This is a genomic window from Amycolatopsis alba DSM 44262, from assembly GCF_000384215.1.
In the GTDB taxonomy this organism is placed as follows: domain Bacteria; phylum Actinomycetota; class Actinomycetes; order Mycobacteriales; family Pseudonocardiaceae; genus Amycolatopsis; species Amycolatopsis alba.
Genome location: NZ_KB913032.1, coordinates 6,612,341 through 6,721,910, shown reverse-complemented (window position 1 = coordinate 6,721,910; position 109,570 = coordinate 6,612,341). Strand labels below are relative to the sequence as shown.

118 protein-coding genes and 3 pseudogenes (2 of these 121 cut by a window edge) are annotated in these 109,570 nt (G+C 68.7%); 52 read left to right on the top strand and 69 right to left on the bottom strand.

From position 1 onward, the window contains the following. Positions 1-103: the 3' portion of a S8 family peptidase gene (locus AMYAL_RS0131625; protein WP_245193169.1), read on the top strand. 1,079 nt of this gene lie to the left of the window's left edge; only the last 103 of its 1,182 coding nucleotides appear in the window; its start codon lies beyond the left edge, outside the window; its stop codon occupies positions 101-103. Positions 104-172: 69 nt separating this feature from the next. On the opposite strand, the gene AMYAL_RS0131620 is transcribed toward AMYAL_RS0131625, so the two are convergent. Next, a complete protein-coding gene (locus AMYAL_RS0131620) occupies positions 173-1,003 on the bottom strand; it encodes an SGNH/GDSL hydrolase family protein (RefSeq protein ID WP_020635295.1) in 831 nt (276 codons plus the stop codon). 152 nt (positions 1,004-1,155) lie between these two features. Here AMYAL_RS0131620 and AMYAL_RS0131615 point away from each other — a divergent pair, with 152 nt between their 5' ends. Beyond that, positions 1,156-2,367 (top strand): PucR family transcriptional regulator, encoded by a 1,212-nt coding sequence (locus AMYAL_RS0131615; RefSeq protein WP_020635294.1) that lies wholly within the window; start codon positions 1,156-1,158, stop codon positions 2,365-2,367. Here the strand turns inward: AMYAL_RS0131615 and AMYAL_RS0131610 are convergent. Beyond that, positions 2,326-3,171, bottom strand: coding sequence for a helix-turn-helix transcriptional regulator (locus AMYAL_RS0131610; RefSeq protein ID WP_020635293.1), 846 nt, complete (start codon positions 3,169-3,171; stop codon positions 2,326-2,328). The genes AMYAL_RS0131615 and AMYAL_RS0131610 overlap by 42 nt on opposite strands. An 85-nt stretch (positions 3,172-3,256) precedes the next feature. Between AMYAL_RS0131610 and AMYAL_RS0131605 the strand changes: the two genes are divergently transcribed. Next, a complete protein-coding gene (locus tag AMYAL_RS0131605) occupies positions 3,257-4,036 on the top strand; it encodes an SDR family NAD(P)-dependent oxidoreductase (protein WP_020635292.1) in 780 nt (259 codons plus the stop codon). A 22-nt stretch (positions 4,037-4,058) separates the two neighbouring features. Here AMYAL_RS0131605 and AMYAL_RS0131600 read toward each other — a convergent pair whose 3' ends face one another. Beyond that, positions 4,059-5,162 (bottom strand): FAD-dependent oxidoreductase, encoded by a 1,104-nt coding sequence (locus AMYAL_RS0131600; RefSeq protein WP_020635291.1) that lies wholly within the window; start codon positions 5,160-5,162, stop codon positions 4,059-4,061. An 82-nt stretch (positions 5,163-5,244) separates the two neighbouring features. Between AMYAL_RS0131600 and AMYAL_RS0131595 the strand changes: the two genes are divergently transcribed. Continuing rightward, positions 5,245-5,901 (top strand): TetR/AcrR family transcriptional regulator, encoded by a 657-nt coding sequence (locus AMYAL_RS0131595; RefSeq protein ID WP_020635290.1) that lies wholly within the window; start codon positions 5,245-5,247, stop codon positions 5,899-5,901. A 21-nt stretch (positions 5,902-5,922) separates the two neighbouring features. On the opposite strand, the pseudogene AMYAL_RS51115 reads toward AMYAL_RS0131595, so the two are convergent. The 4 genes and pseudogenes from AMYAL_RS51115 to AMYAL_RS51110 form a co-directional block, all read right to left on the bottom strand. Continuing rightward, a pseudogene (locus tag AMYAL_RS51115) lies at positions 5,923-6,075 on the bottom strand (TetR family transcriptional regulator C-terminal domain-containing protein); the annotation flags it as partial. A gap of 145 nt (positions 6,076-6,220) precedes the next feature. After that, positions 6,221-6,781, bottom strand: a complete 561-nt coding sequence (locus tag AMYAL_RS0131590; protein WP_020635289.1) for an HD domain-containing protein — start codon at positions 6,779-6,781, stop codon at positions 6,221-6,223. Positions 6,782-6,792: 11 nt separating this feature from the next. Continuing rightward, positions 6,793-7,575 carry a hypothetical protein gene (locus tag AMYAL_RS0131585; RefSeq protein ID WP_051137573.1) on the bottom strand — a complete coding sequence of 261 codons (783 nt, stop codon included), beginning with the start codon at positions 7,573-7,575 and terminating at the stop codon, positions 6,793-6,795. 129 nt (positions 7,576-7,704) lie between these two features. Continuing rightward, positions 7,705-7,854, bottom strand: a pseudogene (locus AMYAL_RS51110) (helix-turn-helix domain-containing protein); the annotation flags it as partial. A 555-nt stretch (positions 7,855-8,409) separates the two neighbouring features. Here AMYAL_RS51110 and AMYAL_RS0131580 point away from each other — a divergent pair. After that, complete coding sequence (locus AMYAL_RS0131580; protein WP_020635287.1) at positions 8,410-8,652, top strand: hypothetical protein; 243 nt, start codon at positions 8,410-8,412, stop codon at positions 8,650-8,652. A gap of 485 nt (positions 8,653-9,137) precedes the next feature. Beyond that, complete coding sequence (locus AMYAL_RS0131575) at positions 9,138-9,377, top strand: helix-turn-helix domain-containing protein (RefSeq protein ID WP_143267647.1); 240 nt, start codon at positions 9,138-9,140, stop codon at positions 9,375-9,377. 71 nt (positions 9,378-9,448) lie between these two features. Here AMYAL_RS0131575 and AMYAL_RS0131570 read toward each other — a convergent pair whose 3' ends face one another. Further along, positions 9,449-10,567 carry a coiled-coil domain-containing protein gene (locus AMYAL_RS0131570; RefSeq protein ID WP_020635285.1) on the bottom strand — a complete coding sequence of 373 codons (1,119 nt, stop codon included), beginning with the start codon at positions 10,565-10,567 and terminating at the stop codon, positions 9,449-9,451. A 309-nt stretch (positions 10,568-10,876) separates the two neighbouring features. Here AMYAL_RS0131570 and AMYAL_RS0131565 point away from each other — a divergent pair, with 309 nt between their 5' ends. Both AMYAL_RS0131565 and AMYAL_RS0131560 read left to right on the top strand, forming a co-directional pair. Beyond that, positions 10,877-12,115, top strand: a complete 1,239-nt coding sequence (locus tag AMYAL_RS0131565; RefSeq protein ID WP_039795898.1) for a tyrosine-type recombinase/integrase — start codon at positions 10,877-10,879, stop codon at positions 12,113-12,115. A gap of 182 nt (positions 12,116-12,297) precedes the next feature. Beyond that, complete coding sequence (locus AMYAL_RS0131560) at positions 12,298-13,029, top strand: dienelactone hydrolase family protein (RefSeq protein ID WP_020635283.1); 732 nt, start codon at positions 12,298-12,300, stop codon at positions 13,027-13,029. A 274-nt stretch (positions 13,030-13,303) separates the two neighbouring features. On the opposite strand, the gene AMYAL_RS0131555 is transcribed toward AMYAL_RS0131560, so the two are convergent. From AMYAL_RS0131555 to AMYAL_RS0131540, 4 genes are all read right to left on the bottom strand, one after another. Continuing rightward, positions 13,304-14,017, bottom strand: coding sequence for a class I SAM-dependent methyltransferase (locus AMYAL_RS0131555; protein WP_020635282.1), 714 nt, complete (start codon positions 14,015-14,017; stop codon positions 13,304-13,306). A gap of 39 nt (positions 14,018-14,056) precedes the next feature. Continuing rightward, positions 14,057-14,611 (bottom strand): dihydrofolate reductase family protein, encoded by a 555-nt coding sequence (locus AMYAL_RS0131550; RefSeq protein WP_020635281.1) that lies wholly within the window; start codon positions 14,609-14,611, stop codon positions 14,057-14,059. 216 nt (positions 14,612-14,827) lie between these two features. Then, positions 14,828-15,571, bottom strand: a complete 744-nt coding sequence (locus AMYAL_RS0131545; protein WP_039794450.1) for a dienelactone hydrolase family protein — start codon at positions 15,569-15,571, stop codon at positions 14,828-14,830. Between the two features lie 19 nt (positions 15,572-15,590). After that, the gene (locus tag AMYAL_RS0131540) at positions 15,591-16,175 is read right to left on the bottom strand and encodes a helix-turn-helix domain-containing protein (protein WP_020635279.1); all 585 of its coding nucleotides are present in this window, start codon (positions 16,173-16,175) and stop codon (positions 15,591-15,593) included. Between the two features lie 87 nt (positions 16,176-16,262). Here AMYAL_RS0131540 and AMYAL_RS0131535 point away from each other — a divergent pair, with 87 nt between their 5' ends. Continuing rightward, positions 16,263-16,850 carry a class I SAM-dependent methyltransferase gene (locus tag AMYAL_RS0131535; RefSeq protein WP_020635278.1) on the top strand — a complete coding sequence of 196 codons (588 nt, stop codon included), beginning with the start codon at positions 16,263-16,265 and terminating at the stop codon, positions 16,848-16,850. A gap of 7 nt (positions 16,851-16,857) precedes the next feature. Here the strand turns inward: AMYAL_RS0131535 and AMYAL_RS0131530 are convergent, their stop codons facing one another. Then, positions 16,858-17,793, bottom strand: coding sequence for an alpha/beta hydrolase (locus AMYAL_RS0131530; protein ID WP_020635277.1), 936 nt, complete (start codon positions 17,791-17,793; stop codon positions 16,858-16,860). 82 nt (positions 17,794-17,875) lie between these two features. Here AMYAL_RS0131530 and AMYAL_RS0131525 point away from each other — a divergent pair, with 82 nt between their 5' ends. Continuing rightward, positions 17,876-18,481, top strand: coding sequence for a TetR/AcrR family transcriptional regulator (locus tag AMYAL_RS0131525; protein ID WP_020635276.1), 606 nt, complete (start codon positions 17,876-17,878; stop codon positions 18,479-18,481). 6 nt (positions 18,482-18,487) lie between these two features. On the opposite strand, the gene AMYAL_RS0131520 is transcribed toward AMYAL_RS0131525, so the two are convergent. Then, positions 18,488-19,255, bottom strand: coding sequence for an MBL fold metallo-hydrolase (locus AMYAL_RS0131520; protein WP_020635275.1), 768 nt, complete (start codon positions 19,253-19,255; stop codon positions 18,488-18,490). Between the two features lie 90 nt (positions 19,256-19,345). Between AMYAL_RS0131520 and AMYAL_RS0131515 the strand changes: the two genes are divergently transcribed. Continuing rightward, positions 19,346-19,975: a CGNR zinc finger domain-containing protein gene (locus AMYAL_RS0131515; protein WP_020635274.1), complete on the top strand. Its 630-nt coding sequence runs from the start codon at positions 19,346-19,348 to the stop codon at positions 19,973-19,975. A gap of 4 nt (positions 19,976-19,979) precedes the next feature. Here the strand turns inward: AMYAL_RS0131515 and AMYAL_RS0131510 are convergent, their stop codons facing one another. Both AMYAL_RS0131510 and AMYAL_RS0131505 read right to left on the bottom strand, forming a co-directional pair. Beyond that, positions 19,980-21,113: an FAD-dependent oxidoreductase gene (locus tag AMYAL_RS0131510; RefSeq protein ID WP_020635273.1), complete on the bottom strand. Its 1,134-nt coding sequence runs from the start codon at positions 21,111-21,113 to the stop codon at positions 19,980-19,982. Further along, a complete protein-coding gene (locus tag AMYAL_RS0131505; RefSeq protein ID WP_020635272.1) occupies positions 21,110-21,784 on the bottom strand; it encodes a TetR/AcrR family transcriptional regulator in 675 nt (224 codons plus the stop codon). Before AMYAL_RS0131505 ends, AMYAL_RS0131510 begins: the two co-directional genes overlap by 4 nt. A 235-nt stretch (positions 21,785-22,019) precedes the next feature. On the opposite strand from AMYAL_RS0131505, the gene rox reads away from it, so the two are divergent. Together rox and AMYAL_RS0131495 are read left to right on the top strand one after the other, a co-directional pair. Beyond that, complete coding sequence (gene rox / locus AMYAL_RS0131500; protein ID WP_020635271.1) at positions 22,020-23,447, top strand: rifampin monooxygenase; 1,428 nt, start codon at positions 22,020-22,022, stop codon at positions 23,445-23,447. 68 nt (positions 23,448-23,515) lie between these two features. Then, positions 23,516-23,905, top strand: coding sequence for a VOC family protein (locus AMYAL_RS0131495; RefSeq protein ID WP_026467605.1), 390 nt, complete (start codon positions 23,516-23,518; stop codon positions 23,903-23,905). A 35-nt stretch (positions 23,906-23,940) separates the two neighbouring features. Here the strand turns inward: AMYAL_RS0131495 and AMYAL_RS0131490 are convergent, their stop codons facing one another. After that, positions 23,941-24,387: an Lrp/AsnC family transcriptional regulator gene (locus AMYAL_RS0131490; RefSeq protein ID WP_020635269.1), complete on the bottom strand. Its 447-nt coding sequence runs from the start codon at positions 24,385-24,387 to the stop codon at positions 23,941-23,943. A gap of 92 nt (positions 24,388-24,479) precedes the next feature. Between AMYAL_RS0131490 and AMYAL_RS0131485 the strand changes: the two genes are divergently transcribed. The 3 genes from AMYAL_RS0131485 (at position 24,480) to AMYAL_RS0131475 (ending at position 26,542) form a co-directional block, all read left to right on the top strand. Next, positions 24,480-25,343, top strand: a complete 864-nt coding sequence (locus tag AMYAL_RS0131485; RefSeq protein WP_020635268.1) for an LLM class flavin-dependent oxidoreductase — start codon at positions 24,480-24,482, stop codon at positions 25,341-25,343. Between the two features lie 2 nt (positions 25,344-25,345). Further along, a complete protein-coding gene (locus AMYAL_RS0131480; RefSeq protein WP_020635267.1) occupies positions 25,346-25,771 on the top strand; it encodes a nucleoside deaminase in 426 nt (141 codons plus the stop codon). A 252-nt stretch (positions 25,772-26,023) separates the two neighbouring features. Then, entirely contained in the window at positions 26,024-26,542 is a 519-nt protein-coding gene (locus AMYAL_RS0131475; RefSeq protein WP_020635266.1) for a CGNR zinc finger domain-containing protein, read from the top strand. Here AMYAL_RS0131475 and AMYAL_RS0131470 read toward each other — a convergent pair. After that, positions 26,539-27,759 (bottom strand): hypothetical protein, encoded by a 1,221-nt coding sequence (locus tag AMYAL_RS0131470; RefSeq protein ID WP_245193165.1) that lies wholly within the window; start codon positions 27,757-27,759, stop codon positions 26,539-26,541. The genes AMYAL_RS0131475 and AMYAL_RS0131470 overlap by 4 nt on opposite strands. 109 nt (positions 27,760-27,868) lie before the next feature. Next, positions 27,869-28,327, bottom strand: coding sequence for a MarR family winged helix-turn-helix transcriptional regulator (locus AMYAL_RS0131465; protein WP_020635264.1), 459 nt, complete (start codon positions 28,325-28,327; stop codon positions 27,869-27,871). 94 nt (positions 28,328-28,421) lie between these two features. Here AMYAL_RS0131465 and AMYAL_RS0131460 point away from each other — a divergent pair, with 94 nt between their 5' ends. Beyond that, positions 28,422-29,498: an epoxide hydrolase family protein gene (locus AMYAL_RS0131460; protein WP_020635263.1), complete on the top strand. Its 1,077-nt coding sequence runs from the start codon at positions 28,422-28,424 to the stop codon at positions 29,496-29,498. Here AMYAL_RS0131460 and AMYAL_RS46515 read toward each other — a convergent pair. The 4 genes from AMYAL_RS46515 to AMYAL_RS0131440 all read right to left on the bottom strand — a co-directional run bounded on the left by AMYAL_RS46515 (position 29,398) and on the right by AMYAL_RS0131440 (position 33,426). Next, positions 29,398-30,618 (bottom strand): glycosyltransferase 87 family protein, encoded by a 1,221-nt coding sequence (locus tag AMYAL_RS46515; RefSeq protein ID WP_020635262.1) that lies wholly within the window; start codon positions 30,616-30,618, stop codon positions 29,398-29,400. The genes AMYAL_RS0131460 and AMYAL_RS46515 overlap by 101 nt on opposite strands. A gap of 102 nt (positions 30,619-30,720) precedes the next feature. Then, positions 30,721-31,383: a response regulator gene (locus tag AMYAL_RS0131450; protein WP_020635261.1), complete on the bottom strand. Its 663-nt coding sequence runs from the start codon at positions 31,381-31,383 to the stop codon at positions 30,721-30,723. Beyond that, on the bottom strand, positions 31,380-32,621 hold the full coding sequence (locus tag AMYAL_RS0131445; RefSeq protein ID WP_020635260.1) for a sensor histidine kinase: 1,242 nt from the start codon (positions 32,619-32,621) through the stop codon (positions 31,380-31,382). Before AMYAL_RS0131445 ends, AMYAL_RS0131450 begins: the two co-directional genes overlap by 4 nt. A 79-nt stretch (positions 32,622-32,700) precedes the next feature. Beyond that, positions 32,701-33,426 carry a TetR family transcriptional regulator gene (locus AMYAL_RS0131440; protein WP_026467604.1) on the bottom strand — a complete coding sequence of 242 codons (726 nt, stop codon included), beginning with the start codon at positions 33,424-33,426 and terminating at the stop codon, positions 32,701-32,703. Positions 33,427-33,515: 89 nt separating this feature from the next. Between AMYAL_RS0131440 and AMYAL_RS0131435 the strand changes: the two genes are divergently transcribed. Then, complete coding sequence (locus AMYAL_RS0131435; protein ID WP_020635258.1) at positions 33,516-33,983, top strand: hypothetical protein; 468 nt, start codon at positions 33,516-33,518, stop codon at positions 33,981-33,983. Positions 33,984-34,620: 637 nt separating this feature from the next. Here AMYAL_RS0131435 and AMYAL_RS0131430 read toward each other — a convergent pair. From AMYAL_RS0131430 to AMYAL_RS0131420, 3 genes are read right to left on the bottom strand one after another with little or no spacing between them, the layout of a single operon-like run. Beyond that, complete coding sequence (locus AMYAL_RS0131430; protein ID WP_020635257.1) at positions 34,621-35,220, bottom strand: TetR/AcrR family transcriptional regulator; 600 nt, start codon at positions 35,218-35,220, stop codon at positions 34,621-34,623. 27 nt (positions 35,221-35,247) lie between these two features. Beyond that, positions 35,248-36,330, bottom strand: a complete 1,083-nt coding sequence (locus AMYAL_RS0131425; protein WP_026467603.1) for a hypothetical protein — start codon at positions 36,328-36,330, stop codon at positions 35,248-35,250. Further along, positions 36,327-37,778 carry an FAD-dependent oxidoreductase gene (locus AMYAL_RS0131420; protein WP_020635255.1) on the bottom strand — a complete coding sequence of 484 codons (1,452 nt, stop codon included), beginning with the start codon at positions 37,776-37,778 and terminating at the stop codon, positions 36,327-36,329. Before AMYAL_RS0131420 ends, AMYAL_RS0131425 begins: the two co-directional genes overlap by 4 nt. 202 nt (positions 37,779-37,980) lie before the next feature. Here AMYAL_RS0131420 and AMYAL_RS0131415 point away from each other — a divergent pair, with 202 nt between their 5' ends. Together AMYAL_RS0131415 and AMYAL_RS0131410 are read left to right on the top strand one after the other, a co-directional pair. Beyond that, complete coding sequence (locus tag AMYAL_RS0131415) at positions 37,981-38,937, top strand: ABC transporter ATP-binding protein (protein WP_020635254.1); 957 nt, start codon at positions 37,981-37,983, stop codon at positions 38,935-38,937. Between the two features lies 1 nt (position 38,938). Next, the gene (locus tag AMYAL_RS0131410; protein ID WP_020635253.1) at positions 38,939-39,751 is read left to right on the top strand and encodes an ABC transporter permease; all 813 of its coding nucleotides are present in this window, start codon (positions 38,939-38,941) and stop codon (positions 39,749-39,751) included. 3 nt (positions 39,752-39,754) lie between these two features. Here AMYAL_RS0131410 and AMYAL_RS0131405 read toward each other — a convergent pair whose 3' ends face one another. From AMYAL_RS0131405 to AMYAL_RS46505, 3 genes are read right to left on the bottom strand one after another with little or no spacing between them, the layout of a single operon-like run. Beyond that, positions 39,755-40,378, bottom strand: coding sequence for a transglycosylase SLT domain-containing protein (locus tag AMYAL_RS0131405; RefSeq protein ID WP_020635252.1), 624 nt, complete (start codon positions 40,376-40,378; stop codon positions 39,755-39,757). Positions 40,379-40,425: 47 nt separating this feature from the next. Beyond that, positions 40,426-40,914, bottom strand: coding sequence for a C40 family peptidase (locus AMYAL_RS47895; RefSeq protein ID WP_143267649.1), 489 nt, complete (start codon positions 40,912-40,914; stop codon positions 40,426-40,428). Then, positions 40,901-41,752, bottom strand: coding sequence for a class I SAM-dependent methyltransferase (locus AMYAL_RS46505; RefSeq protein WP_020635250.1), 852 nt, complete (start codon positions 41,750-41,752; stop codon positions 40,901-40,903). The genes AMYAL_RS47895 and AMYAL_RS46505 overlap by 14 nt, the downstream gene beginning before the upstream one ends. Before the next feature lie 95 nt (positions 41,753-41,847). Here AMYAL_RS46505 and AMYAL_RS0131390 point away from each other — a divergent pair, with 95 nt between their 5' ends. Then, positions 41,848-42,618 (top strand): SGNH/GDSL hydrolase family protein, encoded by a 771-nt coding sequence (locus AMYAL_RS0131390; protein WP_039795894.1) that lies wholly within the window; start codon positions 41,848-41,850, stop codon positions 42,616-42,618. Here the strand turns inward: AMYAL_RS0131390 and AMYAL_RS0131385 are convergent. Continuing rightward, the gene (locus AMYAL_RS0131385; RefSeq protein ID WP_026467602.1) at positions 42,609-43,181 is read right to left on the bottom strand and encodes a TetR/AcrR family transcriptional regulator; all 573 of its coding nucleotides are present in this window, start codon (positions 43,179-43,181) and stop codon (positions 42,609-42,611) included. The two genes, AMYAL_RS0131390 and AMYAL_RS0131385, sit on opposite strands and share 10 nt — an antisense overlap. Before the next feature lie 44 nt (positions 43,182-43,225). Next, a complete protein-coding gene (locus tag AMYAL_RS0131380) occupies positions 43,226-43,504 on the bottom strand; it encodes a metalloregulator ArsR/SmtB family transcription factor (RefSeq protein ID WP_020635247.1) in 279 nt (92 codons plus the stop codon). 184 nt (positions 43,505-43,688) lie between these two features. On the opposite strand from AMYAL_RS0131380, the gene AMYAL_RS0131375 reads away from it, so the two are divergent. Genes AMYAL_RS0131375 through AMYAL_RS0131365 form a run of 3 tightly spaced genes read left to right on the top strand, consistent with a single transcriptional unit; the run spans position 43,689 to position 46,089 of the window. Next, positions 43,689-44,273 carry an NADPH-dependent FMN reductase gene (locus AMYAL_RS0131375; protein WP_020635246.1) on the top strand — a complete coding sequence of 195 codons (585 nt, stop codon included), beginning with the start codon at positions 43,689-43,691 and terminating at the stop codon, positions 44,271-44,273. After that, the gene (locus tag AMYAL_RS0131370; RefSeq protein ID WP_020635245.1) at positions 44,270-45,718 is read left to right on the top strand and encodes a DHA2 family efflux MFS transporter permease subunit; all 1,449 of its coding nucleotides are present in this window, start codon (positions 44,270-44,272) and stop codon (positions 45,716-45,718) included. The genes AMYAL_RS0131375 and AMYAL_RS0131370 overlap by 4 nt, the downstream gene beginning before the upstream one ends. Next, entirely contained in the window at positions 45,715-46,089 is a 375-nt protein-coding gene (locus tag AMYAL_RS0131365) for a MerR family transcriptional regulator (RefSeq protein ID WP_020635244.1), read from the top strand. Before AMYAL_RS0131370 ends, AMYAL_RS0131365 begins: the two co-directional genes overlap by 4 nt. Here AMYAL_RS0131365 and AMYAL_RS0131360 read toward each other — a convergent pair. The 7 genes from AMYAL_RS0131360 to AMYAL_RS0131330 all read right to left on the bottom strand — a co-directional run bounded on the left by AMYAL_RS0131360 (position 46,079) and on the right by AMYAL_RS0131330 (position 51,739). After that, positions 46,079-46,561: a pyridoxamine 5'-phosphate oxidase family protein gene (locus AMYAL_RS0131360; protein ID WP_026467601.1), complete on the bottom strand. Its 483-nt coding sequence runs from the start codon at positions 46,559-46,561 to the stop codon at positions 46,079-46,081. The genes AMYAL_RS0131365 and AMYAL_RS0131360 overlap by 11 nt on opposite strands. A gap of 91 nt (positions 46,562-46,652) precedes the next feature. Then, the gene (locus AMYAL_RS0131355) at positions 46,653-48,008 is read right to left on the bottom strand and encodes an SPFH domain-containing protein (RefSeq protein WP_020635242.1); all 1,356 of its coding nucleotides are present in this window, start codon (positions 48,006-48,008) and stop codon (positions 46,653-46,655) included. A gap of 50 nt (positions 48,009-48,058) precedes the next feature. Beyond that, a complete protein-coding gene (locus tag AMYAL_RS0131350) occupies positions 48,059-48,490 on the bottom strand; it encodes an NfeD family protein (protein WP_020635241.1) in 432 nt (143 codons plus the stop codon). A 95-nt stretch (positions 48,491-48,585) separates the two neighbouring features. After that, the gene (locus AMYAL_RS0131345; protein ID WP_020635240.1) at positions 48,586-49,401 is read right to left on the bottom strand and encodes a DUF3097 domain-containing protein; all 816 of its coding nucleotides are present in this window, start codon (positions 49,399-49,401) and stop codon (positions 48,586-48,588) included. 97 nt (positions 49,402-49,498) lie between these two features. Further along, positions 49,499-50,392: an aminoglycoside phosphotransferase family protein gene (locus AMYAL_RS0131340; RefSeq protein WP_020635239.1), complete on the bottom strand. Its 894-nt coding sequence runs from the start codon at positions 50,390-50,392 to the stop codon at positions 49,499-49,501. Beyond that, positions 50,377-51,159 carry an SCO1664 family protein gene (locus tag AMYAL_RS0131335; protein WP_020635238.1) on the bottom strand — a complete coding sequence of 261 codons (783 nt, stop codon included), beginning with the start codon at positions 51,157-51,159 and terminating at the stop codon, positions 50,377-50,379. The genes AMYAL_RS0131340 and AMYAL_RS0131335 overlap by 16 nt, the downstream gene beginning before the upstream one ends. A gap of 4 nt (positions 51,160-51,163) precedes the next feature. Then, a complete protein-coding gene (locus tag AMYAL_RS0131330) occupies positions 51,164-51,739 on the bottom strand; it encodes a DUF3090 domain-containing protein (protein WP_020635237.1) in 576 nt (191 codons plus the stop codon). Positions 51,740-51,883: 144 nt separating this feature from the next. Here AMYAL_RS0131330 and AMYAL_RS0131325 point away from each other — a divergent pair, with 144 nt between their 5' ends. The 4 genes from AMYAL_RS0131325 to AMYAL_RS0131310 are packed head-to-tail and all read left to right on the top strand — an operon-like array spanning position 51,884 to position 55,849. Further along, complete coding sequence (locus AMYAL_RS0131325; RefSeq protein ID WP_020635236.1) at positions 51,884-53,824, top strand: S9 family peptidase; 1,941 nt, start codon at positions 51,884-51,886, stop codon at positions 53,822-53,824. Continuing rightward, positions 53,821-54,708, top strand: coding sequence for a S66 peptidase family protein (locus tag AMYAL_RS0131320; protein WP_020635235.1), 888 nt, complete (start codon positions 53,821-53,823; stop codon positions 54,706-54,708). Before AMYAL_RS0131325 ends, AMYAL_RS0131320 begins: the two co-directional genes overlap by 4 nt. Positions 54,709-54,756: 48 nt before the next feature. Then, entirely contained in the window at positions 54,757-55,383 is a 627-nt protein-coding gene (locus AMYAL_RS0131315; RefSeq protein ID WP_020635234.1) for a class I SAM-dependent methyltransferase, read from the top strand. 49 nt (positions 55,384-55,432) lie between these two features. Beyond that, positions 55,433-55,849 (top strand): TIGR03668 family PPOX class F420-dependent oxidoreductase, encoded by a 417-nt coding sequence (locus AMYAL_RS0131310; RefSeq protein ID WP_020635233.1) that lies wholly within the window; start codon positions 55,433-55,435, stop codon positions 55,847-55,849. A gap of 102 nt (positions 55,850-55,951) precedes the next feature. Here AMYAL_RS0131310 and mptB read toward each other — a convergent pair whose 3' ends face one another. The 6 genes from mptB to AMYAL_RS0131280 form a co-directional block, all read right to left on the bottom strand. Further along, on the bottom strand, positions 55,952-57,574 hold the full coding sequence (gene mptB, locus AMYAL_RS0131305) for a polyprenol phosphomannose-dependent alpha 1,6 mannosyltransferase MptB (RefSeq protein ID WP_167336227.1): 1,623 nt from the start codon (positions 57,572-57,574) through the stop codon (positions 55,952-55,954). A gap of 8 nt (positions 57,575-57,582) precedes the next feature. After that, positions 57,583-59,232, bottom strand: a complete 1,650-nt coding sequence (gene nikE, locus AMYAL_RS0131300; protein ID WP_020635231.1) for a nickel ABC transporter ATP-binding protein NikE — start codon at positions 59,230-59,232, stop codon at positions 57,583-57,585. Beyond that, positions 59,229-60,134 (bottom strand): ABC transporter permease, encoded by a 906-nt coding sequence (locus AMYAL_RS0131295; RefSeq protein ID WP_020635230.1) that lies wholly within the window; start codon positions 60,132-60,134, stop codon positions 59,229-59,231. The genes nikE and AMYAL_RS0131295 overlap by 4 nt, the downstream gene beginning before the upstream one ends. Then, positions 60,131-61,162 (bottom strand): ABC transporter permease, encoded by a 1,032-nt coding sequence (locus tag AMYAL_RS0131290; RefSeq protein WP_020635229.1) that lies wholly within the window; start codon positions 61,160-61,162, stop codon positions 60,131-60,133. Before AMYAL_RS0131290 ends, AMYAL_RS0131295 begins: the two co-directional genes overlap by 4 nt. Before the next feature lie 9 nt (positions 61,163-61,171). Continuing rightward, complete coding sequence (locus AMYAL_RS0131285; RefSeq protein ID WP_020635228.1) at positions 61,172-62,953, bottom strand: ABC transporter substrate-binding protein; 1,782 nt, start codon at positions 62,951-62,953, stop codon at positions 61,172-61,174. Positions 62,954-63,290: 337 nt separating this feature from the next. After that, positions 63,291-65,087: a hypothetical protein gene (locus tag AMYAL_RS0131280; protein WP_020635227.1), complete on the bottom strand. Its 1,797-nt coding sequence runs from the start codon at positions 65,085-65,087 to the stop codon at positions 63,291-63,293. Between the two features lie 106 nt (positions 65,088-65,193). On the opposite strand from AMYAL_RS0131280, the gene AMYAL_RS0131275 reads away from it, so the two are divergent. From AMYAL_RS0131275 to AMYAL_RS0131260, 4 genes are read left to right on the top strand one after another with little or no spacing between them, the layout of a single operon-like run. Then, positions 65,194-65,559, top strand: coding sequence for a cupredoxin domain-containing protein (locus AMYAL_RS0131275; protein ID WP_020635226.1), 366 nt, complete (start codon positions 65,194-65,196; stop codon positions 65,557-65,559). Then, entirely contained in the window at positions 65,556-66,779 is a 1,224-nt protein-coding gene (locus AMYAL_RS0131270) for a hypothetical protein (RefSeq protein ID WP_020635225.1), read from the top strand. Before AMYAL_RS0131275 ends, AMYAL_RS0131270 begins: the two co-directional genes overlap by 4 nt. Continuing rightward, positions 66,776-66,922, top strand: coding sequence for a hypothetical protein (locus tag AMYAL_RS49970; RefSeq protein ID WP_020635224.1), 147 nt, complete (start codon positions 66,776-66,778; stop codon positions 66,920-66,922). The genes AMYAL_RS0131270 and AMYAL_RS49970 overlap by 4 nt, the downstream gene beginning before the upstream one ends. 22 nt (positions 66,923-66,944) lie before the next feature. Next, positions 66,945-67,532, top strand: coding sequence for a dihydrofolate reductase family protein (locus tag AMYAL_RS0131260; RefSeq protein WP_020635223.1), 588 nt, complete (start codon positions 66,945-66,947; stop codon positions 67,530-67,532). Here the strand turns inward: AMYAL_RS0131260 and AMYAL_RS50145 are convergent. Together AMYAL_RS50145 and AMYAL_RS0131250 are read right to left on the bottom strand one after the other, a co-directional pair. Beyond that, complete coding sequence (locus AMYAL_RS50145) at positions 67,514-67,978, bottom strand: hypothetical protein (RefSeq protein WP_026467600.1); 465 nt, start codon at positions 67,976-67,978, stop codon at positions 67,514-67,516. The genes AMYAL_RS0131260 and AMYAL_RS50145 overlap by 19 nt on opposite strands. Beyond that, on the bottom strand, positions 67,968-68,534 hold the full coding sequence (locus AMYAL_RS0131250; protein ID WP_020635221.1) for a TetR/AcrR family transcriptional regulator: 567 nt from the start codon (positions 68,532-68,534) through the stop codon (positions 67,968-67,970). Before AMYAL_RS0131250 ends, AMYAL_RS50145 begins: the two co-directional genes overlap by 11 nt. Before the next feature lie 91 nt (positions 68,535-68,625). On the opposite strand from AMYAL_RS0131250, the gene AMYAL_RS0131245 reads away from it, so the two are divergent. Together AMYAL_RS0131245 and AMYAL_RS0131240 are read left to right on the top strand one after the other, a co-directional pair. Beyond that, the gene (locus tag AMYAL_RS0131245; protein ID WP_020635220.1) at positions 68,626-68,910 is read left to right on the top strand and encodes an antibiotic biosynthesis monooxygenase; all 285 of its coding nucleotides are present in this window, start codon (positions 68,626-68,628) and stop codon (positions 68,908-68,910) included. Then, positions 68,907-69,482 (top strand): DUF2867 domain-containing protein, encoded by a 576-nt coding sequence (locus AMYAL_RS0131240; RefSeq protein WP_020635219.1) that lies wholly within the window; start codon positions 68,907-68,909, stop codon positions 69,480-69,482. The genes AMYAL_RS0131245 and AMYAL_RS0131240 overlap by 4 nt, the downstream gene beginning before the upstream one ends. An 85-nt stretch (positions 69,483-69,567) precedes the next feature. Here the strand turns inward: AMYAL_RS0131240 and AMYAL_RS0131235 are convergent, their stop codons facing one another. Further along, positions 69,568-70,014 carry a winged helix-turn-helix transcriptional regulator gene (locus AMYAL_RS0131235; protein WP_020635218.1) on the bottom strand — a complete coding sequence of 149 codons (447 nt, stop codon included), beginning with the start codon at positions 70,012-70,014 and terminating at the stop codon, positions 69,568-69,570. 89 nt (positions 70,015-70,103) lie between these two features. Between AMYAL_RS0131235 and AMYAL_RS0131230 the strand changes: the two genes are divergently transcribed. From AMYAL_RS0131230 to sigJ, 4 genes are all read left to right on the top strand, one after another. Then, a complete protein-coding gene (locus AMYAL_RS0131230) occupies positions 70,104-71,285 on the top strand; it encodes a thiolase family protein (RefSeq protein WP_020635217.1) in 1,182 nt (393 codons plus the stop codon). After that, complete coding sequence (locus AMYAL_RS0131225) at positions 71,282-72,316, top strand: (4Fe-4S)-binding protein (protein ID WP_020635216.1); 1,035 nt, start codon at positions 71,282-71,284, stop codon at positions 72,314-72,316. Before AMYAL_RS0131230 ends, AMYAL_RS0131225 begins: the two co-directional genes overlap by 4 nt. 94 nt (positions 72,317-72,410) lie before the next feature. After that, positions 72,411-73,757 carry an FtsX-like permease family protein gene (locus AMYAL_RS0131220; protein WP_020635215.1) on the top strand — a complete coding sequence of 449 codons (1,347 nt, stop codon included), beginning with the start codon at positions 72,411-72,413 and terminating at the stop codon, positions 73,755-73,757. A 65-nt stretch (positions 73,758-73,822) separates the two neighbouring features. Beyond that, positions 73,823-74,710: an RNA polymerase sigma factor SigJ gene (gene sigJ, locus AMYAL_RS0131215; protein ID WP_026467599.1), complete on the top strand. Its 888-nt coding sequence runs from the start codon at positions 73,823-73,825 to the stop codon at positions 74,708-74,710. A gap of 67 nt (positions 74,711-74,777) precedes the next feature. Here sigJ and AMYAL_RS0131210 read toward each other — a convergent pair whose 3' ends face one another. Beyond that, positions 74,778-75,857, bottom strand: a complete 1,080-nt coding sequence (locus tag AMYAL_RS0131210) for a glycoside hydrolase family 5 protein (protein WP_020635213.1) — start codon at positions 75,855-75,857, stop codon at positions 74,778-74,780. Positions 75,858-76,034: 177 nt separating this feature from the next. Here AMYAL_RS0131210 and AMYAL_RS0131205 point away from each other — a divergent pair, with 177 nt between their 5' ends. Further along, positions 76,035-76,787 (top strand): PIG-L family deacetylase, encoded by a 753-nt coding sequence (locus tag AMYAL_RS0131205; RefSeq protein ID WP_026467598.1) that lies wholly within the window; start codon positions 76,035-76,037, stop codon positions 76,785-76,787. Here AMYAL_RS0131205 and AMYAL_RS0131200 read toward each other — a convergent pair. Next, positions 76,776-77,363: a CGNR zinc finger domain-containing protein gene (locus tag AMYAL_RS0131200; RefSeq protein ID WP_020635211.1), complete on the bottom strand. Its 588-nt coding sequence runs from the start codon at positions 77,361-77,363 to the stop codon at positions 76,776-76,778. The two genes, AMYAL_RS0131205 and AMYAL_RS0131200, sit on opposite strands and share 12 nt — an antisense overlap. Before the next feature lie 382 nt (positions 77,364-77,745). On the opposite strand from AMYAL_RS0131200, the gene AMYAL_RS0131195 reads away from it, so the two are divergent. Together AMYAL_RS0131195 and AMYAL_RS0131190 are read left to right on the top strand one after the other, a co-directional pair. Continuing rightward, on the top strand, positions 77,746-78,318 hold the full coding sequence (locus AMYAL_RS0131195; RefSeq protein WP_245193163.1) for a TetR/AcrR family transcriptional regulator: 573 nt from the start codon (positions 77,746-77,748) through the stop codon (positions 78,316-78,318). Then, a complete protein-coding gene (locus tag AMYAL_RS0131190; RefSeq protein ID WP_020635209.1) occupies positions 78,315-79,766 on the top strand; it encodes an MFS transporter in 1,452 nt (483 codons plus the stop codon). Before AMYAL_RS0131195 ends, AMYAL_RS0131190 begins: the two co-directional genes overlap by 4 nt. A gap of 28 nt (positions 79,767-79,794) precedes the next feature. On the opposite strand, the pseudogene AMYAL_RS48645 reads toward AMYAL_RS0131190, so the two are convergent. Beyond that, positions 79,795-80,490 (bottom strand): annotated as a pseudogene (locus AMYAL_RS48645) (LLM class flavin-dependent oxidoreductase); the annotation flags it as partial. Positions 80,491-80,671: 181 nt separating this feature from the next. Between AMYAL_RS48645 and AMYAL_RS0131180 the strand changes: the two are divergent. Next, the gene (locus tag AMYAL_RS0131180; RefSeq protein WP_020635206.1) at positions 80,672-81,937 is read left to right on the top strand and encodes a family 1 glycosylhydrolase; all 1,266 of its coding nucleotides are present in this window, start codon (positions 80,672-80,674) and stop codon (positions 81,935-81,937) included. Here the strand turns inward: AMYAL_RS0131180 and abc-f are convergent. Continuing rightward, positions 81,921-83,552, bottom strand: a complete 1,632-nt coding sequence (abc-f, locus tag AMYAL_RS0131175) for a ribosomal protection-like ABC-F family protein (RefSeq protein WP_026467595.1) — start codon at positions 83,550-83,552, stop codon at positions 81,921-81,923. The two genes, AMYAL_RS0131180 and abc-f, sit on opposite strands and share 17 nt — an antisense overlap. 281 nt (positions 83,553-83,833) lie before the next feature. On the opposite strand from abc-f, the gene AMYAL_RS0131170 reads away from it, so the two are divergent. The 5 genes from AMYAL_RS0131170 (at position 83,834) to AMYAL_RS0131150 (ending at position 87,872) form a co-directional block, all read left to right on the top strand. Next, positions 83,834-84,430, top strand: coding sequence for an Rv1733c family protein (locus AMYAL_RS0131170; RefSeq protein ID WP_026467594.1), 597 nt, complete (start codon positions 83,834-83,836; stop codon positions 84,428-84,430). Between the two features lie 42 nt (positions 84,431-84,472). Then, the gene (locus tag AMYAL_RS0131165) at positions 84,473-85,300 is read left to right on the top strand and encodes a M55 family metallopeptidase (protein ID WP_020635203.1); all 828 of its coding nucleotides are present in this window, start codon (positions 84,473-84,475) and stop codon (positions 85,298-85,300) included. Then, on the top strand, positions 85,293-86,588 hold the full coding sequence (locus AMYAL_RS0131160) for a M20/M25/M40 family metallo-hydrolase (protein WP_020635202.1): 1,296 nt from the start codon (positions 85,293-85,295) through the stop codon (positions 86,586-86,588). Before AMYAL_RS0131165 ends, AMYAL_RS0131160 begins: the two co-directional genes overlap by 8 nt. Before the next feature lie 113 nt (positions 86,589-86,701). Next, positions 86,702-87,229 carry a hypothetical protein gene (locus tag AMYAL_RS0131155; protein ID WP_245193161.1) on the top strand — a complete coding sequence of 176 codons (528 nt, stop codon included), beginning with the start codon at positions 86,702-86,704 and terminating at the stop codon, positions 87,227-87,229. A 16-nt stretch (positions 87,230-87,245) separates the two neighbouring features. Continuing rightward, on the top strand, positions 87,246-87,872 hold the full coding sequence (locus AMYAL_RS0131150) for a maleylpyruvate isomerase family mycothiol-dependent enzyme (protein ID WP_020635200.1): 627 nt from the start codon (positions 87,246-87,248) through the stop codon (positions 87,870-87,872). Positions 87,873-87,879: 7 nt separating this feature from the next. Here AMYAL_RS0131150 and AMYAL_RS0131145 read toward each other — a convergent pair whose 3' ends face one another. After that, positions 87,880-88,488: a TetR/AcrR family transcriptional regulator gene (locus tag AMYAL_RS0131145; protein ID WP_020635199.1), complete on the bottom strand. Its 609-nt coding sequence runs from the start codon at positions 88,486-88,488 to the stop codon at positions 87,880-87,882. 66 nt (positions 88,489-88,554) lie between these two features. On the opposite strand from AMYAL_RS0131145, the gene AMYAL_RS0131140 reads away from it, so the two are divergent. Together AMYAL_RS0131140 and AMYAL_RS0131135 are read left to right on the top strand one after the other, a co-directional pair. Next, the gene (locus AMYAL_RS0131140) at positions 88,555-90,138 is read left to right on the top strand and encodes an FAD-dependent oxidoreductase (RefSeq protein WP_020635198.1); all 1,584 of its coding nucleotides are present in this window, start codon (positions 88,555-88,557) and stop codon (positions 90,136-90,138) included. Positions 90,139-90,547: 409 nt separating this feature from the next. Continuing rightward, positions 90,548-91,621: a GDSL-type esterase/lipase family protein gene (locus AMYAL_RS0131135; RefSeq protein WP_026467593.1), complete on the top strand. Its 1,074-nt coding sequence runs from the start codon at positions 90,548-90,550 to the stop codon at positions 91,619-91,621. On the opposite strand, the gene AMYAL_RS0131130 is transcribed toward AMYAL_RS0131135, so the two are convergent. The 6 genes from AMYAL_RS0131130 to AMYAL_RS0131105 are packed head-to-tail and all read right to left on the bottom strand — an operon-like array spanning position 91,618 to position 95,605. Then, entirely contained in the window at positions 91,618-91,917 is a 300-nt protein-coding gene (locus AMYAL_RS0131130) for a hypothetical protein (protein WP_005150941.1), read from the bottom strand. The genes AMYAL_RS0131135 and AMYAL_RS0131130 overlap by 4 nt on opposite strands. Continuing rightward, on the bottom strand, positions 91,904-92,131 hold the full coding sequence (locus AMYAL_RS0131125) for a hypothetical protein (protein ID WP_020635196.1): 228 nt from the start codon (positions 92,129-92,131) through the stop codon (positions 91,904-91,906). The genes AMYAL_RS0131130 and AMYAL_RS0131125 overlap by 14 nt, the downstream gene beginning before the upstream one ends. Before the next feature lie 46 nt (positions 92,132-92,177). Then, entirely contained in the window at positions 92,178-92,630 is a 453-nt protein-coding gene (locus tag AMYAL_RS0131120) for an Lrp/AsnC family transcriptional regulator (RefSeq protein WP_020635195.1), read from the bottom strand. Next, complete coding sequence (locus AMYAL_RS0131115; protein WP_020635194.1) at positions 92,627-93,769, bottom strand: M24 family metallopeptidase; 1,143 nt, start codon at positions 93,767-93,769, stop codon at positions 92,627-92,629. Before AMYAL_RS0131115 ends, AMYAL_RS0131120 begins: the two co-directional genes overlap by 4 nt. 10 nt (positions 93,770-93,779) lie before the next feature. After that, complete coding sequence (locus AMYAL_RS0131110; protein ID WP_020635193.1) at positions 93,780-95,030, bottom strand: MFS transporter; 1,251 nt, start codon at positions 95,028-95,030, stop codon at positions 93,780-93,782. After that, positions 95,027-95,605: an ArsR/SmtB family transcription factor gene (locus tag AMYAL_RS0131105; RefSeq protein WP_020635192.1), complete on the bottom strand. Its 579-nt coding sequence runs from the start codon at positions 95,603-95,605 to the stop codon at positions 95,027-95,029. The genes AMYAL_RS0131110 and AMYAL_RS0131105 overlap by 4 nt, the downstream gene beginning before the upstream one ends. 104 nt (positions 95,606-95,709) lie before the next feature. Here AMYAL_RS0131105 and AMYAL_RS0131100 point away from each other — a divergent pair, with 104 nt between their 5' ends. From AMYAL_RS0131100 to AMYAL_RS0131090, 3 genes are all read left to right on the top strand, one after another. After that, the gene (locus AMYAL_RS0131100) at positions 95,710-96,246 is read left to right on the top strand and encodes an NADPH-dependent FMN reductase (protein ID WP_026467592.1); all 537 of its coding nucleotides are present in this window, start codon (positions 95,710-95,712) and stop codon (positions 96,244-96,246) included. Positions 96,247-96,322: 76 nt separating this feature from the next. After that, a complete protein-coding gene (locus AMYAL_RS0131095) occupies positions 96,323-97,267 on the top strand; it encodes a 5'-3' exonuclease (RefSeq protein WP_020635190.1) in 945 nt (314 codons plus the stop codon). Further along, on the top strand, positions 97,264-98,232 hold the full coding sequence (locus tag AMYAL_RS0131090) for a pirin family protein (protein ID WP_020635189.1): 969 nt from the start codon (positions 97,264-97,266) through the stop codon (positions 98,230-98,232). The genes AMYAL_RS0131095 and AMYAL_RS0131090 overlap by 4 nt, the downstream gene beginning before the upstream one ends. On the opposite strand, the gene AMYAL_RS0131085 is transcribed toward AMYAL_RS0131090, so the two are convergent. The 11 genes from AMYAL_RS0131085 to AMYAL_RS0131030 all read right to left on the bottom strand — a co-directional run. After that, entirely contained in the window at positions 98,229-99,449 is a 1,221-nt protein-coding gene (locus AMYAL_RS0131085; RefSeq protein ID WP_020635188.1) for a GNAT family N-acetyltransferase, read from the bottom strand. The genes AMYAL_RS0131090 and AMYAL_RS0131085 overlap by 4 nt on opposite strands. Before the next feature lie 44 nt (positions 99,450-99,493). Then, positions 99,494-99,889 (bottom strand): DUF4333 domain-containing protein, encoded by a 396-nt coding sequence (locus AMYAL_RS48640; RefSeq protein WP_084702184.1) that lies wholly within the window; start codon positions 99,887-99,889, stop codon positions 99,494-99,496. Between the two features lie 35 nt (positions 99,890-99,924). Continuing rightward, entirely contained in the window at positions 99,925-101,124 is a 1,200-nt protein-coding gene (locus AMYAL_RS0131070; protein ID WP_026467591.1) for a GNAT family N-acetyltransferase, read from the bottom strand. A gap of 41 nt (positions 101,125-101,165) precedes the next feature. After that, positions 101,166-102,005: a DUF4333 domain-containing protein gene (locus AMYAL_RS0131065; RefSeq protein ID WP_020635184.1), complete on the bottom strand. Its 840-nt coding sequence runs from the start codon at positions 102,003-102,005 to the stop codon at positions 101,166-101,168. 492 nt (positions 102,006-102,497) lie between these two features. After that, complete coding sequence (locus AMYAL_RS0131060) at positions 102,498-105,275, bottom strand: DEAD/DEAH box helicase (protein WP_020635183.1); 2,778 nt, start codon at positions 105,273-105,275, stop codon at positions 102,498-102,500. 88 nt (positions 105,276-105,363) lie between these two features. Next, on the bottom strand, positions 105,364-106,239 hold the full coding sequence (locus tag AMYAL_RS0131055; protein WP_020635182.1) for a diacylglycerol/lipid kinase family protein: 876 nt from the start codon (positions 106,237-106,239) through the stop codon (positions 105,364-105,366). Between the two features lie 7 nt (positions 106,240-106,246). After that, a complete protein-coding gene (gene tatC, locus AMYAL_RS0131050; RefSeq protein WP_020635181.1) occupies positions 106,247-107,215 on the bottom strand; it encodes a twin-arginine translocase subunit TatC in 969 nt (322 codons plus the stop codon). 108 nt (positions 107,216-107,323) lie between these two features. Then, positions 107,324-107,668 carry a Sec-independent protein translocase subunit TatA gene (gene tatA, locus AMYAL_RS0131045; protein WP_020635180.1) on the bottom strand — a complete coding sequence of 115 codons (345 nt, stop codon included), beginning with the start codon at positions 107,666-107,668 and terminating at the stop codon, positions 107,324-107,326. Positions 107,669-107,705: 37 nt separating this feature from the next. Then, positions 107,706-107,915 (bottom strand): bacteriophage holin, encoded by a 210-nt coding sequence (locus AMYAL_RS0131040; protein WP_020635179.1) that lies wholly within the window; start codon positions 107,913-107,915, stop codon positions 107,706-107,708. A gap of 9 nt (positions 107,916-107,924) precedes the next feature. Beyond that, a complete protein-coding gene (locus tag AMYAL_RS0131035; protein ID WP_020635178.1) occupies positions 107,925-108,902 on the bottom strand; it encodes a helix-turn-helix transcriptional regulator in 978 nt (325 codons plus the stop codon). Further along, positions 108,899-109,570: the 3' portion of a helix-turn-helix transcriptional regulator gene (locus tag AMYAL_RS0131030; RefSeq protein WP_020635177.1), read on the bottom strand. It continues 309 nt past the right edge of the window; the window shows 672 of its 981 coding nt (coding positions 310-981); the start codon falls outside the window, past its right edge — the gene reads right to left on this strand; it ends in the stop codon at positions 108,899-108,901. Before AMYAL_RS0131030 ends, AMYAL_RS0131035 begins: the two co-directional genes overlap by 4 nt.

Here is a 109,570-nt window from a genome sequence, read left to right as displayed (position 1 = left end):
TCAGGTGGCCACCGCGCTGATCAACGCGGCCACCAACGGCAAGGTGACCAACCCTGGCTCCGGTTCCCCGACCCGGCTCCTGTACTGGGCGCCGACCGCCTGATCCCGCACCTGTGACGAAGGGGCGGTCCTGACGAAGTCCGTCAGGACCGCCCCTTTTCACCATTCGGCGCTACAGCACCTTGCGGATGCCAGGCACCACGGCCGCGAGTCCGGCGGCGTTCGGATGCAACGGCGCGAAGCTGTTGTTCACCACCGAAGGGATGAGCCCCTCGATCCACTTGACGCCGATCGGCTGACAGGCGTCGTGGCCGATGCTCGGCGTGCGGATGTCGACGTACTTCGCACCGTGTGCGGCGGACTGTTCGGCCATCCGCGCGTTGAGCCGGTCGATGTTGGCCTGGATGTAGTCGGCGTCCTGCGGCAGCACGGGGACGAGCGGCCAGCAGCCGCGCGGTTTGAGCCCGGTCGGGTAGCCGACCATGACGATCTCCGCTCGCGGCGCGCGCTGGCGGATCTGCTCGATCACCGTGCCGTAGGTCGCGGCGAACGCGTCGATCCTGGTGGCGTACTTGTCCACCCCGCCCGCGGTGTTGGCCGCCTTGCACGAAGTGCCGATGGGGAGCAGGTTCACACACGACGACGCGAGCCCGACCAGCCCGATGTCGTTGCCGCCCATGCCGACGGTCACCAGCGTCGTGTCGGCCGAGAGCGCGTCGAACTGCGGCGGATTGGTGCCGGAGACGATGCCCTTCTGCGGGTTGGTGAAATGAGCCGTGGTCGCGCCGCCGCAGGTGACGTCGCGCAGTTCGTCGACCTTGAGCTCCCTGGCCAGCAGGCCCGCGTAGTTGATCGCGGACCTGGCGCAGGTGAACAGATCGGACTGCGGCAGGACCACCGAGCCCGCCGAGAACGAGTCACCCATCGCGACGTACACCTGTCTCTCGGCCGAGGCGAGAGCCGGTGTCCCGATGCCGACGAGGGTCAGTGCGGTGCCCGCCACCGCGGCGATCCGAGCGAGTTTTCTCCACTGAGAACGTGTCACAGCCACCTCCGGCATGCGTCGTCGAATGCTGCGGTCAGGGTCCGCCGGGAGCGGGTGAACCACTAGAACGGAGGCGCGCGTTCCTGATCGGAGTTTTGTAGGTTGCCTCTATGACGAAGGCGTCGGCACAGCCGTGGCGCCGGCTGGACGCCTCCGTGCTGACCCGGCTGGAGCCCGACACCGCCGCGATCGCGTCCGCCGCGATGGACCAGGTCCGCGCCGGGCTGCGGGCGCCGCTGGACGACCGGACCGTCGCGAACGTCCAAACCACCCTCGACGTCGCCCTCGACGCCTTCTTCACCGAGATCGGTCATCCCGACATCACCACCGACTGCGAGGTCTACCGGGCACAGGGCCGGGCCCAGCACACCGCGGGCCGCAGCCTGGAGGAGATGCTCGGCTTCTACCAGTCGGCGGCGCTGGGGGTCTGGCGGCAGCTCACCTCGGCGGCACCGGCCGTGGATCTGCCGACCCAGGCCATCGTCGAACTCGGTGAGGCCCTGTTCGCCTTCATCGCGGAACTCTCGGCCGCGGCCGCCGACGGATACGCCGAAGCCAGGTCACAGGCGGCGCGGGCCGGGCAAGCGCGACGGGACCGGCTGCTCGGTCTCCTGCTGACCGAACCCGCGGCTGCCCCGGACATCCTCGACGACGCCGCGAACCAGGCCGCGTGGGTGCTGCCCGGACGGCTCGCGATCGCCGTCACCGGCGCCGATGCCGCACCTCGGCTGCTGGACCGGATGCCGGGACGGGTGCTGGTCGGCCGTCATCACGACCTCACCGCCGTGGTCATGCCCGCCGACCGGCTCGAGTGGTACCTCGGCCGGTTGCGGGACCTGCTCTGCGACGAGCAGGCAGGGGTGGGCCCGGTGGTGCCGCTTCGGTCTGCCGTGCTCAGCGCCCGCCGGGCGAGCGCGTTGTGGCGGCTGACCCGCACCGGCGCGCTCGGCGACAGCGCCCTCGTCCACACCACCGAGCACGGCATCGACCTGCTCCTGACCGCCGATCCCGAACTCGCCACCGAGTTCGCGGAAGAGGTCCTCGCACCGCTGGCCGGACTGCCGGAACCGGCGAGGCAACGGCTCACCGCGACCCTCACGGCATGGCTCGCACGGCCCGACCAGCCCCAGGCGATCGGCGACGAACTGCACGTCCATGTCCAGACCGTCCGCTACCGGATCCGGCAGCTGCGGACGCTCTTCGGCGGCACCATCGACGATCCGGCCGGCCGTTTCGCGCTCGCGATCGCGCTGAGGATCGACCCGCTGGTCACGACGTGCTCAGAGCGGGACGTCCATCCGCTGCGTCCCGACGACCGATAGCAGCCGCAACGCGTTCTCCGACGGAGTGCCGGGTTCGGCGGTGTAGATGACGACCTGCTGGTCCCGATCGGTGATGTCGAGGACGTCGCAGTTCACGCTGACCGGTCCGACCACCGGATGCCGGAACGTCTTGCACAGGGTCGGAGCGGCGCAGACGTCGTGCGCGGCCCAGAGCCGCGCGAACTCCTCACTGCCGTCGAGGAGTTCGCGGATCAGCCCGGTGATCTCGGGGTCGTCGGGGTAGCGGCCGGCGGTGGCGCGGAGGTTCCGGACCGCGCTCGCGGAGAACTCCTCCACATCGGACACGCCGTACATCCGCCGCCCCGGTGGTCCCAGGAACGCGCGCCGGACGAGGTTGCGGTCGCGTCGAGGCAGCGCCGAGAAGTCCTCCATCAGGGCAGCGGCGAGGTCGTTCCAGGCGAGCACCTCGTAGCTCGCGGACAGCACGATCGCCGCCGCCTGCGGAAGACGCTGCAGCAGCGCGAGAATGCTCGGCCGGACCTCCCTGGACGGACCGGGTGGCGGTCCCGGCGGAGCACCGGCGAGATGGTGCAGATGATCGCGTTCCGCGTCCGACAGCCGCAGCGCCCTGGTCAGCCCGGCCAGCACCTCGCGAGAGGGACGGGGACCGCGAGCCTGCTCCAGCCGCGTGTAGTACTCGGTCGAAATGAACGCCAGCTGCGCCACCTCCTCGCGACGCAGGCCCGGAGTCCGGCGACGCGGCCCGGCGGGAAGGCCGACGTCGGCGGGGGTGATCCGCTCGCGTCTGCTGCGCAGGAAGTCCGCCAGCTGTTGTCTGTCCACCCCTCCAGTGTGGACGATCCCGGTTCGCCAGCCAGGTACCGCCGATGCCTGGATAGGCGCCGGGCGCGGGGGAAGTCTCGGTGCCATGACCAACACAACGACAGTTTCGGGCCTGCTCGACGGCAAGGTCGCCTTCATCACCGGCGCCGGACGCGGGATCGGAGCCGCCGCCGCGCGGCTGTTCGCCAGGGAAGGCGCTCGCGTCGTGCTCGCCGCCCGCACCGAGTCCCAGCTGAAGGCCGTGGCCGAGGAGATCCGCGCCGAGGGCGGCGTCGCGGACCACGTGGTGTGCGACCTCGGCGACGCGGCGAGTATCCGCGCGGCCGTCGACCGTGCCGTGGAACTGCACGGCAGGCTCGACGTCGCTTTCAACAACGGCGCGACGAACGTGCCGCCCGGTCCGATGGACCAGGTGACCGAGGCCGATTTCGATCACATCTACGCGGTGAACCTCAAGGGCCCTTGGCTGTCGATGCTCGCCGAGATCGAGGCGATCCGGGCCACCGCGGGTACCGGGGCCATCGTCAACAACACCAGCGTCGGCAGCCTGATGGCCAACCCGGACCTCCCCGCGTACGGCGCGATGAAACGAGGCGTCAACAGCCTCACCGCCTCGGCCGCCGTCACCTACGGTCCGGAAGGAATCCGCATCAACGGCGTCGCGCCCGGCACGACGATGACCGAGATGTTCAACGAGTGGATGGCGAGCTCACCCGGCATCCTCGAACAGCTCAACGCCCGGACCCCACTGGGGCGCGTGGCCGAGCCCGAGGAGGTCGCCCAGGCCGCGGCGTGGCTGCTGAGCGACCGTGCCTCCTATGTGACCGGCACGGTCCTGCGGGTGGACGGCGGCATGCTGTCCTGAACCCGTACCTGATGACCGGGTCTCATTCGGATCCGGTCATCAGAGCGAGCATGCTGTGCGGCGCCTCGTCCCCGATCATCATCGAGTACACGTCGTCGTCCTCCGCCACGGCCGCAGTCCTGGCGAACATGCCCTGTTCGTGTTCGGCGAGCGCGGTTTCCACGTCGTCGGGATACGTGGCGAGCGCCTTGGCGAGTTCGGCGGCGTCCTGCATGGCGGTGTTGGCGCCTTCACCGTTCGGGGGCCTGAGGTGTGCGGCGTCGCCGAGCAAAGTCACGCCCGGCACCCGCTCCCAGCGATGCCCGGCGGGCAGCGTGAAAAGGCGGCGCAGCACCGGCTCCGTGTCGCTGTCGGTGATCAGAGCCGTGATCGCGGGCGCCCAGCCCTCGTATTCCTTCACCACTTGCGCGGTCATGGTCGCGGGATCGTTGCCGTGGAGCCAGTCCTGGGGTTTCTTCAGCTGCGCGTAGATGTGCAGCGTTCCGCCGTCCTCTCGATGAGCCAGCAGTCCCCTGCCGGGTGCGAGAGCGAACAATGATCCGGATCCGACCGCCTTCGCGGCGTCGGCATGGCGGTTGTCGGCGTCGAACAGGAAAGTCTCGACGACCGCGATACCGACGTAGTCAGGAGTGGCGTCCGACAGCATCGGGCGTACACGGGACCACGCGCCGTCCGCACCGACGAGCAGCCCGGTGGTGATGGTGGTTCCGTCGGCGAAGGCGACCTCGTGCCGGTTCCCGCCGACGGACCGCACGCCGGTGACCTTGTGTCCCCATCGGACAGTGTCGGCCGGAAGCGAGTCGAGGAGCAGCTGCCGCAGTGCACCGCGCGGCACTTCGGGACGCACGCCGGTTCCGTTATCGGGCAGGTCGAGCAAGACGGAGCCGGTCCGGTCCAGGAGCCGGTAGGACTCGCGACCAGGCAGGACGAGCTCGCGAAACTCCTCGATCAGGCCGGCCGCCTCGATCGCGGGCCTGCCGTTCCAGGGATGGATGTCGAGCAGTCCTCCCTGGCGGCGCGCGGCCGGTGAGGATTCCGCCTCATAGACCGTGGCCGGGATGCCGTGCACGTGTAGTACCCGCGCCAGCATCAGACCGCCCAATCCCGCTCCGATGATCGTTGTCATGGTGCCCCCTCGGCTGTTGGATTGACGATCCAAAGCTAACACGATTTTGGATCGCCAATCCACTCATGCCACACTGGGGCTCATGGCGAAGGGATCGCGGCGTACCGACGGGCTGTCCAGGGAAGTGATCGTCCGGGCCGCGACGGACCTGCTGGACAGCGGCGGCGAGACCGCGCTGACGCTGAAGGCGCTCACCACTCGCTTGAACACCGGTTACGGGGCGATCTACCACCACGTCGCGGACAAGGACGACCTGCTCGCGGCGGCCACCGACGACCTCATCGCCCGCGTGATGACCAGCGTGGTCACCGACACGGAGCCACGAGAAGGCCTGCGCGCGGTGGCGCTGGGCCTGTTCGACGCGATCGACGCGCATCCCTGGGCCGGCGCACAGATCGCCCGCGAACCTTGGCGATCCGCGCTGCTGGACGTCTACGAGACCATCGGCAGGCTGCTCGACACGCTCGGCGTCCCTGAACAGGCGCTCGTCGACGCGGCGGGCGCGCTGGTGAACTACGTCCTCGGTGTCGCCGGGCAGAACGCCGCCAACACCCGAGCCCTCGCCGACGCGGATCGCTCGGCGGCTCTGGGCGCCATCGCCGCGCGATGGTCGCAGCTGGACCCCGAGAAGTACCCGTTCGTACACAAGGCGGCTGCGCAGCTGCGTGAGCACGACGACCGCGAGCAGTTCCTCGCCGGCGTCGACATCTTCCTGGCCGGTATCGCGACCCTTCGTTAACCGATCGCCCGCCGGATCGCGCTGGAGCTGCATGGCCGCGTTCAGCGCCAGTCCGGCGGCGATGATCTCGAACAGTGCCTGGTCGACGTCGAACCCGGCGGACAGCTCGCCGTTCTCCACTGCCGCGACCAGATCCGCTCGCGGCCGCCCCTGCCAGCGTGACCAGACCTCCACGCCGGGCGTCGCGCGCACGTGCTGCCCATCGGGGAATGGCTGAGCCTCACGCGCAAGGATCAAAAACGCTTCGCGAGTGCGTAAGCGAGTGCCTCTCCGCACTGTCCGTCAGAAGAGACGACGACCAAGCTAGGGAAAGACATGCTCATCGGTCTCGCCATGCCAGCGGCGACAGGGTCACAGCGGCTTCTGCGATGCGTCGAGCGGTCTCAGTCGCGAGTCCCTTGCGGGCTGAGTCGATCCATCCGGCCACACGCTCGACGCCGGTTTCCCGGTACTCGACGGCTTGGAACAGCATTTCGAGCTTGTCCGCGTCCTTCGCGCATTTCGCTTCGATGGTCTGCCGGGTTTCGTACTCGTCCACTGCCGATCGGACCAGATCACGCGAAGCAGACGGCAAGGCGGCTGTCTGGTCGGCGGTGATCTCCCGTGGCTCCGGCCTGGTCATGTATTTGGCTGCCGTGTGCGGAATGTCCCCGGTCCGGGTCTCCTGAGTGTCGTGCCAGAGCGCGAGGAAAGACGCGCGTTCCGGATTCGCGCCTTCCTCCGCCGCCAGAAGAGCCGCGATCTGTGCCGTACGAAAGCTGTGCTCCGCGATCGACTCGGGGTCCCGAACGCCGACATGCCACCATCCCGCACGCCGGATGCGCTTGAGCAATCCGAGTTCGTAGGTGAAGGCGGCGAGTCCAGCGGGCTCGTCTGGCATGTGGGGTTCTCCTATCGATCGGCGAGACGCAGAGCGTAGTGAAGGCCGGCGACCTGATCACGTCCCTCGCGATTCAGCACGGCGGTGGAACTGATCATCTCCAGCGCCCCGGCGAGTGCGCTACGGGAATCCGGGCTGGTGGCGAGAAGTACGGGACGGCTGGCCACAAGCGCGTGGACGGTGTGCAGGTTGAGCGGCAGATGCGGTGAGGCTGGATCCAGCCGGCTCACCAGATGGTGGAGCAATCGCACGCCGGACCACGCTTTGGTGTCGTCCGCGGCCATGAAGGTGTCGTCAGTCTGGTCGTCGGGAAGTTCTCCGATCCAGTGTGCCCAGTAGTTGAGGTTCGCGAGATCGGCGCGCGTCCCGTTGGCGCGAAGGACGAAGTCGTGCAGGTGGGAGCCATCTCCGATCGAGGCGAGTGCGACCGAAGCCGAGCGCGCTTCCAGCAGGCTGGTCACGTCGCCATCAGCGATGGGCCGTCGACCAGCGCTTGACCACTCACCCCGCAGCCACTCCGCCACCTGGTCACGCTGGTCGAACCCGAGCAGGTAGACCGCCTGCCGTCGAAGCAGGGCTTCCTCGGCATGAACGCCCCGTTCCGCAACGGTCATCAGGTGATCGAAGAACCTGGTGCGTTCGTCGGCACCCATCGTGGGTCCGGACGCGACCGGTCCTCGGCGTGGCACCTTCGGCTCGAAGATCTTCAGTTCTTGCGGCAGGTACCCGGTGAACGGCCACGTGATCAGGTTCGTCAGCGTCTTGCGGTGCACGCTCGCGGCAAGCGGGTGCACCTCGGGATCGACCCATCGGTCACCAGAGGCGATTCCGGTCGAGAGGACAAGATCAGCGTTGATGGCCGAGCGAAGATGCCGACCAGTCGACGAAGGCGCCCCGAGCCTGGACAGCCGGGAACACAACCTGACGAAGTCCCCAGCGGGCATCGCGGACAAGGGACGCCGCCCTGACTCCCACCCTTGAATCGTGCTGCCGTCGACCGCGAGACGTTCCGCAAGGCGCTCTTGGGTCAGGCCTGCGGATTGGCGTGCGAGCTTCAGGACGAAGCCGGTCACGATGCCCGTCGAACGGGAACCCTGACTCCCGGTCAGTGTTGCCGGTGCTCCGCTCACGGGCACTCCCAGCTCTGAACGATTCCGGCCGGACCGCACCCGTACTCGCGGTCCGTTCTGCCAACTCACTGGTGATCGTAGCGTCACTCCACAGGGTTTCGGGATGGCTCTGAGCAGCCAGAACACGACGGGAGTGACGAGTCATGAAGGCAGCTGTCCCGCGAACGCAGAGGCACCGCGTTCGTTCCCGCAGAGTTCATCCGCCGTGCGTGCCACGACCTCGAGGCGAGGGCTTGTCACGCGCGGCGGGGTACGAGTGGCGGCTATTCGCCGAGGCCGAGGCGCACTTGTACCGCCGCGTCTCGCTGGCCCCGGATCTGTACTGGCCTCCGATGCTGCTCCCCTGGTGCGAAGAGAACCAACGGGAACCACTCGGGCACGAACGAACGGCCATCAGCGCGGACCGGATCGCAGCCCCTCGGGTTGCCGTGCGTTGCCCACGGTGCGGCGGCCTGCTGCTCGACTCGAACGCGGTAGCACGCGGAGAGAGGGTGCGCGGTGGACAAGCGTGACCGCGACCTTCTCGCCGGTCTGGCGCGAGTCAACACCGACATCGGCACGGTCACTCTGGACCTCTTGACCTTGCAGTCCTCTGACGAGTACTACGCGGCTGGCCTGCGAACGCTCGGCCGGGACCTCGTGAAGATCGGCGCCGCGCTTGCTCGGCGCGCAGGCGAACTGGACGGCGAGGAGCAGGCCACCGAACTTCTGTGCGGCTCCCCGCTGGAAAGCGCTCCCTAGTTTCTCGGCCGCCGCGTCTTGCCCCTCGCTCGGCGCGGCGGTCGAGTCCCACACGCAATTCCTTGATCTGCCGGTTACCGCGTTGGTGCTCTGCCCAGCACGGCAGCCGGTTTCGACCTGCCTACGTGACGAAAGAGGACAGCTCGATGCCACGTAACCCAGCAGGACCGAGCCCGACCCGGTCGGTACCTGGCAAGGACAGGCCCACCAGTCCCACGGATCCCAATTCCCGCCCGCCGAACGTGCCTCCCCCGCCACCGCGCCCGCAAAGTCAGGAGAGGCCTGTGCCCAAAAACCGAAGGCCTCATCAGAGCGATCCACGTAGCTGTCTCACCGGGGGAGGGAGCAAGGTCTTCGGTGATGCTGGCAGTCGTCCGCCACAGCTGCCGACCGGTCCGACACGATCTGGTGGCGGATACCCCTCGACACGGTTTCGTCGGCCGCCGGACCAGCCTGAACAGGACGACGAGGTTTAGAATCGCCCCATGCGAAGGACCCGAGAAATGCGCAGGCTGACGGACGTTTTCCTTGCAGGAGACGTCCAAGCCCGCTTCTCCAGCGGGGACCTCCGACGCGAGGCGAACATCACCAACCAACGGCTGGCCACGCTGCTCGAAGTTCTGCGTGACCGTGGCTGGGTCACTCACGGGTGGGGCGAGTCCTCACCCGGTGCCCCGCCCTACTACATGCTTACCGATGTCGGTCGGCGCGAGCTGGCGGAGTAGTCACGTGGACAGTTCCGATGCGCTGGTAGATGTGCGCCTTGCCGGATCGCCGGACGGACACCCACGTTGACTCACCCCAGGTCAGGCCTCGTCGATTCCTCGGCTGCGTCGTCGCCGAGCAGAATCGCCAGCAGGTCATGCCGGAGTGGTGCCGACGGTTCCTCTGTTGCGGCGAGTGCGCGCCGGCGAATGCGGGACAGCATCGCCGTGACCTCGTCGTGCAGCGTCTGGGACTGGGTGGCCTGGAGCTGAGCCGTGGCGAGTTGCCCGCGCGCGGCGGTCAACTCGGTCTGGACCTCCGCGAGTTGTGTCCGTGACGCGGTCTCGCGTGCCGCCTGCTCGGCGAGGGCTTCCCGATGGCGGTCATCTTGATCTCGTAGCTGCACCCGGACGGCGTCCAAGTCGGCGGTCAGCTCGCGTTTCTGTGTGTCCAGCAGCCGCTCCCCCGCCTTGCGTCGCTCGTCCGATTCGGCCAGGGCGGTCCGCGCGGCGTCTCGCTCCGCGGTCCGTGTCGCCAGCTCCTCACCGCGAGCGGCGAGCGTGGCGGCCAGTTTGTCGGCCCGGTTTCGCTGTGCCGACACCTCCTCGGCCACTTCCTTCGCGCGTTGGGTGATCACCGCGGTGGCCGACTCCGCTGTCGCCTGCGCCAGCTGAGCGGCGGACCGGGCTTCGACCGCCTCGTCCGCGGTCGCCCTGGCCAGATTCTCAGCCTGCTCGGCCACCCTGGCCGCTTCGATCGCCTGCTCGGCGGCATGGGTGGCTTCGGCCGCCTGTTCCAGTGCGACGTCCCGTTGCCGGTCGGCCTCCGATGCGGTCTCGCGGGCAACGTCGGCCTGGCTGACAGCTGCCGCGATCTCGTCGCGCAGGTGCGCGGTGACGGCGTCGAGCGCGTTGCTCAACGTGCGCAGCGGGCCGGTCACCGCGGCCGCGGCCTGGTCGAAGGCTTGCCCGGCGTCTGTCAGCGCCCCGGCCGGTACGGCGTCGTCGCCCAGCGCCTCCCGTAGAGCCTGCTCGGCCGCGGCCAGTTGCTTGCAGCTTTTCCCGCCCGGCCACGTCCGATCCGGGCAGAACTCATAGGGCCTGCCTCCGCGTGGTCCTGGCGGCGGCAGCGGCTGCCGACACTTCCGAAACCCGCATCGCGCCTGCTCCGACACATGTTCCTCGACAGCCGCGCCCTCGTTCTCGCTCATTCCCCAAGCTTACCTTGATAGATATATAACCCTTAACTCTGGTTGCGTTATAACTAACCTTAACCCAACTTAGCTACAGAAGATACATTTTGTAGCTAAGTTTGACGCGGGCCGTTTCTCCTCTCCATCTCGACCGGAAAACGCTCGATCGCCCGCCGAAACGGGCTCGAATCGGCGATCTGAAAACGCGTTTGCCGTTACGGCCGGTAACAGGCAGAGTCGGCGGTCCCAGGATGGTCACCCCGTTTCGTCACGGTGACGATCCGAAGCCGCCACGGTCCCCGCGAGCGCGACCACTACGGTGATCGGATGAAACTCCTGTCCGGCGCCGATTCCGCCGCTGTCTCCCCCGGAGAGCTCGCGGGCGAGAGCGAAGTCTGGCCGGGGGTGACGGATCCGGCCGGCCTGCTTTCGGGCATCACCGAGTGGTTGACCGGATATGGCAACCAGCAGACCCGCCGCACCTACGCGGAAGGGCTGGGACTGCCGGTCAGCGCCGACGACATCGGCGCCTGGGTACAGCCCGACAGCAAGGCTCCGGACCGATGGGCCGACGCCGTGGCCGACTACGCCCAGGCCGTCATCGTCGCGCCTGTGGCCAAGCCGGTACGACGGGCGGGACCTCCGCCCGCAGGCCGGGGCCGGTTGCGGGCGTGCCATTGGCTGCGGTGGTGCGCGGCCCAGGGAGTGGATCCGACAGCCACCACTTCGGCACAGGTGAAGAAGTGGCTGAGTGACCTGGAAAACGCAGGCGCGGCGCCGTCGACGAGAGACCGGATGCTGGCCACGGTGAAGACCATGTACGCGTCGCTGGCGGATGCGGGCCTGGTGGCGGCGAATCCGGCGGCGCTGGACCGGCGGCGGCTGGGGCTGACCGCGGCGGCGGCGAGTACGTCGGCGACGGTGACACTGACGACGCGGCAGGTCGCGGCGTTGCACCGGGCGGCGGGGGCGCCGCGCAGGGGTGCGAGTGCGTGCGATGTCGCTCGTGCGGTCGCGGTTGTCGCGTTGTTCACGCTGGGGTTGCGGGTCAGCGAGCTGTGCGGCCTGGACGAGGCCGATCTGCACGTCACCCGTGGGCGGCGGGCGCTGCGTGTCCGGGGCAAGGGCGGGAAGGTCCGGGTCGTCTACCTGAGTGTGCCCGCGGAGAACGCACTGCTGGAGTATCTCGCGCTGCGCGCGGACGGGGCGGGATCGGCGATCGTGGCAGGCAAGCGCAGCGGCGGTACCTTGTCGGACCGGCCGTTGCTGGTGACCAGGGGCGGACGCAGGTTCGCTCGGCAGGCGGTCTGGCAGTTACTGCGCCGGGTCGCCGCGAGCGCCGGGGCGGATCTGGCCGGTGTGGCGGAGATGATGCACCCGCACGCGCTGCGGCACTTTTACGTCACGGCCGCGGTGGAGGCGGGGGCGTCACTGGAGCACGTGCAGGCCGATGTCGGTCACGCCAGCATCGACACCACCAGTGGCGTCTACGACCATGCGGCCCGTGACCCGGCGCGCAGCGCTGTCGACCTGGTCGCCGACGCGTGGCATCCCGCGTCGAACTGACCCTGGCGAGAAAACCAGTGGCGGATCGAAGGGACCGTTTGCTAGCTTTCCGGGGACCGTGCGACAGAACGAGGAGGTGGTACCCGTGAACCTGATGACATGGGTGCTCCCCTCTGGGGTCACGGTCGGGCGATAGGTCGTCCGGGAGCGCCGTTCTTTGCGCACTCCCGAAAGGCACGACCATGAACTTCACTTCCGAACAGCGTCTCGACGGCGACGTCCTCGAGCGCGAGTTCACCCTCGGCGAGATCCCCGGTGTCCTGTGGACACCCGTCTCCGTCTCCGCTCCGGTCCCGCTGATCCTGCTCGGCCACCCCGGCGGGCTGGGCAAGATGCACCCCCGGCTGAAGGCCAGGGCTCAGGGCACCGTGGCGGAGGGCTATGCCGCCGCGACCATCGAGCTTCCCGGAGCCGGCGACAGGCCTCGTCTGGCCGCCGTCGACGAGGCCCGCGCCGACCTGCAGCGAGCCGTGAAGGCAGGCGAACCGGTCACCGAGGACGTCATCCAGAGGCTTGTTCTCCCGCTGGTGGACCAAGCGGTCCCGGAATGGCAGACCACTGTGGACGCTCTTCTGGCGCTGCCAGGGATCGACGGGCCGGTCGGGATCGCGGGCGGGGTGACCGCCGTCGGCGTCCGGCTGGCCGTGGTCGAGCCGCGGGTCGCGGCCGCGCTGCTGTTCGCGGGGAGCTACGTGCCCCGCAGCACGTTCGACGAGGCCCGGCGGATCACCATTCCGCTGCATGTCCTGTTGCAGTGGGACGACGAAGGAAACGACCGGCAGCAGGCCCTGGACCTGTTCGACGCGTTCGGCTCGAAAGAGAAGACGCTGCACGCCAACATGGGTGGGCACACCGGTGTCCCGCAGTTCGAGGGTGAGCCCGCGAACCGCTTCTTCGCGCGGCATCTGAAGTAAGCGGCTCGTGAGTGGTGTGGACCTGTATTTGCCTACTCACGGGGATCTGGTCTCGCGTCGGTGTCTTCGTGCTGGGTGGAAGGTGTGACGGGGGAGGAAGCTGGACACTGACCGTCCTAATTCCTGCATCGTCGCCCCCCGGCACCCGCTGAATCGCCACCTTCGCGCAGGTCACGTGAAGGCCTCCTTGCCTACCTTCAGGGTAGGCAAGGAGGCCTTCACGGACTAAGCGAACACGGTCGAGTGTGGAGGATCCAGGACCGGAGCGAGCCCGTCAGACTGCCTCGAGCACAAAGAACAGAAAGCTCAGGAATGCCTTCCTGCCCGCAAGTTCCTCGGGGAACAGTTCGTACGCTTCCGGCGCCGGAGGAGGCTCACTGACGACGGCGGTCCGGAAACCGGCCGCGGTGAAGGCGTCGGTCATCGCGTGCAGCGGACGGTGCCAGTACGTCAGCACGGCGTTCTGACCGCTGAAGGTGTACTCGTCGTTCCACTTGACGGTCTCGAAGTAGTCGGCTTCGGGGTGGAGCAGCTTGTAGCCGATCGGGTGGTTGACGGCCAGGATCAGCCGTCCGCCGGGTTTCAGCACGCGCCGGATCTCGGCCAGCGGCCCGGACCAGTCCTCCAGGTAGTGCAGGACGAGGGCCACGACGACGTCGTCGAACGCGCCGTCGGGGAACGGCAGCGGGCTGCCGATGTCGGCGACCCGGAGGTCGGCGTCGTCACCGAGCCTTTTCCGGGCCAGCTCGACCATTTTGGCGCTGGAGTCGAATCCGGTCACGATGGCGCCCCGGTCGCGCAGGTTTTCGGTGATCGGACCCGCGCCGCAGCCCGCGTCGAGGATCCGCCGACCCGACACGTCCCCGGCCAGGTTCAAGATCGCGGGTCTCGTGTAATACGCGTTGATGAGACTGGCTTCGTTCTCGGCCGCATACGCCTCGGCAAAGCTGTCGTAGTCGTTTTCCGCGACCTCGGGAATGGCTGACATAGGACCCAATATGGCACGACTCGCCAGGCGCATCGGGTCTTACTTGTCGGCTGCCGCGTACACCAGCTCCAGGACTCCGGAGCGGAACGCTTTGCTTTTCACCAGGCGCAGGTTCAGCGGCTGATCCAGTTCCGGGAACAGCGGTGCCCCTTTGCCGGTGGCGGCGGGCAGTACCCACAAGTGGTACTCGTCGACCACGCCGAGCTTGATCAGCGAGTGAAGGAACTCGGTACCGCCTGCGGCGACGAGATCCTTGCCGGGCTCTGCCTTGAGTTTGGCGATCTCCTCCACCGTGTCGCCACTGGCGATCCGCGTCACGGGCCAGTCTGCGGATTTCAGGGTGCGGGAGAACACGACCTTGGGGATCTCGTTCATGGCCTTGGCGGACGGGTGATCGGAGCCGGGCCAGTACCCGGCCATGGCCTCGTAGGTGTTGCGGCCCATGAGGAAAGCACCCGTGTCCCACAGCCGGCTGACGAAGTACTCCTCCTGCTCGGGGTCGTCGATGCTCATCATGACGTCCCGGATGCCGTTGTCCCCGTCCGCGCTCTTGCCGTCGAGCGAGACGTAGAACCCCAGAATCAGCTTTCTCATCAGGTACTTCCTTTCCTTCTCGGCCTGCCGCGACCACTCTCCCTTCGAACACAGAAGCTGTCAAGACAATTTTCTTTGTCGGTGGCGACGACGTCGCGATCGGCGGCAAACCGGGGCCGGTCGCGCGGAAGTTCCGGCACCGGCCCCGATCCGCTTGCAGGACCACGGTGATCCAGGGGCGAATCCCAGGTTCCGCGATGTGTGGGTCGAGCGGATCTAGGCAGGATCGGCGTCGAGAAGGGCGAGCAGCCGCTCCCAGTGCCGCTGTGATCCGGCGGCGTCGAAGGCTTCGGTGTCGGCCATGGTGAAGCCGTGGACGGTGCCGGGGTAGATCTCGCAGCTGTAGCTGACACCGGCGGCGTCGAACGCCTGGCTGATCTCGGTGATGGCCTCGGGTGTCATGTCGCCCTCGGCGAGGCCGAGGTGGACTTTCGCGGTGAGGCCGGGGATCTGGCGGTGCGGGCTGTCGGGTGCGTCGGTGACCAGTGCGCCGGGGTGGAATCCGGCGACGGCGGCGACCTGCTCGGGGTGGGCGGTCGCGGTGCGCATCGCGAGGACGGCGCCCAGGCAGTAGCCGATCGTGGCGACCGGTCCGGACCTGACCTCGGGCTGGGAGGTCAGGAAGCCGAGATAGGCCTTGGCGTCGCTCAGGACGTCTTCGGTGGCGTGGCCCTTGATGAGGGGCATGATCTCGCCGAAGAGCGAGGACCGGTTCTCGGCGGTGATGCGCTCGGGGAGATCGAACACCGGTGCCGGGCGGTGCCGGTAGAAGACGTTCGGGACGAGGACGTAGTACCCGTGCGAGGACAGTTCGCGGGCCATCTCCCAGAGAACGGGGCGTGGTCCGAAGGCGTCCGGGTAGAGGAGGACGCCCGGATGGGTGGCGCCGTCGTCGGGGAAGGCGGCGAAGGCGTCGGACAGACCGTCCGGGGTGGGAATCCCCGGTGTGATGGTGGGAATGGCGATTCTTCCTTTCTTGCTACTCGGACGGCGCGGCGCGGATGTGCGCTCGTTCGCCCTGCCGTCCGATGAGACTCAGGTACTCGACGGGGCCGGCGCCGGTGGCACCGAACCAGTGCGGGGTGCGGGTGTCGAATTCCGCTGCCTCGCCGGGTTTGAGGATGAGGTCGTGCTCGCCGAGGACCAGCCGCAGGGTGCCGTTGAGCACGTAGACCCAGTCGTGTCCCTCATGGGTACGCAGGTCCGGCTCGGCGTTGTCGTTTCCACGGGGAAGGACGAACTTGTAGGCCTGGATACCGCCGGGTCTTCGGGTCAGCGGCAGGATGGTCGATCCGTCGCCGCAGGCGATCGGGCGCAGGTTGATCCGGGGGTTGCCGGTCGGTGGCGCATCGACGAGTTCGTCGAGGGTCAGGCCGTGGGCACGGGCGAGCGGCAACAGCTGCTCCAGGGTGGGCCGCCGTAACCCTGCCTCGAGCCGGGACAGCGTGCTGGCCGAAATGCCCGTCTCCTCGGCGAGGTCGGCCAGGGTGGTGTCCTGGCTCTGCCGGAGATGCTTCAACCTGGGCCCGACGGCGTCGAGAGTGCGGTTGGCGGCCTCGTCCATACGTTCAATTTGCCATTCGGCAACAGACTTTGCCACTTCGGCCTCGTGATCGTCATCATCGCAGGAGACGAACGGAGAGGACGACCGATGACGCACGGGTTCGACAAGGAGTACTGGGAAGAGCACTGGCGGCAGAGCGGTGCCGTCAGCCCGCCGAATCCGTACCTCGCCCGTGAGCTCGGTGAGCTGAAGCCGGGTACGGCGCTGGACGCGGGTTGTGGCGAGGGTGCCGAGGCGGCCTGGCTCGCCTCCCAGGGGTGGCAGGTGACCGCCGCCGACATCTCGTCCGCGGTGCTGGCCCGCGCCGCCGAGCGCCACGGGTCCGAGCACGTGCGATGGATCGAGGCGGACCTGGGCAGCTGGGCACCTGAAACACGGTTCGACCTGGTCACGACGCATTACGCGCATCCGGCGATGCCGCAGCTCGAGTTCTACGACCGGATCGCCGGCTGGGTGGCACCCGGCGGCACGCTGCTGATCGTCGGGCACCTCCACGCCCATGGCGGCCACGGCCACCATTCGCCGCCCGAGGCGTCGGTCACCGCCGCGGCCGTCACGGCACGGCTGGACGAGAAGGCTTGGGAAGTCGTCACAGCCGAGGAGTATCACCGGCTCCATGGCGACCGGCAGGTTCCTCTCCAGGACGTCGTCGTGCGCGCCATCCGGCGCCCGTAGCCGCGAGCTACCGCGCGTCGTGCCTGGCGAGAAAGTGGCGCTGTTCGGCGGCGGCCTCCTGGTCCTCCGGGCTTTCTCCCCCGAACCCGCCGTGCGTCATCGCCTCGAACACGTGCAGTTCGGCCTCCACACCGGCGGCGCGCAGCGCGCGGTGCATCCGAACGGTGTTGGACAGGAACAGATCGCGGGTTCCGCTGCGGAGATAGGTGGGCGGGAAACCGGACAGGTCGCCCAGGACCGGGGAGAGGTACGGATCGCGCAGGTCGGCGCCTGCCGCGTAGAGCTCGTTGGGCGCCCGCAAGCTGCGGAGGACATTGTCCACTCCGGCGAGAGTTTGGAAGGTGTCACCCGCTTCGGTGAGGTCGACTTGCGGGGTGTTGAGCACCAGGGCGGCCGGCATCGGCAGCCCGGAGTCCTTGGCGCGCAGCAGAAGAGCCGAGGCGATGTTCCCGCCCGCGGAGTCGCCACCGACGAAGACCCGTGACGGATCGCGGTCCCGCACCACGCGCCGGTACACGGCGATCGCGTCGTCGAGGGCTGTCGGGTACGGATGCAGCGGCGGGAGCCGGTAGTCCACGCCCCACGTGAGCATGCCCGTCGACAGCGCGGCCCTCCCGGTGGTCACGCGGCAGGCCTCCCCGCCGCCGACCAGCAGCGCACCGGGGTGCATCCAGAGGAAGACCGGCTCGTCCGGCGTTTCCTCCACGTCGCGGGGTCTGGCGGCGTACACGGTGACGCCGTCGACCTCGAAGTCTTCGACGGTGACCGGCAGGTCGGCGATCGGGAACCGCTGGGCCGTGGACTGGTTGGCCTGGTCGACCATCGCGAGCCACGCGTCCGTGTCCTCGAACGCCGGGTAGGTCAGTTCCCCGCGACTGGCGGCGAGCCAGGCCTGCGCCTGCTTGCTGACCGTGGATGGAGCAGGGAACGTGCGCTCGCTCATGACTCGGCCCCTCTAAGTTGCGGAACAGCGGAACGAGCACTACGTTAACTGACTAAATTTAGTCACACAAGGAAGGCGGCGCATGCCAAGAACGAGCGAGCGCGGCGGCCCCCGGACGCGCGCCCGGATCCTGGAGGTCTCGAACCGGCTGTTCCTCGAGCACGGGTACGAAGCCGTCACGGTCGCCGAGATCGCGCGCGAAGCCGGATTCTCGAGCGTGACGGTCTTCAATCACTTCCCGCGCAAGGAGGATCTCTTCCTGGACCGCGCGGCCGACGCGATCGACCTGCTGCGCTCGGCCGTCCGCGACCGCGCACCGGGCGTCGACGTGCTGACGTCCTTGCGGGACATGAGCCTTCAGCTCTTCGACGCCCAGCATCCGCTCTCCGGCGTCAACGACAGTTCGGCGCCGTTCTTCCGGACGGTCGCCGAGTCGCCCGCGCTCGTCGCGCGCGCGAGGGCGATCGAGTCCGAGCTTCAGCGGACACTGGCCGAGGAGCTCGACCGCGACCCGGCCTTCGAGGGCGATGGGATGTTGCTCGCCGCGTTCTTCATCTCCGGGTACAGCGCGATGATGGTCGAGACCGCGCGCCGCCTGATCGAGGGCGAGGTGGCGAACACCGTGGCGATGGACCACCGCGTGAGTCTCGATCGGCTGTTCACGGCACTCCGCGACGGGGTCGCCTGACCGGCGTCAGCCGAGACGCAGCCTGTCGGCCAGGCCGGCGGCGGCGAAGGCGGCCACCAGGTCGTCCCGGCCTTCGGTGAAGTGCTCCCAGCTGTCGATGTGCACGGGGACGACGGTGCGGGCGCCGAGGATCCGCGTCGCCTCCGCGGCGAGTGCGCTGTCGAGGACGAGCAGGGCGCCGTGGAGGACCGGCTTCAGGCGCGGGGCCCCGGCGAAGAGCACCGTGGTGTCGACCGGGCCGAATCGGTCGGCGACCTGCCGGACGGCGTCGAGCGAGGCGTTGTCGCCGCTGACGTAGACCGTGGGCAGATCCTGACCGGTGAGCACGAAGCCGACGACGTCGCCGGTGACCTGTTCCGCGCCTTCCGGCCCGTGCAGCGCGGGCACTGCGGTCACGGTCACCACTCCCCCGTCCGGCCGGTTCAGTTCGACCGTCTCCCAGGTCGCGAGCCCTTTCGCGGTACCGCCAAGGCGGCCCGCACCGCTGGGCGTGGTCAGGGTCAGCGGCACGTCGGCGAGCAGTTTCCGGCCGGAGTGGTCGAGGTTGTCGGGGTGCTCGTCGTGGGACAGCAGGACCGCGTCGATGCGGCCGAGGTCCGAGGGCGCGATCGAGGCGGGGGCCGTCTTGGTGAGGCCGGGTCTCCCGTCAGGGCGGCCATAGTGGCCGGGTTCGTCGAAGGTCGGGTCGGTGAGGAACCGCAGGCCGCCGTAGCCGATCAGCGCGGTCGGGCCGCCGACGACCTGCACGGAGAGCTGTTCGCTGATCTGGTTCATCTTCCACCTCACGGATAGGTATTGTTCTTTCCGTGAGGAACTTTAGCCAGTTCTCACGGAAGAGTGCAATGGTTTCCGTGAGTCTTTCTCATGGTTGAACCCGGCGCTTACCATGAGAACGTGGACGACCCCGATCTTGACTCCGCCGCCCTGCCGCCCGCGCCGGGCGCCGAGCAGTACGTCGCGCTGGCACTCGCCAACACCACGATCGCGCTGCCGGGCGGCCAGTTCATCGATCTCCTCGGCACTCCGAGCACGACGACGGAGTGGCTGGTCGCCCAAGGGCTCGCTCCGGTCGACGCCGGCCTGCAGGAGATGTGCGCGGGACTGGTCCGTTCACTGCGTGAGCAGGTGCGGGTCCTGCTCGCCTCGATGGCCTGCGGGGAGCCCGCTCCGCCGAGCGCCCTCAACGCCGTCAACGAAGCGCTGAGCAAGGCACCCACCGCGGAGCTGCTGCGCTGGGATCCGGTCCGCGGGCTGTATCGCACCGCGTCGCATCCGATCACCCAGATCGTCGAGCACGCGCTGGCGACACTCGCCGTCAACGCCGCGGACCTGCTCACCGGGCCGGATGCCGAGCGGATCGCCGCCTGCGGATCGGCCCCGTGCAGCCGGTTCTTCCTGCGCAACGGACGGCGCCAGTGGTGCTCCGTGCGCTGCGGTGACCGCGCCCGCGCCGCACGCGCCTACGCCAAGCGCTCCCAGCACGAACCGGTCTGACGCCTCAGCGATAGGTCGCGAATCGTTCCAGCAACGGCTTCGGGGAGTCTTCGGCGAAGCAGAGAACGAGATTCTCGGCGGATTCGGCCGCCGAAGCCTCACTGCGCGGGAACAGCGCCTGCTCGTACGCGGCGAGAGCGGCTTCGAGGTCGCCAGGATGGGCGGCGAGAGCCAGGCCGAGCTCGGCGCCGTCGAGCATCGCGAGATTGGCGCCCTCTCCGGCGAACGGCGACATCAGATGAGCGGCGTCGCCGAGCAGGGTGACACCGGGAACCCGGTCCCAGCGGTGACCGATCGGCAGTGCGTGGATCGGCCGTGGGACCAGCTCGCCGTCCGCGTCGGTGATCAGTGCTCGCAGGCCCGCGTCCCAGCCGTCGAAATGGCTCAGCACAGCGGCTTTCGCGGTGGTGGTGTCGGTGAAGTCGATCGTGGAGATCCAGTCCTCGGCGGTCCTCAGCGCGATGTAGACGTGAAGGCTGCCACTGGCGTCGTGGTGCGCCAGGAGACCTTTGGCCGCACCGAGTGCGAAGAACATGCCGCCTCCGATGAGCGCGGCGCTCGCCGGGTGGCGGTCCTCGGCGTCGTGAAGGTGCACCTCGACGAAGGAGATTCCCTCATAGGCCGGTCGAGCACCGGAGACCAGAGGCCGGACCTTGGACCACGCGCCGTCGGCGCCGATCAGCAGGTCCGTGGTGAACGCCGTGCCGTCGGCCAGGGTGACTTCGTGCCGTCCGCCACCGAGCGGTCGCGCGCCGGTGACCTTGGCGTCCCAGCGGACGCTGTCCTCGGGGAGCGACCCGAGCAGGAGGTTTCGCAGGTCACCACGGGTGACTTCGGGGCGGCCGCCGTCGCCGTCGTCGGTCTCCTCCAGGTGCACGACGCCGTGACTGTCGAGAATGCGCATGGCCTCGCCGCCGGGATGCACCAGCGAGAGGAACGCCTCGTGGAGACCGGCGGCCCGCAGTGCCTCCTGTCCGGAGTCCTCGTGGATGTCGAGCATCCCGCCTTGTGTCCGGGCGGACGGCGACGCGTCCAGATCGAAGACGGCGGCTTCGATCCCGTTGACGTGCAGGACACGCGCCAGGGTGAGGCCGCCGAGGCCGGCACCGATGATCGCGATGGGGTGATGAGTGGTCATGTCTGGTTCCTTTCGGGTGGTACGGCGGTGTCCGCGATCCCGGTGATCAGCACCTGCAAGCCCCACGACATCCGCTGCGCTGGTCGCCCGGTGAGCAGGTCGGCCGAATGGGCGGCGATCTGCGGATAGGCCGTCTCGTCGGCGTCGCGCACGGCACGAGCGAGCGCGTCCCAGTCCTCCGGCGACTCCTGGTCGGCGTGCTCGGCCGCGGTCGACGTCGCGTGCTGCAGGAGGATGTCGATCCCCCACGCACGCCGTTCGGCTGACACTCCGCCCTCGGCGAGGAGGGCGAGCAGGTCTTCGACCAGGCGGAGGTAGTTCTCGCCACTCGGGCGGGCCACCAGCGCGGACAAGGCGAGGCCGGGGTATTCGAGCAGCATCGAGGTGTAGGCCGTGAGCAGTCGCTCGAGCCGGTCTCGCCAGCCGCCCTCGGACGACGGCGACGGGATCGTGCCGAGGAGCTCGTCCAGGATCGCCGCGTGCAGTTCGGCGGCGTTGCGGACGTAGACGTAGAGCGAGGCCGCGCCGGTGTCGAGTTCCTGCGCCAGGCGGCGCATCGTGACCTTCCGCAGGCCTTCCTCGCGGAGGATCCCGACCGCGGTGGCGACGATGCCGTCACGGGTCAACGCGGGTTTGGCCGGTCGTTCCCGGCGGCTCTTCTCGGGTGCCATGCCTTCACAGTAACGAACATGTTCGTTACGAACAAGTTCGGCGCAGGTCACAGGGAAGCGGAACTACTTCCAACGGGGGTTTGTCCGTCCACTGCGGACTGAAATGACAACGGCAGAGAGATCGACTCTCCCTGCCACTTCTAACATATAGCGCACCAGGGGGCTTGCGGCAAGACCCCGGTCGTGCCGCAGAATCTCCCGCCGTGAAACACGAGCTCGACACACGGGGGAACTCTTGATCGACGTGATCATCGCCGGCGGCGGACCGACCGGCATGATGCTGGGCGCCGAACTGCGGCTGCACGGCGTCCGCGTGGTCGTCCTGGAGAAGGACCGGGAACAGACCAAGGTCGTCCGCTCCATGGGCCTGCACGCGCGCAGCATCGAAGTGATGGACCAGCGAGGCCTGCTGGAGCGCTTCCTCGAACACGGAACGAAGTACCCGGTCGGCGGCTCGTTCGCGGGCATTGTCAAACCGGCGCCGTCGCTGGACGGCGCCCACTCCTACATCCTCGGCATCCCCCAGACGGTCACCGACCGGCTGCTGATCGAGCACGCCGCCGAGGTGGGCGTCGAGATCCGGCGCGGCTGCGAGCTGACCGGGTCGAGCCAGGACGAGGACGGGGTGGACGTCGAACTGGCCGACGGGACGAGGCTGCGCTCGCGCTATCTCGTCGGCTGCGACGGCGGCCGCAGCACGGTCCGCAAACTCCTCGGGATCGGCTTTCCGGGGGAACCCGCCACCGCCGAGACGCTCCTGGGCGAGATGGAGCTGACCGAGGACTGGGAAACGGTGCTCGCCGTGATGACCGAGGTCCGCAAGACCCAGCTGCGGTTCGGCCTCTCCCCGATCGGGGACGGGGTGTACCGGGTCGGCGTGCCCGCCGAAGGACTGTGCGACGACCCCCGTGTCCCGCCGACCTTCGAGGAGGTCAAACGACAGCTCAAGGCCGTCGCCGGAAGCGACTTCGGTGTGCATTCACCGCGCTGGCTCTCCCGCTTCGGCGACGCCACCCGGCTGGCCGAGCAGTACCGCGTCGGCCGCGCTTTCCTGGCAGGCGACGCGGCGCACATCCACCCGCCCGTCGGCGGGCAGGGGCTCAACCTCGGTGTCCAGGACGCCTTCAACCTCGGTTGGAAACTGGCCGCGGCGGTCAACGGCTGGGCGCCGGAAGATCTGCTGGACACCTATCAGACCGAACGGCATCCGGTGGCCGCCGCGGTCCTGGACAACACGCGCGCGCAGATGCAGCTGATGTCGCTCGACCCCGGCTCCCGGGCGGTCCGGCGGCTGCTGGCGGAACTGATGGAGTTCGAGGAGGTGAGCCGGTTCCTGACCGAGAAGATCACCGCGACCGGGATCCGCTACGACTTCGGAGAAGGGCACGAACTTCTCGGCCGCCGGATGCCGGACCTCGAACTCGAACAGGGGCATCTCTACGGGCTGACCCGAGGCGGCCGCGGCCTGCTGCTCGACCGGACCGGCGGGCTTTCGGTACGGGACTGGGCGGACCGCGTCGACCACGTCGTCACCCTCGGCGAGAATCTGCCGGTTCCGGCGGTCTTGCTGCGGCCGGACGGGCACGTGGCGTGGACAGGCGAAGACCAGGGGGAACTGATCGTCGCGTTGCGGCGGTGGTTCGGAGAGGGCCAAGTGCTCTAGCGCGCCGGGGGCACCGGCTATTGGCTGGTGCCGTTCCGTACACGTTGCCACGGCAGGAGCTGATGACCATGACCGGACGGGTCGTGCACTTCGAGATCCCCTTCGAGGACGGCGAACGCGCACGAGGTTTCTACCGGGAGATCTTCGGCTGGAAGGCCGAGATACCGCCGGGGATGGACTACACGATGATCGCCTCGGGGCCGACCGTGGAGACCGGCATGCCCGCGGAGCCGGGTTTCATCAACGGCGGGATGCTGGCGAAGGAGCACACCGTCGCGTCCGGCCCGGTGATCGTGCTCGAGGTCGACAGTGTCGACGACACGCTCGCGGTGATCGAGAAACAGGGCGGTTCGACCCTCGTCGGGCGGACCGCGGTCGGCAGCATGGGCTTCTCCGCCTACTTCAAGGATCCGGAAGGCAACGTCATGGGTCTCTGGGAGACGGCGGACCAGGGCTGACAGCTGACGTCCGCAGGGCCCGTGACCGAGCCGCGTCACGGGCCCTGCGGGCCCCGGTAGGGCAGCGTCTGGTTGTAGACGATGTTGGTGTTGGTGCTCCCGAACAACGCGAGCTCGTTGACGATCTCCTCCAGCCGCCCCATGGACGGCGCCGCGATCTTCAGCGAGTAACAGTCGTCACCGGTGGTGCGGAGGCATTCGAGGATCTCGGTCCGCTCCGCCAGCAGCTTGTGCAACGGCGCGTGCTTGCTGCCCGGATACTTCAGCCGCACCACCGCGAGTACGACATACCCGGCCTTTTCGAGGTCGACGTCGGCCCGGTAGCCGGTGATCACCCCGGCCGCCTCCAGCCGTTTCACCCGCTCGGTGGTCGCCGACGCGCTCAAGCTGACCCGCTTCCCCAGCTCGGTGAGCGGCAGCCGCCCGTCTTTCTGCAGCTCGACCAGGATCGCCCAGTCCGTCGCGTCGAGAATCTCGGTCATCCGGCCAGAATACCGGTAGATCCACGGCCGGAACGCCCTCGCGCCGGGAAAGATCTCTTCCCCGGCGCCTGCCGCGCGGATAGCCTTGACCTGTGCGAATAGGTGTCAACGTCCCGAATTTCGGACCGGGGACCGACCCCGGAATCCTCCGCGGCTGGGCCACCACGGTCGAAGGCCTCGGCTACGACCTCCTCATGGTGTCCGACCACGTCGCGATCACTCCCGACGTCGCCGAGCAGTACCCGGCGCCGTTCTACGAACCGTTCACCACCCTGTCCTGGCTGGCAGGCGTGACGAACCGGATCCGGCTGGGCACCACCGTGCTCATCGTCCCGTACCGGCATCCGCTGCTGATCGCCCGCATGTCCGCGAACCTGAATCAGCTCAGCGGAGGACGGCTCGTGCTCGGCGTCGCGTCCGGCTGGGCCCGCCAGGAGTTCGAGGCGCTCGGCGTCCCGTTCGAGAAGCGCGGACGGCTGACCGACGACCACCTCGACGCAGTCCGGAAGGCCTGGGCGGACGAAGCCGACTACCGGGCAGGCGACATCCCGATCTGGGTCGGTGGCAACAGCGACGCCGGGATCCGCCGCGCCGTCCGGGTCGGCGACGCCTGGCATCCGCTGCGGACCACGCTCCCCTGGCTCACCGAAGCGCTCACCAGGGTCAAGAGCATCGCCGACGCCCACGATCGGCCCGTGCCCGCGTTCACCCCGCGGATCCTGCTGAACCTCACCGGCAGCCCCGTCGACGCCCCCGATCGCCTCGCCGGGGAAGGGACGATCGAGCAGGTCGTCGACGACCTCGACCGCCTTCGCCACCTCGGCGCCGAGACGGTCGTGCTCGACCCGTTCTCCGGCGATCCCGAGGAGACCCGCCGCCCGGAAGCCGCCTGGCAGGCTTTGGCGACCGTGGCCGCACACTGGGAACTGGGCCGATACCGAACCGAACAGGACTGATCATGACCGAAGAAGACGAGAAGTTCCTCCGCCGCGCCATCGAACTGGCCGCGAAGTCCCGCGCCGACGGCGACCCGCCCTTCGGCTCGCTGCTCGTCGGCCCCGACGGCGCCGTGCTGGCCGAGGAGCACAACACCACGGTGTCGCAATCGGACATCAGCCTGCACCCGGAACTGAAGCTCGCCGTCTGGGCGGCACGCGAGCTGGATCCCGCCGTCGCGGCCGGGACGACGATGTACACCAGTTGCCAGCCGTGCGGCATGTGCCAGGGCGCCATCGAACGCTCCGGCCTGGGCCGGGTGGTGTTCGCCCTTTCCGGTGAGCAGGTCACCGCGCTCAAGCCACCCGCGACCGGACCCGGCGTGCGCCTGGAAGGCCCGGCCTTGTTCGACGAGGCCCGCGTCCCGGTGGCCGGGTACTACACCTGACCACGGGCGAAACAGAAGAATCGGTGCCATCACCGTTGGGGAAGCCGTTCCTGCCCCAGCCGGGACCTGGTGGCACCGATCACGACACCGTCGACGAGCGCGAGCCAGCTCCCGCACAGACACCGGGCGTACACGAGCGTCCCTTGGGAGACCCTCTGGGACCTCGTCGTACTTCCGGGCAGTTCCGCCGGCGGCCATCCGCAGCGCGGGCACCGGTTCGTTTCCATGACCCGATCGTGCTGTAATGGGTTAATGCACTTCAACCCTTACGGCGGAGCGGCGGCGCAGATCGCCGCCGATCTGATCAACCTGGGCGATGCCGCCGGCCCCGCCACCTTCACCGCGATCTTCGAAGATCGCATGACCGTCCCCGCCGTGCGGGACCACGAATCGATCGAGATCATCGCCTGGACCACCAGGCTCCGGCACGTCTTCGAAGCGGACCAGGCCGCACGAGTCGACCTGGTCAACGCACTTCTCCACGACTCCGCGTCCAAGCCGTACATCTCCACCCACGACGGCAAGGCGCCCCACCTGCACTACGTGGACGCCCAAGCCGACACCGTTTCCCGTGTCCGCGCCTACACCGCGGGCGGGCTCGCGCATCTCGTCTGCGACGCCCCGGACCGTTTCGGCGTCTGCTCACGCGAGGGCTGCGAAACTGTCTACGTCGACGTCTCCCGCAACGGACGGCGCCGGTTCTGCTCCACCCGCTGCGCCACCAGGGTCCATGTCGCCGACCACCGGAACAGGCAAGCGAGCTGGCCCTAGATCGCGTACCGCCACGCCGTCAGGGCATGCGCCGAGAACCAGGCGCCCAGGACCACCCACGCCGCCGCGGCCACGACCGCCGTCACCGTCCGTCTCTTCGACAGCCCGATCGCGATCGGGATCAGTACCGGGAAAGCGGGCAGGATGAAGCGGATCTTCGCGTCCGGCAGCCCCCGCGTGCCGATGGCCAGCAGCAGCACGCCGACGCCGTAGAGCGTCAACGGCCACGGCACCCGGATGAACACCGCCACGATGGCCAGCGCCACCGCGCCCAGCAGGAAGAAGACCGTCAGCGTGCTGAACACCGACTCGTCGCCGGTCAACCGCGTCAGCACCGAATCCGCGGTCTCGGCCCCGAAGTCGAACTCGGTGTTCCAGCCCCGCAGTTCGATGTCCTGCCACCCGGTCCAGCTTCCCGTCCGGTAGGCGACGAAACCCAGGTAACCCGCCACCCCCAGTGGCGCGATCACCGCACCGGCCAGCGCCCACCAGCGCTTCTCGGTACGCCGGAAGAACGCGATCAACGCGGCGAGGACCACCACCGCGACCAGCACCACCGCGGTCGACCTCGACAACCCGGCCCCGAAGGCGCACAGTCCGGCCAGCAGCCACCGCCGCTCCAGCACCCCCACCAGCGCCCACACCGCGAACGCGCAGAACACCGCTTCCGTGTAGGCCATCGAGAAGACGATCGCCATCGGCGCCCCGGCCCACAACGCCACCAAGACCAACCCGGTCCGGTCGCCTCGATCCGGCGACACCGCACGCCCGATCCGGATCAGCCCGCACGCCAGGACCAGACCGCCCAGCACCGACACCATCAGCGCCGCGGTGACGACGTCCGGCCCGAGCCACATCACCGCTTCGACGAGCTTCGGGTACAACGGGAAGAACGCCATCGGCGCGTCCGAATACGGCTGCCTCGCCGCGTCCAGCGTGCCCGGCAGATCGGCGTATCCGTGCACCGCCAGCCGCAGGTACCACTGCCCGTCCCACGCGGTGAGCCGGTCGGTCAGCGTCGTGCCTCGCCGGGCGGCCAGCAGGTCGAGCAGCTGGACACTCGCCGTGCGGATCACGAGATACAGCAGGATCGCTCTCGGATAGGGCGACCGTGCCAGCCTGTCGAGGACTCTCTCGAACACACGCGCCGGACGCCCCTGGTGGGGCGCCGTCTCGGGAACGGCGGGCTGATCAAGGTCGTCGACTTCACGGAGCACGCTCAGAGTGTCCACAATGTGAGGTCATTTCGCCGTTCGATCCCGAAGATTCGCAGGCCGAAGCACGTGGGAAAGGCCACAAACCGGACTCAGCGGCCGGTGGTCCGGTTCAGCCCGATCGCCGGCCGTGGTGGTCCAGCAGCTTCGCCAGCAGCTCGGCGAACCGTTTTCGCTCGTCGGACGACAACGGCGCCAGCAGTTCGTCCTGACGCTCGGCCAGCTGCTTTTCCAGTCGTCGCAGCTGCTTCTTGCCCGCGGCGGTCAGCGAGACGACGTTGCGCCGCCGATCGGCCGGGTCCGGGGCGCGCTCGACCAGATCGCGTTCGGCGAGTTCGCTGATCGTCGCGACCATTTCGCTGACGTGGATGCCGCTGCGGCGGCCGAGGGTCGCCTGGCTCGCGGACCCGAACTCGTCCAGCGTCGCCAGCACGCGGAAGTGGTAGCCGCGGGCGTCGACGGCGGAGAACCCGTCGGTCACCAGGCGATGCGCGTGGCTCGCGGTCTGGGTGAGCAACCAGCTGGGCAGAACCTGCCACCTGGCGCGGGGCTCGTCCGAGGGGTCTTCCATGTGACGAGTCTAACGAATCGTTGGGCGACCGAACGATTGCGCTATCGTTGGGCAACCAAACGTTTAGTGACCGAATCATTCTGGAGCAGCGGCCATGATCAAGCCCTTCCGCATCGATATCTCCCAAGCCGATCTCGACGACCTCGGCGACAGGCTCTCTCGCACCCGCTGGCCGAACGAGGTCGCCGACGCAGGCTGGGACTACGGGTTCCCGCTGACCCGGCTCAGAGAACTCGCCGAGCACTGGCGCACCGGCTACGACTGGCGCGCCCACGAAGCCGAGCTCAACAAGCTTCCGCATTTCACCACCGAGATCGAAGGCCAGAACATTCACTTCGTCCATGTCCGGTCCGCCGACCCGGACGCGCTCCCGCTGATCCTCACCCACGGCTGGCCCGGCTCGTTCCTGGAATTCCTCGACCTGATCGAACCGCTGTCACGCGATTTCCACCTGGTGATCCCGTCCATTCCGGGCTACGGCTTCTCGGGCCCGACCCGTGAACGCGGCTGGAGCATCGAACGGATCGCCCGTGCCTGGGCCGAACTGATGCGCCGCCTCGGGTACGAGCGCTACGGCGCGCAGGGCGGCGACTTCGGCTCGGGTATCTCGACGGCGCTCGGAGCGGTGGCACCGGAGCACGTCGTCGGGGTGCATGTGAACTACCTGCCGACCCGGCCGGATCCTGACGCAGGGGTCGAACTGTCCGAAGAAGACGAAGCCCGGCTGGAGAAGGTCAAGCGCCTGATGGCGAATCGCCCGCCGTACCAGGCGCTGCAGGCCGCCACCCCGCAGACGATCGGCTACGCGCTGACCGACTCGCCGGTCGGCCAGCTGGCCTGGATCGCCGAGCGCTTCGCACAGTGGACGGACCCTCGTTCGCCGATCAGCGACGACCGGATGCTCACCGACATCTCGCTGTACTGGCTGACCGCCACCGCGGCCTCGTCCGCGCGGCTGCACCACGACGCTCAGGGAGGAAGCGCACCTTGCCGTGTCCCGCTCGGCGTCGCGGTCTTCCCGTACGACATCACGCAGTCGGTGCGACCGCTGGCCGAGCGGCTGTACGACATCAGGCACTGGTCGGAGTTCGAGCGTGGTGGTCACTTCGCCGCGATGGAAGTGCCGGATCTGCTCGCCGAGGACATCCGGGCGTTCTTCCTCGCTGTCTAGTGGCTCTCAGGCAGGCGAGTCCCCCGGCGAGAAGAACGATCAGATACGCGTTGCCGACGAGCCCCTCCGCGAAGGTCCAGTCACGCTCGGCGCCACCTCCACCCGGAACCACGGCGACCGCCCAGCCGGTGAACAAGGCGGCGATCGCCATCGCCACCCCGCGGTGTCCCCTGGCGGCGAGATAGCCGAGCGCGGGCACCACCCACACCCAGTGGTGCGTCCAGGAGATCGGGCTGATCAGCAGGGAACAGCCCGCCGTGACGAGCAGGGCGGCGCGGTCGTCACCCGCGCGGTGGAACCGGTGCACGAGCCACATCGCGAGCGCAGCACAGGTCACGCCGAACGCCACGATCACCACCGTGGCCGCCCCGCCCTCCGGGATGGTCCGCGCGACGAATCCCTGCCACGACTGGTTTCCCACCCAGCCCTTCATCTCGGCGAAATGGTCGTTGAAGATCGCCGAGGTCCAGTACCGCAACGAGTCCGCAGGCAGGACGGCCATCGCGAGCGCCGTCGCCCCGAGAAAGGCCGCCAGCGCGCGTGCCGCGTCGGCGAACCGCCTGACCACCAGGAGATGCGCGATGAAGATCAGCGGGATCAGTTTGACGGCCGCGACGATCCCGATCGCGATCCCGCGGAAACGCGAATCGCGCAGGAGGAACATGTCCGCCACCACGGCGGCCATCAGAACGAGATTGACCTGCCCGAGGCCGACGGTCTGCCACACCGGTTGCAGCGCGAACGCGCCGAGCAGCAGGAGCGGGAGGTGTGCCCGGTCGGCGAACGGCCGAAGCGTGCAGTACAGGGAAGGGGCGGCGGCCAGCGCGAGCAGGCCCCAGCACAACTGGGTCGGCAGCGCGGTCAGCGAGGTGAACAGCAGCGCGGCGAACGGCGGATAGGTGAACGGGAGTTCCGGCGCCCAGCCGGGGAGTGCGAGCAGCGGTGAATAGAGACTTTCCCCGTGGACCACGGCGAGCCCGCCTGCCCGGTAGACCGACGAATCGACGCCGAGCGGAGTGGCCGAGACCCACCAGATGAGCGCGACCACGGCGAGTACGGTCATCGCCGCGCCGACGATGACCGGCGCCGGATCGACGCGCAGCGTTTTCGACCACTTCATGGGGAAACGATCTCCGGAAGCGGACCGGAAGACATCGCCCCGTGGAACCGTCTTGGCGCCGGTACCCCGGTACCCGATCTCGCGCCGACCCCTACCCCGGTATCAGGGCGTGGTGCCCGGCACGACGAGCCCTGCCTCGTACGCGACCATGACCGCTTGCGCGCGATCACGCACCCCGAGCTTCGCGAAAACCCTGCTGACATGGGATTTCGCGGTCTGTTCGGCGATGACCAGCGCTTCGGCGATCTCCGCGTTGGAAAGACCGCGCGCGATCAGCCGGAGCACCTCGGTCTCGCGCGCGGTCAGCTCGGCCACGAGGGAACGTCCCGCGTGCGCCGACGCGTGGGTCCGGGTGAACTCGCCGATCAGCCGCCGGGTGATCGTGGGCGCGAAGAGCGCGTTGCCCGCGGAGACCACCCTCACCGCGGTGACCAGGTCGTCGAGCGGGGAGTCCTTCAGCAGGAAGCCGCTGGCGCCCGCCCGCAGCCCGCCGAACACGTACTCGTCGATGTCGAAGGTGGTGAGGATCAGGACGCGGACTTCCTGCCGCCCGGCCACGATCCGCCGGGTCGCCTCGAGACCGTCGAGTTCGGGCATGCGCACGTCCATCAGCACGACGTCCGGTTCGAGTTCGGCGCACAGCGCGACCGCGGTGGCCCCGTCCGCGGCTTCCCCGACCACCCGCATGTCGGCCTGAGCGTCGAGCACCGCGCGGAAACTCTGCCTGACCATGGTCTGGTCGTCGGCGATGACCACCGAGATCACGGTTGCGGCTGCCCTTCACGATCGAGTGGAACGGTCAGGGCGACCAGGAAACCACCGTCCGGCCTCGTCCCCGCCTCAAGATCAGCCGCGAGCATAACGGCCCGCTCCCGCATCCCGGTCAAACCGTGCCCGCTACCTGCCGCGTCTGTCCTCTTCGGACCGTCTCCTGGACCGTTTTCGATCAGCAGGCGAACGGAATCCGGCCCGGCGGTGAGCTCCCCGGAGATCGACGCACCGGGCGCGTGCTGGATCGCGTTGCTGAGCGCTTCCTGCACGATCCGGAACACCGACAACGCGACCCCGACCGGAACCGCGCCGAGGTCGCCGCGCAGTTCGAGCTCGCACGAGGTGCCGGCGGCCTTGACCCCTTCGACGAGTTCGACGACCTTGGCCAGCCCCGGCTGCGGCGCGACCAGGAGCGCGTGGTCCTCGGATCGGAGCACCCCGAGCAGCCTGCGCAGTTCGGTCAGGCCCTCACGGGCGGTTCCGGCCAGCTCCGCGAACTCCTGCCAGATCTCGGCGTCGCGGCCGGTCCCGGCCTGATCGGCGAACCGGAACCGCGCCGAGTCCGCGCGCAACGCGAGCACGGACATGTGGTGGGCGACCACGTCATGGAGTTCTCGCGCGATGCCCGCTCGTTCCTCCAGAAGTGCCGCTCGTGTCTCCTCCGCGAGCCTGCGTTCCTGCTGTGCCGCGCGTTCTTCTTCGGCGAGTCTGCGTTGGCGGACCGTGTTGCCGAGGAAGAACACTATTCCGCCCAGCATCACGAGCAGTGCCGCGTCACGCCAGTCCTGCGTGAAGGGTGCCGTGGCGGCGAACGAGATCAGCCCCGCCCAGGTCAGTTCCGCCTGATCGGTGCTCTCCCCCACCAGGTAGAACACGAGCGCCGCCGTGAGCGCGAGGCCCGGCGCCCATGGCCAGTCCCAGGAGGCGGCCATCCCCGGCAGGGTCAGCGGGGTGCCCACGATCCCGACGATCAGCGTGCGCCATCCCCACAGTGGTGAGCGCACCGCGAGCAGGCAGGGCAGGACGGTGACGAGTACGTTGAACGTCTTCGCGGGCGGTGACACCGAGACGGTCGAGAACGTGACGAACCCCGCCCAGAGTCCACATGCGACGATCGCGAGACCACGCAGCCAGCGCAGCCCCGCCGAACGTTTCGGCGGGGCGCCGGTTCCGGTGAATGCCGTGTGGCGCAGGGCATCCCACCACACTCGCGGGAGCTGTCGGTCGATCATCAGCCGTCACCCTACCGCCAGATCGACTCACCCTGCGTAGTCGCCACTGTTCGTGGCACCGAGTGCCAGTCCAGGCGTCTTACTTTTCGGTCAGCGCGGCGTTCACCTTGGCGATGACGGCATGCAAGGGTGTCGAGGTGGTCATCACGGCCACCACCGTCGTCTCGGCCGCCTCGTTCGCGGGCCGGAACGCGTCGACGACCAGCGCGAAGGCCTCCGCCGCGGTGGCGCTGATGTCGTCCTGCCCGCCACTGCGCAGCCAGCGCCGGAGCACGTGGTTGTTGGCGGCCGCGATCGCCGCGGCGGCCACGTCCGCCCGCAGGCTCGCCGCCTGGTCACCCTGCTCGGCGAACCGCGCCCGCAGATAGCGCGCGAGCACGCGCTGATAGCGGTCGACTGTCGCGACCTCCTTGTCCCGCAACGACGGCACCGTCCGGGTCAGCGTGAACCGTTTGAGCGAAACGTCGAGTTCCGCGGCGTAGGAGTCGAGGACGAGGCTCACGGTGGCGCACGCCGTCTCCACCGGGTCGCGATCCGGGTCCGCGACCGCGAACGCGTCCTCCATCTCGGCCACGATCTCGTCGTGGTTGGCGAAGAGCACGTCGTCCTTGGCGTCGAAGTACCGGAAGAACGTGCGCCGACCCACCCCCGCGGCGGCCGCGATCTCGTCCACCGTGGTGGCCTCGTATCCCTTGGCCACGAACAGGTCCACGGCCGCGGCAGCGAGTGCGCGGCGGAGGCGGCGCCTGCCGGCCGGGGTCGCTCCTGCTCTGGTCACCGGCGCTCGGCGCGGCGAATCGGTCATAGCGGGACGGTAGCAGCAGACTTGCTAGTGGCACTGAGTGCCGTTAGGCTGTCGAGCATTCCCCACCCACCGTTCGGAAGGCGCCGACGATGTCGCTGGACCAGCAAGTGCTTCCGGACGAGTCCCTCTCATCGCGGGATTCGATCCGTCCCCGTGGCGACGCCTTCTACGGCAGGCTCTTCGGCTGGTCGCTGAAATGGCGTGGCCCACGGCCGTTCCTCGTGCTGGAGAACGGGGTCTGCGCGGTGACCATGCCCAAGATCCACGGCAATCAGGTCCTCGCCCGGCTCGCCGAGACCGGCTGCGCGGGCCCTGCCATGGCGGTGCTGACCCAGCAGGGCCCGCGCGTCGCCGTGCTCGCGGAGATCGACGGGCTGATCCCGCCCCGGATCTCCCTGCCACAGCATGTCGACGTGCTCGCGTGGGGCGCACTGCTCCCCCTGCCCGGCGACTCCGGACGCGTCGAGACTCACTCGGAATGGCTCGTGGAGCCGGATCCCCGACAGCGGTGGCTTCCCAGCCTGGACGCGGTCCTCTCGGGCGTCCGGCCGAGGTAGCCCTCACGGTTTCAGGCCGCCACCGAGGCCTGGGCCGAGACGAGCAGGGCTCCACCGTCCGATTCGGACAGGGTGATCTCGAGGGTCGCACCACCGGGCCCGCCAGCTGAAACAAGGCGGGGTCCGGGTGATCGCCGAAGACGGGCAGGACGTCCGCCAGCAGGTGGAGACTCACCGATGAACCGCGACCCGCCATCGGAGCCGGGACGAACACGACCAGCAGTACCGCGAAAAGTGAAGCGAGCAAAGCGAAATCGAGGGCGATCACGAACGAACGCCGCCGTTTCCCGCGAAGCCTCGCGATGAATTCGGCGACGTCCGCACCGGTCGCGGCGGCGAGCAGCGACCACGGTGCGGCGCCGGAGAATGCCTGCCACCACCATCTTCACAGACTGTACGTGGACGGGGTGCGAGGGGTCACTGAAAGTGAGGGGTGTGTGGGAATAGGGACGTTCAATGTTCCTATTCCCACACACCCGTCGTGACAGGACCTGTCACGCGGGACTGTGTGGATTTCTGCGCGTCCAACGCACCAAAATCCATACAGTCAGTGCGACAAGCCCGGTGTCGCGCAGAGCCACAGACCCGCCATAAAGAGGTCGATACATCACGGGGTTCGATTGTCACGGCGGTGCGGTCAGCCGTCCAGGGCGGGCCCGAGCCACCGGCGGACGAGGGTCCGGAGTTCATCGTCGGTGTGGGGCGGCGTCGAGGGGTACTGCAGGAACGAGAGGAACAGCCGCATCAGCATTTCGGCGAGCCCCTCGAAGTCCTCGTCGGTCGTGACGCCCACCGACGTCCAGTCGACCGGCACGTTCTGGAGGATCCTCGCGCCGAGCGAGAAGGACTGCGATGAGGTGACCGCGACGGTAAAGACGTCGGCCTCGCCCGCTTTCAGCAGCAGTCCCAGGTGTGGCTCCTCGGGGACGGCCCGGACGCCGAACACCACGGATTCGACGGCCACCTCGGCGGCGCTGCCGAACGAGGCCAGATGCCGTTCCATCCGCCCCGCGAACTCCTCGACACGGTCCAGCGCGACCGCGCTGAGGATGTCGGCCAGGCTCGGGAAGTAGCGGTAGACGGTCTGCCGGGTCACGCCCGCTTCGGCGGCGACGTCGGAGAGACTGGTCTTGGCGAGGCCGACCCGGTCGATGCACGCCGTCGCCGCCTCGACGATCCGGCGGCGGGCTTCGTGCTCGGTTCCGGGCGGGTTGCCCTGCCATCCGTGGTGCCCCATCGCTCCATCTTCCCCGAGCGGCGATTCTCAGCCGGTGGCAGGTGCGCCGCGGCGCACGCGGTACAGCGCGGCCAGCATCAGACCGGCGCCCGCGAAGCAGGCCAGTGCGTAGAGCCCGCTCCCGATCGGGGTGCCCTCTTCGGTGACGCCGTCCTCGGCGGCGAGGTAGGCGGGCAGGGCGCCCAGCCAGAACGCGGCCATCCCGCCGAGGTAGATCGCGGGGTAGAACCGGGCGAAGGGGGTCAAGGGCTCGCCGGGACCTCGGTGCCTGACGAAGATCCACGTGCCCGCCAGCCACAGCAGGGCCAGCTCGACGCCGAGGATCCAGGCCTGCGCGGTCGTGTTCGGGTCGCTTCCGCCGAAGAGGCTCGACGGGAGACCGGCGATGGCCATGGTCGGCGGGGTGAGGACACCGGCCAGCACGACGCGCGCCGCGAGCGACCATCCGCGCCGTGGTCCGCCCGCGAGGCACACCACCAGGTAGGTCATGGCGCCCATCGAGACGGAGGCGAAGAGCAGCATGCTGTTCATGGGCACCGAATCGAGCGCGGGATGGTTGACGATCCGGTTGTTCCCGTTCCAGGCCCACCACCTCAGCTGCGGGCCGAGGTGGTCGAAGACCTCGTAGAACACTTGGCAGGCGAAGGCGACCGCGACCGAGCCGATCAGCGCGCCGCGGGCCCGGAAGATCCCGAGCGACCGGACGAGCTCGTAGGCGAGCTGGCTGATCATCGGGTAGAACGCCACGATGTAGAGGGGCAGCCGGTCCCACATGAACTGGGCGGTGAACCGGTTGTGGGCGAAGATGAAGCCGTACTGTCCCTCGATGCCGAACCATTCCGGGAAGTACAGCGGCGGTTCGATGACGAGGAGGTAGACCAGCGAGGCGCACCACAGCACCAGGTTGGTCGAATCGCCCTGTCGGTGACGGCGGACGGCGTGCACCAGTGCGAAGACGGCGCCGCCGAGGACGAGCAGTTCCAGCAGTGGCATCGTCCAGTGCGCCGCTTCCCACGGTGGGCGGATCGAGAGCCATGGGGACACGTCGTGACAGTCGAAGCCGAGCCCGCGCGTGACGGCTTCGGCGTCCGGCCCGCACACGGCGCTCATCGGGAGGCGACCGGTGAGTAGTCCGTGACTGGCGGCTCGGCGCGGGCGTCGAAGTCGAAGGGAACCCGGTGCCTGCCCAGCGCGGCCCGGATCCGGTAGCGCACGAGTCCCGCGATCACCCGCGGGTTCGTCATCATGTCGCGCAGTGACTCGTCGAGGTTGAACACCTTCGCGAAGTGCTCGTCGACGACGTCGTCCTCGCGGGCTGCGCCGACGATGAGCCGGAACGCCGGTCCGGACATCGCCGAAAGCAGGCGCCGCTTCCACTCCCCTGCCTTTTCGGTGCCCACTGCGCAGGCGTAGCCCTGGTCCCTCGCCATCGCCAGGCTCCACGGGACGTTGAGCAGCTTTCGTTGCGCAGCAAGGAAAGCTGCGGAGAACCGGGCGTCGAGGCGGTCTGTGCCGTCGAGGTGCTCGCGCAGCAGCAGCGCCGAACCCGCGGCGGAACTGATGCCTTGTGCGTAGAACGGGTTGAAAGCGCAGATCGAGTCCCCGATGAACGCCAGGCGTTTCGGCGGGGTGCGGAGCCGGTCGTAGCGGCGCCACTTGTTGCCGGTCGATCGCGTCAGGTGCACTTCGGACGTCGGGGTGGACCGGTCCATCGCGGCCGCGAACAGCGGTGCCCGCACCCGGCGGGCCGACTCGACGAACGCCTCGGTGGTCCGCGGCATCTCGAGTCCCCACGAGCCCATGCACGCGATCACCCGGTCGCCCTCGATCGGGAAGAAGTTCACCAGGAACTCGTGCTCGTCCGGATGCGCGCCCTTGTCGGGGGTCGGCATGATCACCAGATGCCGCCACCACCAGGACGCGGGCCGCTCCTCGGGTGAGGGCAGGTCGTACCAGCGCGAGGTGTAGGTGACCTTGGCGTCGAGGGTCCGTACTTCGGGCTCGGGCCAGCCCGCGGCCGCCAGCCAGGCTCCGACGGAGGACCCGCGGCCCATCGCGTCGACCACGAAGTCGGCGTCGAGATGCTCGTCGCCGCCGGAAAGGACGACACCGGTGACGTCGCCGGCGTCGGTGGTCAATCCGCTCACCGTGACGCCTTCGCGGATCACGACGTTGGGCAGCTCCCGGACCTTGTCTCGCAGCACGCGTTCGATGAGGATCCGCGAGCTGTAGATCATCGTCATCGCGCTGCGTTTGCGTGCCGACCAGCCTTCCCCGTCGAGGTAGGCGGCGTCCATGGACGGCATGAGATGCAGTCCGCCGGCGGCGACGAGGTCGTCTTCGAAGCCGGGGAACAGCGCGCCGATCGCGCGACGGCCCGAGTTCAGCAGGAAGTGCGGATGCTTGCTCTGCGGTACCCCGCGCCGGTGCTCGGCCTCGGCCGGAAGCTCGTCGCGTTCGAGCACCAGGACCTGGTCGAAGTACCGGGCGAGCGCGCCCGCGGTGCAGAGACCGGCGGCGCTGCCACCGAGGACGACGGCGGTCTTGCCGAGCCGCATGCGGATCAACTCCCAGCGTCATTCATACAGATTTACAACTCCTGTATGAATGTATGAACGCTGCCGGAGGCTGTCAAGACTGGAACACTGGCCCGCGCCGCAACTTTGGTTGCGGTGGCGAGCGACGTTGTGCAGTAGCCGATCAACCGTCCCAACCGGTTCCCTGGACATCGGCAGCACGAACCGAGGGCGGGGCAGGCACGTGATCACAGCACGAGATCTGACGAAAAAATACGGGAGCACGACGGCCGTCCGTTCCCTGTCGTTCGACATCAAACCCGGTGTGGTGACCGGTTTCCTCGGGCCGAACGGGGCGGGCAAGTCGACCACCATGCGGATGATCCTCGGCCTGGACGCGCCCAGCGGCGGCTCGGTCACCGTCGGCGGCAAGGCCTACCGTGACCTGCCCGCACCGATGCGGGAGGTCGGCGCGCTGCTCGACGCCAAAGCCGTGCACGGCTCCCGCACCGCGTACCGCCACTTGCAGTGGGTGGCGCAGGCGGGCGGCCTCTCCCGCAAGCGGGTGGACGAAGTGCTCGACACCGTCGGCCTCACCGAGGTCGCGGGCAAGAAGGTCGGCGGGTTCTCCCTCGGCATGTACCAGCGGCTCGGGATCGCGACGGCCCTGCTCGGCGACCCGCCGACGCTGCTGTTCGACGAACCGGTCAACGGGCTCGATCCCGAGGGAATCTTCTGGATCCGGACCCTGATGCAGGACCTCGCCGCCGAGGGCCGCACGGTGTTCGTGTCGAGCCACTTGATGAACGAGATGGAGGAGACCGCCGCTCACGTCATCGTGATCGGCCGCGGTGAGCTCATCGCCGACCTGCCGATCACCGACCTGACCCAGCGCAGCTCCCGCAATCACGTCCGCGTGGTCTCGCCGCAGGTCACCGAGCTCGCCGAGGCACTCGAACGGGCGGGCGGCACGGTCACGAAGCGGGAAGACGGCTCTCTCACCGTCATCGGCCTGGACGCGCCGCAGATCGGTGACATCGCCCTGGAACGCAGGCTCGGGTTGCACGAACTCACCCCGGTCCGTGCCAGCCTCGAAGCCGCGTTCATGGATCTCACCAGGGACAGCGTGCAGTACCGCTCCGCCAACGAACACAAGCTCGCCGAGACGGTGCGGGCGCTCGCCTCGGAAGGCAGTGACTAGCGTGACCACCACCATGGCCTCCCCCGGCGTCGCGAACACGCTCGCCGCGGAATGGACCAAGCTCAAGTCGGTCCGCTCGACCTGGACCGTGGTCACCGCGGCGGCGGTGGTCAGCGTCGGGTTCTCCGCGCTGTTCAGCATGCTGACCCAAGCGGACTACCGGAATCTGCCTGCCGGGCAGCGGGCGGACTTCGACGCCGCGGGCACCAGCATGGTCGGGATGAACCTCGGGCTGATCCTGGTGTCGGTGCTCGGGGTGCTCGCCGTGTCGGGCGAGTACTCGACCGGCATGATGCGCCTGACCCTGGCCATCACGCCGCGCCGCGGCCGTGTCCTGCTGGCCAAGGCCGTGGTCGTGGGTCTGCTGACCTTCGTGCTCGGCACGCTGTTCGCGACGGCGGCGTTCTACTCCGGGCAGTTGATCCTCGGGCTCAACCCGGACATCCCCACCCTCGGTCTCGACGGCCCAGGCGTGCTGCGCAGCCTGCTCGGCTGGGGCGCGGAGATGGCGGCGTTCGCCTTGCTGGCGCTGTCGTTCGGGGTGATGATGCGCAGCGCGGCGGGTGCCATCGCCACCGCGATCGGCTTCATCTTCGCCCCGGCGATCCTCGGCGCCCTGCTGCCGGCCTGGGTCCAGCGCGACATCCTGGCCTACTTCCCCGCCTCGGCCGCCGAGCAGCTCAGCACCGCACAGCTCAAGACCGACGCGGTGACCTACCTCGGCCCGCTCACCGGCGGCGGTGTACTGCTCACCTGGGTCGCGGTCGCGTTGGTGGTGGCGCACTCGCTGATGGGCAAACGCGACTCCGGCTGACACTCAGCCTGCCCCCAGAGCGTCCTTGGCCTTGTCCCAGTTCGCGTGGAGATTGTCCAGATAGGACTGCGCCTGGGAGCCTGGCTTCGTCCCGCGCGCGAACGCCTTCATGTTGCCGGGCCCCGTGTTGTAGCCCAGTGCGAGCAACTCCTCGGTCGTGAGCGATCCGGAGCGTTTACCCGGAAGTTGCGCGGCCAGGTCGTGCAAGTACCAGGACGCGGCTTGAATCGCCAGGTCAGGGTCATCGGGCAGCTCCTGCCAGGCGCGATCGGCGAAGGCTCGCCCCCGCCGGGTCTGTTCGTAGGCCGCCTTGTGCATGTTGGCCACCCCGAAGGACGCGTCCGGCTTGAGCTTCTGCCATTGACGTTCGAGCTCGGGATCATGCGGTTTGTACGATTCGTTGTAGAGGATCGCCATCACCAGCCGGGGTGACACCCCGGCTTCGGCCGCTCGCGCCTTCACCTGCGCGGCGAACCGCGCGGGCTCGTAGTTCCCGTCGACGGCACTCGCCGGGGCGCTGGGAGTTTCGGTCGCCGTCGGCCGCGGATCGGCAGGCCCGCCGCACGCCGCGAGCAAGACCGTGAGCAGGCATGTCGCCGCCACCCGCTGCGGCCGAAGCCCCGTCATCGCCCACCGCCTTCCGGCGAGAGCCGGAGCTCTCGCCGCATGCCACGCTACCGGCGAAGGGTCCGGGTGGTCATGGTGTCCTTGACGGTGACCAGCGAAACCTTGCCGGTTTCGGGAAGCGGGATCACCATGTCGCCGTTGTCGTAGTAGATACCGACCGCGCTCCTCCCCGAAAAGACGAGGTCCCCTTTTCGACGCTGTTCATCGGGGATCGCACGGGAGGCGGTGTACTGCGCGGTGGCCGTGCGGGGAAGCGGAACTCCGAACTGCGCGTAGCACCACTTCACGAGTCCTGAGTCGTCGAACGAATTCGGCCCCGCCGCACCGTAAACGAACGGCTTCCCCAATTCATACTGGGTATGGGCAAGGTCGCCGACCTGCTCGTAGTCCACGGGCGCGGCAGAGGCCTGAACCGCGACGCCGGAGAACAGAGCGACCATGACCGCGGAAAGCACGACACAAAAACGCTTCACTCGCCATTCCTCTTTCTCAAAATGAACTTCTCCCCAGAATGTCTGGATCTTACGATGTTTCAAGGCCCTCCGGGAAGCCTGGCGCCTGCGGACGCGATCTCTTGGACGCCGTGACCAGCCGGTCGGTCCGCCGGAGTCGGACTCCGTCAGCGGATTCGAACCGCCGGAAACCGGCCTGGACCTCACTACGGAGCGGGCCGATGACGTGCTGTTTCACGCCATCGAGGTTGTGTCGGACGGGGCCGGTGGCGAAGAGGAAGTCAGTGGCGTCGGCGGCGTCTCTGCCGAGCACAATGTGCGCCTCGACCGAGACAGCGCTTACCTCGGTGAAGCCTGCTTCGTCGAGCAGCGTGTGGATGCGTGTTACGTCGTTGAGGGAGCCGACGCCGTGTTGTGCGGGTGACAACTGTCGCAGGAAAGGTCGTAGCGGGGCGGTCGCCCGAGAGTAGTCACTGTCAGGGTCTGGTCCCTGTGGGCAGGTGAAGACCAGTCGGCCGCCGGTTCGGAGGCTCCGCGCGATGTTGCCGAAGCCTCCGGCAAGATCCTCGAAGAGCATGAGTGCGGATCGGCTGATCACCACGTCGAAGCCGTCTTCGGGAAAAGGGTGTACTTGTGCGTCGGCCTGGATGAACTCGACGTTGGCCTGCCCGCGTTCGGCCGCGTCCGCCCGTGCCTTGGCCAGCATCGAGTCCGACAGATCGACGCCGACGACTTGTCCGCTCACCGCTTGCCCGGCCGCGAGCAGGGTGGTCTGCCCGGTTCCGCAACCGATGTCGAGGACTCGATCACGCGCGCCGATCGAGGCCGCGGCGAACAGGGCCTGGTTGAACCCTTCGGCCATCGCGTTGTACCGATCGGCGTACTCGGCCCAGATCTCGCCTTCCCAGCCGTTCCAGGTCACAGACTTCCTCCACTGCAGCGCACGTATCGGGCATGAACATGGCCAGGTCCAGCCGGACGCCACCTCACAAGTAGCATCGGGGCATGTCCCAATCGATGACCGACCGCTTAGTAGGTCGATTGGTTTGTCTCGGTGACTCCTTCACCGAAGGTGTCGGCGACGAGGACCCGTCGTCGCCCAACGGCGTCCGTGGCTGGGCTGACCGCGTCGCGGGGCAGCTCGCAGCCAACCACCAGGACTTCCACTACGCCAACCTCGCTATCCGCGGCAAACTTCTCGGGCAGGTCCTCACGGAGCAGCTCGAACCGGCGCTCGCGATGAACCCGGATCTCGTGACGCTGTATGCGGGCGGCAACGACCTGATGCGGCCGAAGGTCGACATCGACGCCTTGATCGACGACTACGACGTCGCGGTCGGCAAGGTCGTCGCCACCGGGGCGCGCGTTGTCCTCTTCACCGGTGTCGACGGGGTCGAAGACGCCTTGTTCCGCAGGATCAGGGGCCGCGTCGCGATCTACAACGAGCACGTCCGGGGGATCGCCGCACGACACGGGGCGCTGCTGGTGGACATGTGGGCGATGCGCCGACTGCGTGACCGGCGGCTGTGGGCACCGGATCGTCTGCACCTGAACTCCTTGGGGCACAACGAGATCGCCATCGCCGTTCTCGACGTGCTCGGTGAACCGCACAAGCTGACGCCCGCCGAGCTCGGACCGCGACCGCTGCTGAGCCCGCAGGCACGGCGCACCGAGAACTTCCAGTGGGGCAAGGAACACGCCGTCCCGTGGATCAAGCGCAGGCTGCGTGGCGAATCTTCAGGCGACACGCTCGCACCGAAGCGGCCGACGATGGAGCCTTACGCCTGACGCGGCCGGAGGCCGTCGAAGAGGATGCAGATCGTCCGGGTCCGTAGTTCGGGCCCGGCGTGCTCCGCCGCTTTCGCCGTCCCGATGATCACGGGGATCAGTTCGTCGACGCCGAGATCCTTGCGGACGTCGCCGGTATCTTGTGCCCGGCTCAGCAGGACGCCGAGCGCGTCCTTGAGGCGGACACCGATGACAGATTCGGCCACGGGGACGCTGATTCCGGCTGCTGTCAAGGCTTCGAAGTAGGCGTTCTTGGCGTCGGCCATCGCGATCCAGCCGGTCAGGAAGCCGAAGAACGCGGCGCCAGGGTCGGGCGAGTCGGCGGCCACTGTCGTTTCCGCTTCGTCGACGAAGCGGTGAAGGCGCGCATAAAGCACAGCCTCCAGCAGCGCTTCCTTCGTGGGAAAATGCCGGAACACGGTGCCGACGCCGACGCCTGCCTCGCGGGCGACTTCTTCGGTCGGCGCGCTGGTGCCTTTGGCCGTGAAGACGCGCTCCGCGGCCTCCAGCACCCGCGTGCGGTTACGGCGGGCATCGGCTCGGAGAGGTTTCTCGTCCGTCACAGCGGGGATCCTAGACCCGTTGTCCAGAGTCGGCGCAGACACGCTTACTCGCCGTGCCAATGCCGCTCGTACGGCGAGAGCCACTGGAAGACCTCCTGCAGCGGAGCGGCCTCCAGGGAGTAGACGCGATTGCGCCCGTGCCGTTCTTCCCGGACGAGCCCCGCTTCGCGTAGCACCCGGAGGTGTTCCGACAGACTCGGCCGCCGCATGTCGAAACGTTCGGCGATCTCCCCCGCCGCCCGCGGGCCGTCCAGGAGGATCCCCAGCACCTCGCGGCGGGCCGGATGAGCGAGGGCGGCGAAGACGTCGTCGTTGACCGGCACTAGCGCGGCCGGAACTGGGCGAGGTCGAAGTTCATGCCCCACCGTAGGTAGGGCATTTCCTACATGTCAAACGGAGAGGGACACCAACCCGGCTACACCCTCGACCTAGATAGAGGTCCAGGGTTCGTGACCAGGGCCGCAATGGCTTGAGTTCGCCTATGGACGAACTTTTAGCGTCGTCGCCATGAGCACAGAAACCACCGCACAGTCCCCGATCCGCCTCGCCGTGATCATCGGAAGTGTCCGGCACGAGCGCTTCGCCGACGCCATCACGGGCTGGCTGCTGACCGAACTCGCCGCGATCGACGGCCTGGAGGTCGATCCGATCGATCTCGCCGACATCGACCTCCCGCTGCAGGGGACACAGCCCGGCGGCACCGAGACGGTGATCAGCGCCAGGCTGCACGCGGCCGACGCCTACCTGGTCGTCACCCCGGAGTACAACCACAGCTTCCCGGCCGCGTTGAAGAACGCGATCGACTGGCACTTCACCGAATGGGCGTACAAACCCGTCGCGTTCGTCGGCTACGGCGCGGGTTCGGGCGGCATCCGCGCGATCGAGCAGCTGCGGCTGATCTTCCCCGAGCTGAGGGCCACCACCATCCGTGACGCGGTACTGCTGAACGCCCCGTGGACCCGGCTCGGCCCGAACGGGTACGAAGGCACCGAAGGCGAGCGCGCCGCGCTGGCCGGGACGATGACCGAACTGGGCTGGTGGGCCCGCACCCTGCGCGCCGGACGCGTCGCGGCTCAGGCGAGTGCGTCATGAACCGCCTGACCGCACGGGAACTGCGCATCGCGGCGGTGGTCGCGCTCGGCGGCTTGATGGCCGTTCTGGACACCACGATCGTCGCCGTCGCGCTGCCGCGGTTCATGACGACCTTCTCCGCGTCGCTCACCACGATCCAGTGGGTCGCGACCGGCTACGCACTCGGCATGGTCGCGGCGATGCCTCTCGCGGCCACCTTCGCGCAACGCTGGGGAGCACGCCGGGTGTACCTGGTGGCGCTGCTCGTGTTCGCGGCGACGTCCGCGGCCGCCGGAGCGGCGGGCGATCTGGGCTGGCTGATCGCCGCGCGAGCGGTGCAGGGCCTCGCCGGTGGCCTGATCAATCCGCTGGGAATGACCATCGGCTTCGGCTCGGTGGACCCGGAACGCCGGAGCCGGATGACCACGATCACCGGGCTTCCCCTGCTGATCGGCCCGATCCTCGGCCCGTTGCTCGGCGGCGTCCTGCTGGACAGCCTGTCGTGGCGGGCGCTGTTCTTCATCACCGTTCCCCCCGCCCTGCTCGCCGTCGCGGGTGTGCTGCGCTGGGTGCCGGCCGACATCCCGTCGGCGGAACGCAGCCCGATCGACCTCGTGGGCGGCCTGGTGCTCGTCCCCGGTGTCGTCGCGGTGGCCTACGGATTCAGCGAAGAGACGCTCGGCGCGGCGGCACGGGTGGCGATCGTCGTCACCGGCCTCGCCCTCATGGCCGTGTTCACCCGCCGGTCGTGGCGTCATCCCGCGCCACTGCTGAACGTCCGGCTCCTGCGTGACCGCACTTTCGGGCGCAACACCGCCGTCCTGGTCCTGTACGCCGCGCCGTACTTCGGCTCGATGCTGCTGATGCCCGCCTACATCCAGGTCATGCGCGGCGACTCACCCATGGTCAGCGCGCTGCTGTCGGTGCCGGGCGCACTCGGGATGGGCATCACCATCCAGTTCGCCGCCCGTGTCCTGGAACGCTTCGGGCCGCGGATCGTCGTCGGGACCGGGCTGGGCCTGGCGATCGCCTCGACCGGGCTGACCATGCTCGTCCTCACGCCGGACACGCCGTACCTGGTGCTGGCGGTCTTGGGGGTGTTCCAGGGAGCGGGCACCGGAGCGATCATGATGCCCACCATCGTGAGCGCGGGCCGGAACCTGCGCGGCCCGGACCTCGCGTCCGGTTCGGCGATCCTCCCGCTGTCCAGCACCATCGCGAGCGCGGTCGGCACAGCGGCGGTGAGCGCGGTGTTCACCGGGTTGATCGCCGCGGCCACCGGAGGCCGGGGACTCGCCGCGCTGGCCGATCCGGCGGCCCGCGCGACGCTCGCCGGGGAGATCGTCTCCGCGTATCGTGTGACTCTCGCCGGCGTCCTCGCGGTCATGGTGATCGCCTTGGTGGTCAGGCTCAGGACCCGGCCCGTCACGGCCGGGGAACCCGCCACGGTAGGGAGCGCAGCATGACGACGCCGACACGCCCTCGGAGCGACGCGCACCTGACCATCGGCGAGGTCGCGAGCCGCGCCGGGGTCTCGGCCAACGCCGTCCGGTACTACGAGCGCTACAGCGTCATCACCGCCGAGCGCACCACGGGTAACGCACGCCGGTTCACCGTCGACGCCATCTGCCGGATCCGGCTCGCGGTCGCCGCCCAGCGGGTCGGGCTCAGCCTCGCCGATAGCGCGCGGATCCTGGCCGAGATCCCGCCGATGTCCCCTGACCTCGAAAAGTGGTCCCAGGCCGGGCAACGGCTCATCGACGCCGGGCAGGCCCGCATCGCCGAACTCACCGCGGTGGTCGACGAGTACCGGACGCTCGAGTTCCTCACGAACTGAACGGCCCGTCCGCGGCACTCGACCAGCGGAACACCGGGCGGTTCTCCAGACCGGGGTAGGCCACGGCCATACCCCGGTCCGGGGACATCGACCACAACAGCGCGTCCGGCGAGGCGGCGTGCTCCGCCCAGGACGGCGACCAGGCGGGAACGTAGCGCTCGTAGATCCTGCGAACCCGCGCCACGTCCTTGGTCTCCAGCCTCGCGGACCCGGTCATCCGCACCTGACGGACGTCATCGGGCGGGTCGAAGGTCGCGACCATGACCGCGACCTCCCGGTGGTCACGAGCCGCATCCAGGAACGGCGCCGGCCGGTCGTCGAACACCGGGGTGTGGAACCACAACCTGCCCTCCTCTGCCACGAACCACATCATCGCCAAAGCCGTGTTCCCTCGGCCGGTGACGGTGGCGACGCTGGCCGGCAGACGCGGCTCGTCGAGAAAGCCCTGTATGGCGAAGATCGGTTCAGTCATGACGCCCACCTTGCAACCTCCACCGCGATCGAGGTCCAGTAACGCGACTGAGGGCCGCCCCGGACGGGACGGCCCTCAGTCGATGCCTGGATCAGCGCTGCGGCGGCGGACCGCCCTGCGGGCCGCCGAACGGGCCCTGCTGCGGGAACGGGCCGCTGCCCGGTCCCTGCGACGGCGGCCCCTGGTAGGGGCCTCCCTGCGGACCGGCGGGCGGCTGGGCCTGCGGCAACCGCGAAGGCGGCGGCGGGGCCTGCTGCCGCGGGGGTTCCGGGGCCGCCTCCGGCTCGGGAGCGGGAGCGGCCTTGGGAACCTGACGCGGAGCCGGCGGCTCCTGCCGCGGTGTCGCGACACCGAGTGCCGGAACCTCCTTGCGCGCCACGGCTTCCGCGGCCGCCACGGCCTCGGCGACCTTCGGGTCACTGGAAGTGTCGAACCAGCCCTGGACCTCTTCGTCCTCCAGGTCCGGCTTCTCGACAGGGTCTTCCTTCGGCGGCTCGTAACGGAACACACCGTCGTCGCCCGGAGCACCGAGCGCGCGGGCGAAACCTTCCAGCGCCTTGCCGTAGTCGCTCGGGATCATCCAGACCTTGTTCGCGTCACCCTGCGCCAGCTGCGGCAGGGTCTGCAGGTACTGGTACGCCAGGACCTCGGGAGTGGGACGCCCGGCCTTGATCGCCGCGAACACCTTCTCGATGGCCTTCGCCTGGCCCTGCGCCTGCAGGTACCGGGCGGCACGTTCACCCTGCGCCCGCAGGATCCGCGACTGCCGCTCGGCCTCCGCGCTCAGGATCGCGGCCTGCTTGGCACCTTCCGCGGCGAGGATCTGGCTCTGCTTCTGACCTTCCGCGGTCTTGATCGCCGATTCACGCTGACCTTCGGCGGTCAGGATCATCGCGCGCTTCTCACGGTCGGCGCGCATCTGCTTCTCCATCGAGTCCTGGATGGAGGGCGGCGGGTCGATCGCTTTCAGCTCGACACGGGCGACGCGGATGCCCCAGCGGCCGGTGGCCTCGTCGAGCACGCCGCGCAGCTGGCTGTTGATCGAGTCACGCGAGGTCAGCGTCTGCTCGAGGCTCATGCCACCGACGACGTTACGCAGCGTCGTGGTGGTCAGCTGCTCCACACCGACGATGTAGTTCGAGATCTCGTAGACCGCCGCGCGCGAGTCGGTGACCTGGAAGTACACGACCGTGTCGATGGACACCGTCAGGTTGTCCTCGGTGATCACCGGCTGGGGCGGGAACGACACGACCTGCTCGCGGAGGTCGATCCGCGCCCGCACCTTGTCCAGGAAGGGCACCAGAAACGTCAGGCCGGGAGAAGCCACCGTCCGGAACCGGCCCAGCCGTTCGATCACGGCCGACTGGGCCTGTGGCACCACCATGATCGCCTTGACCACGACGACGACCACGAACAACGCGAGCAGTCCGACGACGATGAATACCACTGTCTCTGACAACTACCTTCCCCTTACGTAGAAACCTGTTGCTGTGCGGCTCACAGTGCGGCCGAAACGACCGCCGTGGCGCCCGAGATCTCGACGACCGTCACCGAGGTACCAGGGGCGATCGGTTCCCCTTCGCTCATGCACCGTGCCGACCAGACGTCGCCCGCCAGCTTCACCTGGCCACCTTCGACGTCCACTGTGGACACTACTACCGCTCGCGCGCCGATCAGCGCGTCGGTGTTGGTCTTGATGTCCGGCCCCGAGAGGAACCGGCGCTTGAGGGTCGGACGGACGAGGGCGAGCATCCCGACCGAGGCGATCGCGAACACCGCGACGTCGATGAACGGGTTCCCGGTCAAGGCCGCGGAGCCTGCCCCGAACAGGGCTCCGACACCGACCATGAGCAGGAACAGGTCACCCGAGAGCAGCTCGGCGATGATCAGGAGGATGCCGGCGATCAGCCAGATGAGAGCGCCTGTCATGCGTTCATGCTCCCAGATCGCGCCGATTCATACCGAGGAAGCGAAACCGACGTGACCGACGCGTGACCTTGAGTGACCTCGCGCAAACCGGTCATTCAGGACTCCTCGCCCGGATCCGAGACGAAGTCGATGAGCCGCTCCACCGCTCCGATCAGCGGCGTTTCCAGATCCCGGTAGCTGCCGACCGCCGCCAGGATCCGCTGCCAGCCCTCCCACGGCTCGCCCCAGCCAAGCGCGTCACAGACACCCTGCTTCCACTCCGTGCCCCGCGCGATCTTCGGCCAGGCACGGATACCGACGACCGACGGCTTCACCGCCTCCCAGACGTCGATGTACGGATGCCCGGTGACCAGCACGTTCTCGTCGCGGATCCCGTCGACGATCCGGGACTCCTTACTGCCCGCGACCAGATGGTCGACCAGCACCCCGAGACGGCGACCAGGCCCGGTGCCGAACTCACCGATGCGATCGGACAGCACGTCCACCCCATCGAGTGGTTCCACCACCACGCCCTCGACCCGCAGATCGTGACCCCAGACCCGCTCGACCAGTTCGGCGTCGTGCTTGCCCTCCACCCAGATACGCGAATCACGCGCGACCCGTGCCTTGAGCCCCTGGACCTGGACCGACCCGGACGCCGACATCCGCCGGGCCGGGGCCTTCGGGGCCGCCTTCACGGGCACCAGCGTGACCGGCTTGCCTTCCAGCAGGAAGCCGGCGGGGTTCAACGGGAACACCCGATGCTTGCCGTGCCGATCCTCGAGGACCACATTGCCGTACTCGATCTTCACCACGGCGCCGCAATACCCGCTGACCGGGTCTTCGACCACGAGCCCCGGCTCGGCGGGCACCTCGGGGATCTTCCGCTTACGCGGACCGGACAGCACGTCGTCGTAGGAATGAGAGCGCACGGCGGACGACGCTAGCGGTGCACGGGGTCAGCGTCTCCCCGCCACGCCGGTCCGGCCGCCAACCGCCGCCCTGCCGACGTCGATCGCGGACTCGGGTTCACCGGCAGAATGACAGCATCGCTTCGACGAACGGGGTCCGCTCACCCCGCTCGAGCGGCCGCATCACGAACAACGGCGAGAGCGCGACACACCACGCCCGGACCCGCTCGGCGTCGAATCCAGGCAGATGCGGCGCGATCGCGTCGAACCCGTCCTCGAGCGTGCCACCGCCGGTCATCGGCAGCGTGACCCAGTCGGCCAGGTCGAAAGCCGGGTCGCCGACACTCGGCCGCGGATCGATCGCGACCGCTCCCCTGCCCGGCCCGCCGTCGAGGACATTGCCAGGGTGCAGATCGCCGTGCACGATCGCCTTCCCGTGCCCATCGGTCGCCAGGGCGAGAGCCCGCAGCCGCGCTCGATCGAGCGTCTCCAACGACAACGTCGCCTCGGCCACCGACCCACGCAGGCCACGCTCGGCGAGCCGGTACATGAACACGACCCGGTCTTCCAGCGTCGAGAAACCGGACGGCGGGGTCACCGCGTGGATCTGGGTCAGCAGATCACCGACCTCGGCCCACGGGACGTTCACCCCCGCCTCCAGCAGCTGCGTGCCGGGATCGATGCCCTCCAACAGGATCGCGCCGTCGGAGACCGCTGTGGCGAGGACCTGCACGACCCGCGAGCAACCGCCCCACGCCCGCAACGCGGCTGCCTCCGACTCGGCGATCGCATGATCCGGCGTCAGCTTCAGCACCTTCTTGGCGCCGTCATCCCCGACACAGATCAACGTACGGCCGGTGTTACCCGGCTTCGCACCGACAACGGTCAGCCCCCACCGCTCCGCCAACCGCTCCACCAGCGCGGGCAGCGCATCACACCAAACCGCGACATCCTCACCGAACCGCCTGATCAGGCGCGCACGGGCCTCGTCGTCGATCAGAACAGCGGCCACGGGACGGCCCGCCAATCGTCACCGGGCTCAGGAAACACACCCTCCGCGAGCAACAGCTCAGTACGCTCGGCCAGCGCGCGGATCTCGAAACCGGTCAGATGCGCACTGAGCGCGTCACCGAGATCGCCGTCCAACCGCTCACGCAGGCCGCGCAGTTTGCCGACCTCGGCCTCGGACAGCCGCTCACCGATCCAGCCCCACAGCACCGTCCGCAGCTTCGGATCGGTGTGCAGACAGATCCCGTGGTCCACGCCGTAGACCCGGCCGTCCGCCCCGGCGAGCACATGGCCGCCCTTGCGGTCGGTGTTGTTGACCACGATGTCGAGCACGGCCAGCTCACGCATCCCCTGACGATCCGCGTGCGCGAGCACCGCGGGCTCACCATCGCGATCGTGCGCGTGCAGCACGACACGCCAACCCTCCGGCAAGCTCTCCGGGGACCGGACGTCGACCAGCTCCTCTTCGGTGGTCTCGATCCACAGCTGCACCATCCCAGGCCCGAACGGCCCGTCACGCAGCACCGTCGGCGGGATCGCACCGAGTCCGGAAGCCTCCGCGACCATCGCCGTCGCGACCTCGCGGCCGGCGAGCGTCCCATCCGGGAAATCCCACAACGGCCGCTCACCCGACACCGGCTTGTACACCACGTTCCCGGTCACACCGTCGAACTCGATCGTGCAGAACAGCGTCACGTTGGAGGCGTCAACGAGCCTGCCTTCGACGTCGATCTTGCCGCGCTCCACCAGCTCCCGCGAAGTCTCCGACACCCGCTCAGTCCTCGAGGACGTCGACGTCGCGCCGGTACCCGTTCTGCCGCGGGCAGATATGGCCCGCCGGGTCGAGCGGCTCCGCACACAGCGGGCACGGCTTACGGCCGGCATTGACCACCCTGTCGGCACGCTCGGCGAACGCGCGCGCCGCACCGGGAGTCAAGAAGACACGGACGGCGTCCGGCCCCTCTTCGGTGTCGTCCAGAACGACCGTTTCGTCCACCTCGCCTTCCGTCATCGCGAGCAGTTCGATGACGACGGCACTGCTGTCGGCGTCCCAGCCGAGGCCCATCGTGCCGACGCGGAACTCCTCCTCGACCGGAACGGCCAGGGGATCGACGTCGAGAAGCTCGTCGGGCGCGTCGTCCGGTACGTCCGCGCCGAACCGGCTGGCGACCTCTTCCAGCAGCGAGCTGAGCCTTTCGGCCAAGACCACGACCTGCTGTTTTTCGATCGTCACACTGATCGTGCGGACGTCCTCGGACGCCTGGAGGTAGAACGTGCGGTCGCCGGGCTCACCGACGGTTCCTGCAACGAACCGGTCGGGCTGGCGGAAGACGTGGATTACGCGAGACATGGCATCTTTGACCCTAGGCCACGACCCCATGATCGGCATCCGCCGCCCCACGGTTCCGCCGAGGGCGAAACCGCTCGACAAAACCGCCCGCACCAGCAGTGCCCCGCGCCATCGTGGACAAAGGGACGCTCCTAGTCTTCAGCTGTGGTTGAGATCGCCCCCTACGGCACCTGGACGTCTCCCCTTTCGGCCGCCGACGTCGCGGCCTCGGGAGTCAGCGCGCAATGGCTCGGAACAGCGGGAGAAGAGGTCTGGTGGGCCGAAGCCAGAACAGGTGAGGGCGGCCGCGTCACCCTCGTGCGGTCCCGCACGGACGGCACGGTCGAAGACGTCCTTCCCAGCCCCTGGAACGTCCGCAACCGCGTCCACGAATACGGCGGACGCCCCTGGCTCGTGCTCGGCGACATCCTCGTCTTCACCCACTGGGCCGATCAACGCGTCTACCGCCGCGACCTGACCACCGGCGAGACCACCCCACTGACACCGGAGCCCGCCACCCGCCACGAGATCCGCTACAGCGACCTCCGCCCCGGCCCGGCAGGCGAAGTGTGGCTGGTCCGCGAACGCAGCACCGGCCCCCGGCGCGTCGACATCGCCCGCGACCTCATCGCGGTCCCCCTCGACGGCAGCCCCGGACGCGTCCTCACTGCCAGCCACCACTTCCTCACCGCACCGCAGCTTTCACCCGACGGGACACACGCGGCCTGGCTCGGCTGGAACCACCCCGCCATGCCCTGGGACGGCACCGAACTCTGCGTCGCCGAAATCCGCGCGGACGGGACGTTCGGCCCCCACCACGTCCTCGCCGGAGCAGCCGACATCTCCGTCTGCCAGCTCGAATGGGAATCGCCGGACACCCTGCTCGCCCTGCTCGACCCCGGCGGCTGGTGGAACCTCCACCGCATCGGACTCGACGGCACCGTCACCAACCTCGCGCCATGCGAACGGGAGATCGGCGGCGCGCAATGGAAACTCGGTGCCAGCTGGTTCACACCACTCGGAGACGGCCGCTTCGCCGTCATCGCCTCGGGCAAGCTCGCCATCCTCGACGAGACAACGCGGGAAGTGACCCCGGTGGCGGCCGCCACCGACCTGACCGCCTGGTCCACCAACGGATTCGCCGTCCACGAAGGCGGCATCGCAGGCGTCGCGGCAGGCCCGAAACGCGAAGGCGCCGTCGTGAAGGTCGACCTCGACCGCGAAACGGTGACCGAACTCGCATCGGTACCCGAACCACCGTCACCCGCCTACCTCTCCACACCCGTGGAACGGATCTTCAAAAACGACGAAGGCGACCGGATCCCAGCCTTCGTCTACCTGCCCGCGAACGCCGACTTCGCCGCACCTGACGGAGAACGGCCACCACTGCTCGTCTACCCCCACGGCGGACCGACCGGCCGGGACAGCGCGGTACTCGACTTCGAGATCGCCTACTTCACCAGCCGAGGCATCGCCGTCGTCACGGTGAACTACGGCGGCTCGACCGGCTACGGACGCGCCTACCGCGAACGGCTGCGGGAACACTGGGGCATCGTCGACGTCGCCGACTGCGTCACCGTCGCCGAAGCCCTCGCCGCCGAAGGCACCGTCGACGGCGACAGGCTGGCGATCCGCGGCGGCAGCGCGGGCGGCTACACCTCCGCCGCGTCACTCACCACCACCACGACCTACCGCGCCGGCACCGTGATGTACCCGATCCTCGACCTCGGCCAGTGGACCGGCGACGGCGGCGAAACACACGACTTCGAATCCCGCTACCTCGACAGCCTGATCGGGCCGCTGCCGGAAACCGGACAGCGCTACCGGGACCGGTCACCGATCAACAACGCGGAGACCCTCGCGGGCCCCCTGCTGTTCCTGCAGGGCCTCGAAGACGAGATCTGCCCACCCGAGCAGGCGGACCGCTTCGTGGCCGGACTCGCGGGCCGCGGCATCGAGCACGCCTACCTGAGGTTCGAGGGCGAACAGCACGGATTCCGGAAGGCGGAGACGATCGTGGCCGCCCTCGAAGCGGAACTGTCCTTCTACGGCCAGGTCCTCGGCTTCGAAACGCCCGGCGTGCCGAAGCTCCGGCTGAGCCGATGAGGCCGCCGAAGATCCGGCCAGGCGACACGATCGCCCTGGTCGCCCCGGCCGGACCGGTCCCGCCGGACCTCGCCGAGAAGGCGATCTCGGTGCTGAGCGGCTGGGACATCGACGTCCACGTCGGGCCTTGCGTCCGTGCAGCTTCCACCGGCTACCTGTCGGCCTCCGACCACGCACGCGCGGCCGAGTTCACCGACGCCTGGCTGGATCCGCGAGTGACCTGCGTCCTCGCCGCCCGCGGCGGCTACGGCTCACAAAGAATGCTCGACCTGGTCGACTGGACGGCACTGGCCGAGGCAGGACCCAAGATGTTCGCCGGATCCAGCGACGTGACCGCGCTGCACCGGGCCGTGAACGTCCACCTGGGACTGGAGACGCTGTTCTCCCCCATGCCCGCGACCACCCTGTTTGACACGGTGGCCGCGGAACACCTGCGACTGTCGCTGTTCGAGCCGGACGCGGCGCGGACGATCACCTCACCCACCGCGTCACCGCTGGTACCGGGCACCGCGACCGGCACACTCATCGGCGGCAACCTCGCCTTGCTGGCCTCGGGCCTCGGCACCCCGGAACAGGGTTCGGCGCGTGACGCGATCGTACTGCTGGAAGACGTCACCGAGAGCGTGTACCGGATCGACCGGATGCTGACCCAGTTGCTGCGTTCCGGCTGGTTCGACGGTGCCAAAGCGGTCGTGCTGGGCTCGTGGGAGGCATGCGGTGATCCGGAAGCGATCCGCGAGCTGATGCTCGACCTGCTGGCCCCACTCGGCGTCCCCATGGTCTGGGAATTCGGCTTCGGGCACGTCCCGGCGTCACCGACCATCCCCCTCGGCGCACTGGCCACCCTGGACACCGAAACGGGAACACTCCTGGTTTTGCCATAACAGCAACGGAACTTGCGAACCCGGCCCGGCCAAGGGCATCTTTCGGACATGGATTCCACACAGCAGTTCTGGGAAGACTTCTACCGCGACAAGGACCAGGTCTGGAGCGGGAAGGCGAACCCGATCCTGGTGGGCGAGGTCGCCTCACTGACGCCGGGCACGGCGCTCGATCTCGGATGCGGCGAAGGCGGCGACGCGATCTGGCTCACGCAACAGGGATGGCGCGTCACCGCCGTCGACATCTCGGACGTCGCGCTGAAGCGCGCTGCCGGACACGCGGCCGAAGCCGGTGTCGACGGCATCGTCTGGGAGCGCCACGACCTCGGCAAGTCCTTCCCGGAGGGGAACTTCGACCTCATCTCCGCACAGTTCTTCCACTCCCCCGTCGCGGAGAACGGCGAGCGGGACAAGGCGCTACGCCGCGCCGCTGAAGCAGTGGCGCCCGGCGGCACCCTGGTGGTCGCCGGCCACGCAGGCTGGCCGACGTGGATGGAAGAGCCGCCGCACAAGGACGTCCACTTCCCGACGCCTGCCGAAGTACTCGAAACGCTGGACCTGACCGACGGCGAATGGACCGTGGAACGACAGGACCTGATCACGCGCGACTTCCCCGGACCCGAAGGGCAGCAGGGAACACGTTCGGACAACGTGCTCCGCGTACGGCGCCACGCCTAGGCGATCCAGCACCTCAGGTGACCGGGTGGCGTCTCGGTACCGTTGCGACATGCGGATGACGCCTGCGGAAGCGCGGTCACGATTCGAAGGCGAGCGGATCGCCCGGCTGGCCACGACGGGTTCGGACGGTGTGCCCCACCTGGTACCCGTCACGTTCGTCATCGAGGGCGATTCGGTGGCGTTCGCGATCGATCACAAACCCAAGAGCACGACGGCGTTGCGGCGGCTGAAGAACATCGCGGAGAACCCGGTGGTCAGTTTCCTGACCGACCGCTACGACGAGAACTGGGCCGGGCTGTGGTGGGCACGGGCCGACGGGGTCGCCCGTGTCCTGACGGACCCTGACGAGCACACGCTGCCGATGCGGCTCCTGCGGGAGAAGTACTCACAGTACAAGACACAGCCGCCTCCGCATGCCGTGGTGAGCACCCTGATTCACTCATGGAGCGGTTGGCGCGCTTCCTGAGCTTCTTTTGGCCTTGTCGTCGTGAAACGGCGACAAGGCCATCGCCGTTGCGTATAGGTCGTTATACACTTAGCTGCGTTGACACAAGTCCGCGAAACAGCATCAGGAGCGAGGTGCCTCGGCAGGCACGAACTGCTCTGCCGGCCTCCCTCGCCAGGCGGCGATGATCCCGAGCGGATCCGGACGCAGCAGCGACGCGGCCGCGTACACGCTCGCGGCGACGACACCCGCCATGAACCACCAGTCGTAGAGCGCCTGCTCCCCTGTCGGGTAGTACACCAGCGTCACGAACACCGACACCGCGACGACGACGGCGAGGTTCCGGCGGCGCCACTCAAAGGCGGACAGAACGACGAAACCCCAGGTCAGATACCAAGGCAGCGAAGGCGGCGGGACGATCGCGCCTGCCAGCAGGACGATCGCCATCCGGTGGATCGCCGGGTATCCCCCGTCGCGGGCCAGCCACCACTGCCAGCCGATGAACGCGGCGAGGCCGACCCACGCGATCGCCCGGAACACGGTGACAAACGGCGAGACCTCGACGTCGACCACCAAATTCACCAGCGAGTAGAAGATCTCGCCGATCCCGGTCGGGAAGTTCATCCAGTTCGCGATCAGCGTCGGCGCCTTGAGCCCGGTCAGCCAGCCGAGGTTGAAGGAACCGAGCGAGACCCACGTACCCGCGACGAACACCGGCACGAAGATCCCGACCGAGGCGGCTCCCGCGCGAAAGAAGTTGACCACCTTCCGGTCGCCGGGCAGGTGGTTCGCCCACACCCAGACCAGGAACGGCAGCGCCAGGGCCGCGGTGGGCTTGATCAGCATGCCGATGGTGACCAGGACGATCGCGACGGCGTGCTTGCGTTCCAGCGCGGCCAGCACGCCGACGGTGAGAAAGCCCAGCATCAGCAGATCGTTGTGCGGACCGCCGACGAGGTGGATCACCGTCATCGGGCTGGCGATGGCGAGCCACAGCGTGATGGGCAGCTTGCCGCCGAGGTGCTTGACCAGCCGCGGCAGTGACCACAGCATCCCGGCCAGGCCGATCATCAGCACCAGGCGGGTCGCGATGACCCCGGCGATCATGTCGTTGCCGGTGATCCCGACGATCCACTTGGCGAACAGCAGGAACAGCGGGCCGTACGGGGCCGGGGTGGTCTGCCACAGCGGGTGGACATTCTGCACGACGTCCGGCAGCACTCCCAGTTCGGCCGGGCCGTTGGCATACGGGTCGAGCCCGTTGAGCAGCTGCGCGCCCTGCGCGAGGTAGGAGAAGACGTCGCGGGTGAACAGCGGCGGCGACACGAGCAGCGGTGCCATCCAGCACGCGGCGGCGATGACGATCGGACGGCTGCCGATCCGGCCGGCCAGCGCGTAGCGGCCCAGCCGGACCCACGCCCAGATGATCAGCGCGAAGCCCGAGTAGAGCATCACGTTCGCGAGGATGCGGCCATGGCCGTAGCGGATCCACGACAACGGTCCGTGCCCCAGGATCGGGTCACGGATGAGGATGCCGCCCGCGCCGAGCGCGGCCAGCATCAGCAGCGTGCTGCCTATGGTCCCCATCGCGATGGTGCGGTACGGGAACCGGGAAGGCACCCGGAGCCGATCGCCGAGCGAGCCTGCCGTGGGCGTCTGCGAGGTGTCTGTCGTGGTCGCCATTTCGAGATTGGAGGTTACACACCGCGCCTGTGCGTGTGCGCGGCAATGGGTGCTTCCCGGAATCCCCTCGCTCAGCGGTCGGCCGTCTCTCGCTGAGCGGTACCACCGGGCAACGCGGCGAGCAGCGACTTCGTGTAGTCGTGCTTCGGGTCCAGCAGAACCTCCTCCACGGTACCGACCTCCACAAGCTCCCCGCGGTACATCACGGCGACCCGGTCGGCGATGTTCCAGGCCAGCCCGAGGTCATGGGTGATCACGAGCCCGGCGAGACCCAGCTCACGTCGCAGGCGCAGCAGAAGCGCCAGGATCTCCCCTCGCACCGACGCGTCGAGCGACGCCACCGGCTCGTCGGCCACGACCACGCCGGGGTCCAGCGCGAGCGCGCCCGCGATGACGACCCGCTGCCGCTGCCCGCCCGACAGCTCGTGCGGGAGCCGGTCGAGGAACTTCTCAGCGGGCCGCAGTTCGGCCGCTTCGAGAGCTTTGGTGACGATCTCGTGCTCGTTCGCGCCCAGTCCGTGGATCCGGGGACCTTCGGCGACGGCCTCGTACACCGTGTGGTTCGGGTTCAGCGCGCTGGTCGGATCCTGCAGGACCAGCTGGACCTGCCGCCGGTACGCCTTGAGACCGGCGCCGTGCAGCGGGACCGGTTTGCCGTCGTACCGCACCGCGCCGGAGTCGGGTTTCTGCAGTCCGAGCAGCGTCCGGGCCAGGGTCGTCTTGCCAGAACCGGACTGGCCGACGAGCGCGACGATCTCGTCCTTCCGCACCTGCAGGCTCACCCCGGCGACGGCGTTGATCCGCTTGCCGGTCCGGTCGCGGAAGCTGACGCGCAGATCCTCGGCCTCCAGCAGCGCGGGCCGTTCGGCGTCGCGTTCGGATTCCGGCGGCAGCGGCGTGCTGGTCGCGGGAGCGAACCGGGACACCGGGTCACCGACGGTCGGGAACGCGGCGGCCAGTGCCCTGCTGTGCTCGTGACGCGGCGCGCTCATCAGCTCCGCGCTCGGCCGCTCCTCGACGATCTCGCCGTCGTACATCACCGCGATCCGGCGGCAGGTCGCGGCGAGCACCGACAGGTCGTGGCTGATCATGATCAGCCCGATCCCCTGCTCGGCGACCAGCCTGCCCAGCAGATCCAGCACCTGGGCCTGGACGATGACGTCGAGCGCCGTCGTCGGCTCGTCCGCGATGATCAGCCGCGGCGAACAGGCCAGCGCCATCGCGATCATGACCCGCTGCTTCTGCCCGCCGGACAGCTCATGCGGATACGCCCCGGCCCGACCGGGCGGCAGATCGACCTGTTCGAGCAGTTCCGAAACCTTGGCCTGGACCTCGCTCTCCGGCAGCGCCTTGCCGCCGGGCGGGTGCAGCCGGAGCGGCTCGGCGATCTGCTCCCCGATCTTGCGGACCGGGTTGAGCGCGTGCATCGCGCCCTGGAACACCACCGAGGCCTCGGCCCAGCGCACCGCGCGCAGCCTGCCCCACTTCATGGCCGTGACGTCTTCGCCGTCCAGCAGGATCTCGCCACTGACCTTCGCCGAACGCGGGAGCAGCCGCAGCACACTCATCGCGACCGTCGACTTCCCCGACCCCGACTCCCCCGCCACCCCGAGGGTGTCGCCGGGTTCGAGTACCAGGTCGACGCCCCGGACGGCGGCGACCTCGCCGCTCCCCGTGGCGTAGGTGACGCCGAGGTTCTTCAGTTCCAGCAAGGGGCTCATGAGTGCTGTCCCTTCAGGCGCGGGTTCAGCACGGTTTCCAGTGCCCGTCCGACAAGAGTGAAAGCGAGGACGACCACGACGATCGCGATACCCGGCGGCAACAGGTTCCACCAGGCACCCTTGCTGATCGCGCCGTTGTTCAACGCGGTCTGCAACATCGTGCCCCAGGAGACGGTGTTCGGGTTGCCGACGCCGAGGAAGGCCAGCGTCGCGTCCGCGATGACCGCGTTGCCGACGACGAGCGTGGTGTTGGCCAGCACGAGCGGCATGACACCCGGCAGGACATGTTTGCCGACGACGTGCAGGTGACCGCCTCCGAGCGCTTTGGCACGCTCGATGTACGGGCGGCTCTCGATGGTCAGGGTCTGCGCCCGGACCAGCCGCGCGGTGCTCGGCCACGCGGTGACACCGATGGCGACGATCACCGTCATCGCGCCCTGTTCCAGCACCGAGGCCAGCGCCACGGCGAGCACGAGCGACGGCAGTACGAGGAAGAAGTCCGTGAACCGCAGCAGCAGCCCGGACAACCAGCCTTTGAAATGCGCGGCCGCGATCCCGATGACGGTGCCGATCAGTACCGAGAGGAGTGCCGCCGAGAAGCCGGTGAGCAGCGAGATCCGCGCACCCCAGAACGTCATCAGCAGCACCGAACGGCCGTCGATGTCGGTGCCAAGCCAGAACTTCCCGCTGGGCGGTTCCAGCGAACTGCCGGGCGCCTTGGTGACGTCGAGACCGGACTCGTCCGAGATCACCGGGGCGAGGATGGCCAGCACCGTGATGAGACCGAGGAACGCCAGGCCGAAAACACCCGCCTTGTTCGTCGTGAACTCGTGCCAGTGCTTCGCCACCGCCTCGCGACGGCGGCGCCACGCGATCGAACCGGGTTTTTCCGCTGTGGTCATGCCGTCCGCACCCTGGGGTCGAGCACGCGGTAGAGCAACTCCGCGAGCAGGTTCATCAGCACCACCGCGCCCGCGAGGGTGACGAAGACCCCCTGCAGTACAGGCAGATCGGGTCCGCGGAGGGCTTCATAGAGCAGCTGCCCGAGTCCCGGCCAGCTGAACACGGCCTCGACCGAGACAGCGCCCGAAACCACCATGCCGAACTGCATGAAGACCAGCGTCACCGTCGGGAGCAGGGCGTTGGGCACGGCGTGCCGCTTGCGCACCAGGTCGTCGCGCAGCCCTTTGGCCCGCGCGGTGGTGAGGTAGTCCGAGTTCATCTCGCCGATCAGGGACGACCGCATGACCAGCATGTACTGCGCGTAGAACACCACCAGCAGGGTCACGCACGGCAGTACCAGATGGTGCAGGACGTCGAGCCCTTCACTGAAGAAACCAGGCGCGGCGTCCGGGGAATGCATTCCGCGGCTGGGGAACAACCCGTTGGTCGCCACCAGCAGCATGAGCCCCAGCCAGAACTGCGGGACCGACCACAGGGTCAGCGCGAGTCCTGTTTGGCCCTTGTCGAACCTGCTCCCCCGGCGCCAGCCGGCGCGGATGCCGAGCCACAGCCCGAGCGCGATCGCGAGTACGGTCGCGCTGCCGACGAGCAGGATCGTCGGCCACAACCGCTCACCGATCATGTCGACGACCGGACGCCGCTGCAGGTACGAATCGCCCATGGTGCCGTGGAGCAAGCCGACGAAGTAGTCCCAGAACTGCTGCAGCAGGGGCTTGTCGACGCCCATCTGCTCGCGGAGCTCCGCCATCATCTTGGGGTCGGTCGGCCGGTCGCGGACCATGAACCGGACGGGATCGCCGGGCAGTGTCCGGAAGAGGAAGAACCCGAGCACGATGACGAGCAGGAGACTCGCCAGCGCGCCGCCGATCTTGGCGAGAACGAACCGGGTGGTACCGGTCCCGCCTCGGCGCTCGTCGGGGTCGACGAGCGCCGAGGTCTGGTCGAGAGAACTGAGTGCCTCGGTCAAAGCTGTCCTCTACTCCCGGTCTTCGGCCGACTTGCCGCGGCGCCCGAGCAGCACACCGCCGCCGACGAGCACCACGAGTACGACCGCGCCGATGCCGATCCACAGCCCGGTGTTGCCGCCGTCCTCGGAGTCCGCCGCGGCGCCGGCCGGGGTGGCGCCGTAGACGCCCCAGTAGCCGGACTGCTCGAGGATCGCGCCGTCGGGCTGCGGCTGCTTGGTGAACGAGGCGAACTTGTCCGAGCGATAGGCCTCGAGCACGTTGTCGTAGTCCAGGACGACGTCGACGTACTCCCCGGCCAGGACGGCCTGGGCCTGCTTGACGATCTCGGCACGCTTGGCCGGGTCGAACTCGGTCAGCTGCTTCTTGTAGAGGTCTTCGTAGCGCGGGTCGCAGAAGAAGGTCGCCGAGCTGCCGCCGTTGCCCTGGGCGTTCGGACGGCCGGCGCAGGTGTTCAGGCTCAGCGCGTAGTCCGGGTCGGGCGAGGTGCCGTAGCCGGAGATGGCGAGGTCGTAGTTGCCCGCCGTGGTGCGGTCGTCCAGTTCGTCGTCGGAGACGAGTTCCTGCTTGACGCCGATGCCGGCGTCCTTGAGCCAGCCGCTGACGAACTGCGCGGTGCGCTGGTCGAACGGCCGGTTCGCGTGACCGGCGAGACGGAACTCCAGCTTCGCGCCGCCAGGGGCGACGCGGATGCCGTCCGCGCCCTTGGCATAGCCCGCCTGGTCGAGGGTGGTGTTCGCGGCCGCGATGTCGAACTTGGTCTTCTCGGCGTCCGACGGGGTCCAGGTGTAGGACTTGTAGATCGCCGGCACGACACCGGTCCCGGCCTGGCCATAGCCGTTCATCACCTTCTCGACGATGGTCTTGGTGTCGATGGCCTGCGCGATCGCCTTGCGGACGCGGAGGTCCTTCAGGATCGGGTTCCCGTCACCGATCGGCTGGTCGACCACGTTCTTGACGCCGAAGTTGATGATGAGCTCGTTGTACCGGCGGCCGGGGGCCTTGTTCGTGGTGATGTTCTTTTCGCCCTTGAGCGCGTCGAACTGCGTCGGCGTGAGCCGGTTGATGACGTCGACCTCGCCCTGCTTCAGCGCGTTCACCGCGGCCTCGGCGTCCTTGAACTGGAGCAGCTGGAGTTCGTCCACTTTGGGCGCGCCACGCCAGTAGTCCTTGTTCGCCTTGAACTTCACGAACTCGTTCTTCTTGTACTCGGTCAGCAGGTACGGCCCGCTGCCGACACCGACGACGGCCATCTCGTCGGTCGAAGGGGCGTTGAGGTCCTTGATCGGCTCCCAGATGTGCTTGGGCACGATCGGGACGTCGAGCGAGGTCATGCTCGACTGCGGCGCCTTGGTCTTGATGACGAGCGTCTTGTCGTCCGGCGCAGACACCGAAGCGAAGTTGCTGACGTAGTTGCCGTTCGCGGTGCGGGCGTTCTCGTCGTCGAGCATCCGCTGGAACGTGTACGCGGGGTCCTGCGCGGTCACCGGCTTGCCATCCGACCACTTCATCCCCTGGCGGATGGCGAAGGTCCAGGTGAGCTTGTCGTCGGACGTCGTCCACGACTCGGCGACACCGCCCGTGGGCTGGGTGTCCTCGGCCGAGGGCAGGGTCAGGAACTCGTAGTTGAACCGGCCGACCTGCGTCGCCGCCGACAGCTGGGCGGTGAACGGGTTCAGGTGGTCGATCCCGGTCGTGAGCGCCACCCGGAGGACCTTGCCCTGTTGCTGCGCCGCCGCGGCGGGCACGAAAGGCACCGTCGCGACCGCCGAAGCGGCGAGGACCGCGACCACGCGAAGACCGCGCCGTCGCTTCGGAAAACGCTCTGTGCGCACGAAGACCACCCCATCGAAACTCGCTGTATCCCAACCCCCGAGGCGGAAAAGTAACCACATGTCGCGCTAACCGCGCAATGACTCGCCAATACCGATCGTGCACAGCGGATGCCGTCGCGTGGTCAACAGCTACTTTATGCTCCACCAAGGTAGCACTGAGTCACCATTTCGACGCGCGAAACGGCAGCACGTGCAGTGTCCTGGGTATTCAAGGGAAGCGGGCTTGCAAAAGGCTTGCGCGCGATGATGCTCAATCGATACGTGCGGCGAAGTGCGAGCAAAGCGCCTCGTGACGTCAGCCGACGGAGACCTGACGCCGCCGCGCGGTGGCGGCACCCGCGTAAAGCCACGCGAACAGCGCCCACATGCCGGCGAAGATCAGCCCGACCGTGGCGTACGCGACCGTCCACAGCACCGCGGGTGTCTCCGACTTCCGTTCCCGTTGCAGGAACTCGATCTCGGACATGAACGGCCGCGAACCGGCCGTCGCGTCGATCGACGGCGCGTTCGCGGCAGGATCGGCGGGCGCGTAGATCGGGGCGAGCCCCATCATCCGGTTCGGGACGTGCACGCGGATCCCGGTCTTCCACTGCCCGAACACCGGAAGGGGCTGGACCGTGCGATACACCCCCGTGCCGATCTTCTCCAGCGGCGCGGTGAAGAAGTCGCCGCCTTGCCAGGCGAAACCGTTCAACCAGACCGAGTCGTCGGCCAGATCGGGCCGCGAGATCGTGACGGTCGCGTCGACCCACCGGGGTGTGCCACCGCCGTGCGGGTTCGAGATCGGCTGCCCGACCGCGGCTTCGGTCAGCCGCACGTCGGCGGTGAAGTCCGGCTCCGGGTCCTGCGGGACGGCGACCGCCGACATCAGGACGACCGCGCCGAGCGCGCCGACGAGTCCGATCGCGTGGCGGGGGCCCGCCGCGGGAACCAGGGTCGCCGTCTCCTCGACCCGCTGGTACTGCCAGACACCGATGAACGCGCCCGCGAGGGCTGCGCCGGTCCCGAACAGCACGAACAGCGGCAGATGAGCGACGGGCCAAGGATTCGGCATCAGCCACCGGGTGAACGCAGCCTCGGCGAGCATCCCCGCGGTCCCCACGAGCAGGCCCGCGACAGCGGCGAAGGTGTAGCCCTGCCGGTTACGCATCGCGAGAGCCACGACCTCGATGATCACCGCTTCGGCCACGTACGGGAGCAACGAAGCCACGTGCAGGTCGGCGAACAGCGGGATGACGGTGAACGACGCACGGGACGCGAGGAAGACCGCGACGACGATCAGCGCGCCGCCTGGCCCCCAGGACAGGCGCCCGTAGGTCAGGGTCCACGCGCCGATCAGGCCAACGAGCACGACCTGGGACAGCATCGGGAACTGCGGGACACCGAGGTCGAACTCCATGAGGAACGCCGAAGCGCCCATCATCCAGGCACCGGCGAGCACCGGGCCGAGCAGGCGCACGATCGGCCCGGTTGCGCCGACCTGGCGGGCCTCGCCGAGCAGCAGCTGCAGACCCAGCACGACACAGACACCGCCACCGATCATCAGGACGTGGGTCGGCCCCCATTCGGTGACGTCCTGGCCGAACAGCCGGTGCCAGACATCGTCGAGCGGGAACCCCGCGATGCCGACCAGGCCGGTCGCCATCATCTGGATGGAGCCCATCGGCGCCTTCCAGTGCGGGCCGATCTTGAACGTGCGTTTGGGCAGGTTCTTCGTCGCGAGGGTCGCGCTGAGCACGCCGCTGGCGAAGATGCCCATCAGCCCGAAGTAGATCGGGTAATGCGACGGGTTCGCGAGCGGACCTTCGTCGCGGCCGAGCTCCATGTGGATCGGCACGTCCCAGTAGACGCCGATCAGCGCCGACATCCCGGAGAGGAAGGCGACGACCATCGGCAGCGCGGCCCAGCGCGGCAAGCCGCTGAAGTCGCCCGTCCAGTCGGCGACACGACCGACGACGGTCCGCTTCCCCGCGCGCTCGCGGAGGACGAAGACGGCCAACGGCAGGAAGACCGCGGTGAACATCAGGCCCGCGATGACGATCTGCCCGAATTGCGCACCGCCGGCAGGCGGGCTCTCCTGAGCCAAGAACACCGTTGTTCGCCTTCCTGCTAACGTGAGTAACTGTTACCTTGGGGTAACACGATAGGGGCACGGTCCTGGACAGGCAAGCCGGGGCGTACGACTTGAAGGGACCTCGATGCGGAGGATCGGCGGAATCTGCGGGATCACCGTGGCCGCACTGCTGGCCGTGACCGGCTGTTCGGGATCGAGCGGTACCGAACAGCCTCCGGGCACCGGCACCAGGACCGTGAAGTTCTCGATCACCGAGGGCAAGCGCACGGCGGGACCGGAGGAGGTCGCGGTGCGCACCGGGGAGAACGTCGCACTGGAGGTCACCTCCGACCAGGCGGACGAACTGCACGTCCATGGTTACGACAAGGCAGCACAGCTGGCTCCCGGCGTTCCGGGGACCGTCGCCTTCACCGCGAACATCGACGGGATCTTCGAGGTGGAACTGCACAAGAGTGGCGCGGCGGTGACCAAGCTCCGGGTGAGCGGATGATCCTGGCGCACGGTCTCGGCGGCCGGTCCGATCTGCCGGTCCCGCTGTGGCTCGCGCTCTACGCGGGAGCGGCGGCCGTCGTGGTCTCCTTCTTCGCGCTCACCGCGTTCTGGAAGGAGCCCAGACTCCGCGGTGCGGACGCCGGCCGCGCACTCCCCCTCCCACTGGAGCGGTTCGCCGACAGCACCTTCACGCGGGTCGCGTCACGCGTGGTCGGCTTGGTGCTTTTCGCGGGGTTCCTGGCGACAGCCTGGGCCGGACCGGACAGTTCGGCCGACAATCCGGCTCCCGCCTGGTTCTACGCCTGGTTCTGGGTCGGCCTGGTGCCGCTTTCACTTTTGTTCGGGCCGGCCTGGCGGCGACTGAATCCACTGAGGACGGTCGCGTCGCTGATCCCGGCCCGTCATCGCGAACTCCCGGACCGGCTGGGCTACCTGCCCGCGATCGCGGGCCTCCTTGCCTTTCTTTGGCTGGAACTTGTGTTCCCGCATTCGGACTCGCCGCGAGCCATCGCTCTTTTCGCTACCGTATATGCCGTTATACACATTGCTTTCGGTGTCGTCTTCGGTCCGGGTTGGTTCGACCGTGGTGACGCTTTCGAGGTCTACGCTCGCCTGATCGGGGCCCTCTCCCCCTTCGGCAGGCGTGGCGACGGGCGTCTCGTGGTCCGGAATCCGCTGGACGGGCTGCTCACCATCTCCCCCGCGCCGTGGCTGACCGCGCTGGTCCTGGTGGTGCTCGGCTCGACGGCGTTCGACGGCCTGACCCGTCTCCCCTTCTGGACGTCGCTGGACGCCGGTGTCCTCGGCGGCACCGCCGGGCTCGCGGCCTGCATCGCGCTCACCTATGGCGCGTACGCGGGCGCCATCAGCCTGACCAGGCCGTATCTGCGCCGCGGGTTCGAGCCGTATTCCGCGTTCGCGCCGTCACTGATCCCGATCATGGTCGGCTACACCGTCGCGCATTACTTCTCGTTCGCCGTGTTCTCCGGGCAGCAGGGTTTCGGCCGTGCGATCGACTACACGGTCGTCTCGACCGGCGTGATCGCGCTGGTGCAGATCGCCGGAATCGTCGTCGGGCACGTGCTGGCCGTAACCTCGGCACATGATCGGTCCGTCGGTGTGCTGCGCGCGAACTACGTCAAGGTGGGTCAGTACCCCATGCTGGCGCTGATGATCGGCTACACCGCGCTCGGGATCGCGCTGGTCTCCGGCTCATGACCATCGCGGCGCGGGTGATGATGATGCACCAGGGCGGCTGGGACGAGATCCTCATCTTCGTCGGCCCCGTGGTGATCATCGGGCTGCTCATCTACGTCGCGCGCAAGCAGGTCCCGACGACACCCGAAGAGGACGACGACTGAGGGCTGCCTGAAGGATGGCGCCATGCGGAAACTGATCTACGGCATGAACCTCAGCCTGGACGGCTACATCGCCGCGACCGATGGTGACATCGGCTGGGGCGCGTCGAGTGACGAGCTGTTCCAGTGGTGGCTCGAGCGGGAGCAGGCGATCGACCTGTTCCTGTACGGGCGCAGGCTGTGGGAGACGATGAGTTCCCACTGGCCGACAGGTGACCAGCGGCCGGGCGCCACCACGGCGGAGATCGAGTTCGCGCGGAACTGGCGGGAAACGCCGAAGGTGGTGTTCTCCTCCAGGACGATCGACAAGGCCGACTGGGACACCCGTGTGGTGACCGGCGACGCGATCGCCGAGATCACCCGGCTCAAGGCCGAGGACGGCGGGCCGATGAGGGTCGGCGGTGCGACGCTCGCCGGAGCGGCCATGCGGGCAGGGCTGGTCGACGAGTACGAGGTCGTCACCCATCCGGTCCTGGTGGGTAGCGGCACACCGTTCTTCACGACGCTTGACAGCCGGGCGAACCTGAACCTGGTCGAGACGCGGACGTTTCCCGGCGGGGTGGTCCTGACCAGGTACGAGAGTGCACCGGCTCGTCATTCGACCGGGACGTAGTCACCGCCGATCCGCGCCGCGGCCGGATCTGGATGTGAGGACCCGCTGGACATGAAGCGGCCCTGGACGACCCGAACGCAGGAGCCGTCCAGGGGGAAGACGAGCACGAACTTCGATCCGCTGTTCCCGCGCAGTACGGCTTTCTTCTTCAGGTTGCCGAGGAATTCGATGATGTCGCGTTCGATCTCCCCCGCGAACTCGCGGTACTTGTCCTGCGACAGGTCGTACAGATCGGTGTCGATGTCATAGGTGGCGCGCTTGCCGGTCACGGGGTCCAGCGCCTCGAACGCCAGCCCGAGGTAGCGCCGCGGTTCGACGTCCACGGCGGCCTGCCAGGTCGCCCCTCCTAGCCGCCACCTCGGCCCGGTGACGTCGACCGTCCACGTGGTGGTCTCCTGAAGCTCGCGCAGGCAAGCAAGGAGCCGCTGTCCCGCTTCAGCTGTCATGTCCGGGCCCGCCGCCGAGAATCAGGCTCCCGGCCAGCTCGGTGACCGCGTCCCGGCTGCGACCGCCGTGGTCCGCGGCCATGAAGTGTTTGCCGACCAGCAGCGAAAACGCGAGCAGGCAGCGGGCTTCGACCTCGTCCTCGTCGGCGAAGATCTCGCGCATGAGTGAGCGCAGGTAATCCATCCGCTGGTTGTCGACCCGCCGGAGCCGTTCGGCCACCACCGGGTCGCGCCGGGCCCAGTCGCGGATCGCGAGGTCGATCGGCAGCAGGCGGTCGCCGGCGAGCAGGCCCGCGCGCCGGATCTTCGCCCTGGCGTCGCCGCCTCCGCGCTCGACGGTTTCGAACAGCAGATCGGTACTCATCCGCTCCCAGGTGGCGAGCATTTCTTCGAGCAGTGCGCCCCTGTCCGCGAAATGGCCGTAGAAGCCGCCCTTGGTGACACCCAGGGCTTTCGCGAGCGCCTCGACGCGAACGGCGCCGGGGCCTCCGGCGGCGAGGGCGAGCAGTCCCGCGTCGATCCAGGCGTTCGGCGGGGTCCGGGTTTCGGCGGCCATGTGATCACCGTATCCCCCGTCACCCCGGCACCACGACGACGATATATACGCTACCGTATAGATGGCGGAGTTCACTGGGAGGAACAACGACATGACTGTCGGATTCGTGGCAACGCATTACCCGCACGCCGACCATCACAGCGAATTCGTCTCGCGAGTCCAGCGAGTCGCGGACGTCCTGCGCTCCACTCCGGGCTGCCTCGGCGCCGAGTGCTGGGTCACCGCCGACGGCGACGCCGTGGTGTCGATCGTGCACTGGGAATCCGAGTCGGCACAGGCGGCTTCGATGCAAGCACTGGGCACAGCGGACGTGGACGTCGCCTTCGACGACCGTGAGGTCCGCCCGCGCGAGATCGTCCAGCTGGTGTCGGCATGAAACTCGCGGACACGGCCCACACCACGCGCTCCTGGCGGATCCACGAAATCGCCGGGGGCTTCGACCTCGAAGACGTCTGGGCACTGGAAACACCCGGCGGACCCGATGATTTCGACAAGCTGGTGACGCAGTTCTCGGCAGGCGACCTCGCGAAGGGGACACCACTCCCCGTCCGGGCACTGTGGGCGCTGCGCTGGAAGCTCGGCGGACTGCTCGGGCTGGACAAACCGAACTCAGGTCTCGACACGCGGGTGGAATCACTCCGCGACAGGTTGCCCGAAGACCTCCGCGACACACCCACCGGCCCGGATGAGGACTGGATGCCGTTCACTCCGCTCTACCGGCTCGACGATGAGTTCGCCGCCGAGATGGCGAACCGGACCATGCACGGCGTCCTGCACATCGCTTGGATCGAGGACGAGCCGGGCCGGTATCGCGGTCAGATGGCGGTCCTGGTCAAACCCAACGGCCTGTTCGGCCGGGCGTACATGGGATTCATCAAACCGTTCCGGTACCTGATCATCTATCCGGCGCTCATGCGAATGATCGCACGGGAGTGGAAAACCACCTGAAGTCTCGTGAGTGGCAAGTCCGTGAAGGCCTCCTTGAGGGACTCAGAGTCCCTCAAGGAGGCCTTCACGGACTGCTGGGGCCAACTCACGAGCCGCGAGCGCGCCGGCTGCTCCGCACCAGCGTCATGTCCTTCTCGCGCAACGGTTCGCGGCAGTGCGCGCACACCGTCTCCGGCGCGAGCTCCTCGCCGCACGCATGGCGCCACACCGTCGGCGGCGGCCCTACCGTGACATACCGGTCGCCCCACGACATGAGGTTCAGCAGCACATGGTGGAGGGCGTGCCCCGCCTCGGTGAGCACGTACTCGTAGCGCGGCGGATGCTCCTCGTAGAGCCGTTTTTCGAGGATTCCCGCCTCGACGAGCTTGCGCAGCCGCGCGGTCAGGATGTCGCGGCTCGCCCCGGTGTTGCGGACGATCTGGTCGAACCGCCGCGCCCCGAAGAACACCTCGCGCAGCGCGAGCAGGCTCCAGCGCTCCCCGATCACCTCCATCGCGTTGGCGATCGAGCAGTCCCTCGGTCCTTCGGTCATGCGACCAGCGTAAACCCAGTGAGTCTTGATTTCCAACCCACTCGATGCCACAGTGAGTTGGAGATCCCAACTCACTTCTGGAGGCAGCCGTGCACGACGCGGTCATCGTCGACGCCGTCCGTACCCCGATCGGCAAGGGCAAGCCCGGCGGAGCCCTGCACGAGGTCCATCCGGTCCAACTGCTCGCCCACACGTTGCGTGCGCTGGTCGAACGCAACGGGATCGACCCGGCCCTGATCGACGACGTCATCGGGGGCGCGGTCGATCAGGTCGGCGAACAGGCCCAGAACGTCACGCGGTGGGCGGCGCTCGCGGCCGGGCTGCCGGAAAGCGTGCCCGCGACCACCGTCGACCGGCAGTGCGGGAGCAGCCAGCAAGCCGTGCACTTCGCCGCGCAGGGCGTGATGGCCGGCGCGTACGACGTCGTCATCGCCTGTGGCGTCGAGTCCATGAGCCGCGTCCCGATGTGGTCGAACGTGCTGCCCGGCACCGATCCCCTCGGCCCCGGCGTCGCGGAGCGCTATCCGGAAGGCCTGGTGCCACAAGGAGTCAGCGCGGAACTCATCGCCGCCAAGTGGTCGCTCACCCGCGAGGCGATGGACGAGTTCGCCGTGTCTTCGCATCGGAAGGCGGCGCGGGCGCACGAGCTCGGGAGGTTCGCCAGCCAGCTCGTGCCGATCGAGACACCGTCAGGCCTGGTGTCCACCGACCAGTCCATCCGGCCTGGCACCGATCTCGAAACACTCGCCAAGCTGCGCCCCGCGTTCCAGGACCCGGCCGTGGCCGAGCGATTCCCGCAGATCGACTGGTCGGTGACCGCGGGCAACAGCAGCCCGATCAACGACGGTGCCTCCGCCGTGCTCATCACCTCCAGCGAGACCGCGGCCCGGCTGGGTCTCCGGCCCCGCGCCCGCCTGCACAGTTTCGCCGTCACCGGATCCGACCCGCTGCTCATGCTCACCGGCGTCATCCCTGCGACGGAGAAGGTGCTCCGGCGCGCGGGGCTGCGACTGGCGGACATCGACCTGTTCGAGATCAACGAGGCGTTCGCCAGTGTCGTGCTCGCGTGGCAGCAGGAGACGGGGGCCGATCCGGCCAAGGTCAACGTCCACGGTGGCGCGATCGCGCTGGGCCATCCCCTCGGCGCGAGCGGAACCCGGCTGATGGGCACCCTGGTCAACGCGCTGCACCACCACGGCGCCCGGTACGGCCTGCAGGCGATGTGCGAAGGCGGCGGCCAGGCCAACGCGACCATCCTGGAGGCGTTGTGACCGACCGGCTCCCCAAGAAACTGGCAGGCCATCCGTCCGTACAGGCCGTGCTCGCCAACCCACGCGACAAACCGTCGCCGATGATCGACGCGGCCTGGCTCAAGGAGATCTGTCTCGCCGCCGGTGCCGACGACGCGGCGGCCGTCTCGCTCGATCATCCGGATCTGGCGGGCGAACGCGAGCACGTCCTGCGAGCGCTGCCGGGGACCAAGACCCTGGTCTCGCTCGTGGTGCGGATGAACCGCGACGACGTCCGCTCCCCCGCGCGCAGCGTGGCGAATCAGGAGTTCCATCGCAGCGGCGAGATCATCAACGAGGCAGGTCACACGATCGTCCGTGAACTGCAGGACGCCGGATACCGCGCGATCAATCCGTCGGCGACGTTCCCGATGGAGATGGAGAACTATCCCGGCCGGATCTGGGTGGTCGCGCACAAGACGGTCGCCGTCGCGGCCGGGCTCGGCGCCATGGGACTGCACCGCAACGTGATCCACCCGAAGTTCGGCAACTTCGTGCTCCTGGCGACATTGCTGGTCGACGCCGAGGTGTCCGCCCACGGCGAAGCCCTCGACTACAACCCTTGCCTCGAATGCAAACTGTGCGTCGCGGCCTGTCCGATCGGGGCGATCTCGAAGACCGGCGAATTCGACTTCCTCGCCTGCTCGACGCACAATTACCGCGAGTTCATGAGCGGCTTCACCGACTGGGTCCAGACCGTGGCCGACAGCGAGGACGCCGCCGACTTCCGGTCGCGGGTGACCGACTCGGAGAACGTGTCGATGTGGCAGAGCCTCGCGTTCAAGCCGAACTACAAGGCCGCGTACTGCATGGCCGTCTGCCCGGCGGGCGAGGACGTGCTCGGGCCCTACCTCGACGACCGCCGGGGGTTCCTCGGGACCGTGGTGAAACCGTTGCAGGACAAGGTGGAGACCCTGTACGTGCGGGAGGGTTCGGCGGCGAAGGCCTACGCCGAGCGCCGGTTCCCGCACAAGCCGGTGAAGGAGGTCGACGGTGGCTACCCGAAACGGTAGGGCCACCCCCACCTCGCATACGGGGGCCTGTCCCCTGTCCGGCGCCCTCCTCTCTCCCTAACCTGGCGGCAAACCCCTGGGGAGGGCCGTCCGCATGATCGCGACCAAACTCGTTTTCTCGTCGCTTCGCCGTCGTCCGGCCGGGTTCATCGCGAGCTTCGTCGCGTTGTTCCTCGGCGCCACGATCCTGATGACGTTCGCGTCCCTTATGGACACCCGGACGGCCGCAGGCCCGGAAGCCGGGAAGACACTGCTGATCATGGCGAGCGTGGTCGGCGGCTGGGGTCTGGTGATCGTCCTGTTCGCGACCCTCTCGACGCTGTCACTGCTGATCCGGCAGCGCGCTCCGGAAATGGCGTTGCTCAAGACCGCCGGTGCGACGCCCTCGCAGATCGGCCGGATGATCGTCGGCGAGGCGGCGGTCGTCGCCGTCCTCGCCTCGGCCACCGCGGTCGTGCCGTCGGTCTTCGCGGGACGGTGGCTGGTCGGGCTGCTCGGCGACACCGGGCGTGTACCGGCCGGGCTGGAGGCGCGGTTCGGCCCGCTCGCGGTCTCGATGGGTACCGGCATCACGCTTCTCGCGGCTTTGGCCGCCGCGGTCGTCGCCGCACGCCAGGTGACCAGGCGCGGGGCGGTGGAGGCGATTCGCGAGGCGGGCGTGGACACCCGGCCGGTCGGCAGGCTCCGCGTGTTCGGCGCGTCGATCGTGCTGGCGTCCGGGCTTGGCTGCGGTGTGGTGACGATGACCGTGTTCACCGGAACCGAACCCGCGCTGATGGCGATCGGTGGTCAGGGCGGGATCCTCGCCGCGATCGGTTTCGCGCTCCTCTCCCCCGCGTTGCTCGGCCCGATCGCCGCCGTGCTGGCCGCCCCGCTACGCCGAGCGGGCGTCAGCGGGCATCTCACCGCGGCACACCTTCGCGTACGAAGCCGTCAGCTCGCCGGGGTGCTGGTGCCGATCATCCTGTTCACCGGGATCGCGACCGGCACGCTGTACCTGCAGGGCATCGAGAACGCCGCCGGTACCGCGCCGGTGAAGATCGCGCGCAGCCTCGAGACCCTGAACTACGTCGTCGTCGGCATGATCGCGCTGTTCGCCGCGGTGATGCTGGTGAACACCGTCGTGGCGGCGATCGTCGGACGACGCCGGGAATTCGGTCAGCAGCGGCTCATCGGATCGACGCCTTCACAGGTCCTGCGGCTGGTCGGCACCGAAGGCACCGTCCTGGTGATCGTCGGCGTCTTGTTCGGCTCGCTCGCGGCTGTCGTCACCGTCATTCCGTACAGCGTCGCCAGGACCGGCAGGCTCGTACCGGACCAGACGATCGCGTTCTACCTCGCCATCGTCGCCGTCGCGATCGTACTGACCCTCGGGACGCATGTGGGCGCAGCGGCGAACACGATGCGCACCCCGGCGATCGAGGCGGGCACCCGCGGCTGAGGGCCTGTCACATCTTCGTTCCCCCACACGTCAGGGTTACGACTGAGCGATGAAGGATGGGGAACGTGGACGAACACGACTGGCTGGCGCGGCGCTTCGAAGGGCACCGGACACACCTGAGGGCGGTGGCGTACCGGATGCTCGGTTCGCTCAGCGAGGCGGACGACGCCGTTCAGGAGGCTTGGCTGCGGCTCAGCCGGGCAGGTAGCGAAGACGTGGACAACCTCGGCGGCTGGCTGACCACCGTTGTCGGCCGGATCTGCCTCGACATGCTGCGCTCGCGCAAGTCGCGGCAGGAGGACCCGGTCGGCGCGCAGCTCCCCGACCCGATCATCGGCCGCGAGGGCGGGATCGACCCGGAGCATCAGGCCCTGCTGGCGGACTCGGTCGGACTGGCCCTCCTGGTCGTGCTCGACACGCTGGACCCCGCCGAGCGGCTCGCGTTCGTACTGCACGACATGTTCGCCCTGCCGTTCGACGAGATCGCGCCGATCGTGGGCCGGTCTTCCGCGGCGACCCGGCAGCTCGCCAGCCGTGCCCGACGTCGTCTGCAAGGTTCACCGACGGTCCCGGACGCGGATCTGGGCCGTCAGCGGGCTGTCGTCGACGCGTTCTTCGCGGCCGCGCGGGACGGCGACTTCGACGCGCTGGTCTCGGTACTCGACCCGGACGTCATCCTTCGTGCCGAGGGCGGCGCGGCTCCCGCGGGGACCTCCCGCTTCGTGCGCGGGGCGGCCACGGTCGCGAGTCAGGCGCTCATGTTCCGGGCGACGGGCGACGGCGGGGTACCGCACCCCGCGCTGGTCAACGGCGCGGCCGGGATGGTCATCACCAAGGACGGCGTCCCGGCGACGGTCTTCGCGTTCACCGTCGTGGACGGCAGGATCGCGGCGATCGACATCCTCGCCGACCCGGACCGCCTCGCCGCTCTCGACTTCGAACCCCTCGACTGAAATGCCATGAGGTGCCTCCTCGGAACTCGCTCCGAGGAGACACCTCATGGGTTGCGCGCTGCCGGGATCAGGAGGTCGGGAAGTCGTCCGCGGTGCGGATGCGGTCCCGGATCCAGGCACCGGCGGGCTTCAGCGGAGCCGTGCCGGTGAACGAACTGCCCGCGCAGGTGCCCGGTTTGAACACCGCTCCCGAACGGTTGTCGTCGGAAAAGTTCCAGTTGGTCCAGCTGATCTTCTTCGACGCCAGGAAGTCCAGGTACTTCTGGGAGTTGGTGAAATCGTTCCCGCCGTCACCACTGGCGGTCTGGGTGCCGAACTCGGTCACGAACAGCGGGATCTTGCTCGCGGCCCGGCTCAGCGCGGTGAAGTACTCGGTTCTGTGCGACGCCGCGTAGAAGTGGAACGTGTACATGAAGTTGGTGGCACGCACCGGGTTGTTGATGACGTCGGTCTCGTCGCGACCGTCGGAGATGCCGAGCGAGCCCCACCCGTGGGTGCCCACGAGCACGACACCGTCCGGGTCCTGGGCGCGGATGACCGGGATCATCTGCTCCGCGTAGCTGCGGACGCGGTCCCAGCTGACGTTGTTGGGCTCGTTGGCGATGTCGTAGATGATGTTGGTCTTGTCCTTGTGCCGCTGGGCGATCTCGGTGAAGAACGTCTTGGCGCGGCCGAGGTTCGCGTTCGGGTCACCAGGGGTCAGCTGGTGCCAGTCGACCAGGGCGTACAACCCGCGTTTGGTGGCTTCTTCGATGTACCCGTGCACCATGTCGGTGAACTTGCGCGGGTTGGTCTCGTAGCCGCCTTCCTGGATGTACATGGAGATCCGGAGGACGTCGGCCTTCCAGTCGTTGGCCAGCGCGTCGAGCGAAGCGGTCTTCACACACTGGCTGTACCACTGGATTCCGTGGGTGCTCATGCCACGGAGCTGGATCGGCTTACCCGCGGAGTTGCAGAGCTGGAGGCCGCAGACCTTCAGCTGTCCGTTGATCGCCGCCGGACTGCCCGGCGGCAGCGCGGCGGCTGCCTGCGTTGCGGGTTCTGCCGCGGTCTCGGTCGCCATCGAGGTGCTCGCGGCGGCGACCGGGGCCAGCAGTCCGGCGGCCAGCGCGGCCGTCACCCGGAGACGGATCTTGTCCCAACGCATTCGGCTTCTCCTCTCGCGTCGACGGCACCGGCGTCGGTGCGCCGACGGTCAGGGCGGCGGGATTAAATAGGAAACTTTCCTTACTATTGGAAAGTAAAGGAGAGATTACCCACGAGATCGACGGACGGTCAAGACTTGACCACCGACTGTTTCCGCGACCTCGGGCATGCTCGGAGCGTGACGACCATCGTGGCCTTCCACGCGCACCCCGACGACGAAGCGCTGCTGACCGGCGGAACCCTCGCCCGCGCCGCGGCCGACGGGCACCGGGTCGTCCTGGTGGTCGCCACGATCGACATGAAAGGCGCCGACGCGTCACGTCGTGCGGAACTCGAGGCGAGCGCGAAGGTGCTGGGCGTCGAGCGGGTCGTCCACCTCGGATACGCCGGCAGCGGCCACGGCGCGATCCTCTACCCGGATCCGCCGGGCTGGGTCCGGTTCGTCCGCGCGAGCACCGACGAAGCGGCGGCACGGCTCGTCGCGATCCTGCGCGAGGAGCGGGCATCCGTGCTGCTGAGCTACGACCGCAACGGGGGCTACGGCCACCGCGACCACGTCAAAGTGCACGAAGTCGGCAAACGGGCGGCGGAACTCGCCGGCGACGTCCGGCTGCTGGAAGCCACCATCCCCCGCGACACCGTCGCCCGGCTGGTGCGGATCGTGCGCCTGGCACGGATACCGTTCCGCTACGACGTCGACGCCCTGCTCCGCGCCTACAGTGCCCGCTCCGAGATCACCCACGTCTTCGACATCCGGCGTTTCGCGCGCCAGAAGCAGGCCGCGATCGCCGCTCATTCCTCACAGGTCGAGGGGACCGGCAGACTCGCGCCACTGATGCGCGTCGTGACCCGGCTTCCCGCACCGCTCTTCGGTTTCGCGTTCAGCCGCGAGTGGTACATCGACGCGACGCCGCCCGGTTCACGGACCTGACCGGCGGGCGCGGTACGCGGCGGCCTTCACCCGGTTCTGGCAGGCCAGCCCGCAGAACCGCTTGATCTGCGCCTGACTCGCGTCGATGTACACCTGATCGCAGCGCGGCGCCGCGCACAGCCCGACGCGATGCGGAATGTGGTCACCGAGCGCCGCGGCCACCGACACCGCCAGCCCCGCCGTCCACTGCTGCACGAGATCGGCGTCGGGGCTGTGGAAATGCAGATGCCACGACTGATCGCCGTGCCGGTGCAGGTGCGGACGGGCCTTGCTGTCGGCGAGCATCCGGTTGAGCAGCCCGGCCGCCTGGTCGTACTCCCGCCGGGAGAGCGACTCGATGATCTCCCGCAGCCGCGAGGCGACCGCACGAAGCCGTTCCGCCACCGGGAGATCCACCTGACCGTCCGACTGCCTGAGCGCCTCGGCGGCGGCACGGACCAGGTCGTGGCCGACCGGCGCGGGTTTCGGTTTGCCGTGGACATGGTCTCCGGTCAGGGCGTTGATCAGCGCGACCCCGGTTTCCAGGTGTATCGCGTGGTGCCCGTCGAGTCTCGTCCCGTCCGGCTCGTCGTTCATCCCCCACCTCTTCCCCCGACGTCACTGGTTCGCAGGACGCCCACGGTGACGCTATCAAAGCCGCGCCGCACCGCAAGGACGGTGAAGTCGTTCGGAGCAACGGAATCCCGCGAAGGATGTAACGTCTGTCCACTATGGACACAGCACTCACATGCGCGGGCCCGGAACTCGCGTACTCGGGGACGTGACTCGCGTGATCAGAGGCGGAACTCACGTGATCTGAAACCGATCACGTGAGTTCCGGGCTCAATCACGCGAGTTACGGGCCCGCGCACGCGAGTTACGGGCTCAATCACGTGAGTCACGTCCCCAATCACGCGAGGTACGGCGGTAGACGCACATCACCTTTATTTAGTAGTTAGTAACCAGTAACTTGGCAGTCATGGCCGGACGGATGAGCGGAACCGAACGACGAGCCCAGGTGCTGACCATCGCGGCGAAGGAGTTCGCCGACCACGGGTTGCACGGGGCTTCGACAGAGGCGATCGCGCGGGAGGCCGGGATCACGCAGGCCTACATCTTCAGGATGTTCGGGACGAAGAAGGCCCTGTTCCTCGAACTCGTCCAGGCGGCGTTCGAGGCCGTCAGCGATGGAATGCGCGAGGCGGGCGCGGGAAAGGACGGTCTGGACGCGCTTTCGGCGATGGGCGCCCGGTACTTCGACCAGCTGGCCGACCGGACCGGCTTACTGCTGCAGCTTCAGGGTTTCGCCGCGTGCGGCGACCCCGAGGTGCGGGACGCGGTACGGGCGTGTTTCGCGCGGATGTGGGATACGACCGAGGAGGGCACCGGGCTCGAACCGGTGTCCGTGAAGACATTCCTCGCCTTCGGGATGCTGTTGAACGCCGGGGCCGCGATGGACGTCGAGCACGTCGACGCGGGCTGGGCGGACGGTGTCCGCACCAGGATCCAGCCGGGATTGTTCGCGCACATCACGTCCGACACGAACCGATGAGCGGGCGGCTGAGCACGGCGCTGGTGTGCACGGCGTTGTCGGCGGCGGTGATCGGCAGTGTCGGAGCGCCTCTCATCACTCCGGTCGCCACCGGGTTGCACGTGTCTCTCGATGCCGCGCAGTGGACCCTTACGGTCACCTTGTTCGCCGGTGCGATCGCGGGCCCAGTCCTCGGCAGGCTCGGCAGCGGCCCGTTTCGCCGCACCACGATCCTGACCACCCTCACCTTGGTCGCGGCGGGCGGCCTGCTGACGGTTCTCCCGCTTCCGTTCGTGGCCTTGCTGATCGGCCGCGCTCTGCAGGGCCTCGGGGTGGCCGTGGGCGCGCTGTTGATGAGCGTCGCCCGCGCGCATCTGCCGCCGGAGCGGTCGGCGTCGACGATCGCCCTGTTGTCCGTCGCGTCGACAGTGGGTATCGGGGTCGGGTACCCGGTGATCAGCCTGCTCGACCAGCTCGCCGGGCTGCGTGCCGCCTACGGGCTCGGATTCGTGTTGTCCGTCGCCGGGCTGGTGATCGCGTGGCGCGCGCTGCCTGTCGAGGAGCCGGGAGAACGCCCTCGGATCGACGTCGCGGGCGCGATTCTCCTCGCCTTGGGCTCGCTCGGACTTCTCTTGGTCATCGCTCACCCCTCGATCTGGAAGACCGGTTGGCTCGCCGGTGGCGTCCTCGCCGGTTCTGTCGCGATCCTCGCCGTCTGGGTGATCATCGAACTGCGCGCCGAAGCGCCGCTGGTGAACCTCCGGTTGCTGCGCCAAGGGCCCGTCCTGCGCGCGAACTCGGCGATCCTGATCGCCGGGTTGGGGTTGTACTTGCTGTTCAGCCTGCTCACGCGCTACGTCCAGACCCCCGGCGGCGCCCAGTACGGATTCGCGCTCCCCGGTGTCGCCGCCGGTGCGGCGCTGATCCCGTTCTCCCTGCTCGGATTCCTCGCGGGCAAGGCAGTGCCCCGCCTTGCCGCACGCATCACCGAACGATGGACCTACGCGCTGTCCGCGGCGATCGCCATCGTGGGCGCGCTGTTGTTCGTCGCCGCCAGTGAATCGTTCCTGGCCGTCCTCGCCGCGATCGCCATGCTCGGCTTCGCCGTCGGGGGTGTCTTCGCCTTGATGCCCAAGCTCGTCCTCGTCGGCGTGCCGCAGGAAGAGACCGCCAGCGTGCTCTCGATCAACCAGATCATCCGCAGTATCGGTTTCAGTCTCGGCAGCGCCCTGGCCGGTTCCTTGCTCGCCGCCGCCACCCCGGACGGAAGCATGCTCCCCGACCGGGACGGTTACCTCACCGCCGCGCTGTGGGCCCTGCCGCCGCTCCTGGCCAGTGCGCTCGTCATGACCACCGCGGCGGGCCGGCGTCCACGATCTTCTGGGAAAGCTCCAGCGGATCGTGGGACATCAGCGATTCCATCCACCACGTCATCCCGGCCTGGCCCAGCGCGGGGAGATCGACCTTGATCGGCTCCTCCCACGCGAGGCTCGCGTTCCCCGCGACCGCGACGTCGAAAGGACGCCCCGGCTCGAGCCCGGCGAGACTGAGCGCGCGGTGGGTGTCGGCGATCTCCTCGGCGGTCGGGGTGTGGTCCTCCGGGTTCGGGAAGATCCCGTCGCACAACGCGGCCCGCCGGACCACGCGCGGATTGTCGGTGGAACTCGCCACCCAGATCGGGATCGGGAACGGCTCGGGCGGCGCCTCGGCGAGCGCGACCTGGTAGTGCGCGCCGTCGTGGTCGAATCGCCTGCCGGACCAGATCGCGCGGATGACGTCGAGGCCTTCGTCGAACATCGCCGACCGGGTCAGCAGGTCGGTCTGTTCACCGAATCGGCTGAAGTCACCGGATTCGTCCGAGCCGAGCCCGGTGCCGAGGATCAGCCGCCCGCCGGAGAGCCTGCTGACCGTCGACGCGTGCCGGGCGACCACCCACGGGCGGCGCCGGGCGGGTGGCGTGATCATCGGCCCGAACAACAGCCTGCTGGTGGCATGCGCGATGGCGCCGAGCGTGGTCCACGGATCCGCGATGGGCATCGTGTCCGCGACCACGTGGTCCCACAGGAAAAAGCCGTCCCAGCCAGCGGCCTCGGCGCGTACGGCGAGGTCGACGAGCACCCCTGGCTCACCGAACGGGCCGAAAGGCGGCAGATAGACGGCATGGCGGACCGTGCTGCCGGTCAAGTCGATCATCTCCCCAACGTCATCGTCGAAGTCCCCGGACGGCCGCTTGTTCACACCGTTCACCCCGGTTAGCGTCCGGAAGATGGCGGACACCGGTGAACGATGGACGAAGTGGCCGGAGCATCGGAGAAGATTACGCCGAGGACTCGGTTTCCTTCTCGCCGTCTCACTATGCGCGACACTTTCGGCCGTGAACGCGTCCGCATCGCAGGATGACGGCTGGTCCCGTGACTTCTACTGGGGCGTGGCGTCGTCGGGTTACCAGTCCGAGGGCAGCGCCCCGGACAGCAACTGGAAGCGGTTCGTCGACCGCTCCGCAGGCAAGGACGGTGTCGACGAGTACCGGGATTCCGTCGACTTCCGGCACCGCTACGCCGACGACATCCGCCTCGCGGCGGGGCTCGGCGTCACCACCTATCGCTTCGGCGTCGAGTGGGCCCGCGTCGAGCCCTCCCCCGGCAAGTGGGACGAGACCGAACTGGCCTTCTACGACGACGTGCTCCGGCACGTCCGGGCCGCGGGCATGACCCCGATGATCACGCTCAACCACTGGGTCTACCCCGGCTGGGCGCTGGACCAGGGTGGCTGGGCCGAGACACGGACGGCCGACGCGTGGCTGGACTTCAGCCGGAAGATCGTCCAGCGCTATGCCGGGCAAGACGTCCTTTGGGTGACGTTCAACGAGCCGCTCGTCTTCCTCCAGAACGAACAGAAGGTCGGCGCGCTGAGCACCGCGCGGTACTTCGCGGCGCAGTCCAACGTCGTCCAGGCGCACCGGCGGGCCTACGACCTGATCCACGAACTCGATCCGACGTCGAAGGTCACCAGCAACCAGGCCTACATCACCGGGGTCAACGGGATGGCCGACTGGTTCTTCCTCGACCAGGTCAAGGACAAGCTCGACTTCATCGGCATCGACTACTACTACGGCCTCAGCGTCGACAACTGGACGGTGTTCGCCGCCGCCTCCGGCAAGTTCTGGGACGTCAAGCTCCAGCCCGAAGGCATCTACTACGCGCTGCGCAGCTACCACAACCGGTTCCCGCGCCTGCCGCTCTACATCGTCGAGAACGGCATGGCGACCGACAACGGCAAGCTCCGCGACGCGGACTACACCCGCGGCGACCACGTGCGCGACACCGTGTACTGGCTCCAGCGAGCGAAGGCCGACGGGATGAACCTCATCGGCTACAACTACTGGAGCCTCACCGACAACTACGAATGGGGCAGCTACCGCGCCCGCTTCGGACTGTACACAGTGGACGCTCTCACCGACCCCGCGCTGACCCGGCGCCCCACGGACGCCGTTCCCGCGTACCAGGCACTGGTCACCGCGGGCGGCGTTCCGCAGGGCTACCGGCTCAAGCGCGGTCCCGGAACCTGCTCTCTCGTCGACGGGCTGAACAGCTGTCTCAACCCGGCCAAAGTGGACGGACCTCTCACGCCGCTGAGGTGACCAATTCCAGCCGCCTGCCCTCGAACGTCCGGCGCATCCGCCGGTCGTGCGTGACGACCACCAGCGCGCCGGAGTACTCCGCGAGCGCCTGCTCCATCTCCTCCACGAGGTCCGGGGCGAGGTGGTTCGTCGGCTCGTCGAGCAGCAGCAGGTCGGTCCTGGCCGTCACCAGCCTCGCCAGTTCCAGCCTGCGACGCTGCCCGACGGACAGGTCCCGCACCGGCTTGCGCAGATCCGGCGCCCGGAACAGGCCCAGCGACAGCAGCCGCTCGGCCGCTTCCTCGTCATCGTCACTGTCGCTGTCTCCGGCGAAGACCGCCAGGACGGTCCGGGCGTCGACGGCGAGCCCGCCGTTCTGGTGCAGGAACCCGATCCGGCCTGCTCGCTCCGCCGACCCTGTCGACGGCGCCAGTTCACCGGCGAGCACCCGCATCAGGGTCGTTTTCCCCGCCCCGTTGGGTCCGGTCACGAGCACCCGCTCACCGGGCAGCACGCTGAGCGACGTCCGCGGCAGGCGGCCGTCCACCGACACACCGTCCACCTTGACGACGTACCGGTCGGCTTCCGCCTCACCGGCGGCGATCCTCGCGGCGAACCGGAGCGGTTGCGGTGGTGGCGGGACCGGGTCCGCGTCGAGCCGCTGGATCCGCTCGCGAGCCGACCGGATCCGGCTCATCGCCCCGTGCGCCCGTGACCGGGCCCGGAACGCGCCCGCTCCGCTGAAGGCCGCCGGGGCCTTGCGCGGGATCGCCGAGAACCGGTCGATGTTGACGTCCGCCATCCTTTCGTACCGGGACTTCTCCAGCCGCCACTCCTCGTACTCGCGGGCCCACCTGGCCCGCGCGGCCTCCTTCGCCGCGAGATAACCCGCGTAGCCGTTGCCGTGCCGGTGCACGGTCCGCCGGTCGGCGTCGACCTCGAGGATCGTGGTGGTGACCCGGCTGAGGAACGTCCGGTCGTGGGTGATCGCGACGAGACGGCCGCGATGCCCGCGGAGGTGGTTCTCCAGCCAGGCGACGGCTTCGTCGTCGAGATCGTTGGTCGGCTCGTCCAGCAACAGCAGTTCGGGCGACGCGGCCAAGGTGGCCGCGAGCGCCAGCCGCGACCGCTGTCCACCGGACAGGCTGCCCAGCGCGCGGCCGCGATCGAGGCCCGGCTGACCGAGTCCGTGCAGGGCGACTTCCACCCTGGCGTCGGCCTCGTAGCCGCCGCGGGCTTCGTAGGCGGTCACGAGATCGCCGTAAACGGCCAGGTCTTCGGCGGTTTCCAGCGAAGTCTCGGCCGCCCGCAACCGGGATTCCAGCTCCCGGAGGTCGGCCAGCGCGAGGTCGATCGCGTCCCCGACCGTGGCGGTGCCGGACAGCTCCAGCGTCTGCGGGAGATAGCCGACGCCTCCGGGCGCCGTGACGGTCACCGTGCCGTTGTCCGCCCGATCGCGGCAAGCGATCAGCCTCAACAGGGTGGACTTGCCCGAGCCGTTGTCGCCGATGACTCCCGCCTTCTCCCCCGGTTTGACGCTGAAGGAGACCTGGTCGAGCACGACATGGTCGTCGAAACGTTTCGTGACGCCGGAAAGCACGAGTTGTGTTCCGGGATTTCGATGCGGGGTACGCACAGGGGCGTCCTCCTGATTCTCGCAAGGAAAAAGAACATGCGGAAGGACGCGGCCCGGCGGAGCGAAGGCTCTACGCCAGGGCCGCGTCGAAGACGAGAATCACAGAGTGAAGAAAATCCCCATGCCGAGAACGGTAGCGGGAGAACGCGGGCGGGTAAAACGAATTAAAGGTTGTGTACAGGTTCACAGAGTGGTCTGTGTCCCCATACCGCGACAGCGGCGCTCCGGTGACCGAGAATCGAGACCGGAGGTTTTCGCGATCTGAGGGAATGGGGTTCCTCGTGCACGGGTCCAGCGGTCCGATCGCCCGGTTCCGGCGACGGCTCTTCCCCGGTCACAACTCGCTGGCCCGCGGCTCGGACCGGTTCGAAGCCCTCGTCCTCAAACTCGTCATCCTCGCGGCGCTCCTCGCCGTCCCCGTCGCGGCCGCCGTCGGCTCGGCGAATCACGGCAGGCAGGTGGCGGCCGCCGCGACCGACGCGGCCGGACGTCAAGCCACCACCGCGTACCTGGTGAAGGCCGCGCCCGTCCGCATCGTCGACAGCGAGAGCGTCGGGACCGACGATTCCGCCACCGAGGCGACCTGGACCGACACCCGCGGCGCCCGGCACAACGGCGGCGTCTTCGCGACGCCGGGCAGTCCCGCTGGATCGCCCGTGCCGATCTGGATCGACGCCCGCGGTGAGCTCACCGCCGCCCCGCGGACCGCGTCGACGGCCGTGTTCGATTCCGTGCTCGTCGGTCTCTGGCTCTGGTTCGCGGTGGTCGCCGGGCTCGTCCTGCTCCACCGGGCCGTCCGGCTGGTCCTGAACCGGCACCGGGCCGCGGCCTGGGAGCGCGCCTGGGCGGTCTACCCGCGTTCCGGTTCCTGGCCCTGATCCCGGAAGCGGGGGCAAAGAGCCTCGGCTAGGGTGCCCGGCATGCGCATCATGATCTCGGCGGACATGGAGGGCGCCACCGGCGTCACCTGGACCGAGGACGTCATCCCCGGCACGGAACAGTGGCAGCGATTCCGGCGCCTGTTCACCGGCGACGTCAACGCCACCATCGCCGGCCTGTTCGACGCGGGCGCCACCGACGTGCTGGTCAACGAGGCGCATTCGTCCCAGCGGAACCTCCTGCTCGAAGACCTCGACGGCCGTGCGCGCATGCTCACCGGCAGGCACAAGCCGCTCTCGATGATGCAGGGGATCGAAACCGGCGTGGACGGGGTCGTCTTCCTCGGCTATCACGCCGGCGCCGGTTTCGACGGCGTGCTTTCCCACACCTACCTGGAGAATCAGATCACCGGGGTGTGGCTCGACGACGTCCCCGCCAGCGAAGGCAGGCTCAACGCCGCGATGGCCGCCGAATACGGCGTCCCGGTCTTGGTCGTCTCCGGTGACGACAAGGCCTGCGACGACGCCCAGGACTACGCGCCGGAGGCCGAGCTGGTCACGGTCAAGGAGTGCGTCAGCCGCTACGCCGCGATTTGCCTGCCTCCTGCCAGGACCGCCGAACTGCTGTCCTCGGCCGCGGCGGACTCGATGAACCGGGCGGGCCGGGTCGAGCGGTTCACCACTCCCCACCGGATCGAGGTCGAGTTCGACGCGAGCCATCTCGCGCAGGCCGCGGCGGTGATCCCGACGGTGGAACAGATCGGCGTGCGGCGGGTCGGTTTCGACGCGCCGGACATGACCGAAGCGATGAAGGCGTTCAAGATCGTCACGGCGATCGCTGCGGGGGCGGTGCAGGGTATCTATGGCTGAGCTCGATGTTGTCGACGTCTGCTCGCGGTTGATCCGGTTCGACACGACGAACCGGGGCAACGGGGACTCCGAGGGAGAACGCGAGGCCGCCGAGTACGTCGCGTCGCTGCTGTCCGAACTCGGGATCGACTCGAAGATCATCGAATCGGCGCCCCGGCGCGCGAACGTGATCGCACGGGTGCCCGGCACCGACCCGAGCTTGCCCGCCCTGCTCGTGCAGGGACATCTCGACGTCGTCCCGGCCGACGCCGCCGACTGGTCGGTGGACCCGTTCTCGGGCGAGGTCCGCGACGGGTTCCTCTGGGGCCGCGGCGCCGTCGACATGAAGGACTTCATCGCGATGGTGCTCGCCGCCCTCGCCACCGGTTTCCGGCCGCGACGGGACCTCGTGCTGGCCTTCGTGGCCGATGAGGAGGACAAGGGCGACTACGGCGCGCACTGGCTCGCCTCGGCGCACCGGGACCTGTTCGACGGCTGCGCGGCCGCGATCAGCGAATCGGGCGCGTACACCTACCACGTGCCCGCCGCCGACGGCCGGACCGTACAGCTCTATCCGGTGGCCACGGCCGAACGCGGCACCGCGCACCTGCGGCTGACCGCGAAAGGTCGCGCGGGGCACGGGTCGCGCCCCAACGACGAGAACGCGGTCACCCGGCTGGTCACCGCGCTCGGCAGGATCGCCGCGCATCGCTGGCCGGTCCAGCTGACGCCGACGGTCCAGGCTTTCCTCGAACGCACCGGGGAAGCCCTCGGCGTCCCGGTCGATCTGTCCGATGTGGACGGAACGATCGCGCGGCTCGGGCCGGCCGGGGCGCTGGTGGTGCCGACCGTCCGCAACAGCACGACCCCGACCATGCTCGACGCCGGCTACAAGGTGAACGTGATCCCCAGTTCGGCCGAGGCCCAGGTGGACGTCCGGGTCCTCCCCGGTGCCGAACCGGAGCTGTTCGCCGAGCTCGACGCGCTGCTCGGCGAGGGCGTCACCCGCGAGTTCGTCGCGCATCAGCCACCGGTCCAGGCACCGGTCGATTCGCCGTGGTTCGACGCGATGGCGGACGCGCTGCGTTCGGAAGACCCCGAAGCGGTCGTGGTCCCCTACTGCATGGGCGGCGGCACGGACGCGAAGGCGTTCAGCCCGCTCGGGATCGACTGCTATGGCTTCGCACCGCTGTGGCTCCCGGAAGGCTTCCCGTACCGCGCGATGGCGCACGGGGTGGACGAGCGGGTCCCGGTCGAAGGACTGCGGTTCGGCACACGGGTGCTGCGGCACTTCCTGGAGAACTGCTGAGGCCTTCACGGACTTGCCACCCGGCACGACACGTTTGCCTCTCGCCTCAAGAGAACGCAGGCGGCACCGGTAGTTTCATCCGAATTTCATGAACGCCGTTTAGCTTCGGCGAAGTGAGACCTCTGACATCGCGCGTCCGGGCGGGCGTTCTCCTGATCGGCCTCGGCGCGTCCCTTTCGGCGTGCCGGAGCGGGCTTCCGGTCCCGTCTTCCGACATGCCACCCACGACGTCGACGTCGTACTCCGCTCCCCCGGTCCAGACCCACACCCTGACCGTGACGCCTCCGGCACCGGCCTCGTCGTCAGCGGCGAGCCTCGAACCCGCCGCGATCGACCGGGTCTTCCAGGTCTACATGAACGGGCTCGCCAATCACGACATGACCGCGCTGCGCAGCGGGACCTGCCCGCGGCTGCGGGAGACCCTGCTCGGGTTCGAACTCCACGGGCATTACGTCGAGCGCTGGCAGATGCTGCCGTACTCCGTTCCCGCCGGACAGGAGTCCGTGACCGTCCAGGCCACGGTCACCCAGCGGAACGCGCGGACCGGCAAGCTCGCGGGCGACGTCGTCTATTCCTGGAACGTCGAGCGGAACGAAGACACCAGCTACTACGTTTGCGGTTGGCTCGACTACAACAGATGACTCCGGGAGGTCAGCGGTGGAATCGGTCGCGCGACTCGTACGGGACGAACGGACGGACTTCGCCGCGTTCCTGCGGACGCTGACCCCCGAGCAATGGAACGCGCGGACCTTGTGCCCGGAATGGTCGGTGCGGGAGGTGGTCGCCCACGTCGTCGACTACGACGCCCTGCGCTTCCGCGATCTGCTCGGCAAGGCCGTCCGAGGCGGGCTGCGGCTGGACCGGATGAACGCGCTCAGTGCCGGGCGCCGGCCCGATCGGACACCGGACGAACTGATCTCGCGGATCGAGGAACACCTCGACCCGCACGGCCTGACGTCGGTGTTCGGCGGCCGGGTGGGGCTGCTCGACAGCCTCGTCCATCAGCAGGACATCCGGCGTCCGCTGGGGCTTCCCCGTGAGGTGCCGCCGGAGCGGCTGCGGCACGCTCTGGCCTTCGCGCGCCACGCCCGGCTGATCAAGGCCGACAAGCGGTCACGCGGGCTCCGGCTCATCGCGACGGACCTCGGCTGGTCGGCCGGCTCCGGCCTCGAACTCCGCGGCCCCGGCGAGGCGATCCTGATGGCGATCACCGGACGGGCCACGGCCCTGGGTGAGCTTTCCGGGCCGGGCGCGGCGATCCTCGCGTCCAGGATGGACGGCTGAACCCGCGTCAGTGCGGAAAGGCTCGCGACAGCACGGCGAAAGCGAAGTCCAGCCGCTGACGATGCGCCACGGCGAGCTCCGCGAGATCCTCTCCGGCGAGACGGCGCCGGAACGTCGCGACGATGACCGCGCGGTACGCGGCGACGACGAGGGCGGCGACCAGCTCGCTGTCCCCCGAGAACCGGGTGTCGTCGTCGAGTTCGTCGGCCAGCTCCGCGTCGATCTCGTGCTCGAATTCGCGAAGCCGTGAGATGAGCGCACGTGACCCGGCGATGGTGCGGATGAACGGCAAGGCGCCCTCGCTCAACCCGGACAGCGGGTGGTGGTCCTCTACCAGCCCGATGGCCATGGCGCGCAGCGCTTCGACGGGGCCGACATCGTCCGCCCGCTCGCGAATCGCCGCCCGCACCATGCCGACGGCGTCCGGAAGCCGGTCGAGCGCGATGTCCTCCTTGCGATCGAAGTGCGAGAACACCGTGACCTTCGAAACGCCTGCCGCGGCGGCCACCTCGGCGACGGTGACCTCGTCGAAACCGCGCTCCACGAACAGCTCTGTCGCGACCGCGGCGATATGCGCCCGAGTCTTCGCACCGCCACGATCCCCTCGCTTCGCCATGTGACAACCTTACCTTTACTCATTAAGCTTACCAAGTAAGCTTATCGAGTTAACTTTGGAGGCGTCATGAATCGAATCGACGTGGTGGTGGTCGGCGCGGGGCCCACCGGCCTGTTCCTGGCCAGCGAGCTGGCCTTGCGAGGAGTACGGGTGACCGTGCTGGAGCGGCTCGAGGAGCCCGATCCGACGATCAAATCCGGCTCGCTCAACGTCGCCAGCGCCGAGATCCTGGACCGGCGCGGCCTGCTGCCCGCCGCGGAGGAGGTACAGCGCCGTCGTCTGGCGGAGGCCAACGCCTTCACCGGCGGCCGTACGAACCGGATCGTGCGCGAACTGACGGCCGCGGCGGGCCGGAAGTCCCGCCGGTTCGCGGTCGTCGGGCATTTCGCCGGGATCATGTTCCGGCACGACCTGATCGACCAGGACGATCCGGTGCTGGCCGCCCACACGGCGGTGGCGAACGGGATCTTGGTGCCGCAGCACGACCTCGAACTGCTGCTCGGCGAGCATTGCGCCCGGCTGGGCGTCGAGATCCGCCGCGGTGTCGAGGTCCGTGGCCTGCGGAGCACCGGGTCCGCACTCGACGACGACGCGGACGTGGTCGTCGAGACCAGCGCGGGCGACTTCACCGCAGGCTGGGTCGCCGCGGCCGACGGCGGGCGGAGCGTCATCCGCAAGCGGCTCGGCATCGACTTCGTGGGCACCGATCCGGAACTGGTGGGCTACCAGGCCATCGCGGACTTCGACGACCCGAGCGAACTGCGCCGCGGATGGAACTGGACACCTCGCGGCATCTACACCTACGGACCGGTTCCGGGACGCATCCTCGTGGCCAGGTTCGCGCCGCAGCCCGAGGACAAGAACGCTCCCGTGACCGCCGAAGAGCTGCAGGCCGCGGTACGGGACGTCACCGGCGTGCCGGTGACGATCACGGGACTGCGGGGGCGTGCGACCCGGTGGTCGGACAACGCCCGCCAGGTCCGGACGTACCGCCACGGCCGGGTTTTCCTCGCCGGCGACGCCGCTCACGTGCACTCGCCGTTCAGCGCCCAGGGGCTCAACCTCGGCCTCGGCGACGCCGTGAACCTCGGCTGGAAACTCGCCGCGGCCATCAACGGCCAGGCCCCCGCTGGGCTGCTCGACACCTACCATTCCGAACGGCACCCGATCGGGGCGTGGGTCCTGGACTGGACGCGGGCGCAGGTGGCGCTCATGCGCGGTGACGAACGGACCGCTCAGCTGCGGAAGGTCGTCGGCGACGAACTGTTCGGCGTCCCCGGCGCGACCAACCACATGATCGCGCTCTCCTCCGGGATCCTGCAGCACTACGACGTCGCCGACGACGCCACCGCTCCGGTCGGTTCGATCGCCGGGGACGTCGAGCTGAAGTCCGGGGCCCGGCTCGCCGATCACGCGCACGACGGCCGCTTCATACTCGTCGACCGCTCGCCAGACGGCCGGTATGCCGACGCTGTCCACGAGTTGGCGGACAAGGTCGCCTACACGGCGGATCCGGCCGCCGACACCGCGAGCCTTTTCGTGCGCCCGGACGGGATCATCGCGTGGGCCGACGTCTCCGAAGACTCCGCTGACAACGCTGACAACGCGCGGAAGCTGCTCGACACAGCTATCCAACGCTGGGTCGGCTGACCGCCCTCACGACTCCGATCCCGCCCCGGTACGACCTGACGTCGCGAAAGCCACTTTCGGGACGTCAGGTGTCCCGAAAGTGGCTTTCGCGACACCCGCCCGCAGCACTCGTGAGTGGCTAGGGCGGTTCTGACGGACCGGTATTTGCCTACCCGCTGGTGCGAGTAGTGGTCGAGTGTGGAGGATTTGGGACGTTGAACGTCCTGAATCCTCCACACTCGGGGACCTGCTTCGTCTCGGTGCGGGGTGAAACTTCCCCCGTGACGGCCGCGGAACCGCCACCCACGCGCAGGTCAGGTGTAGGTAGCCAAACACGGGTCCGCCCTGACCAGCCTTGCCACTCACGAGACCCGGCACACACCACCATGATCACCCTGTCGGGGCCGCGGTTCCGTAGAATCCGGTGACGATGCGACGTTTCCGGTGGTGGTGGGGTGCTCTCGCGCTCACGTTCGTGGTGGTTCTCGTCGGGTTCATTGCCTTTACCGGTTCGGAAAGCCGCCCAGGGCAACCGTCCCCGCGCCAAGGCCCGCCGGGAACGGGGCCGCTGACGGTCGTCGCCATCGGCGACAGCACGGTTTCCGGGGAGGGCGCGGGCAACTACACGCCCACGACCAACGGGCAGGGCGGCAACTGGTGTCACCGCTCCCCCAACGCCTTCGTCGAGCAGGTCAAGATCCCCGACGTCACCGCGCGCGTGAACCTCGCGTGTTCGGGGGCGCCGTCGGAGCAGGTCGCCCTCGGCGAGGCGAAGCAGTGGACCGAGCCGTCGCAGGCCCAGCAGCTGGCGAACCTGATCAAGGATCACCGGGTCGCCGCGGTGGTGATCGCGATCGGCGCGAACGACGAGCCGAAGTTCTCCGCCCAGGTCAGCGAGTGCTTCAAGGCGTGGTTCTCCCCGCAGGGCCCATCGTGCAGCGAGGAACTCCGCAAGACCTGGAAGTCCAAAGTGGACGCCATGGTGCCGAAGGTGACCAACGCCGTCGCCGACGTCGCGAAAGTGCTGGCCCAGGCCGGTTACGTCCCGGCGGACTACCAGCTCGTGCTGATGTCGTACGCCTCGCCCGTCGGGCCTCAGATCCCGGAAGCGCTGCGCAGCCTCAACGGCTGCCCGTTCCGCACGGAGGATCTGGAGTGGATGCGCCGCGACGGCGTCTCCGTCCTTTCGGACGGGCTCAAGCAGGCATCGAGGGCGACCAGCGCGCGGTTCCTGGATCTTTCGCGGGCGGGCGCCGGCCGCGAGGCGTGCAGCAGCGACCCGGCGAACGAGTGGTTCAGCAGGCTGACGCTACAGCTGAGCGACCTCGGTCAGGTGGATCGCGCGAGCCACGCGCTGCAGGAGTCGTTCCACCCCAACGCGAACGGCCACGCGCAGATCGCGAACTGCCTCAACGAGTTCCTCGCCGCGCGCGGCGGCAACGCGTCGTGCCTCTCCGGGGCCGACCGCAAACTGCACGCCGCACCCGAGGTCGTCGCCCGCTAGAGATCCAGCGCGGCGCGCAACGCGATGTCGATGCGCTCCTGGACCTCTTGGTCGATTTCCGCGATCTTCTCGTCGAACCACGGCCGGTACAGGCGCGTGAGGTTCAGCGTGGAGACCCAATAACGCGCGTCGACGGCGACACCGAGGATGTCTTGCGGATCCCGGTCCAGCAGTTCGGTGCCGAGCAGCCACGGCCGCTCGGATTCGTTCACCCCGTCCGAAGACAGCAGGACGACGGTGCGCTGCCGTGCCGGTTCGGTCGGGGGGTGATACGTCCAGACTTCACCCCTGTGCACGCAGATCCTTCTCCGCGGCTGTCAGCTCGGCCTCGTCCGATTCGGCGGACGGCGTGGCCGGAGCGCGCTGCGGGGTGTATCCGGTGCGGACGGCTTCCCTGCGGGCCGCCTTGGACAACCACGACGAGACCGAGATCCCGTGTGCCTTGGCGGCCCGCTCGGCGAACTCGAGCGCACCACTGTCGAGTGAGAGTGTGACCTTACGTGTTGCCATACCTTTTATCGTACCAGCGCCGCGCAAGCCCACCCGTTTTCCGGTTTCACAGGGTGGGCGAGCGGCCCTCGAACGGCGTCGACAGCACCACCGTGGTCCGCGTCGAGACCTTGGCGGACTCGCGGATACGGCGGAGCAGGTCCTCCAGTCCGAGCGGCGAAGCCACCCGGACCAGGAGGATGTATGACTCGTCCCCGGCGACCGAGTAACAGGACTCGATCTCCTTGATGTGCTCGAGACGCTGCGGATAGTCGTCCGGAGCCGCCGGATCGTTCGGGGTCAGCGAGATCAGCGCGGTGAGCGGGAGACCGATCTGCTCACCGTCGAGCCGTGCCGTGTACCCGAGGATCACCCCGCGCTGCTCCAGACGCCGCACCCGCTGATGCACCGCCGACACCGACAGGCCGACCCGCTCGGCCAGATCGGTGAAGCTGCGCCGTCCGTCCGCGGCCAGCTCCTGCACGATCGACTGGTCCAGCGGTTCCAGGGAATTGGTCATGCGTCGAGCACGATCAGGTCGTGCGGACGCTGGTTGACCGACTCGACGCCGTCCTCGGTGACCACGACGATGTCCTCGATGCGGGCACCCCAGCGGTCCGGCTGGTAGATGCCGGGCTCGACGCTGAAGGCCATGCCCGGCTCCAGCGGCAGCGCGTTGCCCTTGATGATGTAGGGCTCTTCGTGCACGTCGAGGCCGATGCCGTGGCCGGTGCGGTGGATGAAGTACTCGCCGTAACCCGCTTCGGCGATGATGTCGCGCGCGGCGGCGTCGATCGACTCGGCGGTGACGCCGGGGCGGACGGCCTCGACGGCGGCGCGCTGGGCGCGCTGCAGCACCGCGTAGGTCTCGGCGACGTCGGCGTCACGCGGCTCACCGACCGCGTACGTGCGGGTGGAGTCGGAGTTGTAGCCCTCGGCGATCGGGCCGCCGATGTCGACCACGACGACGTCGCCGCGCTCGATGACACGCTCTGAGACGTCGTGGTGCGGGCTGGCGCCGTTGGGACCCGAGCCGACGATCACGAAGTCGGCGTGGGTGTGGCCCTCTTCGACGATCGCGGCGGTGATGTCCGCGCCGACCTCGGCCTCGGTGCGGCCGGGGCGCAGCCATTCGTGCACGCGGGCGTGCACGCGGTCGATGGCCGCTCCGGCGTCGCGCAGCGCCTGGATCTCGGTCGCGTCCTTGCGCATCCGCAGTTCGCGCACGATCGGCCCGGCCAGCGTCTGGTCGGCGTCGCCGAGCGCGCCGCGGAAGGCGAGGACATGCAGCGCCGGGGTGAAGTCGCTGACCGCGACACGGCCTGGCTTGCCCAGCCTGTCGGCGACCAGTTCGTAGGCGTTGTCACCGTCGACCCAGGTGATGACCTCGATGCCCAGTTCGTCGGCCGGGACGTCGGCGTAGCCGGGAGCCTCCAGTTTCGGCAGCACCAGCGCCGGGACACCGTCGGCCGGGATTACCAGCGTGGTCAGCCGTTCGAACGATCCGCCTGCCTGGCCGATGAGGTAGCGCAGGTCCGAGCCGGGTGCGATCAGCAGGGCGTCGGTGTCGGCGGCGGCCGCGGCGGCGCGGGCCCGGTCCAGGCGGGCGCGGAGGCTGGCGGCGTCGGGGGCTGGGTTGTGAAGGGAACGGCGCGACATGGTGCCGAGCCTAGTCGGTCCGCGCCCCTTGGCTCACCGGCCGGTCACCCCCGATCGGGGCGGGATCGTCGAGCCCGCGCCAGACCCGGAAGATCGCCGGGAACACACTGGCGATCAGGTAGAGGCCACCGAAAGTGGCGAGCGCCCCGACGAGCCCGACACCGTCCAGCAGCAGCCCCGCCGCCATCGAGCCGAGCGGCATCGCGGCGAGCACCCCGCCCACGAGGAGGCTGAGCACGCGGCCGCGGACGGCTTCCGGCACCCGCTCGTAGACCGCCGGGAGCACGATCGGGTTGAGCGCGCCCGCCCCGATCCCGGCCACCACGAGCCCGGCGAGCAGGACGGCAGGCGCGGGTTCCAGCGCGAGCAAGGCGAATCGCGGCGCGCCCTCGATACCGACGGCGACGAGGATCGCCGTCCGCCGGGACAACCGATGGCCCACCCAGCCATAGATCGCCGAACCGAGCAACGCACCCGCCGCGACCGCGGTGATCATCGCGCCGATGAGCGCGGTGCTGTGCAGGACCTGGTCGCCGTACGCCGGGTACAGGACGCCGAGCAGCCCGAAGTCGAGGCTGTTGGTGAGCATCAGCATGCCGACCACCGCGCGCAGGAGCGCGTCGCGTTTGACGTACCCGAGCCCTTCGCGCAGTTCCGCCAGGTATCCGCCCGACGACGGCCTCGGCGGGCCGGCCGCGGCGGGGATCAGCGTGAACACCAGCGCGGAAGACAACAGCAGCGCACCCGTGTCGACGTACAGCACCGGGATCGGGCCGATCAGCGCGATGAGCGCGCCGGCGGCGGGCCCGCCCACCATCCGGCCGGTCCTCATCGCAGCTTCGACGGCGCTCGCCGCCCGGCTCATGCGGACGTCACCGAGTCCGGCGACTCCGGGGAGCAGCACCTGTTTCGCCGTGTCGGCGGGGCCGCGGGACACACCCATCACGAACGACAGCGCGATCAATCCGGGCAAGCTGAGCCCTGTCGTGCCCATCGCGAGCGGGATCAGCAGGACCGTGACGGTGGTCAGCAGGTCCGCGCCGACACTGGCCCGGCGGGTGCCGACCCGGTCCACGATCGGCCCGCCCAGCAGCGCGGCGACCATCAGGCCGAGCACTTCGGCCGCGGTGACGAGGCCGGTCTTGGTTCCGCTGCCGGTGCTCTGCAGGACGAACCAGGGAATCGCGAGCAAGGTCATCATCACGCCGGCCGAGGAGATCCCCGAAGCCACGACCAGCGCCCCCAGCGGCATCCTGCTCATGACTCTTCCGGACGGGATCGTCTCGGGAAGGCCGCCCAATGGACCCGGACGGGCGTATCGCCCTCCTTGGCCGGACGGCGATAGCGCTTGATCACGTCGAGGATCTCGTCGCTCAACGCGGCGGCCTCGTCAGGCGTGAGCGACAGGGGCGAGTCGTGGAAGGAGACCTTGTCGATCCACTCGTCCGACCAGTCCCGCATCTCGGCGACGAACTGCGCCTCGGCCGCGTACCGCTGCTCGACCATCGTGTGGGCGTAAGTGCTGAACGGGCCCACGAGATCGGGATCCCTGATGAAGTCCTGCCCCTGCAGCTGATCCCCTTCGTGCACGGCCTTCCACCACCGGTCGCGCCGGTTGCCGCGCTCGGAGTCTTCGGTGACCAGGCCGTACTCGGCCAGCTGGCGCAGGTGCCAGCTCGTGGTCCCGGAACTCTCCCCCAGCCGTTTCCCCAGCCCGGACGCCGTCGCCGGACCGTCTTCCCGCAACAGCTCCAAGATCCTGACCCGCAGTGGATGCGACAACGCTCGCAGCAGGCGTCCGTCGATCCTCGCGAGATACCTCTCGCTCTTCCCCATGCCGGTGACCTTACATCGCAAAGAGTTCTCTGCAATCGAATTCAGTCAGGAAAACGATTCTGGAGTTTGACCTCTACTTAGCTTCAGATTCTACGGTCTGTGCCATGACAACCGACACGCCTTACCAGCTAGCCGTCGTGATCAGTAGCGTCCGCGAGGGGCGCTTCGCACCCGTCGTCGCGAACTGGTTCCTCGAACGTGCGAAACAGCGCGACGACGTCACCCTGTCCGTCATCGACCTGGCCGAAACCCCCGACGGCCTCGCCTCAGGCGTCGCTTCGGCGGACGCCGTCGTCGTGATCGTCCCCGAGTACAACCACAGCTACCCCGGCCCGCTCAAGACCGCGCTCGACGCCACCAGCCGTGAGTGGCACGGAAAGCCGGTCGCTTTCGTTTCCTACGGCGGGATCTCCGGCGGCCTGCGCGCGGTCGAGCACCTGCGTCCGGTCTTCGCCGAACTCCACGCGGCGACGATCCGCGAGACCGTGAGCTTCCCCTTCGTCTGGAACCACTTCGACGCCGACGGACGGCACGACGGTTCCGAAGGCGCGCCCCTCGCCGCCACCACGCTGCTGGACCAGCTGAACTGGTGGGCCAACGCCCTGCGCGACGCACGCCGGGTGCGGCCCTACGCCGCTTGACCGGCATCCGTGGAGGACCCGGCTGGGGGTCGGGTCCTTCACGGACATCCGGGCCGGGACATGGCAGGCTGTCCGCGTGACCGGACCACTCGCTCTCCTCGATTCCGCGAGCCTCTACTTCCGCTCGTTCTACGCACTGCCCCAGTCGATGACCGCCCCGGACGGGACGCCGGTCAACGCCGTACGCGGGTTCACCGACACCGTCGCGCGGATCCTCGTCGACCGGCGGCCCGACCGGCTCGTGGCGTGCCTGGACGCGGACTGGCGGCCGAAGTTCCGCACCGACCTGCTGCCCAGCTACAAGGCACATCGGGTGGCCGAAGAGGTGCCGGAGGGCGGTGACGTCGAAGAAGTACCGGACACGCTGACCCCGCAGGTGCCGATCATCCTGGAGCTGCTGGAGGCCTTCGGGCTGGCGACGGCCGAGGCGGCCGGATACGAGGCCGACGACGTCATCGGCGCGCTCGCGATCCGCGAGCGGAAGTCGCCGGTCGAGGTCATCACCGGTGACCGCGACCTGTTCCAGCTGGTCCGCCACGAGCCGACGTCCACGGTGGTCATCTACGTCGGCAAAGGCTGGAACAAGGCCGAAATCCTCGGCCCGGACGAACTCGCCGAGAAGTACGGGATCCCGGCCGGGAACGCCGGCCCCGGATACGCGGACATGGCCGCGCTGCGCGGAGACCCGTCGGACGGGCTGCCCGGCGTCGCCGGGATCGGCGAGAAGACCGCGGCGAAGCTGATCACGCAGTTCGGTTCGCTTCAGGAGCTGATCGAGGCGTCCAACGCCGGTGACTCGCGGGTGCCGCTCAAGACCCGGCTGCGGCTGACCGACGCCGCCGACTACCTCGCGGTCGCCCCGACCGTCGTGCGGGTCGCGGCCGACGCACCGGTCGAGCAGTCCCGCCCGGACACCGTCCCGTCCGAGCCCGCCGACCCGGACAAGGTCGCCGAACTGGCGGAGCGCTGGAATCTCGGCCGTTCGGTGGAGCGTCTGCTGGCCGCGCTCCCCAAGCCGTGAGCAACACCGAGGCCGAACCGGCCGAACTGCTGTGCCGTGACCGCCCCGGCGACGGCGTCACCGTGCTGACCCCGCGCGAGGTGCCGCTCGGCGGGCCGCGCGCGATCCGGGTCCGCCGGACTCTTCCGCAGCGACAGCGGTCCCTGATCGGCGCGTGGTGTTTCGCCGACCACTACGGTCCTCAGGACGTGTCGGAATCCGGCGGGATGGACGTCGCGCCGCATCCGCACACCGGATTGCAGACCGCGAGCTGGCTGTTCAGCGGCGAGGTCGAGCACCGCGACAGCATCGGCACCCACGCCATGGTCCGGCCAGGCGAACTCAACCTGATGACCGCCGGGCACGGCATCGCGCATTCCGAAGTGTCCACACCGGACACCAGGACACTGCACGGTGTCCAGCTCTGGATCGCACTGCCCGACGAACACCGCGACACCGCACGGGACTTCCGGCACTACGCGCCGCCGCTGCTCCGGCTGCCCGGAGCCACCGCACGGGTCTTCCTCGGCAGCCTCGCCGGGACCACGTCACCGGTGCGTGCGTTCACTCCCCTGCTGGGCGCCGAACTCACCGTGGCGCGCGGGGCCACCTTGACCCTCGACGTCGACCCCGCCTTCGAACACGGAGTCCTGCAGGACGTCGGCTCGGTCACCGTCGCCGGAACCGCGCTGGGTACCGGCGAACTCGCCTACCTCGCGCCCGGCGCCGGACAGCTGGCGCTGACGAACAGCGGCGGCGAACCGGCCAGGGTGCTCCTGCTCGGCGGGACCCCGTTCACCGAGGAGCTCGTCATGTGGTGGAACTTCGTGGGCCGCAGCCACGAGGAGATCGCCGAGTACCGGGAGGCGTGGCAAGCCCAGGCGGACCGGTTCGGCTCCGTGGACGGATATCAGGGCACCACGGCGTGGTTGCCCGCACCCGCGTTGCCGCAGGTGCGGATCAAACCGCGGCGCAATCCGGCTTAGAAGAACGTCCCGCACCACGGGGCCCGCGCGGTGTGGAACAACGCGTCGGCACGCTCGGCCGCCCCGGCTTCCAGTACCTCGACACGGCCGGACAGGGCCAGATCGCTGAAGAAACCGTGGCCGAGGTAGAGCGACGACAAAGTGCTGACGTCCAGCCTCAGCTCCGGCTCGGCGGTGGTGCGTTCTACGCCGCTCGTGCCGACGGCGTAACGGCCGTTGTTGTCCGGAAGCTGCTTGTCGGACACTTCCAGCACTACGGGCTCCGCGGTGCCGTAGGTGCGTGCCCGCAAAGCCGCGAGCACGTCGACGAGCCGGACCCACAGATCGTCGATGACCTCGGTCGTGTTGACCGCACGCGGGTCGGTGAGCAGTTCGGCGATCGGCTCGTCCATCGGGCGGCCCCGTCCGGCGATCGCCGAGACAAGGTCGACCGACAGCAGGAAGCGCCACAGTCCTGCCCAGGCCCGCGGTGTCGCGGCCTCGAGTTCGCGGATCTCCAGGATCGCTCCGCGTTCCGGTGCCTTACGGTCGCGCGCGTCGATGGTCCGGTAGACGACGAAACCGTCGTCCCCGTCCGGACCACTGTGGACCGCGACGCGATAGCCGTCGTTCCCGGTGACGAGCCGGTCGAAGAAGCCCGGCCACCATTGCTCGGGGCGGGAGACGGACCCAGGCCGCGTTCCTTCGAACCGTTTGTACAGCGAGGAAACACGCCGGACCGCCTCGGCCGGGGTGACGAACCTGACCTCTCCGTCCCGTCCCACGCCGTCGCGGACCTGAGCGCGGGGGCGTTCGACGAACACGCCTTTGCAGAAAGTGGCCGCACCGTAACCGAAGCGCCCGTAGATCACACCTTCCGAAGCGTGCAGCGCCGCCAGCGGGACACCTCGTGCGGCGAAGTCCTCCAGCTGTGCGGCCATCATCGTGGTGAGGATCCCGCGACGGGTCCAGTCCGCGCGGACGGCGACGCCGTCGACGCCCGCGGTGGCGAGCTTCCGTCCACCTGGGACAGTGAGCTCCATCTCGAAGGAACTCGCGATCCCCACGGGGGTGCCATCGCCGTCGAACGCGGCGAACTTCCCCGCGGCAGGCCAGGTCGGCGCCATCTTCGCCCAGGCCTCGTCCGAGATCGGCTTGGCGTGCAAGGCCTGTTCCAGGACTTCGAGGCAGGCGCGCTGCTCGCCTTCGGCCACGGCACGCACATGGAATTCGCTCATGACAGCAGATCCTGCCGTCCGATCCCGGCGAACCCAACCGGTTTTCAGGCGGGCGCGCCGACCTCGTAGCGGCCGTCGTCACCGGTGACGGTGATCGTGACGGTCTTGCCCTCCCCTGCGACCTGGACGGTGCAAGTGAACGTACTGCCGTCCTCGACCTTCTGGTTCGACGGGCAGAGCACCTCGCCGACCTCGCTCATCTGATACGTCCCGGTGAGGATCTTCCGCACGTCGGCCTGCATGGTCCGGGGATCGAAGACCCTGCCCGGAGCGTCGGTGGAGGAACCACCGGCGGAAGACGCGCTCGGCGAGGCACTCGTCGTGGGCGGGACGGTGACGGTCTTGGTCGCCTCCGCGGGTGCCGGGGCGGCCGAACACCCAGCCAGCACCGCGAAAGCGCCGCAGCACAGAACGACCGTCGCGACGGCTCGCCTGCTCAAGCTTCTCCACCCCCACCGAATGTGATCATCCAACGTCAGAAGAAGGTACCGCACCAGGGGTTCACTCGCGTGCCGAACAGCAGGTCCGCCCGCTCCAAGGCGGCCTCGCCGGTGGCGCGGACGCGTCCGGCGGCCGCGAGCTCCGACGCGCGCCAGGCACCGAGGTACAGCATCGAGAGCGTGTCGGCACTCACTTCGAGATCCGCGGGCTCGGTGGTGCGGACGGAGCCGTCCCCGGAGAGACGGTAGCGGCCGGAGTTGTGCTCCAGGAAGGGATCGGTGACTTCGATGACGACCGGTTCGCCCTGGTACGTGCGGGCGTCGAGCATGGTGGCGACGTCGACGAGCCGGAGCCAGCCTTCGTCCTGGAGCTTCTGCACGGTCACGTGCCGCAGGTCCGTGAACAGCAACTCGACCGGTTCGTCGAGTGGCCGTTTTTCGATGGTGATGCGGTCGACGAGGTCAACGGACAGCAGGTAGCGCCACAACCCCGCGAACGCGTCTGAGCCCGCGTAGTGGAAGGACTGGATCTTCAGCAACGCCGGATCGCCGAACTTGGCCCTCTCGACGGTGTAGGTGACGTAGCCGTCGACACCGTCCGGGCCGCGATGCACGGCTGTCGTGACCGGAGTGGTCGCCCGGCGCAGTTCGCGCTCGTAACCCGGCCACAGATGCGGGCTCCGCGCGATCATGCCGGGCCGGGTGCGCGGGAGGGCGTCGAAGAGCGACGGCCATTGCTCGAGGGTGCTTTCCAGGTCCAGCAACGAGATCTGCCCGCCCACCGGGACCTCGGGACGGAACCGGGCACGGTGCCTGTCGACCTCGATCGACTTGGCCCGCGCCCCGACTCCGTAGCCGAACCTGCCGTAGATGGCACCCTCGGACGCGTGCAGCATCGCCGCCGGAACGCCGCGGGCCGCGAAATCCTCGAACTGAGCGCGCATCAACCCGGTCAGCACACCACGCCGGATGCGGTCGGCCCGGACGCCGACCAGGCTGACCGCCGCGAGCGGCGTGATGCCTCCACCCGGCAGCGTCACTTCCGAATCGAAGGACCGGACGGTGCCGATCAGCTCCGGATCGAACGCACCGAACCCGCGGTCCGGCTGCATCGACGGGGCGATGGCCGACCATTCCTCGTCGGTCATCTCCTTCACGTGCAAGGCACGCCTGAACACGTCGGTCGCGGCCCGTTCCTCATCGGACCGCAGCGGGCGCACTGAGAAGTCACTCATGGGGACGATCATGCAGGATCGACCGTCCCCGGCGCCCGCCGTTATTTGGTGACGGCGGGCGGTGAGACCTCGTAGTTGCCGGTGTCACCCTTCACGGTGATCGGCACCTCCTGCGGCTTGCCCTCGATCGTCGCGGTGCAGGTGAATTTCACCCCGTCCTTGACTTCCTGGCCCGAGGGGCAGGTGACCGCGCTGATCTCCTTGATCCCGTAGGTCTCGGTGAGCAGCTTCTGCACGTCGGTCTGCATCTGGGTGTTGTTGAAGACCTGGGTGTTGAACCAGCCCGGCGTGACGAATCCGAGGACGCCGACCGCGGCGATGATCACCACGAGCGCGCCGATCCCGATGAGCAGGCCCTTCTTGGACTTCGGCTTGTCCTGCGCCTCGCCCTGGGTGCCGGGGAACTGGCCCTGGCCGTACTCGTACTGGCCCGGCTGCTGGGGCTGCCCGTACTGCGGCTGCTGCTGCGAGCCGCTCTGCGGGTAGCCAGGCTGCTGCTGGGGCCCGCTCTGCGGATACCCAGGCTGTTGCTGCGGGCCGCTCTGCGGATACCCCGGTTGCTGGCCGTACTGCGGCTGCTGGCTTTGCTGGCCCCACTGAGGCTGCTGTTGCTGCGTCTGAGAGGGGTCGTAGCCGGGCTGCTGCTGTTGCGGATAGCCAGGAGGCTGCTGCTGGGACGGGTCGTACGGTGCGGGCTGCTGGCCCCATTGGGGCTGTTGCTGCTGCGTCTGCGACGGGTCGTACTGCGGCTGCTGACCCCACTGCGGCTGCTGCTGCGGGCCGCTCGGTGGTTGAGCGCCACCCGGCTGTTGCCCGTAGCCCGGCTGCTGGCCCCACTGGGGCTGCTGCTGCGGGTCGTTGCCGCCATACGGCGTGCTCATCGTTCGCCTCCGCCTGTTCCGCCATCGTCACCGGCCGGTTTACCTCGGCCTTCGTGGGCGATCCAACCACAGGTCGGCGCGCCTGCCCACTGTTCGCGGGTGGTGTCGGGGCAACTCGATCCGCCGGTCGGCCCAACGCCTCGTGAGTGGTAAGGCTTGTTCCAACCGACCGGTATTCGCCTACCCACTGGATCCTGTCCCCCATCGGGGCCCTGTCCAGGCTCGCACTAAATCCCGTTGAAGGCCTGGTGGTCTCGCGACGATGTTCGCCGAACCACCACCCGTGCAGGTCAGGCACAGGTAAGTCCGATCCGTGAAGGCCTCCTTGCCTACCCTGAAGGTAGGCAAGGAGCCCTTCACGGACGAGAGTGGTGCGGCCGGCGATCGAGCGGGAAGATCCGGGACACTCAACGTCCCGATTCCTCCATCGTCGAGACCGGCAGCCGCAAAACCGCCGTCCGCCCTAACCGGCTTCACCACTCACGAGACCCGCTACGCGCCTCCCGCCGCCACGACCCCGCGTCGCAAGGCCTTCACGGCGTCCGAAGCCGCCGCACCCACCGGGTCGGCCCGCCCGAGGACGTCGCGGATCTGGTCCAGCAGGTCGATGACCTGCCGCGACCAGCGCACGAAGTCACCGGCGGACAGCTCCTGCCCGTTCGCCTCGGCGGCGGTGAGGACCTTCTCCAGCGATTCGCCGCGCGCCCAGCGGTAGATGGGCCAGGCGAAGCCGGCATCCGGTTCACGGGTGCGGTCCAGCTTGTGCCGTCGCTCGTCCTCGGTGAGTTCCATCCACAGGCGTGTGGTCGCCTGCCAGGCGTCGAGGACCTTGCCGGCGGGCAGGCGAGGCTCCCCCGCCGTGTCGCGGCGTGCTTCGAAGACCAGCGTCGAGACGACGGCCGCGAGTTCGGCGGGTGCCAGGCCCTTCCAGACGTCGTGCCGGATGCATTCGGCGGCGAGCAGGTCGGACTCGCTGTAGAGACGGGTGAGCCGCTTCCCGTGTTCGGTGACGCGGTCCTCGCCGTCGCCCTTGGATTCGGGACCGAGGTATCCGCGCTCGCCGAGCAGCCGCAGGATGCGGTCGAAGGCGCGCGCGAGCGAATGCGTCGTCGCGGCGACTTTGCGTTCCAGTTGCTCGGTCTCCGCCGAGAGACGCTGGTATCGCTCGACCCAGCGCAGGTTCGCCTCGCGTTCGGCCAGACCGTGGCACGGATGCGCGCGCTGCGCCCGCCGCAGCGCGGCCAGCTCACCGTCCTCATTGGCCCCGGCGCGACGCTTTTGCCTGCCGGGCAAGGAGATTCCCGCGTTGCGCAGGGTCGAGGCGATGTCACGACGGGTCTTGGGCGAACGCAGCTCGATGTGCTTCGGCAGCTTGATGTTCCCCAGCGCCTCCACCGGCGCGGGGAAGTCGGAGACCGAGAGCGGCCCGGACCAGCGGTCTTCGGTGACCACGACGGGCCGCGGTTCACGGATCGGGTCGAGCCCTGGGTCGACGACGACCGCGAGCCCCGCGCGCCGTCCCGCGGGTACCGCGATGACGTCACCCTTGCGGAGCTTCTCCAGCGACTCGGCCGTGCCCGCCCGGCGGGCGGAGGTGTTCTGCCGCGAAAGCGCCTTCTCCCGTGCGGAGATCTTGGCGCGCAGCTCGACGTACTCCAGCATCTCGTCGAAATCGCCGGTGATGGCGGAGGTGTAGCCCCGCAGGGCCTCCTTGTTCCGCTCGATCCGCCGCGCCGTCCCGACCACCGACCGGTCGGCCTGGAACTGCGCGAACGACTGTTCCAGCAGGTCACGGGCCGCCTCGGCGCCGACCTGGGCGACCAGGTTCACCGCCATGTTGTAGCCGGGCCGGAAAGACGATCGCAGCGGGTACGTCCGGGTCGAGGCAAGGCCGCCGACCTGCTTCGGGTCGATCCCCGGCTGCCATGCGACGACGGCGTGGCCTTCGACGTCGATCCCGCGCCGCCCGGCACGCCCGGTGAGCTGCGTGTACTCCCCCGGCGTCAGGTCGACGTGTGCCTCGCCGTTGTACTTCACCAGCCGTTCCAGGACGACGGTGCGCGCGGGCATGTTGATGCCGAGCGCGAGCGTCTCGGTGGCGAAGACGACCTTCACCAGGCCCTGGACGAACAGCTCCTCGACGGTCTCCTTGAACGCGGGGAGCAGCCCCGCGTGGTGCCCGGCGATGCCGCGTTCGAGCGCCTCGCGCCATTCCCAGTAGCCGAGGACGCCGAGGTCGCCTTCGGGCAGGTCCTTGGTGCGCTCGGCGACGATGCGGCGGACCTTCTCGACCTCTTCGGGACCGTTGAGCCGCAGACCCGACCGGACGCACTGGCCGACGGCGGCATCGCAGCCGGCGCGGGAGAAGATGAACACGATGGCGGGGAGCAGACCGGCGTTGTCCAGTCGCTCGACCGTGTCGGTGCGGGACGGCGGCCGGAACCGCGGCATCCGGGACGGCGCCCCTCGGCGCCCCCTCGGCCCGCGCATCCCGGCCGGGGCGAACCCGCGGCCGACCTCCTCGGTACGGCGCAGCAGGCTGGGGTTGATCCGCAGTTCGGTGCCGGGCGCGTGTTCCTCCTGGCCCGCGAACAGGTCCATCAGCCTGTTCCCGACCAGCATGTGCTGCCACAGCGGCACGGGACGGTGCTCGTCGACGACGACGGTGGTGTCGCCGCGGACCTCGACGAGCCATTCACCGAACTCCTCGGCGTTGCTCACCGTCGCCGACAGGCCGACGACCCGGACGTGCTCGGGCAGGTGGAGGATGACCTCTTCCCAGACCGCGCCGCGGAACCGGTCGGCGAGGTAGTGGACCTCGTCCATCACCACGTACGCGAGCTCGCCGATGGTCGAGGAACCGGCGTAGAGCATGTTCCGCAGGACCTCGGTGGTCATGACCACGACCTGCGCGTTGCCGTTGATCGAGGTGTCACCGGTCAGCAGGCCGACGGCGTCCGTGCCGTAGCGGCCGACGAGATCGGCGTACTTCTGGTTCGACAACGCCTTGATGGGTGTCGTGTAGAAGCACTTCCGGCCTTCGGCGAGGGCGAGGTGCACCGCGAACTCGCCGACCACGGTCTTCCCGGCGCCGGTGGGCGCGCAGACGAGCACGCCGTGCCCGTCTTCGAGTGCCTCGCAGCCGCGGACCTGGAAGTCGTCGAATTCGAACGACGACTCCGCCGCGAAGCGGGTCAGCTGGGGATACTGCGCACGGCGCTGGGAGGCGGCGTATGCCTCGGCCGGGGTCTGAGGAGGGCTATTGACCACTTCGTCAGGGTTCCATACCCCACCGACAGTTCGCACTCGGTGTGACGATCTAGGGAACCCGTGTGGCGCGCGGGTGATTACACCGGGCTCATCCGACGACGGTGAGCGCGCCGGGGACGCAGGTGATGTCGATCGGCAGTCCGCCCAGCGGCTCGCCGTCGGCGTAGACCGGCAGGTCGCTGCCCGCGAGGTGGAGCCGGGTGGCTTTGAGGGTCCGGACCGCCGGATGCCCGACGTGCCTGCCGGAGCGGACACCGGGCAACATGCGGAGGAGGTCGCGCCGGGTCGCGTCGCCCACGACGGTGACGTCGAATCGGCCGTCTTCCGGGTCGGCTCCGGGGCAGATCCGCATACCACCGCCGTAGAACGGGGTGTTGCCGACGGCGATCATGGTGGCGTCGAGTTCGAGGGTCTCGACGTCGGTGCGGAGCACGACCGGCCGGGGCCGGAACGCGGCGAGTTCGGCCAGGATCGCGACGTCGTAGCGGCGCGGGCCACGAGGCCAGGTCAGCCGGTTGGCGCGTTCGGTGACCAGGGCGTCGAAGCCGGAGCACAGCACGGTGGCGAACCATTCGTCACCGGCCCGGCCGAGGTCCAGCCTCCGCCTGCTGCCGTCGGCGAGTCGCCTGGCGACCAGATCGACGGCCGCGTGCGGGTTCTCCGGGATCCCGAGCGCCCTGGCGAAGTCGTTGCCGGTGCCCGCGGGGACGAGTCCGAGGGCAACGCCGGATTCGGCACAGAACTGGACACCCTGGTGGGCCGCGCCGTCACCACCGAGGACGACGAGAGCGTCCAGCCCGGCCGCGCGCGAGTCGGTCATCAGCGCGCGGGATTCCTCGACCGTGTGGGCCACGAGGACGTCGAGCCGGTCGACGACGGGCCGCAGCCGCGCCGCGACCGACTCCATCAGCCGTCCCGCCGCCCCGTTACCGGAGGCGGGGTGGACGGCCAGTGCCGCGTGCATCCCGTGCTCAGGTGACGTCGTCGGTGTTGGTCCGCTTGCCGTTCGTGGCGGCCGAGGGCTCGTCGTCGATCGTGCTCGGCGTGTAGTCGAACGGCGCGGCCTCGTCGTCAGCGAGCTTGTCCCAGCCCTCGGTGCCGCGTTCCTTGTCGAGCTTGCGGTCGTGGAAGCGCGCGATCTGGATGGACAGCTCCAGCAGCACGATCAGTGCGGCGGACAGGCCGAGCATCGAGAACGGGTCCGAACCGGGTGTCGCGAAGGCGGCGAAGACGAACACGACCATGATCAGGCCGCGGCGCCACTTCTTCAGCGTCTGGTACTTGAGGACGCCGACGCGGTTCAGCATCACTACGAGCAGCGGGAGTTCGAAGCTGACACCGAAGATCAGCAGCAGCGACAGGATGAACGAAACGTACTTGTCCGCGGTCAACGCGGTGATGAACTGATCGCCACCGAAGTTCATCAGCAGTTCGAGGGCGTGCGGCACGAGGAGGTACGCCAGCACGGCACCCCCGGCGAAGAGCAGCGACGCGAACGCGACGAACGTCAGCGCGTACTTCCTCTCCTTGGAGTACAGACCAGGGGCGACGAACGCCCAGATCTGGTAGAGCCACACCGGCGAAAACAGGACGGCGCCGCCGGCGAGACCGACCTTCAACTGCGTCATGAACGCTTCGAAGGGCACGGTCTGCAACAGCTTGCACCCACCGGTGGGGCCGTCGAACCGGCGTTCGGCCGGCACGGCGCAGTAGGGGTCGGTCAGCAGCTTGCCCAGCGACGGGATCGGACCGATCGTCGTCTGGAACCAGATGAACCCGATGATCCCGCCCGCCACGAGAGCGAGCAGCGCGAAGCCCAGGCGGCGCCGGAACTCGTAGATGTGCTCGATGAGCGTCATCGTGCCGTCGGGATTCATCCGACGGCTGCGCTTGCGCCGCTTCGACCCGCGGCGTTCCTCACCTGAGGCGGAATCCGCCACTGAACAGTCCGTTCTCGTCAGGGTCCACCATGAGCGCGCCGCGACTTCGGCGCGCTCATCCGCGAACAGGCTCCGCTTGTCTGACTAGAAGATGGTTGCCGAGACCGCTCAGCTGGCGTTCTTCTGCGCCTGCTCGGCCGGAGCGGGCGTGGGGGCCTGCTGCTTCTTGAGCTCGTCGAGCTGGCGCTGGAGGTCGGCGACCTGCTTGTCCTGCGCGGACGCGGCAGGAGCGGCGGGCGCGGGCGTGGTGGCCTGCGGCAGCTGCTTGGTCTCGACCTCTTCGGTTTCGGCGGCCTTGTCCTTGTCTCCGCCGGCCATGTCCTTGGTCTCGGCCTTGAAGATCTTCATGGACTTGCCGATGGACCGCGCGGCGTCCGGAAGCCTCTTGGCGCCGAACAGCAGAACAACGACGAGCACCAGGATGATGATGTGCCACGGCTGCAGCGCGTTCATCGTTTGCGGCCTCCTTCTCGAGTCTCTGGGTGAGATGTTACCGGTCTTCGAGCCCACGTCGTTGCGCGATCGCCACGCGGAGCGCGGCCGACCGGGCACGAAGAAGCCCTGTCCGTTTTCGGGTGTTCGTAGCCACCATGCTCATCGTATGGGTGAGTACGCGCAAGACTCTGCGTAATTTGATCAGCAAAACGAAGAGCGCGATCAGCCCGGCGACGGCGAGCGCGATGCTCGGCAGGTACGACACGGCGTCACCCTACTGCTCGTAGGTTGACACAAGGTGACGGGCACGGGCCAGCGCGTCGGCCGCCCGTCGACCAACCGCCTCGCCGAGTGTGGCGGGGCTCTCGACCTGCGCGTCTCCGCCCAGACCGAGGATCAGCCGGACCATCCAGGACTCGTCGGCGTAGCGCATCCGGATCCGCAGTCTTCCGCCGTCGAGCTCGTCGAGCTCGTCGCAGGGGTAGTACTCGGCTACCCAGCGTGCGTCGGGATCGAGGACGAGGACGGCTTCCTGCTGATCGGGACGCGGCCGGAAAACACCATCGGAAATGTCAGTGGGCTGCGCGTGCGCGGGCGGGACGGCGGGTTCGTCGAGCACGGTGAGCTCGTCGATGCGGTCGAGCCGGAACAGCCGGACCCCTTCGGCGCGGCGGCACCACGCTTCGAGATAGCCGACCGCCTGGACGATGAGCAACCGCATGGGATCGACGGTGCGCTCGGTGATCTCGTCCTTCGACGCGGTGTAGTACCGGATCCGCAACGCGCGCTTGGCAGTGAGAGCGGCCCGGACGGCTTCGCGGGTGCTGGCTGTCTTCTTGCCTTCCCGCACTCCCCTGTCGACGACGATCCCCGACGGCTGGGCCTGGCCGGCGGCGGCTTCGATCTTCGCGATGGCGCGGCGGACCGCGTCGGCGTCGACCACGCCGGGTGTCTCGGCCAGTGCCCGCAGCGCGACGAGCATGGCCGTCGCCTCGCCGCCGGTGAGCCGCAGCGGGCGGTTCATGCCGGCGTCGTGCGTGACGACGATCGTGTCGCCCTCGAAGGAGAGGTCGATCAGGTCGCCGGGACCGTAGCCGGGCAGCCCGCACATCCACAGCAGTTCGAGGTCCTTGCGCAGCTGCTTGGGCGTGACGTCGAAGTCGTGGGCGGCGTCGGTGATCTTGATACCGGGCCGGGCGAGCAGATACGGCACGAGCGCGAGCAGACGCGGCATCCGTCCGGTGGCGCTCATCGGGCACCACCGGCGTGCGCGACGGCTTCGAGCCTGCTGAGCACCGATTTCGCGAGGACTTCGGGTTCGAGGACGAGGACGTCCGGGCCGTGGGCGGTGAGCCAGTCCGCGGCGGATTCGGGGTAGTACAGCTCGATCTCCACGAGGTCGCCTTCTTCTCCCCCGGCGTCACTGCGGCCGACCACCCGGCCACGGCGGCGGACCCCGGCGGCCCGGCCGTCGGCGACCCAGACACTGGCGGTGGTCGGCGCGGACGGGTCCTCGCTGCTGCTGGCGGACACCATCTTCAGCAGGTTGACCCCTTCCGGGCGCTCGACGACGCCGACAGCACCGAAGGCGTCGACCTTCCCTGTCACGCGCGAGAGCCGGAAGCACCGGGACGCGCCACGGTCCCTGTCGTGCCCGACGACGTACCAGCGGCCCCGCCAGGACACCACGCCCCACGGTTCGAGGGTGCGGATCTTGCGCTCGGCCGAACCGCTGCGGCGGTATTCGAAGCGCACCGCCTGCCCTGCCTGGACGGCGGCGAGCAGTGGGCCGAACGCCGGTTCGGCGCGCACACGGGGTTCGACGACGGTCGGGGCGTGGTCGTCGACCTCGACCCCGGCGGCGCGGAGCTTCACCAGCGCGCCCTGCGCCTCCCCGGTCAGTTCCGGGGAATCCCAGAG

What these genes read in the sequence shown, in the direction of transcription:
- AMYAL_RS0131120 (WP_020635195.1), bottom strand. Translation starts at nt 92,630, where the DNA reads ATGACCAATTCCCTGGAACCGCTGGACCAGTCGATCGTGCAGGAGCTG.
- AMYAL_RS0131560 (WP_020635283.1), top strand. Translation starts at nt 12,298, where the DNA reads ATGAACTTCACTTCCGAACAGCGTCTCGACGGCGACGTCCTCGAGCGC.
- AMYAL_RS0131440 (WP_026467604.1), bottom strand. Translation starts at nt 33,426, where the DNA reads ATGACCGATTCGCCGCGCCGAGCGCCGGTGACCAGAGCAGGAGCGACC.
- AMYAL_RS0131460 (WP_020635263.1), top strand. Translation starts at nt 28,422, where the DNA reads ATGATCAAGCCCTTCCGCATCGATATCTCCCAAGCCGATCTCGACGAC.
- AMYAL_RS0131115 (WP_020635194.1), bottom strand. Translation starts at nt 93,769, where the DNA reads ATGTCGCGCCGTTCCCTTCACAACCCAGCCCCCGACGCCGCCAGCCTC.
- AMYAL_RS0131525 (WP_020635276.1), top strand. Translation starts at nt 17,876, where the DNA reads ATGCCAAGAACGAGCGAGCGCGGCGGCCCCCGGACGCGCGCCCGGATC.
- AMYAL_RS0131435 (WP_020635258.1), top strand. Translation starts at nt 33,516, where the DNA reads ATGTCGCTGGACCAGCAAGTGCTTCCGGACGAGTCCCTCTCATCGCGG.
- AMYAL_RS0131315 (WP_020635234.1), top strand. Translation starts at nt 54,757, where the DNA reads ATGGATTCCACACAGCAGTTCTGGGAAGACTTCTACCGCGACAAGGAC.
- AMYAL_RS0131240 (WP_020635219.1), top strand. Translation starts at nt 68,907, where the DNA reads ATGAAACTCGCGGACACGGCCCACACCACGCGCTCCTGGCGGATCCAC.
- AMYAL_RS0131100 (WP_026467592.1), top strand. Translation starts at nt 95,710, where the DNA reads ATGACAACCGACACGCCTTACCAGCTAGCCGTCGTGATCAGTAGCGTC.
- AMYAL_RS0131600 (WP_020635291.1), bottom strand. Translation starts at nt 5,162, where the DNA reads ATGACAACGATCATCGGAGCGGGATTGGGCGGTCTGATGCTGGCGCGG.
- AMYAL_RS0131295 (WP_020635230.1), bottom strand. Translation starts at nt 60,134, where the DNA reads ATGACCACAGCGGAAAAACCCGGTTCGATCGCGTGGCGCCGCCGTCGC.
- AMYAL_RS0131605 (WP_020635292.1), top strand. Translation starts at nt 3,257, where the DNA reads ATGACCAACACAACGACAGTTTCGGGCCTGCTCGACGGCAAGGTCGCC.
- AMYAL_RS0131275 (WP_020635226.1), top strand. Translation starts at nt 65,194, where the DNA reads ATGCGGAGGATCGGCGGAATCTGCGGGATCACCGTGGCCGCACTGCTG.
- nikE (WP_020635231.1), bottom strand. Translation starts at nt 59,232, where the DNA reads ATGAGCCCCTTGCTGGAACTGAAGAACCTCGGCGTCACCTACGCCACG.
- AMYAL_RS0131480 (WP_020635267.1), top strand. Translation starts at nt 25,346, where the DNA reads ATGACCGAAGAAGACGAGAAGTTCCTCCGCCGCGCCATCGAACTGGCC.
- AMYAL_RS0131390 (WP_039795894.1), top strand. Translation starts at nt 41,848, where the DNA reads ATGACCGACCGCTTAGTAGGTCGATTGGTTTGTCTCGGTGACTCCTTC.
- AMYAL_RS0131310 (WP_020635233.1), top strand. Translation starts at nt 55,433, where the DNA reads ATGCGGATGACGCCTGCGGAAGCGCGGTCACGATTCGAAGGCGAGCGG.
- AMYAL_RS0131320 (WP_020635235.1), top strand. Translation starts at nt 53,821, where the DNA reads ATGAGGCCGCCGAAGATCCGGCCAGGCGACACGATCGCCCTGGTCGCC.
- AMYAL_RS0131495 (WP_026467605.1), top strand. Translation starts at nt 23,516, where the DNA reads ATGACCGGACGGGTCGTGCACTTCGAGATCCCCTTCGAGGACGGCGAA.
- AMYAL_RS0131210 (WP_020635213.1), bottom strand. Translation starts at nt 75,857, where the DNA reads ATGCGTTGGGACAAGATCCGTCTCCGGGTGACGGCCGCGCTGGCCGCC.
- AMYAL_RS0131330 (WP_020635237.1), bottom strand. Translation starts at nt 51,739, where the DNA reads ATGTCTCGCGTAATCCACGTCTTCCGCCAGCCCGACCGGTTCGTTGCA.
- AMYAL_RS0131375 (WP_020635246.1), top strand. Translation starts at nt 43,689, where the DNA reads ATGAGCACAGAAACCACCGCACAGTCCCCGATCCGCCTCGCCGTGATC.
- AMYAL_RS0131035 (WP_020635178.1), bottom strand. Translation starts at nt 108,902, where the DNA reads ATGAGCGCCACCGGACGGATGCCGCGTCTGCTCGCGCTCGTGCCGTAT.
- AMYAL_RS0131125 (WP_020635196.1), bottom strand. Translation starts at nt 92,131, where the DNA reads ATGGCAACACGTAAGGTCACACTCTCACTCGACAGTGGTGCGCTCGAG.
- AMYAL_RS0131430 (WP_020635257.1), bottom strand. Translation starts at nt 35,220, where the DNA reads ATGGGGCACCACGGATGGCAGGGCAACCCGCCCGGAACCGAGCACGAA.
- AMYAL_RS0131055 (WP_020635182.1), bottom strand. Translation starts at nt 106,239, where the DNA reads ATGCACGCGGCACTGGCCGTCCACCCCGCCTCCGGTAACGGGGCGGCG.
- AMYAL_RS0131140 (WP_020635198.1), top strand. Translation starts at nt 88,555, where the DNA reads ATGAATCGAATCGACGTGGTGGTGGTCGGCGCGGGGCCCACCGGCCTG.
- AMYAL_RS0131535 (WP_020635278.1), top strand. Translation starts at nt 16,263, where the DNA reads ATGACGCACGGGTTCGACAAGGAGTACTGGGAAGAGCACTGGCGGCAG.
- AMYAL_RS0131350 (WP_020635241.1), bottom strand. Translation starts at nt 48,490, where the DNA reads ATGACAGGCGCTCTCATCTGGCTGATCGCCGGCATCCTCCTGATCATC.
- AMYAL_RS0131475 (WP_020635266.1), top strand. Translation starts at nt 26,024, where the DNA reads ATGCACTTCAACCCTTACGGCGGAGCGGCGGCGCAGATCGCCGCCGAT.
- AMYAL_RS0131365 (WP_020635244.1), top strand. Translation starts at nt 45,715, where the DNA reads ATGACGACGCCGACACGCCCTCGGAGCGACGCGCACCTGACCATCGGC.
- AMYAL_RS0131085 (WP_020635188.1), bottom strand. Translation starts at nt 99,449, where the DNA reads ATGAGCGAATTCCATGTGCGTGCCGTGGCCGAAGGCGAGCAGCGCGCC.
- AMYAL_RS0131160 (WP_020635202.1), top strand. Translation starts at nt 85,293, where the DNA reads ATGGCTGAGCTCGATGTTGTCGACGTCTGCTCGCGGTTGATCCGGTTC.
- AMYAL_RS50145 (WP_026467600.1), bottom strand. Translation starts at nt 67,978, where the DNA reads ATGACAGCTGAAGCGGGACAGCGGCTCCTTGCTTGCCTGCGCGAGCTT.
- AMYAL_RS0131520 (WP_020635275.1), bottom strand. Translation starts at nt 19,255, where the DNA reads ATGAACCAGATCAGCGAACAGCTCTCCGTGCAGGTCGTCGGCGGCCCG.
- AMYAL_RS0131250 (WP_020635221.1), bottom strand. Translation starts at nt 68,534, where the DNA reads ATGGCCGCCGAAACCCGGACCCCGCCGAACGCCTGGATCGACGCGGGA.
- AMYAL_RS0131405 (WP_020635252.1), bottom strand. Translation starts at nt 40,378, where the DNA reads ATGACGGGGCTTCGGCCGCAGCGGGTGGCGGCGACATGCCTGCTCACG.
- AMYAL_RS0131510 (WP_020635273.1), bottom strand. Translation starts at nt 21,113, where the DNA reads ATGACCACTCATCACCCCATCGCGATCATCGGTGCCGGCCTCGGCGGC.
- AMYAL_RS0131555 (WP_020635282.1), bottom strand. Translation starts at nt 14,017, where the DNA reads ATGTCAGCCATTCCCGAGGTCGCGGAAAACGACTACGACAGCTTTGCC.
- AMYAL_RS0131110 (WP_020635193.1), bottom strand. Translation starts at nt 95,030, where the DNA reads ATGAGCAGGATGCCGCTGGGGGCGCTGGTCGTGGCTTCGGGGATCTCC.
- AMYAL_RS0131590 (WP_020635289.1), bottom strand. Translation starts at nt 6,781, where the DNA reads ATGCCAGACGAGCCCGCTGGACTCGCCGCCTTCACCTACGAACTCGGA.
- AMYAL_RS0131135 (WP_026467593.1), top strand. Translation starts at nt 90,548, where the DNA reads ATGCGACGTTTCCGGTGGTGGTGGGGTGCTCTCGCGCTCACGTTCGTG.
- AMYAL_RS0131145 (WP_020635199.1), bottom strand. Translation starts at nt 88,488, where the DNA reads ATGGCGAAGCGAGGGGATCGTGGCGGTGCGAAGACTCGGGCGCATATC.
- AMYAL_RS0131595 (WP_020635290.1), top strand. Translation starts at nt 5,245, where the DNA reads ATGGCGAAGGGATCGCGGCGTACCGACGGGCTGTCCAGGGAAGTGATC.
- AMYAL_RS0131235 (WP_020635218.1), bottom strand. Translation starts at nt 70,014, where the DNA reads ATGACCGAAGGACCGAGGGACTGCTCGATCGCCAACGCGATGGAGGTG.
- AMYAL_RS0131515 (WP_020635274.1), top strand. Translation starts at nt 19,346, where the DNA reads ATGGTTGAACCCGGCGCTTACCATGAGAACGTGGACGACCCCGATCTT.
- AMYAL_RS0131220 (WP_020635215.1), top strand. Translation starts at nt 72,411, where the DNA reads ATGATCGCGACCAAACTCGTTTTCTCGTCGCTTCGCCGTCGTCCGGCC.
- AMYAL_RS46515 (WP_020635262.1), bottom strand. Translation starts at nt 30,618, where the DNA reads ATGAAGTGGTCGAAAACGCTGCGCGTCGATCCGGCGCCGGTCATCGTC.
- AMYAL_RS0131445 (WP_020635260.1), bottom strand. Translation starts at nt 32,621, where the DNA reads ATGATCGACCGACAGCTCCCGCGAGTGTGGTGGGATGCCCTGCGCCAC.
- AMYAL_RS0131550 (WP_020635281.1), bottom strand. Translation starts at nt 14,611, where the DNA reads ATGAGAAAGCTGATTCTGGGGTTCTACGTCTCGCTCGACGGCAAGAGC.
- AMYAL_RS0131425 (WP_026467603.1), bottom strand. Translation starts at nt 36,330, where the DNA reads ATGAGCGCCGTGTGCGGGCCGGACGCCGAAGCCGTCACGCGCGGGCTC.
- AMYAL_RS0131065 (WP_020635184.1), bottom strand. Translation starts at nt 102,005, where the DNA reads ATGAGCACGCCGTATGGCGGCAACGACCCGCAGCAGCAGCCCCAGTGG.
- AMYAL_RS0131490 (WP_020635269.1), bottom strand. Translation starts at nt 24,387, where the DNA reads ATGACCGAGATTCTCGACGCGACGGACTGGGCGATCCTGGTCGAGCTG.
- AMYAL_RS0131200 (WP_020635211.1), bottom strand. Translation starts at nt 77,363, where the DNA reads ATGAACGACGAGCCGGACGGGACGAGACTCGACGGGCACCACGCGATA.
- AMYAL_RS0131465 (WP_020635264.1), bottom strand. Translation starts at nt 28,327, where the DNA reads ATGGAAGACCCCTCGGACGAGCCCCGCGCCAGGTGGCAGGTTCTGCCC.
- AMYAL_RS0131245 (WP_020635220.1), top strand. Translation starts at nt 68,626, where the DNA reads ATGACTGTCGGATTCGTGGCAACGCATTACCCGCACGCCGACCATCAC.
- AMYAL_RS0131260 (WP_020635223.1), top strand. Translation starts at nt 66,945, where the DNA reads ATGCGGAAACTGATCTACGGCATGAACCTCAGCCTGGACGGCTACATC.
- AMYAL_RS0131505 (WP_020635272.1), bottom strand. Translation starts at nt 21,784, where the DNA reads ATGGCACCCGAGAAGAGCCGCCGGGAACGACCGGCCAAACCCGCGTTG.
- AMYAL_RS0131420 (WP_020635255.1), bottom strand. Translation starts at nt 37,778, where the DNA reads ATGCGGCTCGGCAAGACCGCCGTCGTCCTCGGTGGCAGCGCCGCCGGT.
- AMYAL_RS0131195 (WP_245193163.1), top strand. Translation starts at nt 77,746, where the DNA reads ATGGCCGGACGGATGAGCGGAACCGAACGACGAGCCCAGGTGCTGACC.
- AMYAL_RS0131565 (WP_039795898.1), top strand. Translation starts at nt 10,877, where the DNA reads ATGAAACTCCTGTCCGGCGCCGATTCCGCCGCTGTCTCCCCCGGAGAG.
- AMYAL_RS0131570 (WP_020635285.1), bottom strand. Translation starts at nt 10,567, where the DNA reads ATGAGCGAGAACGAGGGCGCGGCTGTCGAGGAACATGTGTCGGAGCAG.
- tatA (WP_020635180.1), bottom strand. Translation starts at nt 107,668, where the DNA reads ATGAACGCGCTGCAGCCGTGGCACATCATCATCCTGGTGCTCGTCGTT.
- AMYAL_RS49970 (WP_020635224.1), top strand. Translation starts at nt 66,776, where the DNA reads ATGACCATCGCGGCGCGGGTGATGATGATGCACCAGGGCGGCTGGGAC.
- AMYAL_RS0131105 (WP_020635192.1), bottom strand. Translation starts at nt 95,605, where the DNA reads ATGGGGAAGAGCGAGAGGTATCTCGCGAGGATCGACGGACGCCTGCTG.
- AMYAL_RS0131070 (WP_026467591.1), bottom strand. Translation starts at nt 101,124, where the DNA reads ATGAGTGACTTCTCAGTGCGCCCGCTGCGGTCCGATGAGGAACGGGCC.
- AMYAL_RS0131575 (WP_143267647.1), top strand. Translation starts at nt 9,138, where the DNA reads ATGCGAAGGACCCGAGAAATGCGCAGGCTGACGGACGTTTTCCTTGCA.
- AMYAL_RS0131190 (WP_020635209.1), top strand. Translation starts at nt 78,315, where the DNA reads ATGAGCGGGCGGCTGAGCACGGCGCTGGTGTGCACGGCGTTGTCGGCG.
- AMYAL_RS0131165 (WP_020635203.1), top strand. Translation starts at nt 84,473, where the DNA reads ATGCGCATCATGATCTCGGCGGACATGGAGGGCGCCACCGGCGTCACC.
- AMYAL_RS0131370 (WP_020635245.1), top strand. Translation starts at nt 44,270, where the DNA reads ATGAACCGCCTGACCGCACGGGAACTGCGCATCGCGGCGGTGGTCGCG.
- AMYAL_RS0131530 (WP_020635277.1), bottom strand. Translation starts at nt 17,793, where the DNA reads ATGAGCGAGCGCACGTTCCCTGCTCCATCCACGGTCAGCAAGCAGGCG.
- AMYAL_RS0131270 (WP_020635225.1), top strand. Translation starts at nt 65,556, where the DNA reads ATGATCCTGGCGCACGGTCTCGGCGGCCGGTCCGATCTGCCGGTCCCG.
- AMYAL_RS0131360 (WP_026467601.1), bottom strand. Translation starts at nt 46,561, where the DNA reads ATGACTGAACCGATCTTCGCCATACAGGGCTTTCTCGACGAGCCGCGT.
- AMYAL_RS0131615 (WP_020635294.1), top strand. Translation starts at nt 1,156, where the DNA reads ATGACGAAGGCGTCGGCACAGCCGTGGCGCCGGCTGGACGCCTCCGTG.
- AMYAL_RS0131540 (WP_020635279.1), bottom strand. Translation starts at nt 16,175, where the DNA reads ATGGACGAGGCCGCCAACCGCACTCTCGACGCCGTCGGGCCCAGGTTG.